At 43.2% G+C, this 115343-nt stretch carries 106 protein-coding genes (1 of these 106 running past the window's edge); 53 read left to right on the forward strand and 53 right to left on the reverse strand.

All coding sequences use genetic code 11. The annotated features are described in order from the left end of the window. Together R3D86_04640 and R3D86_04645 are read right to left on the reverse strand one after the other, a co-directional pair. Positions 1–1062, reverse strand: a 1062-nt coding sequence (locus R3D86_04640) for a hypothetical protein (GenBank protein ID MEZ5757488.1), incomplete at its 3' end; no start/stop codon positions are given. Next, the gene (locus R3D86_04645; GenBank protein MEZ5757489.1) at positions 1062–1841 is read right to left on the reverse strand and encodes a cyclase family protein; all 780 of its coding nucleotides are present in this window, start codon (positions 1839–1841) and stop codon (positions 1062–1064) included. The genes R3D86_04640 and R3D86_04645, both read right to left, overlap by 1 nt. A gap of 145 nt (positions 1842–1986) precedes the next feature. Here R3D86_04645 and R3D86_04650 point away from each other — a divergent pair, with 145 nt between their 5' ends. From R3D86_04650 to R3D86_04690, 9 genes are all read left to right on the forward strand, one after another. Next, on the forward strand, positions 1987–2736 hold the full coding sequence (locus R3D86_04650; GenBank protein ID MEZ5757490.1) for an SDR family oxidoreductase: 750 nt from the start codon (positions 1987–1989) through the stop codon (positions 2734–2736). 11 nt (positions 2737–2747) lie between these two features. Beyond that, the gene (locus tag R3D86_04655) at positions 2748–3557 is read left to right on the forward strand and encodes an enoyl-CoA hydratase family protein (GenBank protein MEZ5757491.1); all 810 of its coding nucleotides are present in this window, start codon (positions 2748–2750) and stop codon (positions 3555–3557) included. Further along, entirely contained in the window at positions 3557–4744 is a 1188-nt protein-coding gene (locus R3D86_04660) for an acyl-CoA dehydrogenase family protein (protein ID MEZ5757492.1), read from the forward strand. Before R3D86_04655 ends, R3D86_04660 begins: the two co-directional genes overlap by 1 nt. A 1-nt stretch (position 4745) precedes the next feature. Then, positions 4746–5141 carry a RidA family protein gene (locus R3D86_04665; GenBank protein ID MEZ5757493.1) on the forward strand — a complete coding sequence of 132 codons (396 nt, stop codon included), beginning with the start codon at positions 4746–4748 and terminating at the stop codon, positions 5139–5141. A 20-nt stretch (positions 5142–5161) separates the two neighbouring features. After that, positions 5162–5743 (forward strand): hypothetical protein, encoded by a 582-nt coding sequence (locus R3D86_04670; GenBank protein MEZ5757494.1) that lies wholly within the window; start codon positions 5162–5164, stop codon positions 5741–5743. 52 nt (positions 5744–5795) lie between these two features. Continuing rightward, positions 5796–6281, forward strand: coding sequence for a DUF1697 domain-containing protein (locus R3D86_04675; protein MEZ5757495.1), 486 nt, complete (start codon positions 5796–5798; stop codon positions 6279–6281). Positions 6282–6402: 121 nt separating this feature from the next. Continuing rightward, positions 6403–7110 carry a LytTR family DNA-binding domain-containing protein gene (locus tag R3D86_04680; protein MEZ5757496.1) on the forward strand — a complete coding sequence of 236 codons (708 nt, stop codon included), beginning with the start codon at positions 6403–6405 and terminating at the stop codon, positions 7108–7110. Positions 7111–7224: 114 nt separating this feature from the next. Further along, complete coding sequence (locus R3D86_04685) at positions 7225–8835, forward strand: alkaline phosphatase family protein (GenBank protein ID MEZ5757497.1); 1611 nt, start codon at positions 7225–7227, stop codon at positions 8833–8835. Between the two features lie 91 nt (positions 8836–8926). Further along, the gene (locus tag R3D86_04690) at positions 8927–9817 is read left to right on the forward strand and encodes an isoaspartyl peptidase/L-asparaginase (protein MEZ5757498.1); all 891 of its coding nucleotides are present in this window, start codon (positions 8927–8929) and stop codon (positions 9815–9817) included. On the opposite strand, the gene R3D86_04695 is transcribed toward R3D86_04690, so the two are convergent. The 4 genes from R3D86_04695 to R3D86_04710 all read right to left on the reverse strand — a co-directional run bounded on the left by R3D86_04695 (position 9818) and on the right by R3D86_04710 (position 16178). After that, positions 9818–11566: a Mur ligase family protein gene (locus tag R3D86_04695; GenBank protein ID MEZ5757499.1), complete on the reverse strand. Its 1749-nt coding sequence runs from the start codon at positions 11564–11566 to the stop codon at positions 9818–9820. 5 nt (positions 11567–11571) lie between these two features. Next, positions 11572–14370, reverse strand: coding sequence for a cyanophycin synthetase (gene cphA / locus R3D86_04700; protein MEZ5757500.1), 2799 nt, complete (start codon positions 14368–14370; stop codon positions 11572–11574). 30 nt (positions 14371–14400) lie between these two features. Next, a complete protein-coding gene (locus tag R3D86_04705) occupies positions 14401–15252 on the reverse strand; it encodes a cyanophycinase (GenBank protein MEZ5757501.1) in 852 nt (283 codons plus the stop codon). A 137-nt stretch (positions 15253–15389) separates the two neighbouring features. After that, positions 15390–16178 carry a dienelactone hydrolase family protein gene (locus R3D86_04710; protein ID MEZ5757502.1) on the reverse strand — a complete coding sequence of 263 codons (789 nt, stop codon included), beginning with the start codon at positions 16176–16178 and terminating at the stop codon, positions 15390–15392. Between the two features lie 122 nt (positions 16179–16300). Between R3D86_04710 and R3D86_04715 the strand changes: the two genes are divergently transcribed. From R3D86_04715 to R3D86_04725, 3 genes are all read left to right on the forward strand, one after another. Next, positions 16301–16930: a LysE family translocator gene (locus R3D86_04715; protein MEZ5757503.1), complete on the forward strand. Its 630-nt coding sequence runs from the start codon at positions 16301–16303 to the stop codon at positions 16928–16930. 99 nt (positions 16931–17029) lie between these two features. Further along, positions 17030–18307 (forward strand): serine hydrolase domain-containing protein, encoded by a 1278-nt coding sequence (locus R3D86_04720; protein MEZ5757504.1) that lies wholly within the window; start codon positions 17030–17032, stop codon positions 18305–18307. Positions 18308–18319: 12 nt separating this feature from the next. Next, positions 18320–18769 carry a RidA family protein gene (locus R3D86_04725; protein MEZ5757505.1) on the forward strand — a complete coding sequence of 150 codons (450 nt, stop codon included), beginning with the start codon at positions 18320–18322 and terminating at the stop codon, positions 18767–18769. 59 nt (positions 18770–18828) lie between these two features. Here R3D86_04725 and R3D86_04730 read toward each other — a convergent pair whose 3' ends face one another. Then, positions 18829–20289, reverse strand: coding sequence for a serine hydrolase domain-containing protein (locus tag R3D86_04730; GenBank protein ID MEZ5757506.1), 1461 nt, complete (start codon positions 20287–20289; stop codon positions 18829–18831). A 21-nt stretch (positions 20290–20310) separates the two neighbouring features. Continuing rightward, a complete protein-coding gene (locus R3D86_04735; protein MEZ5757507.1) occupies positions 20311–22524 on the reverse strand; it encodes a penicillin acylase family protein in 2214 nt (737 codons plus the stop codon). Between the two features lie 131 nt (positions 22525–22655). Between R3D86_04735 and R3D86_04740 the strand changes: the two genes are divergently transcribed. Further along, positions 22656–23450, forward strand: a complete 795-nt coding sequence (locus tag R3D86_04740; GenBank protein MEZ5757508.1) for a tetratricopeptide repeat protein — start codon at positions 22656–22658, stop codon at positions 23448–23450. Between the two features lie 276 nt (positions 23451–23726). Here R3D86_04740 and R3D86_04745 read toward each other — a convergent pair whose 3' ends face one another. The 3 genes from R3D86_04745 to R3D86_04755 are packed head-to-tail and all read right to left on the reverse strand — an operon-like array spanning position 23727 to position 27286. Further along, positions 23727–24692, reverse strand: a complete 966-nt coding sequence (locus R3D86_04745; GenBank protein MEZ5757509.1) for a 4Fe-4S dicluster domain-containing protein — start codon at positions 24690–24692, stop codon at positions 23727–23729. Position 24693: 1 nt separating this feature from the next. Then, the gene (locus R3D86_04750; GenBank protein ID MEZ5757510.1) at positions 24694–25572 is read right to left on the reverse strand and encodes a hypothetical protein; all 879 of its coding nucleotides are present in this window, start codon (positions 25570–25572) and stop codon (positions 24694–24696) included. Positions 25573–25588: 16 nt separating this feature from the next. Next, on the reverse strand, positions 25589–27286 hold the full coding sequence (locus R3D86_04755) for an alkaline phosphatase D family protein (protein ID MEZ5757511.1): 1698 nt from the start codon (positions 27284–27286) through the stop codon (positions 25589–25591). A 289-nt stretch (positions 27287–27575) separates the two neighbouring features. On the opposite strand from R3D86_04755, the gene R3D86_04760 reads away from it, so the two are divergent. The 3 genes from R3D86_04760 (at position 27576) to R3D86_04770 (ending at position 31104) form a co-directional block, all read left to right on the forward strand. Beyond that, on the forward strand, positions 27576–28694 hold the full coding sequence (locus R3D86_04760) for a PepSY-associated TM helix domain-containing protein (protein ID MEZ5757512.1): 1119 nt from the start codon (positions 27576–27578) through the stop codon (positions 28692–28694). Between the two features lie 86 nt (positions 28695–28780). Beyond that, the gene (locus R3D86_04765) at positions 28781–29587 is read left to right on the forward strand and encodes a thermonuclease family protein (protein ID MEZ5757513.1); all 807 of its coding nucleotides are present in this window, start codon (positions 28781–28783) and stop codon (positions 29585–29587) included. Positions 29588–29601: 14 nt separating this feature from the next. Beyond that, complete coding sequence (locus R3D86_04770; GenBank protein ID MEZ5757514.1) at positions 29602–31104, forward strand: M48 family metalloprotease; 1503 nt, start codon at positions 29602–29604, stop codon at positions 31102–31104. Positions 31105–31109: 5 nt separating this feature from the next. Here R3D86_04770 and R3D86_04775 read toward each other — a convergent pair whose 3' ends face one another. The 15 genes from R3D86_04775 to R3D86_04845 all read right to left on the reverse strand — a co-directional run bounded on the left by R3D86_04775 (position 31110) and on the right by R3D86_04845 (position 49275). After that, on the reverse strand, positions 31110–32294 hold the full coding sequence (locus tag R3D86_04775; protein MEZ5757515.1) for an MFS transporter: 1185 nt from the start codon (positions 32292–32294) through the stop codon (positions 31110–31112). A 3-nt stretch (positions 32295–32297) separates the two neighbouring features. Then, entirely contained in the window at positions 32298–33638 is a 1341-nt protein-coding gene (locus R3D86_04780) for an MFS transporter (protein MEZ5757516.1), read from the reverse strand. Between the two features lie 145 nt (positions 33639–33783). Next, positions 33784–36960 (reverse strand): efflux RND transporter permease subunit, encoded by a 3177-nt coding sequence (locus R3D86_04785; GenBank protein ID MEZ5757517.1) that lies wholly within the window; start codon positions 36958–36960, stop codon positions 33784–33786. Continuing rightward, on the reverse strand, positions 36953–38197 hold the full coding sequence (locus tag R3D86_04790) for an efflux RND transporter periplasmic adaptor subunit (GenBank protein ID MEZ5757518.1): 1245 nt from the start codon (positions 38195–38197) through the stop codon (positions 36953–36955). Before R3D86_04790 ends, R3D86_04785 begins: the two co-directional genes overlap by 8 nt. Next, positions 38194–39657, reverse strand: coding sequence for an efflux transporter outer membrane subunit (locus R3D86_04795; GenBank protein ID MEZ5757519.1), 1464 nt, complete (start codon positions 39655–39657; stop codon positions 38194–38196). Before R3D86_04795 ends, R3D86_04790 begins: the two co-directional genes overlap by 4 nt. Before the next feature lie 183 nt (positions 39658–39840). After that, positions 39841–40671, reverse strand: a complete 831-nt coding sequence (locus R3D86_04800; GenBank protein MEZ5757520.1) for a hypothetical protein — start codon at positions 40669–40671, stop codon at positions 39841–39843. 118 nt (positions 40672–40789) lie between these two features. Further along, positions 40790–41302, reverse strand: coding sequence for a CarD family transcriptional regulator (locus R3D86_04805; protein MEZ5757521.1), 513 nt, complete (start codon positions 41300–41302; stop codon positions 40790–40792). Positions 41303–41671: 369 nt separating this feature from the next. Next, positions 41672–42010, reverse strand: coding sequence for a ferredoxin family protein (locus R3D86_04810; GenBank protein MEZ5757522.1), 339 nt, complete (start codon positions 42008–42010; stop codon positions 41672–41674). Positions 42011–42170: 160 nt separating this feature from the next. Then, positions 42171–42641 carry a TerB family tellurite resistance protein gene (locus R3D86_04815; GenBank protein MEZ5757523.1) on the reverse strand — a complete coding sequence of 157 codons (471 nt, stop codon included), beginning with the start codon at positions 42639–42641 and terminating at the stop codon, positions 42171–42173. A gap of 13 nt (positions 42642–42654) precedes the next feature. Beyond that, a complete protein-coding gene (locus R3D86_04820) occupies positions 42655–43269 on the reverse strand; it encodes a TetR/AcrR family transcriptional regulator (protein MEZ5757524.1) in 615 nt (204 codons plus the stop codon). Between the two features lie 78 nt (positions 43270–43347). After that, positions 43348–43869: a TIGR02281 family clan AA aspartic protease gene (locus tag R3D86_04825; protein MEZ5757525.1), complete on the reverse strand. Its 522-nt coding sequence runs from the start codon at positions 43867–43869 to the stop codon at positions 43348–43350. A gap of 92 nt (positions 43870–43961) precedes the next feature. Then, positions 43962–44609, reverse strand: coding sequence for a hypothetical protein (locus R3D86_04830; protein ID MEZ5757526.1), 648 nt, complete (start codon positions 44607–44609; stop codon positions 43962–43964). A gap of 199 nt (positions 44610–44808) precedes the next feature. Beyond that, entirely contained in the window at positions 44809–45198 is a 390-nt protein-coding gene (locus R3D86_04835) for an RNA-binding S4 domain-containing protein (protein ID MEZ5757527.1), read from the reverse strand. A gap of 1 nt (position 45199) precedes the next feature. Continuing rightward, the gene (locus tag R3D86_04840) at positions 45200–48070 is read right to left on the reverse strand and encodes a helicase-related protein (GenBank protein MEZ5757528.1); all 2871 of its coding nucleotides are present in this window, start codon (positions 48068–48070) and stop codon (positions 45200–45202) included. Between the two features lie 56 nt (positions 48071–48126). Further along, entirely contained in the window at positions 48127–49275 is a 1149-nt protein-coding gene (locus R3D86_04845; GenBank protein MEZ5757529.1) for a P1 family peptidase, read from the reverse strand. 183 nt (positions 49276–49458) lie between these two features. On the opposite strand from R3D86_04845, the gene R3D86_04850 reads away from it, so the two are divergent. From R3D86_04850 to feoB, 4 genes are all read left to right on the forward strand, one after another. Then, positions 49459–49896, forward strand: coding sequence for an Lrp/AsnC family transcriptional regulator (locus R3D86_04850; GenBank protein MEZ5757530.1), 438 nt, complete (start codon positions 49459–49461; stop codon positions 49894–49896). Between the two features lie 199 nt (positions 49897–50095). Continuing rightward, complete coding sequence (locus tag R3D86_04855; GenBank protein ID MEZ5757531.1) at positions 50096–51604, forward strand: aldehyde dehydrogenase family protein; 1509 nt, start codon at positions 50096–50098, stop codon at positions 51602–51604. A 147-nt stretch (positions 51605–51751) separates the two neighbouring features. After that, a complete protein-coding gene (locus R3D86_04860) occupies positions 51752–52015 on the forward strand; it encodes a FeoA family protein (protein ID MEZ5757532.1) in 264 nt (87 codons plus the stop codon). Next, positions 52012–53859 (forward strand): ferrous iron transport protein B, encoded by a 1848-nt coding sequence (gene feoB, locus R3D86_04865; protein ID MEZ5757533.1) that lies wholly within the window; start codon positions 52012–52014, stop codon positions 53857–53859. Before R3D86_04860 ends, feoB begins: the two co-directional genes overlap by 4 nt. Before the next feature lie 55 nt (positions 53860–53914). Here feoB and R3D86_04870 read toward each other — a convergent pair whose 3' ends face one another. The 5 genes from R3D86_04870 to R3D86_04890 all read right to left on the reverse strand — a co-directional run bounded on the left by R3D86_04870 (position 53915) and on the right by R3D86_04890 (position 57738). Next, a complete protein-coding gene (locus R3D86_04870; protein ID MEZ5757534.1) occupies positions 53915–54115 on the reverse strand; it encodes a hypothetical protein in 201 nt (66 codons plus the stop codon). Between the two features lie 55 nt (positions 54116–54170). Further along, entirely contained in the window at positions 54171–55121 is a 951-nt protein-coding gene (locus R3D86_04875) for a hypothetical protein (protein ID MEZ5757535.1), read from the reverse strand. 97 nt (positions 55122–55218) lie between these two features. After that, the gene (locus R3D86_04880) at positions 55219–56055 is read right to left on the reverse strand and encodes a fumarylacetoacetate hydrolase family protein (GenBank protein ID MEZ5757536.1); all 837 of its coding nucleotides are present in this window, start codon (positions 56053–56055) and stop codon (positions 55219–55221) included. A 4-nt stretch (positions 56056–56059) separates the two neighbouring features. Next, the gene (locus R3D86_04885; GenBank protein MEZ5757537.1) at positions 56060–56878 is read right to left on the reverse strand and encodes a fumarylacetoacetate hydrolase family protein; all 819 of its coding nucleotides are present in this window, start codon (positions 56876–56878) and stop codon (positions 56060–56062) included. A gap of 26 nt (positions 56879–56904) precedes the next feature. Further along, on the reverse strand, positions 56905–57738 hold the full coding sequence (locus R3D86_04890) for a fumarylacetoacetate hydrolase family protein (protein MEZ5757538.1): 834 nt from the start codon (positions 57736–57738) through the stop codon (positions 56905–56907). Between the two features lie 167 nt (positions 57739–57905). Here R3D86_04890 and R3D86_04895 point away from each other — a divergent pair, with 167 nt between their 5' ends. From R3D86_04895 to R3D86_04910, 4 genes are read left to right on the forward strand one after another with little or no spacing between them, the layout of a single operon-like run. Continuing rightward, entirely contained in the window at positions 57906–58655 is a 750-nt protein-coding gene (locus R3D86_04895) for an electron transfer flavoprotein subunit beta/FixA family protein (protein ID MEZ5757539.1), read from the forward strand. 1 nt (position 58656) lies between these two features. Continuing rightward, positions 58657–59589, forward strand: coding sequence for an FAD-binding protein (locus R3D86_04900; GenBank protein MEZ5757540.1), 933 nt, complete (start codon positions 58657–58659; stop codon positions 59587–59589). After that, a complete protein-coding gene (locus R3D86_04905) occupies positions 59589–60461 on the forward strand; it encodes a 3-hydroxybutyryl-CoA dehydrogenase (protein ID MEZ5757541.1) in 873 nt (290 codons plus the stop codon). Before R3D86_04900 ends, R3D86_04905 begins: the two co-directional genes overlap by 1 nt. 12 nt (positions 60462–60473) lie before the next feature. Beyond that, positions 60474–60974: a YHS domain-containing (seleno)protein gene (locus tag R3D86_04910; protein MEZ5757542.1), complete on the forward strand. Its 501-nt coding sequence runs from the start codon at positions 60474–60476 to the stop codon at positions 60972–60974. A gap of 5 nt (positions 60975–60979) precedes the next feature. Here the strand turns inward: R3D86_04910 and R3D86_04915 are convergent, their stop codons facing one another. Then, a complete protein-coding gene (locus R3D86_04915) occupies positions 60980–63034 on the reverse strand; it encodes a M13 family metallopeptidase (GenBank protein ID MEZ5757543.1) in 2055 nt (684 codons plus the stop codon). Between the two features lie 321 nt (positions 63035–63355). Between R3D86_04915 and R3D86_04920 the strand changes: the two genes are divergently transcribed. Further along, entirely contained in the window at positions 63356–64120 is a 765-nt protein-coding gene (locus tag R3D86_04920; protein ID MEZ5757544.1) for a class I SAM-dependent methyltransferase, read from the forward strand. 4 nt (positions 64121–64124) lie between these two features. Here the strand turns inward: R3D86_04920 and metW are convergent, their stop codons facing one another. Both metW and R3D86_04930 read right to left on the reverse strand, forming a co-directional pair. Further along, positions 64125–64757 (reverse strand): methionine biosynthesis protein MetW, encoded by a 633-nt coding sequence (gene metW, locus R3D86_04925; GenBank protein MEZ5757545.1) that lies wholly within the window; start codon positions 64755–64757, stop codon positions 64125–64127. Continuing rightward, positions 64757–65905 (reverse strand): homoserine O-acetyltransferase, encoded by a 1149-nt coding sequence (locus R3D86_04930; GenBank protein ID MEZ5757546.1) that lies wholly within the window; start codon positions 65903–65905, stop codon positions 64757–64759. The genes metW and R3D86_04930 overlap by 1 nt, the downstream gene beginning before the upstream one ends. Before the next feature lie 189 nt (positions 65906–66094). On the opposite strand from R3D86_04930, the gene hisC reads away from it, so the two are divergent. Next, positions 66095–67183, forward strand: coding sequence for a histidinol-phosphate transaminase (hisC, locus tag R3D86_04935; GenBank protein MEZ5757547.1), 1089 nt, complete (start codon positions 66095–66097; stop codon positions 67181–67183). Next, positions 67184–68098, forward strand: a complete 915-nt coding sequence (locus R3D86_04940; GenBank protein MEZ5757548.1) for a prephenate/arogenate dehydrogenase family protein — start codon at positions 67184–67186, stop codon at positions 68096–68098. It abuts the gene before it with no gap. 2 nt (positions 68099–68100) lie between these two features. Here R3D86_04940 and R3D86_04945 read toward each other — a convergent pair whose 3' ends face one another. The 6 genes from R3D86_04945 to ftsE all read right to left on the reverse strand — a co-directional run bounded on the left by R3D86_04945 (position 68101) and on the right by ftsE (position 72830). Continuing rightward, positions 68101–69144, reverse strand: a complete 1044-nt coding sequence (locus R3D86_04945; GenBank protein ID MEZ5757549.1) for a DUF2125 domain-containing protein — start codon at positions 69142–69144, stop codon at positions 68101–68103. Between the two features lie 71 nt (positions 69145–69215). Continuing rightward, complete coding sequence (locus R3D86_04950; GenBank protein MEZ5757550.1) at positions 69216–69884, reverse strand: hypothetical protein; 669 nt, start codon at positions 69882–69884, stop codon at positions 69216–69218. 25 nt (positions 69885–69909) lie between these two features. Beyond that, the gene (locus R3D86_04955; protein ID MEZ5757551.1) at positions 69910–70635 is read right to left on the reverse strand and encodes a lysophospholipid acyltransferase family protein; all 726 of its coding nucleotides are present in this window, start codon (positions 70633–70635) and stop codon (positions 69910–69912) included. A gap of 23 nt (positions 70636–70658) precedes the next feature. Continuing rightward, positions 70659–71234: a YdcF family protein gene (locus R3D86_04960; GenBank protein MEZ5757552.1), complete on the reverse strand. Its 576-nt coding sequence runs from the start codon at positions 71232–71234 to the stop codon at positions 70659–70661. Between the two features lie 7 nt (positions 71235–71241). Next, positions 71242–72123: an FtsX-like permease family protein gene (locus R3D86_04965; protein ID MEZ5757553.1), complete on the reverse strand. Its 882-nt coding sequence runs from the start codon at positions 72121–72123 to the stop codon at positions 71242–71244. After that, entirely contained in the window at positions 72120–72830 is a 711-nt protein-coding gene (gene ftsE / locus R3D86_04970) for a cell division ATP-binding protein FtsE (protein ID MEZ5757554.1), read from the reverse strand. Before ftsE ends, R3D86_04965 begins: the two co-directional genes overlap by 4 nt. A 296-nt stretch (positions 72831–73126) precedes the next feature. On the opposite strand from ftsE, the gene R3D86_04975 reads away from it, so the two are divergent. Continuing rightward, positions 73127–73975 (forward strand): DUF3426 domain-containing protein, encoded by an 849-nt coding sequence (locus tag R3D86_04975; GenBank protein MEZ5757555.1) that lies wholly within the window; start codon positions 73127–73129, stop codon positions 73973–73975. A gap of 70 nt (positions 73976–74045) precedes the next feature. Beyond that, entirely contained in the window at positions 74046–74420 is a 375-nt protein-coding gene (locus R3D86_04980) for a response regulator (GenBank protein ID MEZ5757556.1), read from the forward strand. Between the two features lie 8 nt (positions 74421–74428). Here R3D86_04980 and R3D86_04985 read toward each other — a convergent pair whose 3' ends face one another. The 3 genes from R3D86_04985 to argH all read right to left on the reverse strand — a co-directional run bounded on the left by R3D86_04985 (position 74429) and on the right by argH (position 79300). Further along, positions 74429–76306, reverse strand: coding sequence for a DUF4175 family protein (locus R3D86_04985; protein MEZ5757557.1), 1878 nt, complete (start codon positions 76304–76306; stop codon positions 74429–74431). Between the two features lie 192 nt (positions 76307–76498). After that, the gene (lysA, locus tag R3D86_04990) at positions 76499–77761 is read right to left on the reverse strand and encodes a diaminopimelate decarboxylase (protein MEZ5757558.1); all 1263 of its coding nucleotides are present in this window, start codon (positions 77759–77761) and stop codon (positions 76499–76501) included. 135 nt (positions 77762–77896) lie between these two features. After that, positions 77897–79300, reverse strand: coding sequence for an argininosuccinate lyase (gene argH, locus R3D86_04995; GenBank protein ID MEZ5757559.1), 1404 nt, complete (start codon positions 79298–79300; stop codon positions 77897–77899). Positions 79301–79334: 34 nt separating this feature from the next. On the opposite strand from argH, the gene R3D86_05000 reads away from it, so the two are divergent. Continuing rightward, positions 79335–79928, forward strand: coding sequence for a TlpA disulfide reductase family protein (locus R3D86_05000; GenBank protein MEZ5757560.1), 594 nt, complete (start codon positions 79335–79337; stop codon positions 79926–79928). Here the strand turns inward: R3D86_05000 and R3D86_05005 are convergent. Then, a complete protein-coding gene (locus tag R3D86_05005; protein MEZ5757561.1) occupies positions 79925–80401 on the reverse strand; it encodes a transcriptional repressor in 477 nt (158 codons plus the stop codon). The genes R3D86_05000 and R3D86_05005 overlap by 4 nt on opposite strands. Positions 80402–81023: 622 nt before the next feature. Here R3D86_05005 and R3D86_05010 point away from each other — a divergent pair. From R3D86_05010 to R3D86_05095, 18 genes are all read left to right on the forward strand, one after another. Then, positions 81024–83150: a TonB-dependent receptor gene (locus R3D86_05010; protein MEZ5757562.1), complete on the forward strand. Its 2127-nt coding sequence runs from the start codon at positions 81024–81026 to the stop codon at positions 83148–83150. A gap of 175 nt (positions 83151–83325) precedes the next feature. Next, positions 83326–84084, forward strand: coding sequence for a helix-turn-helix domain-containing protein (locus R3D86_05015; GenBank protein MEZ5757563.1), 759 nt, complete (start codon positions 83326–83328; stop codon positions 84082–84084). 171 nt (positions 84085–84255) lie between these two features. Next, positions 84256–84750, forward strand: coding sequence for a 50S ribosomal protein L21 (rplU, locus tag R3D86_05020; protein ID MEZ5757564.1), 495 nt, complete (start codon positions 84256–84258; stop codon positions 84748–84750). Positions 84751–84752: 2 nt separating this feature from the next. Next, positions 84753–85010, forward strand: a complete 258-nt coding sequence (gene rpmA / locus R3D86_05025; GenBank protein ID MEZ5757565.1) for a 50S ribosomal protein L27 — start codon at positions 84753–84755, stop codon at positions 85008–85010. Positions 85011–85123: 113 nt separating this feature from the next. After that, complete coding sequence (obgE, locus tag R3D86_05030; GenBank protein ID MEZ5757566.1) at positions 85124–86194, forward strand: GTPase ObgE; 1071 nt, start codon at positions 85124–85126, stop codon at positions 86192–86194. Further along, on the forward strand, positions 86157–87320 hold the full coding sequence (gene proB / locus R3D86_05035) for a glutamate 5-kinase (protein ID MEZ5757567.1): 1164 nt from the start codon (positions 86157–86159) through the stop codon (positions 87318–87320). The genes obgE and proB overlap by 38 nt, the downstream gene beginning before the upstream one ends. A 12-nt stretch (positions 87321–87332) precedes the next feature. Continuing rightward, the gene (locus R3D86_05040) at positions 87333–88601 is read left to right on the forward strand and encodes a glutamate-5-semialdehyde dehydrogenase (GenBank protein MEZ5757568.1); all 1269 of its coding nucleotides are present in this window, start codon (positions 87333–87335) and stop codon (positions 88599–88601) included. Continuing rightward, positions 88582–89166, forward strand: coding sequence for a nicotinate-nucleotide adenylyltransferase (locus R3D86_05045; GenBank protein ID MEZ5757569.1), 585 nt, complete (start codon positions 88582–88584; stop codon positions 89164–89166). The genes R3D86_05040 and R3D86_05045 overlap by 20 nt, the downstream gene beginning before the upstream one ends. 24 nt (positions 89167–89190) lie before the next feature. Then, positions 89191–89610: a ribosome silencing factor gene (gene rsfS / locus R3D86_05050; GenBank protein MEZ5757570.1), complete on the forward strand. Its 420-nt coding sequence runs from the start codon at positions 89191–89193 to the stop codon at positions 89608–89610. After that, complete coding sequence (gene rlmH / locus R3D86_05055) at positions 89607–90065, forward strand: 23S rRNA (pseudouridine(1915)-N(3))-methyltransferase RlmH (protein MEZ5757571.1); 459 nt, start codon at positions 89607–89609, stop codon at positions 90063–90065. The genes rsfS and rlmH overlap by 4 nt, the downstream gene beginning before the upstream one ends. A 72-nt stretch (positions 90066–90137) precedes the next feature. Further along, a complete protein-coding gene (gene gpmI / locus R3D86_05060) occupies positions 90138–91694 on the forward strand; it encodes a 2,3-bisphosphoglycerate-independent phosphoglycerate mutase (protein MEZ5757572.1) in 1557 nt (518 codons plus the stop codon). A gap of 67 nt (positions 91695–91761) precedes the next feature. Continuing rightward, complete coding sequence (locus R3D86_05065; GenBank protein MEZ5757573.1) at positions 91762–93003, forward strand: peptidoglycan DD-metalloendopeptidase family protein; 1242 nt, start codon at positions 91762–91764, stop codon at positions 93001–93003. A 17-nt stretch (positions 93004–93020) separates the two neighbouring features. Further along, positions 93021–94373 carry a S41 family peptidase gene (locus tag R3D86_05070; protein MEZ5757574.1) on the forward strand — a complete coding sequence of 451 codons (1353 nt, stop codon included), beginning with the start codon at positions 93021–93023 and terminating at the stop codon, positions 94371–94373. A gap of 52 nt (positions 94374–94425) precedes the next feature. Next, entirely contained in the window at positions 94426–95625 is a 1200-nt protein-coding gene (locus R3D86_05075; protein ID MEZ5757575.1) for a divergent polysaccharide deacetylase family protein, read from the forward strand. A 10-nt stretch (positions 95626–95635) separates the two neighbouring features. After that, positions 95636–96103: an RNA pyrophosphohydrolase gene (locus R3D86_05080; protein ID MEZ5757576.1), complete on the forward strand. Its 468-nt coding sequence runs from the start codon at positions 95636–95638 to the stop codon at positions 96101–96103. Between the two features lie 3 nt (positions 96104–96106). Then, on the forward strand, positions 96107–96916 hold the full coding sequence (locus R3D86_05085; GenBank protein ID MEZ5757577.1) for a hypothetical protein: 810 nt from the start codon (positions 96107–96109) through the stop codon (positions 96914–96916). A 1-nt stretch (position 96917) separates the two neighbouring features. Next, entirely contained in the window at positions 96918–97805 is an 888-nt protein-coding gene (locus tag R3D86_05090; protein ID MEZ5757578.1) for a hypothetical protein, read from the forward strand. After that, the gene (locus R3D86_05095; protein MEZ5757579.1) at positions 97798–98856 is read left to right on the forward strand and encodes a CehA/McbA family metallohydrolase; all 1059 of its coding nucleotides are present in this window, start codon (positions 97798–97800) and stop codon (positions 98854–98856) included. Before R3D86_05090 ends, R3D86_05095 begins: the two co-directional genes overlap by 8 nt. A 60-nt stretch (positions 98857–98916) precedes the next feature. Here the strand turns inward: R3D86_05095 and R3D86_05100 are convergent, their stop codons facing one another. The 5 genes from R3D86_05100 to R3D86_05120 are packed head-to-tail and all read right to left on the reverse strand — an operon-like array spanning position 98917 to position 103842. Continuing rightward, positions 98917–99327, reverse strand: a complete 411-nt coding sequence (locus R3D86_05100) for a F0F1 ATP synthase subunit epsilon (GenBank protein ID MEZ5757580.1) — start codon at positions 99325–99327, stop codon at positions 98917–98919. A 20-nt stretch (positions 99328–99347) separates the two neighbouring features. Next, a complete protein-coding gene (gene atpD, locus R3D86_05105) occupies positions 99348–100772 on the reverse strand; it encodes a F0F1 ATP synthase subunit beta (GenBank protein ID MEZ5757581.1) in 1425 nt (474 codons plus the stop codon). A gap of 43 nt (positions 100773–100815) precedes the next feature. Further along, positions 100816–101694, reverse strand: a complete 879-nt coding sequence (locus tag R3D86_05110; protein ID MEZ5757582.1) for a F0F1 ATP synthase subunit gamma — start codon at positions 101692–101694, stop codon at positions 100816–100818. Between the two features lie 34 nt (positions 101695–101728). Further along, the gene (gene atpA / locus R3D86_05115; protein MEZ5757583.1) at positions 101729–103258 is read right to left on the reverse strand and encodes a F0F1 ATP synthase subunit alpha; all 1530 of its coding nucleotides are present in this window, start codon (positions 103256–103258) and stop codon (positions 101729–101731) included. Then, the gene (locus R3D86_05120) at positions 103258–103842 is read right to left on the reverse strand and encodes a F0F1 ATP synthase subunit delta (GenBank protein MEZ5757584.1); all 585 of its coding nucleotides are present in this window, start codon (positions 103840–103842) and stop codon (positions 103258–103260) included. The genes atpA and R3D86_05120 overlap by 1 nt, the downstream gene beginning before the upstream one ends. A gap of 381 nt (positions 103843–104223) precedes the next feature. Here R3D86_05120 and R3D86_05125 point away from each other — a divergent pair, with 381 nt between their 5' ends. Next, positions 104224–105945, forward strand: coding sequence for a hypothetical protein (locus R3D86_05125; GenBank protein MEZ5757585.1), 1722 nt, complete (start codon positions 104224–104226; stop codon positions 105943–105945). On the opposite strand, the gene R3D86_05130 is transcribed toward R3D86_05125, so the two are convergent. Then, on the reverse strand, positions 105942–108128 hold the full coding sequence (locus R3D86_05130; protein ID MEZ5757586.1) for a primosomal protein N': 2187 nt from the start codon (positions 108126–108128) through the stop codon (positions 105942–105944). The genes R3D86_05125 and R3D86_05130 overlap by 4 nt on opposite strands. A gap of 114 nt (positions 108129–108242) precedes the next feature. On the opposite strand from R3D86_05130, the gene fsa reads away from it, so the two are divergent. Genes fsa through R3D86_05145 form a run of 3 tightly spaced genes read left to right on the forward strand, consistent with a single transcriptional unit; the run spans position 108243 to position 110569 of the window. Beyond that, positions 108243–108899: a fructose-6-phosphate aldolase gene (gene fsa, locus R3D86_05135; GenBank protein ID MEZ5757587.1), complete on the forward strand. Its 657-nt coding sequence runs from the start codon at positions 108243–108245 to the stop codon at positions 108897–108899. Positions 108900–108929: 30 nt separating this feature from the next. Beyond that, a complete protein-coding gene (locus R3D86_05140; GenBank protein MEZ5757588.1) occupies positions 108930–109634 on the forward strand; it encodes a DUF484 family protein in 705 nt (234 codons plus the stop codon). Continuing rightward, complete coding sequence (locus R3D86_05145) at positions 109613–110569, forward strand: tyrosine recombinase XerC (GenBank protein MEZ5757589.1); 957 nt, start codon at positions 109613–109615, stop codon at positions 110567–110569. Before R3D86_05140 ends, R3D86_05145 begins: the two co-directional genes overlap by 22 nt. Before the next feature lie 113 nt (positions 110570–110682). Here R3D86_05145 and R3D86_05150 read toward each other — a convergent pair whose 3' ends face one another. Continuing rightward, the gene (locus R3D86_05150; GenBank protein ID MEZ5757590.1) at positions 110683–110883 is read right to left on the reverse strand and encodes a hypothetical protein; all 201 of its coding nucleotides are present in this window, start codon (positions 110881–110883) and stop codon (positions 110683–110685) included. Positions 110884–111191: 308 nt separating this feature from the next. Here R3D86_05150 and R3D86_05155 point away from each other — a divergent pair, with 308 nt between their 5' ends. Beyond that, the gene (locus R3D86_05155; protein MEZ5757591.1) at positions 111192–113081 is read left to right on the forward strand and encodes a methyltransferase domain-containing protein; all 1890 of its coding nucleotides are present in this window, start codon (positions 111192–111194) and stop codon (positions 113079–113081) included. A 73-nt stretch (positions 113082–113154) separates the two neighbouring features. Here the strand turns inward: R3D86_05155 and lpdA are convergent, their stop codons facing one another. Both lpdA and odhB read right to left on the reverse strand, forming a co-directional pair. Further along, entirely contained in the window at positions 113155–114561 is a 1407-nt protein-coding gene (lpdA, locus tag R3D86_05160) for a dihydrolipoyl dehydrogenase (GenBank protein ID MEZ5757592.1), read from the reverse strand. A 23-nt stretch (positions 114562–114584) separates the two neighbouring features. Next, positions 114585–115343, reverse strand: partial view of a 2-oxoglutarate dehydrogenase complex dihydrolipoyllysine-residue succinyltransferase gene (odhB, locus tag R3D86_05165; GenBank protein ID MEZ5757593.1) — the 3' portion only. It continues 471 nt past the right edge of the window; only the last 759 of its 1230 coding nucleotides appear in the window; its start codon lies off the right edge, out of view; it ends in the stop codon at positions 114585–114587.

The raw sequence follows: 115343 nt of genomic DNA on the forward strand, positions 1-115343 counted from the left end.
ATCCGTGATCATGTCTTTGCCATTAAGTATCGTATCACTTCCGGCATGACGCAGGATCATATTAAGTTCCTGTTCAATATAATTGGGGTGACCTTCCTCAACCAGTAGCACGGCTTTTTTATCTTTGGTAAAATCGAGGATCTCACTGTCAATCACCGGATACGTGACATTCATCACATATATCGGCAGCTTTGCATCACCAAAAGCGTTGCTTAAGCCCAACAGTTCCATGGCGCGGATCAAACTGTTATAAAGCCCGCCCTGCACGATAATTCCGTATTCACCATTTTCCGCCCCAAGTAGCTCATTAAGCTTATTTGATCTGATAAATTCAATAGCCGCCGGCAGACGTTTGGTCAGTTTTTCATGTTCATGTAAATAATTGGCGGGCGGCAATACTATGCGGGACGTGTCCCTGTTCGGGTTTTCCATCGCGTCCTGCAGGGTAAAATCCGGACGTTTGTTATTTTTGGCTTTAAATCGTCCATAAACATGGCAGGCCCGAATGCGTAGCTCAAGTAGCACAGGCGTGTTCGAACTTTCTGAAAGCTCAAATCCGGTTTCTACCGCTTCCACGATTGATGTTAGGTTAGGACGGGGATCAAGCAGCCACATTTGTGATTTCATGGCAAAGGCATGGCTTCGTTCCTGCATGATTGAGGAACCTTCCCCGTAATCTTCACCGACAATGACAAGAGCACCGCCGGTCACCCCGCCTGAGGCCACATTGGCAAGAGCGTCACTGGCCACATTGGTCCCCACCGTTGATTTCCAGGTCACTGCGCCGCGAAGCGGATAATTCACCGATGCTGCAAGCATTGCTGCCGCCGTCGCCTCACTGGCAGAGGTTTCAAAATGAATGTTAAGTGCATTCATAATATCCTCTGCATCCGCCAGCACATCCATCAGATGGGAAATGGGGGAACCCTGATAACCACCAACATAGGAAACCCCGGCTTGCAATAACCCTTTGGTGACCGCAAGGATGCCTTCCCCGCGAAATTCATCGCCTTCGCCGAGCCTTAATTTTTCAACTTCTTTTTTAAAAGACCGTTCTGCCATCAGGCCATTGTCAGGGCCAGCACACGAAGCGGACTTCCTGAGCCATTTTCAATTTTCAGTGGCGGCGCAATAACAATTGACCCCGTCGCTGGCAACTTATCTAGATTGGTCAGGCTTGCCAGGCCATATTTATTCGCTCCATGCATCATTGAATGGGCCGGAAACGGTACTTCAAACATGGCCGCCTGACCGGCATCTGTACCAACGGTTTCTACGCCCCAGCCAAGCACATTTTTTTCAATCAGATATTTTATACAACACGCCGATGGTCCGGGGGAATGTGGGCCCGTTTCATTGGCATTTAGGAAATTATCCCGGCCAACCAGTTTCAGCCAGTCTGTGCGCATCAATACCCAGGAACCGGCTTGAATATCACCATTTTTCTTTTCCCATGCTTTAATCCCGTCAGCAGTAAGCAGATAGTCATTGTCATTTGCCACTTCCGCAGAACAATCAATAACGCAGGCAGGTCCGACAAGATTTTGGGGAGGAATAGTATCCGTGCCACCATTGGCATAATCCTTGCCGCTTACCCAGTGAATAGGCGCATCAAAATGGGTGCCTGTGTGCTCCCCCAATGTAATCGTATTCCAGTACCAGGCCGGACCGTTATCATCATATTTTGAAATTTCCTGCATTGAAAATGGCGGTGAATTGACAGCAATTTCTTCCGGCAAATGAATAATCGGAGTATCGGGTCCTAGCACTTGCGTAAGATCAACAACTTTCACTTTTCCTGATATCAACCCTGCGGCCAGATCGTTTAATATATTGCTCATAATTGAATTCTCCCTTTTTATCCATTTTCACACGAATCATTTGATTTTGCAAATAATATCATATTTGATGTCAGATGAATAATTTGCTTGCTCCTGCGCGCTTCTCTTTTTACCTTACATGTAATGATATTATGAAAGGGTCTTTATGTCATTATCCAATAAACACGCAGTGGTCACCGGCGGTGCAACAGGTATTGGTCTGGCTATCACTATGGCTCTGGTGGCCGAAGGGGCACGCGTGACCATAATGGGCAGAAATAAGGACCGACTGGAAAAGGTCGCAAAAACAAATGACAAAATTTTTGCTGATCAGGTTGACGTAACCGATCCAAAAAGTGTGGAACAGGCCTTCCTAAATGCGTCCGGGCGGGCAACAATTTCCATTCTGGTCAATAACGCCGGCGCGGCCAAAGCGGCACCTTTTAATAAAACGTCGCTTGAAGACTGGGAAAATACTTTGGCCGTAAATTTAACCAGCGTCTATCTGACCACCAGTGCCGCTTATAATGACATTATTAACACCGATCATGGCCGTATTATTAATATTGCCAGTACCGCAGGGGTCGAAGGCTGCGCCTATACCACCGCTTATTCCGCTTCCAAACACGGGGTGGTGGGACTGACAAAATCGCTAGCGCTCGAGCTTACTAAAACCAATGTCACCGTCAATGCCATTTGCCCGGGCTATACCAATACCGAAATGGTTGAGCAATCAATTATAAATGTTATGGAAAAAACTGGCAGAAACAGGCAGGATGCGTTAGCAGGCATTTTAAAAGCCGCTAACCAGAAGCGGTTGGTTGAGCCCGAAGAAATTGCAGAACTGGTGATAAAACTATGTCAGACAAAAAACGATAATATTAATGGACAGGCCATTGTGATAGACGGTAATTGAAGGACAGAAAAATGAACCCAGAAAGCTATAAACCTGAACATTTCTGCTGGTCCTATCAAGAGGGGATCGCGACCATAAGCCTTAACCGGCCTGAGCGGAAAAATCCGCTTACATTTGAAAGCTATGCCGAGCTTCGCGACCTGTTTCGTGCCCTTCAATATATCAAGGATGTCAAAGTTGTCATTTTTGGCCCCAAAGGAGGCAACTTCTCATCCGGCGGTGATGTCCATGACATAATCGGGCCGCTGATAAAAATGAATATGATGGAGCTGTTGGATTTTACCCGCATGACCGGGGATCTGGTTAAAGCAATCCGTTCCTGCCCGCAACCGGTGATCGCGGCTGTCGACGGCATTTCCGTCGGCGCCGGCGCCATCATCCCCATGGCCAGCGATCTTAGGATCGGTACGCCAGACAGTAAAACCGCCTTCCTGTTTAATAAGGTGGGACTTGCCGGATGTGATATGGGCGCCTGTGCCATTCTGCCACGCATTATTGGACAGGGCCGCGCATCTGAACTTTTATTTTTAGGGAGAACCATGTCCGGGGAAGAAGGAGAGAAATGGGGCTATTTCAACCAACTTACCAGCCCGGATGAGCTCATGGAGACGGCCATGACCATGGCCCGTAAAATAGCAAACGGTCCCACTTTTGCCAATGGCATAACCAAAAATCAGCTTAATCATGAATGGAATATGGGACTAGATACTGCCATTGAGGCAGAAGCACAGGCCCAGGCAATTTGCATGCAGACAAAGGATTTTGAACGGGCCTACAATGCTTTCGTCAATAAAGAAAAACCGGTTTTTGAGGGCGATTAATGACTAAAATTATCGTTGATAAAAGCTACCTAAATTGGCCATTTTTTGAGGATCACCATCGTGAGCTTGCGGAAAAAATTGAAAACTGGTGCCAGAACAATCTTACCGATGACCATAATCATGGCAATGTTGATCAGGCATGCCGGGATATTCTTGCCAAACTGGCAAAAGGTGGATGGCTAAATTATGTTATTCCCAAGGCTTACGGTGGAATATTTGAAGAATTTGATGTCCGATCCCTTTGCCTGATCCGTGAAACGCTGGCCCGTCATGACGGCCTTGCCGATTTTGTCTTTGCCATGCAGGGGCTTGGAAGCGGAACAATTACTCTTTTTGGAAGTGATGACATTAAAAAAGAATATCTGCCGGATGTTGCTTCCGGTAAAAAAACTGCTGCCTTTGCCCTCACCGAGCTTGAAAGCGGGTCTGATGTTGCCAATATGACGACAACAGCGGAGGATAAAGGGGACCATTATCTTGTCAATGGGGCAAAAACCTATATATCCAATGGCGGCATTGCCGATTATTATGTTCTGTTCGCCCGAACTGGAGAAGCACCGGGGGCGAAGGGGCTTTCCGCCATGATCATTGATGCGGACACACCGGGCCTTGAAATCACCGAACGCATTAAGGTCATTGCCCCTCATCCGCTAGCGACGATTAGTTTTAAAAATTGTAAAATTCCAAAAAATAAACGCCTCGGCATGGCTGGCGAGGGCTTCAAAGCCGCCATGGCAACGCTTGATATTTTCCGCTCTACTGTTGGAGCCGCAGCACTTGGCTTTGCCCGTCGGGCCTTAAGTGAAGCGGTTGAGCGAACCAATAACCGTCACCTGTTTGGTGCACCTCTGCATAATCTGCAACTGGTGCAGGGCATGCTGGCAGAAAGTGCCGTTGATGTGGATAGCAGTGCACTGCTTATTTACAGGGCCGCCTGGACCCGAGACAGTTTGGGGCGACGGGTTACCCGTGAGGCAGCCATGGCAAAATTGCATGCAACGGAAAGTGCACAGAATGTTATTGATAAAGCGGTACAGATTTTTGGCGGTATGGGTGTTGTAAGCGGCGTCAAGGTTGAAGAATTATACCGTGAAATCCGTGCCCTTCGCATTTATGAAGGGGCAACCGAAGTCCAGAAAATTATAATCGCCAGACAGCTACTACAAACTCATAAGGAAAATTCATAATATGAAACAGCTTCTGCCGGAAGGATGGCCAAGACCTAAAGGGTATTCAAATGCTGTCAGTGTCAATAGTGGCCGGACAATTTATATTGCCGGGCTAATAGGCTGGAATGAGGATGAAGTATTTGAAAGCGATAAGCTCACCGATCAGTTTCGAAAAACTCTGGAAAATATCATCACCGTGCTTAAAACCGACAGCGCAGGGCCGGAACATATTGTCCGCATGACCTGGTATATTACCGACAAGCAGGAATATCTTGAAAATTTAAAGGAAATAGGAGCCATTTACCGAGAGGTAATCGGAAAAAATTATCCTGCGATGGCTTGTGTGGAGGTTTCTGCACTGATGGAAGACAAGGCAAAAATTGAAATTGAGACAACCGCAGTAATTGAATCCTAAGCAAACAGGTAAAAGAAAAAGTGGAAACTGAATTACTTGTAAAAAACAGAGAATGTGGCAACTGTATAGCCTGCTGTGTTGAATTAATTATAGAAGACCCGGAGCTGGTTAAGCTACCTGGCGTAAAATGCAAAAATCTGAAAAAAGATGGCGGATGCAGTATTTATCAGACACGTCCAAAAACATGCCGGGAGTGGTATTGTATGTGGCGCTTTTTACCCTTGCTTGGTGAGGAGTGGAGACCAGACAAAAGTGGCGTTCTAATCAAAAGGGAGTACGACAATATTCCCCCCGGATATCAAGGGAAAATTGCACTTAATTTTGAAATTATTGGGCGGAAATCAGTTGTTGAAGATCTGAATTTCATCGAACTATTATGTGGATATATTCTGAAGGATATACCCTGTTTTATATCCTATGCAAAACCGCGCCATGAGCTTAGAATGGTGTTTCTTAATGACAGACTGAGACCTCTGATTGAAACTGGAAATCTACCTCTCATTCAAGAACGTTTATCTTCAGACTTAAAAAGCTGCATTAAAAATTCCCGGCGCAAAATTTTCATCAGAGACGGAAAGGTTATCGCGCCGCAAAATGGATAAATTTATTTCAATATTAAGAGGAATAAATGTTTCAGGTCAGAAAAAAATTAAAATGACCGATTTGAAAGCCCTTTATGAAAATATCGGCGCAGAAAATGTGACCACCTATATCCAGAGCGGAAATGTTATATTCAATCATGCCTTAAAAGACCCCGACCAAATTAAAAATCTGATTGAGCAGTCAATTGAAACCCGATATTCCTTTTTTGTACATGTGGATGTGAGAAAGACAGATGAATTTTTCACTATTCTTAATGACCTGCCATTTAAGAAATTTGACCCCGAACAGGACGGCACAAAAATACTTATGACCTTTCTGGAAAATAATCCGGAAGCGACTTTAAAAGAAAAATTAATGGACTATGTTAAAGAACCTGAAAAATTAATATATGGCAATCGCGTCATTTATTTGCATTGTCCAAATGGCTATGGAAAAACAAACCTGTCCAATGTATTTATTGAAAATAAACTGAAAACCAAGGCAACAACACGTAATCTTAAATCAGTTATAAAATTGATAGAATTATCAAGATTATAATTTAAGACTAATTCTACTGCCTACGCAATTATCCTTATATTTCAATATGGTAACAAAAATAATGACCCTATTTAGAAAAATATATGTTGAAATATGGATTTTACTGTCTATTACCGTTTTGATGGCAATGGCTATTTACTGGCGGGTTGAAAGTGCCAGAAATCTGGTTAACTTTTCTAATGTATTAATCTGGCAATTAGCAAATTGGTTTCCTCTCATTATTTTTGCTTTTTATAGGAAATATTCCTACGGGAAAAAATATTTTCACCGAAATTGGATATATTACTTTCTGTTTGCATTATTTTTGGTTTTTCATTTGGGATGGTTTGTTGTTATTGGCAATCAATTAAGTCCATATGTCGATTTTCCTGAAACCCGGTATGGCGTTTATCCCTTCTTTTTTATTTTTTGGATTTTTATTGATGTCATCATCGTCGCCCTGTTTATTCTTTACTACAGACATAGCGTTCTTCTTTCTTCATCCGAGGAAAAAGGCACAGTAAATATTAAAGTTCTTGAAGTTAAAGAAAGAGGCAAGACCAGCCTGATATCCATAGAAGATATAATCTGGATTGAAGCAGACGGATATTGTGCGAGAATTCATACAGATAAACATAAATACCATGTAAGGATTTCTTTAAAAGAACTAAATCATAGCCTTCCTACAGAGGAATTTATTCAGATACACAGATCGGCTATAATAAATATTAGCCATCTTAAAGCATTGGAGCACTCTTCAAATGCGATAATGAAAAATGGCGATACTATAAAAATCAGCCGTGCCGGGCTTTCCCGATTGAAACCAGCATTAAAGAACCACACACTCTAGCCATAACATTCACTGCATAATTTCGACCGTTCACTGCTATTTTCTTGAAAGCGGATGATGATCATTATTCAATCTGACAATCTTCAATTTAATAATAACGTAACGGCAAAAATTATGAAAAAATGCTTAGTTTTAATTTCTGGTATTATTAGTTTAAGCCTCTGCTCAAATTATAGTTTCGGCGAAGAAGCCTCAAAAAAACTTATAGTTCAGATCACATTGGACCAGTTTAAATCAGAATATATTAAATGGTACAGACCAGCATTTAAAAATGGTTTCAAACGTGTAATTGAAAATGGCAATTATATAGAGTCCGGACTGGTGGATCACGCCATTACCAACTCATTCCCGGGTCATTTAAGTCTAAGCACCGGAATGTACCCGGCGCATCATGGGTTCCCAGGGAATGAATGGTGGATAGAGCGTGAAAACGGCTGGGGCTGGATTGACGGAATTGCAGATAGTAATACATGGATTGCTGGAAATAAAGACCGTCCCAGCGCATCACCAAAAAACATATATGTTTCGACGATCAGCGACTGGATAAAGGATAACAACCCTGAATCCAAAGCAATCGCCCTTTCAACCGGACAGACAATCTCAATTGCATATGGTGGTAAAAAAGGCGACGCCAGCTATTGGCTTGATCAGACAACAGGCCACTTTATAACCACAAGTTATTATGCAAACCGATTACCCGCTTGGCTTGATGAATTTAACGAAAAAGACCTTTCAACATTCAAAGCCAAAGAATGGAAAAATGAAATTCCGGATGAATTTCGCTCGCTCGCTGAACCAGATGCATCCGGTTATGAAAATTTCGGTAAAAATTTCACCTTTCCTCACCTATTTGTAAATGAAAAACCCGATGATCCCGATGCGACTGAAGAAGCATTATATAATGAGTGGTTTTATAATACGCCAATCGCTGATGAAGCCTTATTTTCTTTGGCAGAAAGCACAATTATTAATGAAAAACTAGGCCAAGATGACAAAACGGACTATCTTGCAATCATAGTAAATTCGACCGATAACATAGGCCATGCTTTTGGCGGAAGAAGTCAGGAAACTTTGGATGCATTGCTTAGAATTTACCGCGCATTGGGAAAACTGTTAATTTTTCTGGATGAAAAAATAGGTAAAGACAATTATGTAATGGCAATCAGTGGCGATCACGGCGCACCTGATATAATTGAATTTCAACAGGCAAGATTTAATCGTGGTACCCGAATAACTGATGAACAAATTGACGATCTATTGGACGCTGTTGAGGAAGAAGCAATAAACAGTAGCTTAACAGGCGACGAGCTTGTTTCCTCACTTGAAGCTGTTATTGAGAAATTTGATTTTGTTTTTGATGCTGTAACCCAACAGGAAATTGACGGTAAAAAAGAAAGCAAGAATCCTTATATTGATGCATTCCGCAAATCCTGGGTCAAAGGTCGAATTCCCGATTTTCCGCTTTGGGGATCTGGCCAAAGAAATTACCACCCGGCAAGATACGGCATTGTCGTACAATTTAATGAAAATACATTTTTTGATGCAGCCCCTGTTGTTCATGGCTCTCCATATTCATATGACCGTAAAGTACCAATAATATTTTATAGGATGGGAAATATTAAAATGAATGATAAAGCCCGAACAGTCGATGTTGCGCCGACTTTGGCATCAAGAGCTGGAATAGAATTCCCAAAGAATCTGGATGGAAAGTCTTTGTTAAATTGAATTCGGTATAAAATGAATCGATTTAATTTTAATCGACAATTCCTTAGTTTTGACCTATATGCAGACATAATAGAAACATATGGATAAATTAATGTCTGATAAATTTGCCCTTGCCCTTCATGGCGGTGCCGGCCCCAAAGCAGGTGAAGATTATTCGGTGGTGGAAACCCATCTTGCTGAGCTTGCCGCTGAAGGGGAAAGGTTGCTGAAATCCGGGGAATGTGCCCTTGATGTGGTAGAAATTATGGTCGCCAATCTGGAATGCTCGGGCCTTTATGTTGCCGGGAAAGGTTCCGCCCCCAATAGTGAGGGACAGGTTGAACTGGATGCCAGCATTATGGAAGGCCATACCCGTAGAGCCGGGTCCGTATCCGCCATTAAGGATGTCATCAGCCCAATCGGGGTCGCAAAAGCCGTTCTGGTAAACTCCCCCTGTGTCATGTTGACGGCTGACGGCGCGAACAAATTTGCATCTGAACAGGGATTTGAATCTGTTTTAGACCCAAAAAATTATTATATCCTGCCTATTGGTGTCACAGAAGAGGACATCAAAAATTATGAAATGTTCCATGGCACAGTCGGGGCAGTGGCCCTTGATATTCATGGCAACCTTGCCGCCGCTACATCAACCGGTGGAGTGTTTGGAAAACCGGCCGGTCGTGTTGGCGATACACCTATTATTGGTATCGGTACATGGGCTGATCAGGATATTGCCATTTCCTGCACGGGAACAGGTGAATATTTTATTCGGGCCGGTGGAGCACTGACAGCAGCCAATGGATATGAACTGGCGGGAGACACACTTGAAGAAGCCCTTTGGCGGCTGCTTGATGAAGTGGAAAGACTGGGTGGGGATGGCGGTCTTATTGCCGTGAATAAAAAAGGCGAAATCGCCATGGCCTATAATTCGGACGGAATGAAGCGGGCAGCTGTTTCAGACAGCTTGGACCTTGTTTCAACCACCTTTGCCCCCTGCCGGTAACTATTCGCCCGCTTCTTTCAGCATGGCAAAAACCTTATCCCGCTCGGAGAGAGCCAGCAGCAGTGCAAGGTCGCCATCTTCCAATTGATCAATGATGAATTTTGCCCCTTCGGATGGAGACGGAAAATGATGTATTTCATTTACATCTATTCCATTTTTCATACATTCGGATTTGATAATGGCCGCCGCTTCACCCAGCTCACGTCCCCTTAAATAGGCAACCATATCCATGGTCACAACCTGATCCGGTTTAAAACGGATGGCCCCTCTGGTCAGGTCAATAATATCCTGATCCGACCGGTCACCGGCCTGGCCGATCAGCAAAAATTTTCTTCTGGATGGCAAACTGCTTAGCATATCCGTAATAGCATTGATTGAATGAGGATTATGGGCAAAATCAACAAACACTCGCGCGCCTTTTACCTTAAATTCATTACAGCGTCCTGGGTTATCCTCAGGTGTCGACCTGAAATGCATCAGCCCATCAATAATTGCCTCATTTGAAATCCCCATTGCTTTGGTCAGACAAATTGCCCCCATGGCATTATGAATGTTAAATCGCGCTGCCCCATTCATGGTGATCGGAATATCAGCTACGGACATCTTAAGGCTGATATCTTTACCATCAAAATAGTTGATTACGCCTCCTTCTAGCCAGCAGCATAAATTTCCTTGCTGAAGCGCATTTAAAATCTGATCATTATTTTCATCCAGAGAATACCAGCAAAGATTTTTTTCTGAACCCAGACCATTAGAGACAACATATTTATCGTCTGCATTAAGCACCAACACACCGTCCTTTGAAAGTGTTCTGGCAACGGCAAACTTGGCATCGGCAAGATGCTCAACCGTATTTATGCCATATTCGCCAAGATGGTCAGCAGCAACATTGGTGACCAGTGCGGCCGCTGCCTGTCTGAGTGGCAGACCACGCCGCAGGATGCCGCCCCGGGCCACCTCTAGAAAGGCCATCTCAAGCCGTTTATCCCGAAGCAGCATACGGGCACCACCCGGTCCTGAATAATCACCATAATCAAGAATATCACCACCGAGTTTTACATAATCGGTTGATGTAGAGCCGCTAATAAAACCTGCCGCTGCGGCAATGGCTGAAGATAATCGAACGCTGGTTGATTTTCCGTTTGTGCCGGTAATCAGGGCAACCGGAACATTATGAAGCATATTCCAGTCCACGTTATCAGGAGAGGGAATTTCATTAATGCCCCATTTTTGTGACCCAATACCATGTCCGAGCGACACATAATCATCATCCCAGAGGACATCAATATTCCTTTTTTCTGCTACTTTTTGAAGGGCCAGCAATGGTGGGTTTTGTTCTTTTGCAATTACGTCCTTAAGATCAGATATATGTTTTTCAAAATCATCCGGCTGCTCCCCCAGTAATCGGCAAGCCGTCAGCTGCCAACTGGTTTCAATAACAAAAACGGCCGAATAAAGAAGATCAATGGTCGCTGATATTGCCAGATTTACTCCAGTGTCGAATATTCGTGTTTTGGTCTGGCTATTTGTCCAGCCAATTGCCTTGAGCACCCGGTTCACTTCACTCAACCAGACCGTAATAACATCTTCTTTTTTGAAATCCTTAACATATACATCCAGAATGGCACCCGGTTTTTCCCACAAAAGGCCGGGTCCGGTTACCCTTCTGCTGCTTTCAAGGGTCAATTTATCGGATTCTGGTATTCTGATATCCAGATAATCTTCAATCTCTTCGATATTTATGGCCATGATGATCAGTCACCATCTTCAACATCTTCACGGGCAAGACGCACACCGCGCTCATCCCTTATGATCTGAAGATTGACATCGATCAGGTCTTCATAAGCCGGCGCTTTAATCTTAATTTCCGATTTGGCCGCAACCGCTTCCGATTTATTACCGCCGAAATTGATGATCTGCTTCCAGGACCGTGTAACGTTATCACCAAAAACAACCAGTAGATCATTATCACCCGCTGCATTCAGTGCCGCATCAATAGCCTCAACTTCATCCGGGATTACGCTAATATTTTCTTCTGCTACACCCTGATCCATTAGGCACTTTTTCATCATATTCGGGATTTCATCAGTTCCTCTTCCGCGTCGGTTATCATCCGCCTTTAAGTAGTAATGGTCAAAGTGACCGGCAATGACTTCTGTGCTTTCTAAAACATCCTGGTCCCGCCTGTCCCCTGGACAGGAAGCAACAATAAGCTTACGGGAGTGGGTATTCAGTTTATCCGCCAGATCGGTCATCACGCTGAAGGCCGCCGGATTATGGGCATAATCCAGAATGACACGGAAGCCATGCTTGTCAAACACATTCATCCGTCCCGGCGCCTGTGAGAATGTGGTATTAAATGTTTTAAGCCCAAGCCTGATCTGGTCCAGATCTTCACCAAAACTATAAGCCATAGCCACTGCGAACATGGCATTCTGTACGTTATGAAGCGCTTTTCCTTCAATGGTTGCCGGGATAAGATGTGACCATAATACCGGTATATGTGTACTGTTATCATAAATGGTAATCAAATCCCCATTCATGCCTTTTTCAAGCACACAGGCCTTGCCACCGGCATCAATATGCTGTTTCACAAGTGCATGGTCATGATGCATGGTCACATAGAAAATATTATCTGCGTCAGCATAATCCGCCATCAGAAGGCAGTGTTTATCATCGGCATTCAAAACGACCGTATCCGTCGCCGCTTCAATCACTATTCTTTTTATTTCGGCCAGTTGTTCCAGGGTATCAATACCCCCCATCCCTAAATGGTCAGACGCCACGTTAAGACATGCTGAAACATTGGTACTGTCATAACCGAGGCCGTTTCTGACCAACCCGCCGCGGGCCGTTTCAAGAACGGCAAAGTCAACTGTTGGATCCCGAAGGACCATTTGTGCTGAGCGCGGCCCGGTAGTATCTCCCTTCACTGTCTGCTTCCCATCAACATAAATACCGTCAGTGGTGGTAAGCCCCACCGTATATCCGCAGGTTTTAATGATATGGGCCAGCATTCTTGACGTGGTGGTTTTCCCGTTGGTTCCTGTAATGGCTGCGATCGGAATGCGGCTTGGCGTTCCAACCGGGAATAGCATTTCCAGCACTTTTCCCGAAACGTCCCTAGCCTTGCCCTCTGACGGTGCCACATGCATCCTGAAACCCGGTGCGGCATTTACCTCAACAATACCACCGCCCACAACTTTATAGGATTTGCTTATATCAGTGGTCAGAAAATCAACGCCACCTACATCAAGCCCGACAGCCTGAATAGCCCGCTGCGCCATTTCCTTATTATCCGGATGGACAACATCCGTCAGATCAATGGCGGTTCCGCCGGTTGAAAGATTGGCCGTATCGCGAAGATAAAAAATCTTACCATCTTCAAGAACTGTTTCTTCTGTATATCCGGCATTTTTCATTAACCGCCTTGCCTGACTGTCTATTTCAAGAATTGTAAGAACCTTTTCATGGCCAACACCACGACGCGGGTCTTCATTCACAATATCTATGAGCTCTGCAATAGTATGTTTTCCATCACCGACAACATGCCCCGGAACACGCTTTGCCACCGCAACCAGTTCATTATCAACGACCAGCATCCGATGATCAAACCCTGTCATATAGCTCTCGACCAAAACTGCCCTGCTCGTCCCCTGATCTTTTGCGACATCAAAGGCGGTTTCGACTTCCTCATCACTGCTCAAATTAATCGATACGCCGCGTCCATGATTGGCATTGAGCGGTTTGACAACGACAGGGTAACCAATACGCTGTGCCGCCTTAACGGCTTCATTCGAGCTATAAACCATTTGTTGCTGTGGCACGGGTAGCCCCAAATCATTCAGCAGATTATGGGTATCTTCCTTATCACAGGAAATCTCCACGGCAATATGATTGGTTTGGGACGTAATTGTTGCCTGAATTCTTTTTTGGTGTTTGCCATGCCCGAATTGCACCAGACTATATTTATTCAGACGCAGCCAGGGAATATCCCTTGCTTCCGCGGCGGCGACAAGTGACGCGGTACTGGGTCCAAAGGCATGCCTTTGCGCACTTTTAATAAATCTTGTCTGTTCTTCTTCCCAGTCAAAGTCTACTTCAATCGGATAGCCCGTTTTTTCCTGCAACTCCTTGGGCAACAAATGCATCAAGAGCTTAATAGCAAGTTCACAGGCGGCCAAGCCTACGTCTTTATGAACATAGGCATAAACCATATTATATTGACCAACGTCACCGGTTGATCGGGTGCGGCCAAACGTAACTTCATTCCCCGCAACACATTGTAGCTCCAATGCGACATGTTCAATAATATGAGCCATCCATGTACCTTCGTCTTCTCTGAGCCGACGAATGAAACCACCCGGCACACGGTAAGAACAGCCATGCTCATGAAGCCCTGGCAGGGCATCCACCAGTCCGTCAACAAAATCACTGCCTATTTTTGCTGATGGCCACTCTTCCAGAACGCCAATATCCAATACATGGCGAATGACTTTGAATTTGGCATATTGATTGGGCCCCAAATATAAATTCGTTTTTAATATTTTCATTTAAGTCCCTCTCAATATTTTAGTTAAACTTTAAATTTTACAAACATTCTGCCGATCTTCAATAGGCGGGAATGCTTCCCTGATATCAAAATTATAAAGGCAGCCTTCATGTAGGATATCCAGTTTTAGACCAAGAAGGCCCAATGCTTTGGTATTGTCCGTGCCATAAGCTGAAGAATAGGTCAAATCCCCGCCATCAACAATCGTTACCGTTCCGCTTCCCACCACCTCGCACATATCATCCGGGCCGATAAAAGCGGCAGTATCCTCATCAATTCCCACTCCCATCAGGAACGGGTTAAAGGCGATGGCCGAAAGCAGCCTTCCAAGTCGGTTTCGTTCCGAAAAATGCTGATCAATAATCATGGCATTGGTCAGACCAAGTCCCGGTGCCAATATGGCACCGCCTTCCCTTGGTGATTCATTTGATTCACCGCCGGCAATCATATGTTCTGACATAATTGATGCCCCAGCCGACGTGCCAGCGACATGGACACCGCGGGCATTTGCTGTTCTGATTACCTGGGCGACAGCTGTACCGCCAAGAATAGTCGCCAGTCGAAGCTGATTGCCACCGGTGATAAAGATACCTGTTGCTTCTTCGCAGCGGCTGGCAAATTCAGGATTGTTGCAGTCTTCACGGCTTGTAATATCAATATGGCTTACTTCGCCAACGCCAATATCCGTAAATATTTTTTCATATCTTTCGCCTGTATCATCAAGGCGTGACGCGGTTGGAATAATCACAATTTTTGCGTTAGTTCCACCTGAAATTTCAGTAAATTTTTTTAAAATAGAAGGGTTGGTATCTTTATTTTCAGCACCACCAATGGGAATGATATAACCCCTTTGATGTCCTTCTTCCACTATTGCTGGACACATTCTTTTATTAAACCTTACACTTGTTGGCTAAATATTTCCCCGCCCCGATTGATCCGGTTCAATAAACCGGATCCGCTTAAAAAATAAGCTATAGCCCCATAAATAGCCTAATTCCTTCATATTTAAAACAAAATTTATTATTTGGCATTTTCCCATACTCTTCTGATCCAGGGCACGGCCTTTCCCATTGGTTCGGGTAAAAGATTTTCCTGATGATGGGTTATTACCGTCAGCACCTGAAAAATTACATCCTTGCCTTCGGCTTTCAGTTTCTTCACATATTCTTCCGTCGGACCGATATCAATCAGGCCATCAACCCGTGAATGAATGATATAAAGTGGAATTTTCCAGTCCACATCAATCATTTTCCTGTTTTCCCTAAAACCGTCCATCTCAGCCGGCATCCCGGCAATTGGCAGTGCACCGGCAAATCGATCCTGAAACTTTGAGGCAAAATGCCAGGTTCCAAACCCACCCATGCTGTAGCCCGTAACTATGGTTTTTGACGGATCTATATTATATGTGGCTATAACACTGTCCATCAGGCTAAGAACGGCTTTTTCATTTTCCGGCGTTGACCAGTTCCCGTTCACTGAATCGGCCGCCAGAAAAATAGCTCCAAGCGGCTCAAAAGCCTGCTGGTAAATTTTGGTAAAAAATCCTTCCACCCAGTAAGGCTCAGGTATTGTTGACCCTTCTTTCCTCTGGAAACCGTAATGAAGCCCAAGAATAAGCGGTACGGCTTTACTGCCATCATATCCTTCCGGAATGCTGATGATATAGCGCTGTAAAGTGCCATCCGGATGTGTTACCTCCATTCTATGGAGGCCAGGTCCCATTTTTTTGATTGTCAGCTCCTGTGCGTTAGAATTTGCCGCATAAAGCCAGAAAACAATAAGGCATGCCGCATTTAATAATGATTTCACTTATGACCTCCCGTTATTTATTTTTCAAAGCATGACATACAAGATCTAAAACTTCAAGAAAGACAAATATTGATTTCAATAGTTTTTCTTTTATTCTGAAAAAAACAATTTGGAGTTTATGGATGGTCTCTACAGAAGTGCTTCTGGCAATATTTACGGCGTCACTATTACTTTCCCTTGTCCCGGGGCCGGATAATTTATTTCTGTTGACTCAGGCGGCATTGGAAGGTCCCGTTGCCGGAATTTGTCTGACACTTGGTCTATTAACAGGACTTATCTGTCATACGACTGCTGTTATTTTTGGTGTCACCGTTATTATCAAATCCTCTGTAACGGCCTTTACAGTTCTGAAATTCATCGGAGTCGCTTACCTCCTTTATCTTTCATGGCACGCTTTTCGGGCGGGAAAAGCAAAAATATCAGAAACGGCAAATAAACCACGGGGTAATTTTCGGCTGTATCGCCGCGGCATTCTGATGAATATCAGCAATCCTAAAATTGCTGTTTTCTTTCTGGCCTTTTTTCCTCAGTTCATTGACCCGTCACTTGGCCATTTTGCCCGGCAAACCATCGAGCTTGCCGCTGCATTCATTCTGGCATTTCTGATCGTGTTTATTTCAATCGCCTATTTGGCCGCAAGGCTAGGTGAGTTTCTAAAGAAATCAGAGAGAGCCCAGATTATATTAAACAGGATTGCCGGAACAATCTTTGTTGGTTTTGCTCTTAAGCTTGCGCTGACGGAAACTGCATAACTGATAGTCTGTTTTCAAACTGTAAATCTAAAAATTTGCAAAATAAGCAAAAATAGGTCACCATTCCCCCATAATAAAAACATCTGAACGGGGAATATTATGACAATTTCAAATTTTGTTAAAAGAGCACGTTATATTTTTGTGCTTCTCTTATTTACATCTTCCTTACCAAACGCATATGCACAGATTAATCAGGGAATGTCCATTGAACGGCTGAGCCGAATTGATGGGGTAATGCAGGATTATATTGATCAGGAAAAAATTGGCGGTGCCGTCGTATATGTCACGCGAAATGGCATGCCCGTTTATCATAAAGCCTTCGGAATGCGCGATATCGCCAGCAAGGACCCGATGAAGCACGACAACATGTTCCGAATTGCTTCCCAGTCAAAAGCAATCACGAGCGTTGGTATCATGATTTTACAGGAACAGGGAAAATTACTGATTGGTGATACGGTCGGAAAATATTTACCCGAATATATGGAAACAACCGTAGCGGAAGATGACGGAAATGGCGGGTATAGGGTTGTTCCTGCCAAGCGGAAAATCACTATACGTGATCTTCTTACCCATACTGCCGGTATCAGCTACGGCACAGGTCCCGGTGAAGCGGCATGGAAAGAAGCGGGTATTTACGGATGGTATTTCGCGGACCGGGATGAACCGATCAGGAATACGGTCAGACGTATCGCCAGCCTTCCACAGGCGGCACAACCTGGTGAACAGTTTGTCTATGGCTATAACACCGATATTCTAGGCGCTGTTATTGAGGTCATATCCGGGCAATCGCTAGATCAGTTTATCAAGGAAAATATTCTGGATCCTCTCCATATGCATGACACCGCTTATTATGTCCCGAAGGAAAAGGTAGATCGTCTGGCCACCGTTTATTCTTTAAAAGGGGATAAAATCAGCCTTGCTGATAATCCGGGACAAATGGACGGCGGAAGACATGTGGGGCAGGGACATTATGTCAATGGGCCGCGTAAGAGCTTTTCCGGCGGGGCAGGGCTTATTTCAACCACCCATGATTACGGCACCTTTTTACAGATGATGTTAAATGGTGGCGAATTAAACGGGACGAGAATTTTAAGCCGAAAAACTGTTGAGCTTATGACCAAAAATCATATTGGTGATATTGAATTCGGTGCAGGGAGGAAATTTGGGCTGGGCTTTGAAATTGTTATGGACATGGGCGCCTTTGGCCAACCAAGTTCAGAAGGCAATTTCGGTTGGGGCGGTGCCTACCATTCCACATATTGGGTTGATCCCAAGGAAAAAATTGTTTTTGTTTATCTGACCCAGCTAATCCCGGCAGGAGATATGAATGAAAGCGATAAATTAAGGGCTTTGATTTATCAGGCAATCGTAGATTAAAAGGAAAAATTCATGAAAAAATTAAGTTTAATTATAGCAATATTAATCACAGGTTTACTTGGACAGACAGCCTGGTCACAAAATAAGGATACCGTCGAATATTATACCAATAGTCCGGATGCCTTGCTTTCATCCGCCGTAAGGGTCGGCAATATGCTATATCTTTCCGGAATGACCGGAAGAGACCCCGAAACCAGAAAATTCCCTGACGATGTTGCAACTCAGACTCATAACATTATGAAAAATATAAAAGCCACATTGGAAAAATACGGTTCTTCATTGGATGAAGTTGTTAAATGCACTGTCTTTATGGCAAACCCTGATGATAGGGAGGCCCTTAATAAAGCCTACCGCAGTTATTTTGGCGATCATCCCCCCGCCAGAAGTGGTGTAGGAAACCTAATTCTATCAGGCGGAGCACTGGTGGAAATTGAATGTATGGCAACAGTCGGATTGAAATGATCATTATAATCTGCCCCGCAAGGGGCAGATTAATTCATAGCGAAGGCAAGAAGAGCAAATTATTTTTTCTTGTACCTTAACCCGTTTAATGTAACGGAAGTAACGACACCCTCAACCGTTTCCATTTCAAGATAATTATCCCATGGAATTTCACGGGTTTCCGGGCTGATGACCCGGTAGCGGTCATTTTCTCGGACCATTTCAAACATAAGCCTTCCGACATGGGCAGTAAGGTTTTTCCCTTCTCTCTTAATATAGAGCGGATATGACCCATCCAAAACATAGTCCCCGACCAATGCATCTTCATTTATATCCGGATATCGTTTTATTTCAGGCTTCTCTGAATTTCTATCACCATTATAAAGGGGATAAATTTTCTCAGACCAGTCCGTGTCCATATTTCCCAGAAGATCATCAAGCACCTGATACATAAGGGCGTGACGATATTCGACATGGTCGCCATTGATAAAAATATAAACACCGATATTATCATCGGGAAGAAGCCCGATAATTGCCGACATACCGTAAATGCTGCCTGTATGCATAACCATTTTATGGCCACGAAAATCATGCACAAACCAGGCCAGTCCATAAGCATAATAGTGCTGATCATATGTGGTGGCGGCTGGATACATATCTACAGGATCCAGCAAGGCCTGTGGTTTCATCATCTCTTCAATCAGCTCAGATGATACAAGTTGTTTGCCATTCCACTTTCCTTTAGCGAGCAAAAATTTCATCCATTTTGCCATATCTTCCGGAGTGGAATTGATCATGCCTGCCGACTGTGTATATTCAATATAGGGATATGGGATCTGATAGTCTTTGCCCTTATAATATTGATGCGCCTCCGCACGGTTCGGATCATTCTGAACAGAAAAATCCAAAAGCCGGGTATGATCCATCCCAAGTGGATCTAGAATATTTTTTCTGACAAATTCATGAAACCTCATCCCAGAAAGGCGTTCAACTATCCTTCCTGCAAGGGCAAAGGTGGTATTATTATATTCCCATTTCTGCCTGAGACTGGCCTGCTGACCTGTTTCTGCCATCAGAGCCCAAGTTTCATCAATATTAAGGCCAAGAAACATATTTATATTGCTTAAAGCTGAAACGCCGCTGACATGGCTTAACGCATCCCGGATTGTCAGGTTGTTCTGAACATAAGGGTCCTTCATTTTAAATTCCGGGATATGTTTTATAATCGGGTCATCCCATGCTGCTTTACCCTGACCAATCAGCATAGCAATGGATATTGCAGCAAAGGCCTTGGTGGTGGAGCCTGCCTGAAACAGTGTGTTTTTATCTGCCGGTGCCCCGGTCTTTATTGATTTTACCCCATATCCTTTTGTCAGCACCGTTTTTCCGTCTTTGACAACGGCAAGTCCAAGACCGGGCGCGTGCCATTTTTCCATATTGCTGAGCACAGTCTCGTCAAAATTTGTCGGAAGTCCGTTTTGCGCCAAAGCCGCAGAAACAGAGATCAGAATGAACAGCAAAACTGATTGTAGCGTTCTCATTATTTTCCCCATGATGATTAATTATTCCTCGCCCGGATGATAGGATCGTTTGGCATTGGACTTGACATCATCAAGATATAGCCAGGCTGGCTTATATTTCTTTGCCGCCAGTAACGCCGCCTGATCCATATTATTCGGTGATTTGGGATCCGCACTTGCCCCAAAAACATGAACCGATTTTGATTTTACTTTTTCATTCGGCTCATTCGGAAAAGCGACAACGGCCGTATAACTGTTTCCGCCTGTTTTATAACGCCTTTTTAATCCATCCTGCCTAAGATTAAAGGCGGTCATACTTCCTCCCGACCAACTTGGCACACCCGGGGTGGCAATGCTCGGTGCGTTATCATCAAATAACGGATTTCCTGATGCATCAAGCGGCGGACGCTGGGAACGGTTCATCTCTCCCCAGGCAACCTGCCACGCGCCCCAGTCTTTTACCAGTCTATCCATGGCCTGCTCAAGTGACGCAATAACCTCCTCATCTGAGGCAACAAATCCCCGTGGTTTACCCCGGTATAACCCTTCAAACCAGTCAGTATATATGGTCGGCTCCGGCGATTCCAAAGTAGCAATACCGTCCCAGTCGTCAAGCATGGCTATAACCGGGGCAAGTTTCTCTGCACGGTCAGCATTTTTTTCTGATGTCGCGGCATAAGCCTCCATGATAATCGGTTTTGAAACCGGCCATTCAGCCATATGCGTATCAAGGGATTCGCGTTCCCATGTTGCAAAATCGAAAGTTTCGTACGCATTTAAAATTCGTCTGGCATTTCGGCTTCTGGCATTATCGCCTTCACGAACCATGTAACTTGGATAATTCTCTTCCTTGGCATCGCTATCAGACATACTGACATTAAAAGGGGTAGTGTTGGTGTTTTGCATCATATTGGAAACTGGGTTTAGCACCTGTGGCAGATCATAAAGCGTATGATACCCCTTCCAGTCCGTATCAGGATTGCTGCCGTCAACCGCATTATTCCAGTCAAATCCTTCATTTCTGATGGGCACCGAGCCATTATAAATATACCAGATATTCCCTGCCCGATCGGCATACATGATATTGCCGAAATTCATTCTTTGCGGCTCAATTGCTTTGGTAAACTGCTCAATATTTTCTGCGCGCTGCATATTATACCACTGGTCCAACCATCCCGGCTGGTCATAGGTGGCAAAATTGCCGGACAGAAAGTTACCGTCACGCATGGCAACAATGGCTCCATGATGGGTTTTTCTGTATTTAACTGTTCTGACCTCTCCCCCTTTGATTTTAATTTCACCGCTCCATTCGATCGCTTCGCGTGTTCCATCACCATATTTATAGGCAAGCGGATCTTCCGGTTCATCGAAATGCTCAATCCAGCTGTCTTCCTGATTGCTGAAATTATCAGTGCTCATCCAGCCAAGATTTTCCCCAAAACCGATATAGGGAAGTGGATAGCCAAACCTTGCATAACCGGTAAAATTCCATCCTTCATCCGACATCATATGGGCTTCATAAGTCTGCCCGATACCAAAAGCGGGCAGATGAGGATTGATAAACAGATATGACCCAGTCCCCACTATTTTGTTATTATTGGCCGCCCATGAATTGGAGCCGAATTCCTTTCTATCCTCAGGATCATATTTTGGGAGCTCAAGCTGAGCCAATTCGAGTGACGTTCCATTAATCGCTTCAAAGGCCGCGGTCCGCTCTTTGGTGGTGAAGCGCAGACGGCCTAGAAAGCCGCCCAGATAATACCAGCGGCGGATCAGGGCAAGCGAATACCATGGTTCGATATGGTCAAGCAGTCTCACTTCCAGATCGGGATGGGTTTCTATATAATAATTAATTCCGGCAGCATAGCCGTCAAGCAGTGATTTTATGGCAGGAGAAGCATTGTCATAATCACGTTTTGACAGTTTATTATTTTCAAAACTATGGACAACCCAATCTGAAAGCAGGGCTTCTTCGCCAAGCAGTTCAGCCGAGCGGCCAACCCCCATGATAAACCCAAGTTCAAGCTGATCAAAATTATCTTCGGCCTGGGCATATCCCATACCAAAAGCGGTATCACCATCGGTTTTACCGTGGATATGTGGCACGCCCCATTGGTCACGGTAAATGGTCACATTCTGCGCCTGACTCTTTAAAACGTTTGTTTCCTTGTTGGTCATATTTGTCTGATCAGACCCGCAGGCCATGATCAGTAAAATCATGCCAAATCCAAATGATTTGAAAATAGATCCCCGCATCCCAGGCTCCCTAATTATGTTTATAAGATTAACTCTAGCAATCCTGCCCGATAAGTCAAATGCCCTATTGATTTGACAGGCTTTAATAAAGCTGTTTATTCTTCCGGTGACAATTTTAATGGGGGAATAGCATGAAACAATTTATATTAATTATTGGTTTGGCGTTTGCATTATCCGGTTGCAAAACGACCAGTACAAATAATACAAATGCCTCTCCCATTGCCCGCATGAGCACTAACGAGAATAAAGAGGTTCTTTCGCTCGCAGCACCCGATGCACCTGCTGAAATATATCAACATATGACAGACGCCCAAGAGAAGATCCGGCAAGGTGACTTGTCCGATGCTTTGGACGCCAACATCAAACCTATAATTGAACATTTTAATGAAAATTATCAAAATAAATATTCACGAATGTTCAGCGCTCGTTCAAAACAGGAATCCATGCTTTATACGATGAACGGCCTATTACAGAACGGATTGAAAAAACAAAATAAGAATTCTGATAATGTCTATAGTATTCCTTATGTTTATGCCCTTGCCTTTTATTTAGAAGGTTACATCAATATTTCTCTAGGACGGATGAGTGCCGCCAAGAAAGCACTCAATCAGGCCTTGACATTATCCCCGAATAACAGCCTTTTTTCATCAGAACTCGGCCATATTTATCAATCAGAAAAGCGCTATATAGAAGCACTGGAAATTTTTGAAAAGTCTGTTAAAGATGCCGACTTATCGCCCGAAGAAATAAAAATAACAGAAAAAGGACGGGCATTACGGGGAGCAGGATATAGTCTAATTGAACTTAACAGACTGGATGAGGCGGAAGTAAAATATAACGAAGCCCTTAAAATCAACCCGGACGATAAGTCCTCAAGTAATGAACTACGGTATATTTCAGGATTAAGAAATAAAGGAAATTTATAATTAACTTTACTATATTCAATAAAAAACACCCCATTTTATTTCAGGGGTGTTTTTTATTGAATACGGCTATTTAAGCCAATTAAATTGATTTACTGTGCGCCACTCATAACTCTCTCCATTTTTAAAGCCAACTGAAATTAATTAATCTTCTGATTAGAATATTATACTTTTTCGCCGCTCATATTACCCTCCCACTCTGTAAAAAATACTGACTAAAATGATACCATTTTAAAAGAAATTGTCAAATCCGGGCTTTTTTCTCACTAAAATAAGGACTTAACCAAATTTTCGGGCAATTTTCCTGATTAAATTCTCCGGCACCCCGGGGCGGCTCCAGGGGCAGGCGGCAAGACAAATTCCACAACCGGTATTTTCGTTAAAATATGGCAGGCATTTATCAAAATCCACATACCATTTTTTTACACCGCGCACCATTTGCTTCTTTGAATATATAGCATCCGGCGGACAAGCATTCTGACAGGCTTTACAGTTCATACAAAATTCATCAACACCAAACCTATCCTGACTGTCATATTCCAACGGCATATTGGTGACCAATGCGCCCAGACGCAATACAGACCCATTTTCGCGGTTTATGATGGATCCATGTTTACCCAGCTCACCCAATCCACTTTCAATGGCCGGGGGAATAAGCAGGATGGGAACATTATTTGATCCTCCGTACGATCGGGCATCCCAGCCCTGCTCGTGAATCCAGGTGGCGATGGCATGACTAACAATATGGGCTTCCCCGTATTTCTTAATCACTTCTATCGCAGAGGGGACCTCGGGCGCCGTTTTTAAATTTTCAAAATCCATGGCCACCCCTATGGTAATAACATTATCATAGGGTATATCAAAAGTATCAATCACCCATTCCGGGCGCATTTTCGTAATGCCTACGGCAACCGCGCCGCTGTCAAATGCCACTTTTTTGACAAGAGACGACCATTCTGACGATGAATTTTCTTTTCTGATCGGCGAAACCGGCGGAATTTCAGTCGCCCTTATCCTGTCAGTTTCCATCTGGGTTTTATAGAGGCCTTCATCACGCGGTGCATGATCTTCAAAAAACTGCATGAGAGGCCCAAAAGGAGTAAGCTCCGGTGTCTGCCAGTAAATGGGCGAAGGCCGCCTTATTTCCGTTTCCCCCAAACCATTGATATCATTACCCGAGACATCCGGCCAGAGAGCCATCTGCTCTTCACTGGGAACAAATTTTTCCTTCGCACTCTTTGCCACGCTAGTTTCCTCTGATCTGTTTAATCTCCTTGCGAAGGATCGGGTCCCAAAGCTCATAGCCTTTTGAATTTAAATGCATTCCGTCATCCAGAAAAATTTCCGGCTTCAGGCTGCCATCCGCTCTCATCATTGGGCTGGTGATATCAATATAATAAAGATTATCCTGACTGTTGCTGAATTCCATAAGTTTCTGATTTGTGATCATTTTATTTTTCCGAACTTCCCGGCCAAGAAGATCATCCACCAAAGTCGGTTTCATTGAAAGCATCAGGATGGGAATATTTTTAAAATCCTGCTCGACACGGGATACAAGTTCCTTAAAGGCATTCACAGAAAATTCCGGTGATTTTCCATTTTCAACATCAATATCGCAGTAAACCACCATCATTGACGGATTATGTCTTTTAACAACATCATCGTAGTAATGAATTACTTCAGGAAGACTGGCACCGCCAAAGCCGCGATTGGTGACCGGATATTCAGGAAAGGAATTGGCGGTCTGCCAAAATACAATACTGGAACTACCCACAAAAAGGATGGGGTTTTCGGGCAGTGTGTTTCGCACATCAAACCGCCTGAAATTTTCGATTGTATTTTCAAAACGGTCAATTTTTATGGTGCGGTCCCGCACAAACCTGTCCTGCCCGTCATGATATAAATCCATAGCCTTTTTATATTTGGCCGGATGATCATTATAATCAATTTTATTAGCCATCCAGAAAGCACGGGAGGTTTTATAAAAATCATCCAAATTTTTTGGCGATATTTCTTCAGTCTGTGCTTTCTGAAGATAACTCAAATACTGCTCAAGATTTAAGTCCTGCGCCGTGCCAAATGATGGAATCATCAGGCAAAGAAAAACCAAATATTTTTTAATCATGCAAAACCGTCCACTGTTAGGTTGTTATATCCTCCAGAACGACTTTACCATCAGAAACGTCGCCCCACTTATACTTTAACGACTTTTTCCTGATTAAATCAAATTGTTTGCTTTCAATATCAGAAAGAACATACCAATCGGCTATTGCCTCATCTTGTGATATAGTAACGGTAAGATATCCGCGTTGCTTGATATTGGCATAGGCCAGATGATCAAGAAAATCATAATAGGCCTGCTCAACCTGCTCAACTTTATTAATGCGCTCGCCGCGACCAGGTGACGTAATACCAGGTACCGCAAATTCAGCCCCGTAATGTTCCCCACCCATCTTATCGGTGAGCGACATCGCCCAACCGCAATGCGTATCTCCTGTCAGAACAATAGGATTGGAAGAGTGTTTTTTAAACAAATCATATACCCGGCGACGGGCCGGTTGGTAGCCATCCCAGGCGTCCGGATTATAAAAACCGCCAAATTCCTCAGCCACTTTCATGCTTAGCTGTTCACCCTCAGGCAGTTCTTTCATTTCTTCCGGACTAAAAACAGAACTTAATGGCGGCTCAGGCCGAAAGCTCATAATGATCTGCTGACCTATAATCTGCCACGGAATTTTTTTGGCAGCTGAATTTGCCAGTGTCTGGTCTAACCAGGCTTCCTGCTTGGCACCGATCAATGATCTTTCCTCGGTTTCCAGCCGTTTATGAAAAGCGGCATAGTCCGGTTTTTCAACACCGTCTATGGTAATCGTATCTACATCCTTTCCATATTCCAGGGGACGTTCACGACCAACAATTCTTGTGTCCAGCATGGCAAGAGTTGCAAGATTGCCAAAATCAAACGATCTTACGGTCGGCAGATCATCGCTGGCCACCCGCACCGGTATCCATTCCATGTATGCTTTGGTGGCCGCGCGACGTCGATCGGCCCAGTCTCCTTCACCATCATTGTGGTTTTCTGCGCCCGTTGCATAGGAATTATTGGCAAATTCATGATCATCCCAGGTACAGATAAATGGATATTTTCTATGAACTTCCTGTAAATCCTCATCAGACCTGTATTGTGCATAGCGGCGTCTGTAATCTGAAATTGTCAGAATTTCATGTGGCGGGTCAACCAGACGACCCATTTTCTCGGCATTCGGTGATTGATATGTCCCCACCGGATATTCATATATATAGTCCCCAAGATGGATCACGGCATCAAAAGGACCGCTTTCCGCAATTGCGCGATAGCCGTTAAAATATCCCCATGGATAATTGGAACAGGATGCCACGGCGATTTTAATTGGACGGACCCCGGATTTATCCAACGTTTTCGTTTCGCCAACTGGTGAAACTTCATCACCAACTTTAAAGCGGTAAAAGTAATTCTTGCCTGCTTCAAGGCCCGTTACATCAACTTTAACAGTATAATCCCGGTCCGCATTCGTGGAAAAGCTACCTTTTTTCTCTATTTTATTAAAATCCTGGCCTGATGATACTTCCCACTCACCGTCAACGTCTCCTTGAAACATTGCGTCTACTGGCTCCGTTCGTGTCCAGATAATTACACGGTCTTGTAGTGGGTCTCCACTGGCAACATTATGTTTGAATTTAATGGGTACGGCTTCTTTTTTCTCTTCAATTTTAGCACAACCACTAACCGCAAAAGCCGCCCCGGCCGGTAATGTTTTTAGAATGCCTCTACGGCTGATTGGAAATTTCCCGTTTTTCACTGTTTCTTCCCCTTATTTTTTAGATCTGGATAATAGGCTTAAATGTCAAATTAGAATGTCTCTATCCCACATTTATAATACATCCCGTCTATAAGAGACAGTCGTTATTCACGATGTAACAAATATTTAAAATTCCCATGCCTTATTTTACCTGACTTTACCGGCCAATTAAAATTGGTTTGATTACCCTTAAATTATATAATTTTTGCCTTATTTTATTCTTGACCATTATTAGTATTTGAAATTAATAATAATAATGATTCTTAATTAACTTTATAGGCAACACTTAATGACTTTACATAAGATTTTATACTGGCCCCACTTAATTTGCGGAGTTTTGGCAGCCGTCTTAATTCTTATTATGTCAGTTACCGGCGTGTTACTCACCTATGAAAGGCAAATAATTGTTTGGGCGGAAAATACATATGAAAGACCTGTTTCCCTAAACATCGACCCTGTCACGATTGATGAAATTCTCAACAGGAATAGGGATAATATTAATCATAAAGAAATCAGATCCTTGAAAATATCAAATGATCCGGAAGCACCGTTGGTTGTTAGCAGCAAAGAAAATTATTACATCAATCGTTATTCCGGTGACATACTTGGAAATGGCCCAGTGGGATTAAAAGCTTTTTTCAGTGAGCTTAGAAGCATGCATCGCTGGTTGTCGATGGAAGGTGAAAACAGAGCCGTTGCCAGAATGTTTACAGGCGCTGCAAACCTTATGTTTCTGTTCATTGTTCTATCTGGAATGTATCTTTGGATTCCAAAAACACTGAACTGGAAAAATATAAAAAAAATCTTACTTTTCAGGAAGACCAAATCAAGCCGTGCCAGAGATTTTAACTGGCATAATGTAATGGGTATATGGTCGGCTATTCCGCTTGTTGTTATTATTTCCACAGCAGCCGTGTTTTATTATAGCTGGGCCAATAATCTGGTCTATACACTTGCTGGTGAAACCCCACCGGTCAGAGGAAGTACAAATAATACCCAGCCTCAGAGCACAGTCATTCAGAATGTTACATTTGAGTCTATGTTTCAGAAAGCGACACAGCAAGTGGCCGACTGGACCACAATAACAATGTCATATCCAAAAGATGCCGACAAAGACGTTCGCTTTTCAATTGATACTGGTAACGGCGGGGAACCTCAAAAGAAAGCAGATCTTTATTTAAGCCGTGATGAAGGCAAGATCACCAAATGGGAACCTTTTCAGGACTATAGTGCCGGCAGAAGAGCAAGGTCACTGATCCGGTTCCTCCATACCGGAGAAGCATTAGGTGTATTTGGGCAGACAATAGCAGGAATTGTATCATTTGTGGCCATCATTATGGTATGGACCGGACTGGCTTTGGCATACAGGAAATATATCAGGCCAAGCTTAAAGAAAAGAACCGCCTGAGCTTAAATTCTTTCAAATCTATCTGAAATGATAATCCAAATATTTTAAAATATTGTCCTTTTATTCTATGCTATTATGATAGAACAATGGAAATCATTCGAACATTTTTTCTGATATCTATTTGTATCATAAGCATGGTAGATGACTGCTTTGCCTACGATACAGATCTGATCAAACAAAAGCTGACCCATGAGAAACAGGAAATCAGTTACCGCGTGTTTGAAATCATTGACGGGGACACCTTACGACTAGAAAATAATATGGAAGTAAGGCTGGTGGGATTACAGGCACCAAAAATTGCCCTGGGCCGAAAGAATTTCAAGCCATGGCCGCTTGGAAATGAAGCCAAGGATGCGCTGGCCGCACTATCTCTGAACAAGAATGTCATTCTATTATATGGTGGGCGAAAAATGGACCGTTATGGCCGTTACCTTGCCCATCTGTTTCTGGAAGATGGTACTTGGATTCAGGGAGAAATGATTAAGAATGGTATGGCAAGGGTATATAGTTTTGCTGATAACCGCAGCGTGGTTGAAGAATTACTTGAAGAGGAAAAAAAAGCCCGTAATAATCGGACCGGAATTTGGGGGTTAGATTTTTATAAAATAAAAACAGATCAGGAAAGCGGAAAATATACCAACAGTTTTCAACTGATATCCGGAAAAATTCTTGAAGTCGCAACAGTTCGTAACAATACATATCTTAATTTTGGCGAAGATTATAAAACGGATTTCACTATTGTCGTCCCCAATAGGGTAACTAAAATGTTTGAAAAAAAGGACATAAAATTGTCAGACTTGGCAGGTAGAAATATAATTGTCCGTGGATGGCTGAAATATTATAATGGACCGACAATAGACCTGACCCATCCTGAACAACTGAGCATAGAATAAGGGAGCATTAGAACATGTGGCTAAAACAATATAGAAAAATTCTTTCAAAGACGCTTCTCATCGTTATGCCGCTCACACTCCAGGCCTGTACAACGCTTAATCCGGCCACCGGGCAGCAGGATTTTACGCCTTTTATGTCCCCTTCAAAAGAACTTCAGATCGGTCAGCAACAGCACCCCCTGATCCTTCAGGAAAATGGTGGCGATTATAAAAACCCAAAGGTTGCAAATTATGTCAATGATCTGGGACAGCGACTGGTCGCAAATTCTGAGCTTAAAGACTATCCTTTTACCTTTACAGTACTGGATACGCCGCTTGTAAACGCATTCGCGTTACCCGGCGGATATGTTTATGTCACCCGTGGCATTCTTGCCATGGTGAATAGTGAATCGGCGCTGGCATCGGTAATCGGCCATGAAATTGGCCATGTCACCGCCCGTCATGCCGCCAAAAGATATAATAATCAAATGTTTGCCGGCCTTGGTGCCGCTATTCTTGGTGCCGTTTCCGGTGATTCAGGTGTCGCCAACAGCTTAAGCCAGGGGGCACAGGTTTATCTGTTAAGTTATTCACGCAATCAGGAATATCAGTCAGATGAACTGGGTGTGCGCTATTCAAGCCGTGCCGGATTTGATCCATACGCAGCCGCTGAAATGCTTAAATCCCTAGATGCGGACCATAAACTACAGTTGATACTCGCGAACCGGGCAGGTGAACCGGAGCAATCGGATTTCTTTTCCACCCACCCAAATACCCAGGACAGGGTTTCAAGAGCTTATACCGAAGCGGTAAACACACAAATTCCGGAAAATTCGCGTGACCGCCATCAGGACCAGTATTTCAATGTGATTGATGGAATGCTTTGGGGCGACGACCCGAAACAGGGGGTTATCAACGGCCGCAATTTTATCCACCCGACAATGAAATTAAAATTCACAGCCCCTGAAAATTATGTCTTACAAAATACTGCTGATGCCGTTATGGCCCGTGGCACAGGTGATGCAGAGGGTGGCGTCGTCATTTTTTCCGGTGGAAGCATGAAAGACAAAACCATATCACAATATGGCAACGATGTCTGGTCCGCTTACAAAATTGAGAACCCCATGGAGGGTGTTCAGACAATGAAAGTCAACGGTATGGATGCCATGACCGGTTATACAAATATGACTTTGAATGAACAGAATTATGTCGTGCGAATAGTTGCCATTCAATATGCTGGCGATTCCGCCTATCATTTTGTCATGCTTACCCCACAGTCAAAATATCAAGCCCTTTCAGAAGGACTTCAACGTATGACATATAGCTTTAATAAAATTTCGCAGGCAGAAGCTGACGGGATAAAAGGCAAAAAAATTAAGATCGTAACCGTTCAGCGCGGTGATACCATTGAAAGCATTGCCCGCAATATGGATTTTGATGATTATAAGGTTGAAAGATTTGTGGCTTTAAATGGTCTCGAGCAGGGGCAGCCCCTTAAAGCTGGTCAGAAATTAAAACTGATCGTCAAAGACAACTGATCAGATCATGCTGTCTGCTTTTTTTCTGACCAGATAAATTCATTCCCCGGTGCCGGCAAGGCAGGGATTAAATTTGAGGTAACAAGGGAAGCGACAGCAAATCCAGCACCAATATAAAAAACCAGAGACGGACTAACCATCCAGATCATCCCGAAAGTCGTCGGGATCACAACAGCGGCTATATGATCTATTGTGAAGCTTACACTGGCTGTTGCAGCTACATCTTCCCGGTCAGCGATTTTCTGGAAATATGTTTTGATACCGATAGCCATAGCAAAGAATAAATGATCAATCACATATAGGCTCCCTGCGACTATGGAATTATCAACAACCGCATATCCTGCAAATACGGAAACCAGACCAACATATTCAATGGTCAGGGCCCATCGTTCACCGATTTTTTCAATAAGTTTGCCGATAATAGGCGCAATAACAATATTGGCTCCTTTGTTGATCAGATATAATGCTGTAATTTCACCAAGCGAATATCCGAATTTTTCAACCAGTAGAAATCCCGCAAAAACCATAAAAATCTGACGACGTGCCCCTTTTAAAAAGGTCAGCAGATAAAAAATCCAGTATCTTTTTTTCAGGAATAACTTCTTTTTTTGCGGCACGAGAGATTCGAACTTTGGAAATAAAAACCAGAGATGAATAACCATCCCCACACCGAGTACACCGGATACCGTATAAATAATCACATAATCAAATTTCAACACAGTTGATAGGACCCATATAACGATATAAGTAATCAGCCCTGCCAATGAACTATATCCGATGACTTTGCCCATAAATACCGGGGCATCTTCCTTTGGAAGCCATTGAAGTGTCAGACTGCTATTGATGGTTTCAAAATAATGAAAGCCTACTGACATAACAAACGTTGTTACGATAAGGCCATATTTGCTGGGAAAATATCCCGTTGCCAGCACCCCGATTGATAATAAAAATAAGGCAAAAATAGCAAGTGTTTGCTCCCTCATAATAAGAAGAACAAAAACAGCTGTGAAGGCGAGGAAACCTGGTATTTCGCGGACCGACTGAAGATCCCCCATATCGGCGCCGGAAAAACTGGCGCGTTCAACGGCAAAATTATTGATCATCACATTCCAGACCGAAAATACGATGGCCATGATAACAGACATATATATCAGTGCTTGTCTGGATTTTTTTGCGTTTATTTCATCCATTATTTACCCACCAAGAACCTTCATTATTTTTTGGAGCATTGCTGGCATCTCATCTATATGCAAAAGTTGGCATATGTATATTGCAAATAATATATTTAGCCCACCTATGGTCAGGAAAATTTCCGGCAGGGTAAGTCCAAGTTTCAAAAGAAAAATACTCCCCCCCGCCGATAACACCATAAAAAGCGAATTCAGGATATTATTGGCAGCCACCATTCGTGATCTTTCCTTTGGATCACTTTCCGCCTGCATGATGGCATATAATGGCACAATATAAACACCTCCTGAAACGGCTATTCCGAGCAGGTCTATTATTACCCTTATATTTCTGGGTTCTGAAATAAAGTCTTTAACGCCGTATAGATCACCAAAAAACTCTAGGAGAGGCGCCGATACTGATGAACTGGCAAAATAAAGATCAATTGTAAAAACAGTCATCATTAATGCAGCCAAGGGCACAAATCGGGCTGTGATGACCCCTTTAACCAATTTATTGCAAAGAAGTGAACCGACCCCGATCCCCACCGAGAAAGTGCATAGCAGCAACGTCACCACCTGTTCATTGGATTTTAAAATATCTTTACCAAAAGTCGGGAACTGTGCCAGAAAAGTTGCGCCATAAAACCAGAACCAGGAAATACCGATTACAGTCAAAAAGACACGCCGCTTTGCCTTTGTCTTTTTTATAATATTGACCGTTTCTGAAAATATATTGGCATTAATTTCAAGATCAGGTGCAACGCCAATGGCTCTCGGTATTTTTCTGCTGGACAGATAGCCGGAAACAGACACCAGCACAATCAGCGCCGAAACGATTTCAATCCCATGGTCAGCCAAAATCAGTAGCCCCCCCAAAATGGTCCCAAGTAGAATAGCGATAAAGGTTCCCATTTCTATCAGACCATTGCCGCCTATAAGTTCATCCTGTTCAAGATGGTCAGGAAGGATCCCATATTTAATCGGCCCGAAGAAAGTTGACTGCGTCCCCATCAAAAAAAGCAGTAGCAGCAACATATAAAGGCTACCCATAAAGAAAGCGACAGAAGCCAGTATCATCAGAATGATTTCGACCAGCTTTATTTTTTCAATCATTGACGATTTTTCAAGCTTGTCCGCATATTGTCCGGCCAAAGATGAAAACAGAAAAAAAGGCAGAATAAATATGCCTGCCGCAACGTTAACCAACATTTTTTCATCAAAACCGGATCTCAGCCCAACATCATATGTGACCAGCATCACTAGTGCTGTTTTAAACACATTATCATTAAAGGCCCCCAGAAACTGTGTGATAAAAAGAGGAGCAAACCTTTTCGTGTTAAAAAGATGAAATTGATTTTCCTGCATCAATATCCCTGATTTATTTCTTTTCTGAATAATCAAGGGGTATCTTTCACATATTCCTGTCTTTAGGCAAGCTTTATATTTTTATAAAAAGATCAGAATTGGTGTCTCTTATCTATAAATAACTTCTGAAAAAACTCTTTAATGTTTATTGCTTTGTAGCAATGTGCTCCGTCCCGGCATTTTTAAAAATGCTGAGTATATTTTTCCTGAAATCGTTGAAATATATATATACTATAGGAACCAGGAACAATGTCGCAATGGTCGAAAATAACACCCCGAAAGCCAGAGAAACCACAGTTGGGATCAGGAACTGAGCCTGCAGACTTGTTTCTGTCATCATTGGTGCCAGGCCGATAAAGGTTGTGAAAGATGTCAGGAAAATTGGTCTGAAACGCTCTTCTGCCGCAATTTCAACTGCCCTTAGGGCACTTTCACCCTTACTTCTTAAATCATTTATATAATCAAGCAGCACAAGGTTATCATTCACCACAACCCCCGCTGCGGCCACAATTCCAAGAATTGAATAAAGGCTGAAATCCATCCCCATAAAGAAATGACCCAAAACAGCCCCCATATAGGCAAAGGGAAGAGCCGTCAGAATTATAAATGGCTGACTGTAAGAATTAAACGCAACGGCCAGTAAAATATAAATACCAACAAGGGCAAGCGCAAATCCATTGGCCAGTGATGTAATAAACTCCTGCTGGTCCTTTTGCTGGCCTTCAAAACTGACTTCAACGTCCGGATATTTTGATTTCCACTGATCAATATAATTGTCCTGAATATCCTTTATGATTTCGGCCATGTTGGCGATATCCTTATTGACATTTGCCTTGACTGTTGTTGTCCGCTGGCGGTCTGTCCGCTGAATTGTTGTATAGGCCCGCTGATATTTGACATCTCCAACAGATTCGAACGGTACCTCATCCCCTGTCCCCGTTCTGATCCGCAATTCATCCAGCGTATCAAATGACCTTCTGTCCTCTTTGGGAAGACGAACCATAACCTTAACCGTGTCCTTGCCCCGGGCGACACGCTGCACTTCCTGACCATAAAATGCCTGCCGGACCTGCCGGGCCATATCGGTCAGGGTCAGACCCATATTTTCAGCGCTTGGCAAAATGGAAAGCACTGCTTCCATTCTTGCAGTATCTGCTGAATCGGAAATACTGTATAAGCCATTATATCTTTCATAAGCCTTTTTGACATCCTCGGCCATCTGGTCAATAGCGTCACTATCCGGTGATTTTAGCATGATATTAATCGATTCACCGGACCCGCCCGTGGTTGAAAAATCGAAAGATATTTCCCTGGCATCCGGGATTACAGGTAATATATCACGCCACCGCGCCGCATATTTGGCAACGTCAAAATTCACTTCTTCTATATTCTGAAAAACTATGAATGCGGAGGCAAATGACCCATTGCCGTTTGACATGACAAGCAGGTCTTTAAAAAGATCATCATCGGGAAATTCCGCCCTAATCTCAGCTTCAATTTGCCTAGCCTTATCCTCAAGTATCGTAGATGCATTGTCGACAATATTGTATGGAGCCCCGGCAGGAAACTGAATACGTGCCTGAATAAAATTCATGGAAACTTCAGGATTAAAAACCATCTTGATCCAACCCGCCGCATGAATGGATGTAACAATCATACTTAAAGAAATAATCATCAACAGAGATAATCCCTTATGGTGAAGGGCCTTATCAAGTAGCGGGCGATAGAGTTTGTGAATTGTATGGTTCAGAAACGTCTGGGATTTTGTTTGTAGTATCTTGGTAAAATTTACCACTTTCTCTATTACATATTCAGGAATTAACAGCAGAAAAATTCGTGCAAAGTCATTAGGTTTTTTTTCATTCAAATGTCTAAGATGTGCGGGCAGGATAAAAAGCGCTTCAAGGATTGAAAAAGACAGGCACAATATTACCACAACTGGAATTCCAAAAATGAATTTACCAATTACGCCGTCAATAAAAAGCATGGGCGAGAAAAAGATCATCGTCGTTGCTGCAGAGAAAATGACCGGTCTGGCAACTTTCAGCGCGCCGTCAATCGAGCCCTGATCGCCATGATTTCCTTTCTGGTTCTCAAGATGGATACTTTCGCCAATGATAATGGCATCATCTACAACGATTCCCAAAATCAGCAAAAAGGCAAAAAGGCTGATCATGCTTAACGCAACGCCGGTGGCCGGCAAAATGGCAAAGCAGCCAAGGAATGTGACAGCAATACCGGCCGACACCCAACCGGCAAGGGCTGGCGACAGAAAGATCAGCAAACCGAAAAACACCAGAACCATGCCCCCAACCGCATTCCAGATCAGCATATCAAGTCTGCTCTCAAAAATTTCAGATGTATCAAACCAGTTTGTAATTTTTATTCCGTCCGGAAGTGAAGGTCTTATTTCTTCATCAAGCACCCGGTTTAATTCAGAACTTAATTTGACAACATCAGGCGTTGATTCAGAACGGATGAATAGGAATAGTCCCGGTTTTCCATTCATGCGCAGCAAAACATGGTCATCCGTAAATCCATCAACCACATTGGCCACATCCTTAAGCAATACGCGCGTTCCATCGGCATTCTGAAGGACGATAATATTTTCAAAATCCTGCTTCACATACGCCTGCCCGCGGGTCACAATCTGAATTTGACCGGCAATACTATCGACTTTTCCGGCGGGAAGGTTGGTCGAGGATTTTGAAATCGCATTTGCCACCTGATCAAATGTCAGATTGAATTTCTGCAGTTGCAGTTCTGAAACTTCGATGGAAACTTCATACTGACGGTCCCCGCTCAGGGCGGTTTTTGCCGCACCTGGAATTTCAGCCAACCGGTCACGGACCTTACGACCAATTTCTTTTAATTCATATTCAGAGGCATCCCCGTAAATGGCCAAATTCATAATATCCATCTGAACATAGGACCGCGAAATAATTGGCCGTTCGGAGAGGCTCGGAAATGTATTAATGGCATCAACCCTTGCTTTTACCTGATTTAGAATACTTTCAACATCTTCGCCTGCCTCAATTTCAATTGTGACTGAGCCGACACCTTCCTGGGCACGGCCGGTTAACCGCTTAATGCCGCGAATGTCAAAAACTGCTTCTTCAAGCCGGATAACAATACGGTCTTCCACTTCCTTCGGACCGGCCCCCAGATAAGGGACGCTGACATTGATAATATCAGTTGCCGCAGTCGGCATCGCCGTTTTGCCGATATTGATATACCCAATGACACCGAGACCAAGAACCACCAGCATGATCAGATTTGATGCCACCGGATTTTTTACAAACCATCTGACCAGACTAGTCATTGTGTTTCTCCGCTGGCATATTATTTTTGTCTTCCGTCACCGAGGAAGATGCCAGATCGACCATAGAGATTTGGGGTTCCGTTTCAACCAGCAACCCATCAACCCCGACCCCCAGTTGTGATAAATTGACGATATCGCCATCTTCAATTCCCGACGCAACAACAATATAATCGCTGTTGGTTTCAATCACATCGACCATCCTGGTGCGAAGTTTATGATCCTTGTCCACAATGAGAACCTGATTGCCCTGTCTTAAACTTTCTCTTGGCAACTTATATACATTTTCAAAAGAACGGCCTTCAATTTCTGCACTGACAAACTGGCCTATGGTTATCGGCGTACCATCCCGGGGGGAATTAAGCTCATCCCCTTTCAGTTCAGCAACCACATAAAGAATACGGCTTTTTACATCAATGATCCCTTCCGTTCTGACGACACGGGCGTTCCACGAATTTTCCTTATTGGCAAACTGCCCGGTTAAGCGCACTTCATACTGACGTTTGCCGGACTGGAGACCCGCAAGGTCAAATTGGGAAATATCCCTGTTAGTAAGGGGCAATCTCACTTCAAGTGTTTCTGTGGAATAATATTTACCAACTTTATTGCCTCTGTTCAGGAACTGACCGTAATCCACATTTTTTTCTGTTAAGATGCCATCAAATGGCGCCTTAATTACCGTGCGTTCAAGATCCAGTAGTGCTTTTTTCAGGCTTGCTTCCGCTGATTTAAGGGCTGCTATTGCCCCTTCACGTTGCGGTTTCCGAAGGGTCAGGTCAGATGCTTCGCCCTGGCCAAGCTCGGCCCATTCTGCTGCTGCCAGTTCCGCCTCTGCATTTTCCTGCATGACGCGTTGCTTACGTTCGGCAATACTGGCTTCTGCTGTTACGACGGCCAGTTCATAGTCCCTGGAATCAATTTTTATGATCACCTCATCTTTTTTGAATCGGCCGCCGGAAACAAATTTGGGGGAGACATAGGTAACTTCACCGGAAACCTGGGGGATTATATCAATCACCTGCTTTGCAGCGACTGTGCCCTGGCTTTTGACGAAAAGTTTCATGTCGGACTTTTGAGCAATTGTTGATCTTATGGTACGGGGAAGAATTTCTGTTTTTTGCCCTTCCGGTTCTGGGCCAAAATGTATAATTGTTCCGGCAACGCCAATCCCTATCCCTAATATAATCAGGCCGGGCATCATTCTTTTTAAGCTGTTGGTTAAAGAATTAAAAAAACTCATGATGATATCCCCCCGTTTTCTTCATTGCCTTTGTTATTCAGGTCCATCCTGACAGTTTCATTTTCCTGCGCATCAGGAAGCGTGCGGGTTGTAAAATCACCGCCCAAGGATAAAAATAATGAAATCCGATTGTTTATACGTTGCTTCTTAATGCTGAGAAGTTGACTTTGCTGGGTCAGGCTGGATCTTTGTGACTGAAGTAAAGTTGAAATTGAAATCAGCCCTTGTGAATATTGCTCAAGCGCCACTTCTTCAGCGGCAATAGCATTTTGTGCGGCAATCTCAATATGCTGAACCCGGGCGGCCAGGGATCGGTCATAATCAAGGGCATCTTCAACTTCCTTGAAAGCCCGAAGCAGTGTCTGAGCGTAATTCTGTTTTTGCGCTTCAAAATTCAGCTGCTCGGCTTTGGCCGCGTAGCGCAATTGACCACCTTGAAAAATTGGCTGAGTAATGCCGCCAACCAAATTCCAGAAAATATTATCAAATTTTAAAAGATCACCAAACTCTTCTGATGTATTGCTGCCGCGCGCCGTAATTGAAATGCTGGGCAACAAGGCTTTTTCAGCGGCCTGTGCCCGGTAGCCAGCAGAAAATAACCGTGCTTTAGCTGACTGAAGATCAGGTCGTCTTTCAAGAAGATCAAGAGGCACTCCAACCGGGATTTCAGCTAGCTCATCCGGAATTTTTCCCGAAACATCAATATTGGCCGAAGGATATCTGCCGGCGAATAATTCCAGTCTTCTCATGGCCAGTCTGTGATCAGTTTCACGCTGTTTTTCTGTTGCTTTTGCCGCTTCCAGACTTGTTATGGAAAGCCGCAGATCAAGTCCACTTGACAGACCTTTTTCAAAGCGATCCCTGATTATTCCGGTGGCCCGCTCATAATTTTTGACAGTACGGCTGGAAAGTTCCAGTTGCTGATTGGCTTCAATAACATCAAACCAGGCTTGTGCCACCTGTGCGGCCAATGAAAGCCGGGCGCCATAAAAATCATATTTAGCTACTTCATAATTTGACCTTGCATTGGCGGCACTTGCAGAAAGCTTACCCCACAGATCAACTTCCCAACTGGCATCCAGTCCCAGTGAAAAACTGTTTGATGTATTCTCAATCGGCATTTCAACGCCTGTACGGCTGGCGCTGAAACTGGCGCCGACACGGGGCAATAAACGCCCGGTTGCGGCATCGGCCGTATATCCCGCCGACCGCATTCTTAAGGCCACTTCATTATAATTGGGGTTATTTTGCAACACAGCCCTGACAAACTGGCTAAGTGGCGCGATTGCGAAATTGTCCAGCCAGCCATTTTCGACTGGCGCTGTTTGGCTGGCAAAAGCCTGCCAGTCATCGTTGATGTCAACAATTCCGCTAAGTTCATTTTCTGAAACAGGAAGTGATGAACAAGCTGACAATGCAAATGCCAGCGCCGTCATGGCCCAAATTTTTGACGTATTCATTCAAATACTCATTTTTTTGCTGATCTGGTAAACAGTATTTTTTTATTCAGTTTCCGGATCTATATTTATTTGAAATATCTTCCTGACCTAAAAATAACCGACAATGGCGATTGCTGCTAGTCTCAATTATTTTTTTTATCTCAAAATAAGGATAATTTATCTCATTCTTGGATTAGGGGCTGACTAGCATCCGATAATTTCATCACATTTCTGTCCATCCGGGGTAAAGCAAACGGCGTGTAATGTACCGCCACGTCCACATCCCCCGTCAATTGTAGCCGTATAGTCACTGTCAATATCCATTCCAGCATTTTTATGGTCATAGCCCCTTATGACTTTACTGAAATTTGAAAATTTCTCATTAATGTCACCAAAATGACCGTTATCCCACCAAAACTGATCCTTTTGTAAGGTAAGTGGCCGTGTTGTATCAACACAGGCATGCACAAATAAAAGATTTCCGTCATCCGTTACACAGGCGCGTTTAAGATTGTTTGTCAGCTCAATATGCCCTGGGCAGGACTGTATTTTCCTTCTGATTCCATTTGTCCATTTGGTAAGGGCCATTGTGCCCTGGCGAACAATCGCCCTGGCCGCAGCTTTATTCTCACCGTAAGCAGAAAGCGAACTTCCCATTCCATGATCAAGCAACCAGTCCATTACGTTGGCAGGGTCAGGGGCAAAGTGGATTTGCAGAAGTTTAAAAAACATTTCTTCCCGTGCGCCACGTAAATAAACAAAATCTTCCGGCATAAAAACTTCCGGTAACGACATTAATGTCCGGCGGGCGATTAATATTTCATCATACGTTTCTTTATTTTGGTCACTATCCCCAAAATAATTCCCAAGATAAACCAGCTTATCGCCTTTACGGAATTTAGAAATCAGTATTTTATGAATAGACCGAAGTTTTTCGAGTTCGCCATGGATTGATCCGATTGCCCAAATACGTTTAGCGTTTTTTAAGATGCCGTATCTGTTATTATCCAGACCTGAAAAATCATTCACTTCCATAAATTTAAAAATTCCAAGATTTAGTTGCTTAACCTGTATGCTTTATCAATATTATATGTTTTATCAAACAAAAAAAGCCCGTTTAATAACGGGCTTTAAAGATTATTTTACTACGACTTTACGCCGCAATTTCTGGTGCAAGGACATTTTCCAGTTTAATCAGTGCTTCTTTTTCACAAATATCCTCGACAGCTGCAACTTCACGTGCCAGACGACTAATAGCCGCTTCAAAAATTTGCCGCTCACTATAAGACTGTTCTGACTGATCGCCACTGCGATAAAGATCCCGGACCACTTCAGCAAGGAATATAACACTACCAGAATTTATTTTGGTTTCATATTCCTGTGCCCGTCTGCTCCACATAGTCCTTTTAATTTTTGCTTTGCCTTTTAAGGTCTCAAAAGCTTTATCCATTGTTTCCTTATTTGAAATGCTCCTCATTCCGGCACCGGCCGCTTTATTAGTCGGCACACGAAGTGTCATTCTTTCTCTTTCAAAGCGGATAACATAAAGTTCAATGGACATTCCTGATATTTCCTGTATCTGAATATCAATAATGTTGCCAACACCATGTTTAGGATAAACGATGTTCTGATCGATGGAAAATTCCAATTTTTCAGATTTAGCCATAAAAAAACTCTCCGTAATAATTCGGGACCATCACCTGAAATAAAGGTGGATTAAATTGCCCCACAAAATTAAAAAAATATATTTATCACATAACTGTAATATTTTTTGCTAGATGACCTTAACTATGCATACAGAAATAAAAAAATTTAACAAATTTCCAACCAAAGCCAAATATACACTTCGGTAATAAATTTTTATTATTTTGAATTATTGATTTAGAATCAGTAAGTTAAAAAAGTCCCTATCAATCAGTCACGCTCTAACGGGATATAGTGTAACATATTTTTAACAAAAATCCTACCCTTTATATCACATATAATATAATGCTTTATATTGTGATACCGGATAATTGCAGAAATTTGAAAATTTTTATGAGCCTTCGCCAGGGTTCTCACTGAAATATTTTTTGAATTTATCCCCTTCCGAGATAAAATCATCAGCACCTGGCATTGGGTCTCTTTGTTCAGTAATATTTGGCCATTCATCGGCATATTTTTCAGCCAGCTCAACCCATCTTTCCATGCCTTCTTCCGTATCCGGAAGGATGGCTTCGGCAGGACACTCAGGCTCACAAACACCGCAGTCAATACATTCGCTTGGATTAATAATCAGCATGTTTTCACCTTCGTAAAAACAATCGACCGGACAGACTTCAACACAGTCTGTAAATTTACATTTAATACATGCTTCTGTGACAACGTATGTCATTGAGCTCTCCTAATTTACATATTTGCGATAATGTAAATAAATTTACATATTAAGTTGCATATAACATTTTTCTCAAAAACGTCAAATTGAATATTAAAAATAATAAATCCTGTATCTGAAAGTGTGAGAAATCAAGCGATTATCAAAGCAGTAAATACACTCAGCTTAAGTTTTTATCTCTCATGACATTTTTTCTGATTTCACCACTTTCTTTATCCGAAATATAGAGTAACCCGGCTATACGACGCATCAAGTTACTTTCATAATCATCTTCATTGCCATCTGCAAAGACAACCTCCCAGAGCATCTGCATGATATAGGCCCGCCCTTTTTCGTCGAAGTGATTTTTAATTTCTTTTGTGAAAGATAAAATCTGAATGGACTGGCTTTGTCTGTCCTCTGCGAGAGAAAGAAGCTCATAGGCCTCTTCCTTGCTTAAGTCCATTTTTTTAGTAAGTATCCTCTCAATGGCATTTCTTTCCACTTCTTCAAAATCACCATCCTGAACGGCAACCTCAACCATTAATGCCGCGGCAGCCAGTTTTTCAGCATCTACGTGCTTGCTTCTGCCATGACTTTCCGATGTGGCACTATCACCAAATATACTGCCGATTTTGGTTAAAATTGACACCTGAATTTACCCTTTATTTTTCAAACAATGATTTTGTCATTAGTGAAATAACCTCTTTTGCCAAGGCTCTTTTATCTGCGTCTGCCGGTATATCATCATTGCTGACATCATTAAGAAGCAGATTTGAAAGGCCATGAACCAAAGACCAACAGGTCAACCTTACCAGTTCCACCGGCTTTTGGGGCGCATTTGGCAATTTCATACATTCCCCAACAACAAATTCTACTATTGCATAGCCTTTTTGTTCAATTTCAACAAGGGTGATGTGTTTATCTTTCCTCTCCAGATTGCCACCAAACATGAGCCGGAAATGTGCAGGATGTGCATCGGCAAAATCATAATAAGCCATCCCCATGTTAATAAGTCGCTCAACAGGTTCACTCGTTTGCTCGCAGGCCGTTTTCATTTTTTCCTGCAGAATATTTGAGCCTTCCTGAATGAGAACCACGATAAGCGCCTCTTTATCTTCAAAATGGCGATATGGTGCCGTTTGCGAAACACCCGCTTTTCTTGCCAGTGCCCTTAGGCTCAGGTCCTGTAACGTTCCCTCTTTCAGGATATCAAGTGCAGAAGAAATCAGCACTTCACGCAAATTCCCGTGATGGTATGTGGATTTTTTTATATTCATATTCACTTAATTATATTGTTCCCTGTAATCATTCTAGGAATAATGTTTACAGTGTCAATATAAATATTATAACATACACTATTGCTCAAGAATAAGCTTTTGATCTTTAAAGGAAAACCTGTCCAGCCTGTTGAGATAATTCATTCCCAAAAGTGAAACTGAAAGCATCCCTTCTCTGGCAACAAAGGCTTTTACATCATAAAGCTCAATAACGCCGACGCTGACAACATCAAGTGTTACCGGCGCCATGGTTGTCTGACCCGCCGCCGTATTGACCGGAATGGTATAATCACTTTCATGAAGATTGAGATTTAAATCTTTGGCATCCTGCTGGCTTAAAGTGATATAGCTGGCGCCTGTATCCACAATAAAAAGAATATTCTGACTGTTGACATTCATGTCAAGCCAATAATGACCGTCACCACTTCTTTGGACTTCCATTGAATTGACCACATTTGCCTTACTGGTCACTTTGCTGGCATTACCCCCATCTTTTGCTTTCACATATTTGTCAAGCATCATAGTGAACTGATCACCATAATTGATCACCATAATTACGGCAATGCCGCAAAAAAAGACCAGTTTTAATATAAGGCTCATGGACCAACCTCCGCTCTTTCAATTTTCTTAAACAAAAATCTTTTATCCGATTTTAAAAATAGATAGATTTTTATTGGCTGAAGCAAATAGTCTTAGTGAGCTTTTCTTTTCTTTCGGCCAAGAAACCCTATTCCACCAAGAGCGGCACCAAACATAATCAAAGCTGGTGGCAATGGCACAGGGGAAACCTCAATCGCTGCCAGGGCATAATCATCCATTCCAATGTTGTCATTCGTACCACCGGCTGTAAAAATAAGCTTGTTCGTCGTTATCTGAAGACCGTTTACGCTTAACATTCCACTGTCACTGCCCGGAGTTTCCGAAATCAACGCATCAAAAAACATTGCTCCCCCGTTGTATGTTACAATGGCACGTTCTCTGGTATCACCGTTTGCGCTTGAAAATAAATCCAGAAAAGACAAACCTGTTATACGGACCATTGATCCAAAATCTATGATGAGCTGTTCATTTCCTATTGTGATTTCATCGTCACCAATACCAAGACCATCTTTTTGGCAGGCCAAGCCAATACAGCTGTTACCGTCCTGATTTTGTCCCCAGGACAATGTCCCGCCAATAGCACTAATTGAATAAGTGGTATTTCCAATGAAGCCATTATTGCCGACATAGGGGTTTTGCGTAAAATCAAGTGTTGCTGCATCAACCTTAAGAACTGAAATAAGCAGTACAAATGAAATCAGAAAAATTGATTTAATGGAGTTTTTAACAAAGAAATTCATCCCGCACCTTCATTCATTAAATTTCAGTAATTGTAACAAAAAGCGGTTAATAAATTGCTGATTTAATTAATAAAATCTGGCTTGGCTGATTTTGTACCCCTAACCTATTGGAACTTAACAAAGGTAATGGTTAATTTTTTGTGAACGCTTTTCTGAGCACTATAAAAAATACGCGTTATCCAATAACAAAAGATACGAATCACCAATTTTTATTCATGAGCTTATCAATTGCCCGCCTGTCACTTTTGGTGGGACGGCCGGACCCTTTTTCCCTATGAACTATGTTGTCGTGAATTTTATCTTTCTGTTTCGGACGAGGTGGGGTTAAATCCTCATATAGCATCTGTGCTTCAGGTGCCGGACCACGGCGAACCCCTAATGAAACGATTTTTGCAATCAGAACTTCATCTGCCCGACTGAAGGTCAAAATATCATCCGGTCTCACAAATGTACTGGATTTTTTACAAATAGTGCCATTAATTCGTACCTTACCGCCTCTGACCATTTTGCTGGCAAGCGATCTTGTTTTATAAAACCGGGCATACCAAAGCCACACATCAACTCGCTGTGTGTCAGGCGCACCGGTCATATTATTTTTTTGCCTTTAGCTGATCTTTAAGTCCTGCCAGCGCTGCAAACGGCGAATCCGGGTCCAGCTTAGTCTGTTTGGATTGATTATTTTTCGAAGCATGATGTTGAGGACCCTTGCGTGATGACTTATTTTTGGGCTGCGGCTTTTTGCCCTTTGCCTGATAAGGTTTTCTTGTCGGCTTTTGTTTATGCTGATTTCCTTCGGGATTATGCGTGAAAATAATAACCTTTTCTTCTGTATCCGGCTTTTCTTTTTCAGCTAGTTTTTTCTCAGAATCCAAAGTCTCTTTTTGTTCTGCTTCTTCGCTTTTATGATCTTCATCAGCCTGCATATTGTCTGTTGTTTTTTCTGATATTTCTTCTGATTTCTCAACGTCGGTTTTATCTATACGCTTTGCCAGAATTTCAGCGGCTGCCGGAGCATCATATTCTTTTGCTGAATAACCCAGGTAGCTCATAATTTCTTTAAAATCGTTGCCACTGGTTCCAACAAGGCTCATTAGATCAGGATCCATTGGAAACGGGCCATTCATGGATATTTCACGGGCCGCATTAGCAAGACGTTCAAGCATATCCAGACGGACAGCATTATTACCCACGACCCGATATCCCGAGACCTCATAAAATACCCGAGATGCATTTTTATCAACCTTTATTGTGCACAGACCTGCTGGCGGAATATCCGGCAATTTATCCTGATCGTTATGTAGTGCCCAGAGGAGAAGTCTAAGCTGAGCAGGTGCCGGTTTTAACAGCGACGGAATATATAGGCTGGTGGCTCCAAGCCAGACCCCCAGTTTTTTCAGCTGAAAACGACCGCTTCCATCCACATCTTTAAAATCTTTGGCAATAAGCCGTCTTGGGATCGTGCCAAGTTTTTCAACCATTTGAAAGGCAATTCCCCTTGCCATGCCGCTGATCCGCTCGTTTCCTTCATCATCTTTGGCACCATCCACCGCTTCACGAAGTGCAAAAAGTGGTGCCAAAATATTTTCAATATACGCTTCAAGCCAACGATCAAGTTTGGCCTGGACTATATTCAGGGCATCCCCTTGTAAGACGGGTGTTGGTTGTACAATTGCCTTTGGACTTAAAAGCGATGGTCCTTTAACCACCTTGCCAACTGCAATTCCACGCCAGTTAACTGTGCTTTGTGTTAACGGGTCGCCATATATCAGACTAATTTCAGCATCTTCAGCCAGACTGAATTCTTCGACCCGCTTTTTTATTTCTTCTGCAAGAACCTTATTTGCAGCATTTCTTAGGGTGTTACTGTCTTCCCCAAAAGCACCGACATCTTCCTTAAACTGGAACCCTTCAATAGTGCCAATAAAATGGTCTTCTACATAAACACTGCCATCTGTTTCAACATTTGCCATTAATTTTCCCTTTTGGCGCAATTCCCGCATCAGTACTGACGTACGTCTGCTTACAAAACGATTTGTTAACCGTTCATGTAGCGCATCTGATAGCCTGTCTTCAATAACTCTTGTTTCCGATTGCCAATATTTTTGATTTTCGCACCATCCTGAACGGTTGGCGATATAGGTTAAAGTACGAATATGCGCAATTCTTGATGACAGGGTATCTATATTGCCTTCAGTTTTTTTATAAGGCGCCGCCATATTGGCAATCCAGTCTTCTTTTATCCTGCCGTGATCCGCAGAAATCTGACGATAAATGCCCATACACAGTTTGGCATGTTCATCATCCGACACTTGCCTGAAATCCGGAATCTGGCACACTTCCCACAACATTTTAACAGCTGCCGGCCCGCCTAACATTGGCTTTATTTTCTGATTTTCACTTAAGCGCCTGAATGTGTCCATATCGAGCTTTTCCATCGTGCGTGTTAGCCCGGATTTATCAGGCGCACGTTCAAGTGAGCGAATCACTGTGTCCGGCCTGGTGAAGTCTATAAATGAATTTCGCCACTGAAATACGGTTAGAGGGGCAAACTTATGGTTTTCAATAGCAAATACCACTTCCGGGTCGAGTCCGGTCTGATAATCTGCCCCTTCGGTCAGGCAGCCAAATGTTCCGTTATTCATATAGCGACCCGCTCGGCCCGCTATTTGTCCAAGTTCTGCCGGGCTAAGATCCCGCATCTGATGACCATCAAATTTGGCAGTGGCAGCAAAGGATACATGATCAATATCCATGTTCAGGCCCATTCCAATCGCATCCGTTGCAACCAGAAAATCAACATCACCATTCTGATAGAGGGCAACCTGGGCATTTCTGGTTCGCGGGCTTAAAGCGCCGAGCACTACGGCAACCCCACCCTTGGCCCGGCGCAGCATTTCGGCATAGCCATAGACATTATTGGCACTGAAGGTAATCAGGGCGCTTCTGCGGGGCAGGCGAGAAAGCTTCTTCGGTTCGACATAAATAAGTTCTGAAAAACGGGGACGGCTGATAAAATCAACATCAGGGATAAGCCGCTTGATAAGCGGGCGGGCCGTCTCAGAGCCTAAAAACATGGTTTCCTGCCGCCCGCGTGCCCGCAGCAAACGATCTGTAAAAACATATCCCCGGTCATAATCGGCGGCAAGCTGCACTTCATCAATGGCTAGAAATTCAACCGTTTTTTCAATGGGCATACTTTCAACGGTGCACACATAATATTGAGCATGTTTTGGAACAATTTTTTCTTCGCCGGTGATTAGGGCCACATGCGCGGTCCCTTTTTTCTCCACAATACGGTCATATATTTCCCGGGCAAGAAGCCTGAGCGGCAACCCGATCATACCAGAGGCATGACCGAGCATCCGCTCAACGGCGAGATGAGTTTTGCCGGTGTTGGTCGGGCCGAGAACCGCTTTAATGTGACTTTTGGTCTCAACCGCTCTGTTTGATAATTGTTTCATGGGCGCGGCTTATCATAAACAGCCTTAAAACCCAAGATTAATATCACCTGTTAGGATTATCGGCCGTATTTTTTCAGAATTTCCCTGACCTTATCTACCGGCAGTTCTTGCACTGTCCTCATCTTGCCTGTTCTGGCATCTTCACTGCTCACTGTTCTCGCCATCAGCAATGAATTGTAAATCGCCTCTTCTGTCGCTTCTGCCACGGCCTGGAATAGGGGCGAGACATTGTCATTGGGAATGGTTTCTACCAGGGCATTATTATTTCTACGCTCTTCAGTTCTTCGAACGCTTTCTGCCGTTGAAAAGCTTATTACATAATCACCACTTCCGTTTGTCATTGATGAGCCGGTTCTGGCAAGGCCCGTAAGGGCACGTTCCCCCAGACGTTTCAAATTTCGATCAGATAGTGGGGCATCCGTCGCAACAATCATCATGATTGAGCCATCGGCAGCATCGCTGTCTACATAGTCCTGCAGATAATATTGATTAAGCTCCTCGCCAACTGGAACACCATCCATTTTCAGAATGCCCCCGAAATTGCTTTGTATCAATACCCCGACCGTATAACCGCCGAGCTTCTCAGGCAATATTCTTGACGATGTTCCGATACCCCCTTTCCAGCCAAAAGCGATTGTGCCCTTACCGGCACCAACGTCCCCTTCTTCTACAGGGCCACTTTTGGCATTTTCAATTGCCTTGATTATGATATCCGCTGTCAGGTGACGACCTCTTATATCATTTAGGCCTGAATCATTGGTTTCCCCGACGATGGCATTTACTGAACGAACGGCTTCATTACCGGGTTGCGGTAATGTCCAGTCAAGAATGGCATCAGCAGCCCTCGGGACATTTAATGTATTGGTCAGAACAATCGGTGTTTCAATTTCCCCCAGTTCATGGATCTGGGTATAGCCCATCATTTTGCCGAACCCGTTTCCGATCACGGCAGCTGCCGGAACCTTATCCTGATAAATATTACCGCCATGTGGCAGGATCGCTGTCGCCCCGGTTCGGATTGTTTTTCCTTTATCAAGTGTGACCTGCCCGACCAGAACCCCTTTTACATCAGTTATTGCATTATACTTTCCGGTCTTCAATATTCCCGGTTTAATACCAATATCACGTGCCCGAACCTGTTCTGCCAAAGCCTGAAGGTTGAAGAATGCGAAAATGAATATGCTGAATAGAATTTTATAATACATTCGGTGTTAACTCCTGATTTTTTCAGACACTATAATGCAAACTATTATTATATAGAAACGAATAAAAATACTTTATATTTTAATGATTTTTGACGTAATTTCATTTCTTTTGTTTATTTATTTATAGCATTATGTATTTTTTTTATGTACAATGTTCACATTTATTAAAACAAGGTGAGTTTTATGGAACTTCAGGACAGCGAAAAAAAATTACTAGACTTATTGAAGATCGACAGCCGAATGAGTGCTGCTGAGCTTGGTCGCAAGCTTGATCTGGCAAGATCAACCATTCATATGATGCTGGGGCGACTGGAAGAAAAAGTGATCGACTGCTATACCATCAAGCTTAAACCTGATGCTATAAAGAATGAGGCCCGATGCTATGTTACAATAACCCGGGACCCTAAGAAATCTGCGCAAATTGAGGAGGCGTTATATAATATGCCTGAAGTGGATTGCCTTGCCACCGTGGCCGGTTCAATTGATCTGATGATTCTGGTTCGAACAGATAATAATCAGCAGATGGATGCTGTTCTGACCAACATTGCAATGCTTGATGGCGTCATCAATACTGAAAGTCACATTATTTTGTCATCAAAGTTCAATAGAATGCCCTATTAATTTATCATATGATCATAATTTATTAATTAATGTTCATATTAAATTGACAATTGTTCATAATTTATACAATATCGTTCATAGATTTAAAGTTATTCTATTAAATTACAAGAATAAGAATTTTGAACATAAAGTTTGACGAAATATATAAGTGTTCAAACATTCGTCAGATTAAATTGAAATTTACGAAGGAATGAAAGACATGATGAATAAACAGGAAATTTACACTGCCTTGGGGCTAACGTCCGCTGAGGTAGAAGGCGGCAATCTAAAGGTTCATAGCCCGATCGACGGTTCTGAGATCGCGAATGTTAAAATGGATACAGTTTCAGAAGCTGAAGCAAAAATTGCCAAATCCGTTGAGGCCTTCAAAGCCTGGCGCAATGTGCCGGCGCCACGTCGTGGTGAACTTGTGCGTATACTGGGAAACATCCTTCGTGATAAAAAAGAAGCACTTGGTGCGCTCGTAACTCTTGAATGCGGTAAAATTTATCAGGAAGGGCTTGGGGAAGTCCAGGAAATGATCGATATCTGTGACTTTGCTGTTGGTCAGAGCCGTATGCTTCATGGCCTGACAATTGTGTCAGAACGCCCGCTGCATAAGATGCGTGAAATTTGGCAGCCGCTGGGTCCGACCGGGATTATCAGTGCCTTTAACTTTCCGGTAGCCGTATGGTCCTGGAATGCGGCCCTTGCACTGGTTTGCGGCAATTCACTTCTTTGGAAACCTTCTGAAAAAACACCTGTTACCGCTCTTGCCTGTCAGAAACTGTTTGAAAAAGCCTGTGCCGAGTTTGGTGCGGATGCGCCCAAAGACCTTTCACAAATTCTTATTGGTGAGCGTGATATTGGTGAAGTGCTGACGTCGGATGAGCGCGTACCGCTGATCAGCGCGACAGGCAGCTGTGCAATGGGCAAAATTGTTGGTGCCAAGGTTGCCTCCCGCTTTGGCAGATCAATTCTGGAGCTTGGTGGGAATAATGCCATTATCGTATCAAAACATGCCGATCTTGACCTTGCTTATCAGGGGATCGTGTTTGGTTCTGTTGGCACCTGCGGTCAACGCTGCACAACAACCCGTCGTCTTTTCATCCATGAAGATGTTTATGATCAGATTGTTCCGCGCATTAAAAAAGCCTTTGCCGGTGTTTCCATTGGTAACCCGCTTGATGAAAAAACACTGATGGGTCCTCTCATTGATGAAGACGCCTTTAATAATATGCAAAACGCTCTTAACGTTGCGAAAGAAAATGGCGGAAAAATTACCGGTGGCTCACGCGCCCTAGGCAATGAATATCCCGGTGGATATTACGTCAATCCTGCCCTAGTTGAGATGGACGGTGATGATGCCAATATTAAGACCGAAACTTTTGCCCCAATTTTATATGCCTTTAAATATACTGATCTTGAAAATGCCATCGCCCGGCAAAATGATGTTCCGCAAGGGCTTTCTTCGGCAATTTTCACGACCAATATTCTGGAAGCCGAAATGTTTACTTCTGAATTCGGTAGTGACTGCGGTATTGCTAACGTTAATATTGGTACCAGCGGTGCCGAAATCGGCGGCGCTTTCGGCGGTGAAAAAGAAACCGGCGGTGGCCGTGAAAGCGGATCTGATGCCTGGCGCGGCTATATGCGTCGTATGACCAGCACCACCAATTACTCAACCAAACTGCCTCTGGCACAAGGTATTAAATTTGATGCCGATTAAATCTTAAATACCATTATAAATCCATAAAGCCCGTCCTGAAAAAATTTCAGTGCGGGCTTTGTCATTTCCCCACTATTATTTTGTTTCATTGATCTATAAAATCCGCTATGACTTAATGATATTAATAATGATAATTAATAAGAATAAATGATGACGAGATATTTAAGTGACTTGAGAATTGGTGAAACCAGCTTTATTGCCGGTTTTGATACCAGCCGTGTTAAAGACAAGGAATTTGCAGCAGACCTAGAAGATCGCCTGCTTGAAATCGGGTTTGAGGAAGGTCTTTCCATTGAAGTTCTGCATCAGGGCCCTATTGGTGGTGATCCTATTGCCGTAAAAATCGGTACCATGACCATTGCCCTCAGAAAAATGGAGGCTGCGGCTATCATTCTGGGAGAACAGAAATGACAGCTCTCCGAGTCGCCCTGATCGGTGCTCCAAATTCCGGGAAAAGTTCCCTTTTTAACACCCTAACCGGCAGTCACCAGAAAGTAGCAAATTATCCAGGAGTGACCGTTGAGCGCCGTTCAGGCACCATGACTACAGAAGGCGGGCATGACGTTAAAATTCTCGATCTTCCCGGAATTTACAGCTTAAATGACCGCAGCCTTGATGAGAAGGTCAGCAGGGAAATTATCACCGGCGTACACGAAATGGAACAGCAACCCGAAGTTCTGGTCTGTGTCATTAATGCCGCCAATATCCGGGTTCACCTGCGGCTTGTGCTTGAGCTAAAAACATTGGGACTTCCGATGATTGTTGCCCTTAATATGCATGACCTTGCTACACGGGACGGCATTGAAATTGATGTGGACCGTTTGGCTGAAGAACTCGGACTTCCGGTAATAACCACAATCGCCGTAAGAAGAAGTGGTGTCGAAGCCCTTAAAGAATTTCTGAACCGTGACGCCAGCGCTTATGCAAAACCAATAGGGATAAAGTCAGATAAATCAACCCGAGCCCTGCAAAAAGAAGCGGGACGGATCACTTCCCTGGTCCAGGTGGCTGAAGGCGGTCATCATAAAATGACCCGTATTCTGGATAGTGTGGCCCTGCACCCTGTTATTGGCCCCATTTTATTCTTTGTTATTTTATTTTTCATGTTTCAGGCGGTCTTCAGCTGGGCAGAAACCCCTATGGATTTGATAGAAGGGGGATTTGCAGCACTGGGTGAGGTTATCGGCGAAAATCTTCCTGACAACTGGTTTCGAAGCTTTATCCAGGACGGACTTATTGCCGGTGTTGGCAGTGTACTTGTGTTCCTGCCTCAGATTATCATCCTGTTTTTATTCATTCTGACATTGGAAGCCAGCGGCTATATGGCCCGTGCCGCTTTCATCATGGATAAATTAATGGCAAAAGTTGGCCTTAATGGACGTGCTTTTATTCCACTTCTTTCCAGCTTTGCCTGCGCAATTCCGGGTATTATGGCAACCCGAACCATAGCAAACCACCGTGATCGCATCACAACAATCATGATCGCGCCGCTAATGACCTGCTCAGCGCGGCTCCCCGTATACACATTGATGATTGCCGCCTTTATCCCCAACAAACCGGTGCTTGGATATTTCGGGCTCCAGGGCGTCGTGTTTTTCACCCTTTATCTCGCCGGAATTGTCAGCGCAATCATTGTCGCCGCCGTTATGAAAAAGACCATCACCAAAGGAACTTTGCAGCCGTTTTTGATGGAGCTGCCAAAATATCAGATGCCACGATTAAATCATGTGTTGCTTGAACTATGGCAACGGGTCCGGGCTTTCCTGCGCCGCGCCGGAACTATTATTTTATATGCGGCCATCGCCCTCTGGGCTTTAACCCTTTATCCATTTGCTCCAAAGGATGCGACGGAACCAGACATTTATTACAGTTTTGCAGGTATGATCGGCCGGGCGTTACAGCCGATATTCGCGCCGCTTGGATTTAACTGGGAAATTTCCATTGCCCTGGTTCCCGGCATGGCCGCCCGCGAAGTGGCGGTTAGTGCGCTTGGCACCGTTTATGCCCTGCAGGGTGATGAAGATCAGGTCGCCCAAAGCCTATCTACCGTGCTGCAGAATTCCTGGCCCTTGCCAACGGCGCTTGCCTTTTTGGCCTGGTATATTTATGCGCCGCAATGCCTCGCCACACTGGCGACGGCAAGACGCGAAACCAACAGCTGGCGCTGGACCGCTTTCATGGCCGGATATCTCTTCGCGCTCGCTTATCTGGTGGCAATGATTGTCAATATCAGTGCAAAAGCCCTAATGGCGTAAAAACAAAAAAGCCCCGCATAAGCGGGGCTTTTAATTTCAAACTATTGGAAAATGGCTATCCTCTTTTTCTACTGTTCCTAATAGCTTCATATGTTGAGTGAGCATTTCTATTTGCCTGTCTAGCATATTTTTGACGCTCAATCTCTGTAGTAGCAGGATCTCTTGCAACTCTAATGGCCGCATTTGAAACAGTTGTATCGAAAGTTATATAACCATCGCTTGAGATTTCCCAAGCACACGTTTCATTCCTAGCCATATCTATCTCCTTTACCATTATAATATATCATCAAAGTGTTACTTATCAATTAAATTCAAACTTTAGTATTACTTGCTATTATGTCTTTAATATGTTGATTGTGTAAAATTGCAGATACTACAGAGGATGCTAAATTTACAAATTGAGCATACGTATTGGGTTCAAACCTTCCTTTGTGATTACTTGTTGCAGCTAACACACCAATCTTATTTCCTGAACCATTAAATAATGTAACAGAGGAAAACGATTTATAAAGTTCTTCATCATATTCTTTTAATTTAGTTTGCGGCGCTCTAAATGCATTTGCAACATTTGATTCAGTTGCATCAGCAGTACATATAGTTCCTCCTTGATTAAAAGCTATTCCTACATGTCCTTCACCAGGTTTCCACACTCTTGAATTATTATCTACAATTTTTTTACCTGAGGTCGTCTCTTGCTTCCATAGAGGTAATAATTCATCTTTCATTTCATCATAAATATACAAAACGAACTTAATATGTTCTTTTGGCTCTAATAATATTATTGAATCTTCATCTTCCGTCACTACCGAAAAAATATCATTGAGACTATCTTTTAAATTTTTCGGATCATTTCTTATGTTATCAGCCAAATATGGGATTTGATTAATCCAATTCTTTGAATAAGAAGCTAAAAATGTCTGTAATTTCAAATCGCGTTCAGCATCTTCCAACATATTCCTTTTCTCTTGGTATTGTTTATAAATATCATTGGAATATATTAAAACATCATAAGTTGACTTGCTGCTATATATAACAAATGAACCAAATATAAGTTGTAATATTATGAGAGCCGCTAAAATAAACCAAAATAACTTATCGTAATTTGTAAACCATTCACTTTTAAAGGTAGTAACCAGCGCGAAAAGAATAGGTAATAAAATTGTGGCTAATACACTACACCGCTTCAAAAGCTTTGTATGAGCTTCCGATTGGCCCCTAACACTTTCCCAAATTTTATCTAATAAATCTCTTGGTTTTCTCAATTATCGCCCCCTAATAATTGTATTTACAAAATAAATTCTCCCCACATATATGTCAACTCTATAGGAATACTTACTTAAAGATAACCTTTTTAAAAAATTATTCTGCCTGAACCAGCTTGTTTTTTAATGTTCCCACCCCTTCAACGGTTATTTCATAGGTATCACCCGGCTGCATCGGCCCGGTATCGCCCATAGTGCCTGACCAGATAATGTCCCCCGGCTCCAGCGTGAAATACTGGGAAATATAATGAACCATATAATTAAAGTCGAAAATCATTCCCGAAGAATTAGCCCCTTGTGATTTTACACCATTATGACGGCCTTCAATATCAAGGTCGGTATAATCAAGGCCGGTAACCAGATAAGGTCCAACCGGATTAAAGTTCCTTGATCCTTTTGCACGGGTCCACTGTATGTCATTGGCTTGCCAGTCACGCTCAGACCCGTCATTACCAATGGTCACGCCATAAATATATTCATGCGCTTTATCAAGCGGGACATTTTCGGCCTTTTTCCCGATCACCACAACCATCTCTGCTTCATAATGGAAATTTGTGGCTCCCTCTGGGCGCACCATATTTTCACCCGGACCAATTATAGAGTTTGCAGGAACCGTAAAAAGCCCCGGCTGCTTTGTTGTATCCTTGGTAATACCAAAAGTTTCCTTTTTATGACTGCTGTAATTAAAGGCGGTCATAAAGGAAAGTTTCGGGTCCACCGGTGCCTTTAATTTCACTGAATTTTCAGAAACAGAAGCCCCTGTTCTTTTACCACCTAAATAAGGGGCATCTGATAACTGATAAATTGTGCCGTCTGCAAGTTCCCCCCAGGAAACAGCACCATTTTGTTCATAACGCACATATTTTTCCGCTGATGCAATACTCGTCACCAGCAGTGCCGCGAGAACCCCCGCGGCAACAGTTTTTAATTTCATAGTCTTATTTTCCTTGTTCAACTTTATTACTTAGGACGCCTACGCCCTCTACATCTACTTCATAGACATCACCGGGTTCCATTTTCTTGGTACTACCCATTGTGCCGGACCAGATAAGATCCCCCGGCTCAAGGGTGAAATATTTGGATATATAATAAACCATATAGTTCATATCAAAGAGCATATCTGATGAATTCTGACCCTGAACCCGTTCCCCATTCAGACGACCTTCAATTTCCAGATTTGTATAATCAAGCCCTTTTACCAGAACCGGACCAACCGCGTTAAAGCCGTCGGTCCCTTTGGCACGAAGCCATTGAATATCATTTCGTTGCCAGTCCCGCTCAGACACATCATTGCCTGCTGTCACGCCAAAAATATAATCTCCCGCTTTTTCAAGTGGCACATTTTTGGCATGTTTGCCTACAACCACAACCATTTCTGCTTCGTAGTGGAGATTTTTACTTTCAGCCGGGCGGACAATATTGTCTTCCGGGCCAATAATGGAATGGGCCGGAACTGTAAATAGACCCGGATATTTTGCCGGCTCGCGGTCCCCGATATGGCTTTTAAAATTAAGCGCTGTCATAAAAACGAGCTTTGGCTCAACCGGTGCCAGTAATTTGACATCCGCGCGCTTAACTGATTTTCCGGTGCTTTTCCCTTCAAGATAAGGGGCGCCACTTAACTGTTCAATGGTATCGCCTTTAAGTTCGCCCCATGAAGCCATACCGTTTTGTTCATAGCGAACATATGTCTGTGCTGATGCATTACCGGCAATCATAAGTGCCGCCAACAGACCCGCTGTAACTATTTTAATCATACGTCTCTCCCTTTCAATTGCCCGGTTTACTCACCCTGGACAATCTCGTTTTTTAAAATTCCGACACCTTCGATTTCAACTTCGTAAGTGTCGCCCACGTTTAGTTTTTCAGATGTTCCGATTGTCCCGGACCAAATCATATCCCCTGGATTGAGAACAAAATATTTTGATATATAACTTACCATTTCATCAAAATTATGGATCATATTCGATGTATTGCCGCGTTGCCTAACTTCGCCATTTAGCCGTGCGGTAAGGGTCAGATTTTTATAATCAAGACCTGTCTGCAACACAGGCCCAACAGCATTAAGCCCAGCCGCCCCTTTGCCGCGAAACCATTGTATGTCCGCATCAATCCAGTCCCGCACTGAAACATCATTCCCGGCAGTGACGCCAAATATATACTCTGAGGCATCCTCAACTGAAACGTCCTTGGCCCGTTTGCCTATCACAATTACAGTTTCAGCTTCATAACCAATATTTGCACTGTCGGACGGATGGACAATATTATCCTCTGGCCCGATCAGAGTGCCGGCAGGAACCATAAATACCCCTGGATAGGGCGTTGTTTTTATGCTGGCCGGGGGAATATGGTCCTTATAATTAAACGCAGTCATATAAACATCTTTGGGATCAACTGGCGCCAGCAATCTGACTATAGAGAGCTTGACTGTATTTCCGGTTTCCCTTCCTCCCATATAGGGCGCATCCGAAAGCTCAAGAATTAAATCCCCTTTCAGCTCTCCCCAGTTTATTTTTCCGCCCTGTTCATAACGAACATAAGTCTCTGCCGATGCAAATGATGGCCATATTAAAACCATCAATGCCAGAGACAAAAAATGCTTATAATTATATTTCATGTTCGGTCCCGAATTTATATTATTATATGCAAAGATCGTAGTCTGGAATTCATAGAATGTCAAAGTGACATTGATTAACTTTTTGACCTTAAATCCCATTGAATATGTTCCAATAGTTATTATAGTGTAGTTTAACAAATTGGATCAGATACCGGAGAAAAAGGTTCATGAAAATTCTTGTCCCCGTTAAGCGCGTGATCGATTATAACGTCAAGGCCCGCGTCAAATCAGATAACAGTGGAGTTGAGCTGGCAAACGTCAAAATGTCAATGAATCCGTTTGATGAAATCGCTGTTGAGGAAGCCATCCGCATTAAAGAAGCCGGAAACGCCGAAGAAATTATCGCTGTCTCCATAGGCCCGGACAAGGCGCAGGAAACACTGCGAACCGCACTTGCGATGGGCACTGACCGCGCTATCCTTGTAAAAACAGACGCTGATGTTGAACCCCTTGCCGTCGCCAAAATTTTAAAAGCCATTGTCGCGGAAGAAAATCCGGAAATTGTTCTGATGGGAAAGCAGGCCATTGATGATGACTGCAATCAGACTGGCCAGATGCTGGCGGCTCTTCTTGGATGGGGGCAGGGAACTTTTGCCTCCAAAGTCGCAGTTGACGGTAAGTCAGTGAATGTCACACGGGAAATTGACGGTGGTCTTGAAACTGTGAAGCTCACATTGCCTTCAGTGATTACAACTGACCTTCGGCTCAATGAACCCCGTTATGCGTCGCTGCCAAATATTATGAAAGCAAAGCGAAAGCCGCTTGATGAAAAGACACCAGATGATTATGGCGTTGATATTTCACCGCGCGTTAAAATTTTAAAAGTCGAGGAACCAGCTAAGCGCAGTGCCGGAGTAAAGGTTTCTAGCGTATCCGAGCTGGTCTCAAAACTTCGTGACGAAGCAGGAGTAATATAAAATGACCGTACTTGTAATAGCTGATCACGACAATAAAGACATTAAAGACAGCACATTAAATACTGTCACTGCGGCCAGGTCGTTTAACAGTGACATCCATATTCTAGTTGCAGGTTCCAACTGTAACAACGTTGCCGAAGCTGCTTCAAAAATAAGCGGTGTGGCAAAAATTCTCTTTGCCGATAGTGCTGACTATGAACACCCCCTTGCTGAAACAATAGCCCCGCTGGTTGTCAGCATTGCCGATGACTATGACCAGATCATGGTCGCTGCTACGACAACCGGTAAGAATTTTTTGCCCAGGGTAGCTGCTCTCCTTGATATGGGACAGATTTCAGACATTATTGCCATTGAAAGTGATGATACCTTCAAACGTCCTATTTATGCAGGAAATGCGATTGCAACAGTACAGTCATCGGATGCTAAGAAACTGATTACCGTCCGCACAACAGCATTTGCCGCTGCGGAAATGGGAAATGGCAATGCCGAAGTGGTAAAAATTGATGCAACGGCAAATCCTGGCCTTTCCAGCTTTGTCAGCGCTGAGCTGAGTAAATCAGAACGCCCTGAACTGACCAGTGCCAAAATCATCATTTCAGGTGGCCGCGGTATGGGAAGCGGGGAGAATTTTTCTTTAATAGAAAGCGTTGCTGACAAACTTGGTGCAGCAATTGGAGCTTCCCGCGCAGCAGTCGACGCCGGGTATGTGCCCAATGATTATCAAGTCGGTCAGACCGGAAAAATTGTGGCCCCTGAGCTATATATTGCTGTTGGTATTTCAGGTGCCATTCAGCATCTTGCAGGAATGAAGGACAGTAAGATAATTGTCGCCATCAATAAGGATGAGGAAGCCCCGATTTTTCAGGTTGCAGATTATGGATTGGTCGCTGATTTATTCACTGCCCTTCCCGAGCTTGATAAGGAACTTTCCTGATGGTTAAAAAAGTCGGTATCGTTGGCGCCGGACAGATGGGCAATGGCATTTGCCACGTGTTTGCCCTCGCTGATTTTGACGTCCTTCTTAGTGATATCAGTCAGGATGCATTGGATAATGCACTAGAGACAATTGAAAAAAATATGCAGCGGCAAATTGATAAGGAAATTATCAGTCAGGAGCAGGCCAAATCGGCACTCAGCCGAATTAAAACGACTATTGGCGTCGCTGATTTTACCGATGTCGACCTTGCCATTGAAGCCGCAACAGAAAACGAAGACGTTAAAAAAGCGATTTTCAGGGAACTGAGCGGTATTTTAAAACCGGATGCTATCATGGCGACCAATACATCATCCATTTCCGTTACACGGCTGGCATCGGTCACTGACCGGGCGCATAAGTTTATTGGTGTTCATTTTATGAATCCTGTGCCGGTGATGGCACTGGTTGAACTGATCCGGGGTATTGCGACGGACCAGACAACTTATAAAACAATTGAAAGTATAATTAAAAAGTTAGGAAAAATTTCTGTTACCTCCGAGGATTTTCCCGGTTTCATTGTCAACCGCATACTAATGCCGATGATCAATGAGGCGGCCTTTACATTATATGAAGGTGTCGGCACAATTACCGATATTGACAGGGGAATGGAACTTGGCACCAATCACCCTATGGGTCCACTTAAGCTTGCTGACTTTATCGGCCTTGATACCTGTCTTGCTATTATGCAGGTCCTTTACGAAGGAATCTCGGACAGTAAATACCGACCAAGTCCGCTGCTTATTAAATATGTCGAAGCCGGCTGGCTGGGTCGCAAAACCGGTAAGGGGTTTTATGATTATAGTGGCGACGAACCTGTCCCGACACGCTAAAATGAGAACCACATGAAAAACCTGCACCGTAACCTGCTGATTATTTCTGCCCTTGTTGCCTCATTCCTTGGGGTATATTCATTTTATCTGGCATCTCAGGATTATGCCGCTGATAGCGTCATATTTAACACAAGCAAAGATATAGCCATATACGGCTATGATACTGTTGCTTACCAAAAACAAAAATCCGCAATAAGGGGAGAGGAGAAATTCCAGGTTGACTGGGCGGGGTCAACCTGGTTTTTCTCAAGTCTTGAAAACCGCGATCTTTTTGCAGCGGCGCCTGAACGTTATGCCCCCCAATATGGTGGATATGATCCGCTCGGCGTTTCCGAAGGATATACGAACCCAAGTGACCCGGAGGTTTTCACTGTTGTCGCCGGGCAACTCTTTTTACATTATTCACAGGAATTTAAAGACCATTGGGAAAGTGATCGTGGGACCAACATGATCCTGGCCAACAGCAATTGGGCGTTTTTACGGCCCAAATTGCTGGAGATGCAGAAAAAATAATTGAGTTACCAGATTTTTACCCGCTTTTCAGGTGGAATATAAAGTTTGGAATCCGGTCCAATATCAAAAGCCTTATAAAAGGCATCGACATTGAACACCACACCATTAATTCGGTATTGGTCCGGCGAATGTGGATCAGTAGCAATCTGCTGTAACAGCGCCTCATCACGTATTTTTGACTGAAATGCCTGGGCCCAGCCAATAAAGAAACGCTGGTCACCGGTCAACCCGTCAATAACAGGGGCTTCTTTCCCACCCAGTGATTTTTTATAGGCTTTATAAGCGATGCTAAGACCGCTAAGATCACCGATATTTTCACCAAGAGTGTATGTGCCGTTGACATGATTATCCTTGATAGGCTCAAAAGCGTCATACTGGGCGATCAACCGATCAGTGCGTTCTTTAAATTTTGCCCTGTCTTCATCTGTCCACCAGTTATCAAGCTTTCCATCACCATCATAATGACTGCCACTATCATCAAACCCATGCCCTATTTCATGTCCAATTACACCGCCAATACCCCCGTAATTGACGGCATCATCCGCTGCCATGTTGAAAAATGGCGGTTGCAGAATTGCGGCCGGAAAAACAATTTCATTCATGGTCGGGTTATAATAGGCATTCACCGTTTGCGGATACATGCCCCATTCGGTGCGGTCAATTGGGCCACCTAATTTGGCCAATTCCCGATTATGTACGGTTAAAGCCGACCGTTCGATATTGCCTGCCAGATCTGCCGCACTTATATCCAGCATAGAATAATCTTTCCACTTATCCGGATATCCTATTTTCGGAGTAAATTTGGCAAGCTTTGCCAAAGCTTTCTGTTTTGTTTCTGCGCCCATCCAATCCAGATTAATAATACTGTCACGATAAGCATCAATCAGATTTTGGACAAGTCCAACCATTCTAGCCTTGGCATCCGGTTTGAAATGTTTCGATACATAAACTTCGCCAACAACTTCACCAAGATTATTGCTGACGACGGCCGTTGCCCGCTGCCACATCGGTCGCTGTTTTTCTGTGCCCCCTAGCGTTTTACCATAGAAATCAAAATTCTGGTTATCCATTTCTTCGTTTAGGCGGCTTGCCATATCATTGATAAGTGACCATTTTAAATAATCTTTCCAATGATCAAGGCTTTCACTGACCAACAGTGAATTGATCCCTTCGAGAAAGCTTGGTTGGTTGACGATAATTTCAGGGATATCGGGCACACCTGTTATTTTAAGATAGGAGCCCACATCCAAATTGGACATTAACGTTTTAAAATCAGCAATTTGAATTTTATTATATCGTTTATTGGCATCCCTGTTATCTTCTTTCTTCCATTGATCCCCAGCAATTTTTGTTTCAAGATCAACCGCAACTTTTGCCACTACCGCGGCATTGTCAATTCCGGCAAGAGAGAGCATCTTTTCGACATGCTCAAGATATTTTTGCCTGATCTCAACAGATCTATCATCATCTTTGAAATAATATTCCCGGTCCGGAAGACCGATACCGGACTGATAAACATGTAGTGCATAGGCGGTCGGAATTTTGGCATCAACATCGACATAAAGAGCAAGCGGCGTATTAAAGGAATATTTCCCTGCATCAGCAAAATATTCTGACAAGCCTTTCAAATCCGAAATTGCATTTATATCATCCATACGTGCTTTAAGCGGGGTAATGCCCAAAGCATTCCTTTTATCTATATCCATATAGGATTTATAAAGATCGCCCACTTTCTGTTCATTGGTGCCTTTGGCTGCTCCGGAAGCAGAGGCTTCCTCAATGATAGCACGCACATCGGCATCCGCGCCATCACGCAATTTATCAAAAGAACCAAAGCGCCTTTTATCAGCCGGAATTTCCGTTTTTTTAACCCACCCCCCATTAACATAAAGATTAAAATCATCGCCAGGTTTTACGCTTGTATCCATATCATCAAAGTTAACACCGGAAATTTTTGTATCTTCGTTTCCCTGCGCTTTTTGATCCGTTGATGTTGAATTATCACAAGCTGAAATTAAAAAGGCCAGAATGACTATACTTACGTATTTAATCTTATTCATAATAATTCCTGTCCGTATTCCCCAATTTTATATATCAATGCGCGTAATTCTGTAATATCTTTCCCCGAATAACAAGAGAATTTCTCTTAATAATTGGTCATAAAAATTTAATGTAAAAAAAGCTTGAACTTATCAGATTATAATGTTATGTTATATCGTCTCTTAAAAAGATTGTGTTGATGGAGACCTTAATAACTTCCCCCTCTCTTTTCGGCTCGCTTATTCCCGTAAGTGGGCCGAAATATTTATGACCATAAAATATTGGCAACTATAATTAATACGCTATAATTTCTTATAATATTTTTCTAATGGACTCCATTGATGTTTCAGGATGTAGTGGACTTAAACACTTTTTATAGCTCTCCTCTGGGTAAGATTACGACACGGCTGATCCGTAATCAGATTCGCACTCTATGGCCTTCCGTCAAAGGGATGGATATTATGGGTCTTGGATATGCCGTGCCATATTTAAAACCATTTCGTGATGAGGCAAATCATATTGCGGCCATTATGCCAACTTTGCAGGGCGTAATGCGCTGGCCACGCTTTAGGGAAAATGTCAAAGATGAATATGGACGTTATCAGGGAAATCTTGCTGCATTGGCAAGAGAAACCGATCTGCCGATAAAGGAAGCCAGTATGGACCGGGTCATTCTGGTTCATTGTCTTGAACATACTGATCATAGCAAACAATTGTTACGTGAAATATGGCGCAGCCTGGCACCCGGTGGCAAGGTCCTAATAATTGTTCCCAGCCGTCTTGGTCCGTGGTGCCGTTCTGAAGCAACACCTTTCGGTCATGGTATTCCATTTTCTACTGAACAGATTAAAAAAATCCTGATCAATAATATGCTTACCCCAACCAGATGGACATCGGCTTTGTTTTTGCCTCCATTTAAAAGCAGGACCATGTTAATGGCACTGGCAACACTTGAAAGCACAGGACAGAGATGGTGGAGCCAGTTTGCCGGAGTCCTCATTATTGAAGCAGAAAAGCAAATATATGCCGCCAATACAAAACAGCCTCAGAAACAGGTCGTCGCGCAGCCGGCCATGGCCGGCTCCCCCATGTCGCACCATGAATAAAGGCCTAGTTGCGGGCTAAAACATATAAACCCTGTGTCCCGAACAGATTTGCCAGCATCATATATTTGATCGACATCTTGCTTCCCGAACTGTCCACAGCCATACCCTTTTCAATTTTAATATTGAGCTCTTGGCATAAATCAACAAAATCGCGGATCGTGCAGAAATGAATATTCGGAGTACGATACCAGGGCCTGTCAAGCGATTTGGTGACCGGCATTTTACCTTTTAGCATTAAATGAAGCCTTACCCGCCAATAGCCAAAATTGGGGAAGGAAACAATTGCCCTTTTGCCAACCCTGAGAAGTTCTTCCAGAATTTTATCCGGGCGGTCCATTGCCTGTAATGTTTGACTTAGGATAACATAATCAAAACTGTTGTCAGGGAAATGTTTAATCTCCTCTTCCGCATTTCCCTGTATGACAGAAAGTCCTTTTGCCACACTTTGCTTAACACCTTCGGGGCTAAGCTCTATACCGCGGGCATCCACTTTCTTTTCTTTGCGTAAGAAATCAAGAAGCTCACCATCACCACAGCCAACATCAAGCACCCGGGCACCTTCGGGTATCATATTTGCAATGAGCAACAGATCTATACGTATATCCGACTCGCGATGATTATTCTGATCAATATCCATTAAACACCTTCCGATTCTGCTGCCAGAAAGCCTTCAATGATATTGAACATTTCCGGACAATCGAGCAAAAAGCTGTCATGCCCCTTATCCATATCAATTTCTACAAAACTGACCTGTGCTCCCGCAACATTCAGGGCGCGCACCAATTCGCGGTTCTCCTCGGTTGTATATAACCAGTCAGAGGTAAAGGAAATGATGCAGAATTTAACGGGCGTACCTTCAAAAGCTTTAGTTAAGTTCCCCCCAAAGCCGGCCGTAATATCATAATAATCCGTCGCTCTGGTAATATAAAGATAGCTGTTTGCATCAAAACGGTCGACAAATGAGATACCCTGATAACGCAGATAGCTTTCAATCTGAAAATCCGCATCAAAACCAAATGTCAGTTTTTCCCGGTCCTGTAAGTTCCTACCGAATTTTGAGGTAAGGCTGCGTTCGGACATATAGGTAATATGAGCCGCCATACGTGCCACGGAAAGGCCAGCATGAGGACGGGATTCCTTTTCATAATAACGGCCGTTCTGCCAGTTCGGGTCTGCCATAATCGCCTGTCGCCCCACTTCATGAAACGCAATATTCTGTGCCGAATGTCGCCAGGTTGAGGCAATGGGAATGGCTGTTTTAACTCTCTTCCCATGGTCAACTGCCCAGTGGAGTACCTGCATTCCTCCCATTGAGCCACCGATTACTGAATAAAGCTTTTCAATGCCAAAATGATCAATCAGCCGCACTTGAGCAGAAACCATATCAGCAATGGTAATGACCGGAAAATCAAGTCCATATGGTTTGTTGGTCGCAGGATTTATTTCCATTGGACCACTGCTTCCTGAGCAGGAGCCAAGAACATTTGTACAGATGACAAAGAATTTATTGGTATCAATTGGCAGTCCCGGACCTATCACTTTCGGCCACCAGCCTTCTTTTCCTGTTAAGGGGTTTTGACCCCGGGCATATTGATCCCCTGTCAGGGCATGACAGACCAGAATTGCATTTGTTTTATCCTTGTTCAGAACACCCCAGCTTTTATAAGCCACTTTAAAAGGAGACAAAACTTCACCGGACGAAAGCAAAAGAGGGTCTTTTTCCCCCAGTGTAACCACTTCGGCGAAACCCTCATCAACTGGAATTTGCTGTTTTTCTGTGTCCATAATCCTGATCTTGGTAAATTATTTATGCTTCTAGTTTTCTACTGCAGCACAAAAGTAAGTCAACCGTTCTTTACATCGTGGTAGCAATTTTGCCCTTTATTTACGAAAAAACAAAAATTTTTTGTGGTTTAATTGCTCAGTTCCGTGTAGATCAAAACAGGAAATTAACAAAAAAGACCAAGGTTCAAAATGAGCGGCCCTAAAACACACAGCTGGATAGATGATCTTGAAATTTATATTGCCGGTAAGGCAAAAGTCGATAATGTCAAAAATATTCATAAACTATCCGCGAATGAAAGCGCATTAGGCCCAAGTCCTAAAGCAATGGAAGCTTATCGGAATGCGGCAGGCGAACTTCACCGCTATCCTGATCCCGCCTATTATGATCTGCGCGAAGCTTTGGCACAAAAACATAATATTAAAGCTGAGAATATTGTCTGCGGTGTCGGGTCGGATGAAATCCTGAAACTGGCTTGTCGCGCTTATCTTTCACCGGGTGATCATGCCCTATATGTGGCACACAGTTTTTCAATGTATCCGATCGCTATAAAAGCTATGGGCGCCAAAGCCATAGAAGTGGAAGATATAAAATATACTGCCAATGTCGATAATATTTTATCTTCACTGAACGATAAAACCCGGATCATTTTTATTGCCAACCCCAATAACCCCACCGGCACATATTTACCAAGAAGCGAAATTGAACGGCTTTGGAAGACTATCCCAGATGATGTGCTGCTGGTGCTTGATGCCGCCTATGCCGAATTTGTCTGTGCCGATGATTATGATGCCGGCATTGATCTGGTGGAAAAGTCAGAAAATATCCTGATGACCCGTACTTTTTCAAAATTATACGGGCTTGCCGCCTTACGTCTGGGCTGGGGCTATTCAAACGCGAAAATTGCCGAAACGCTCAACAAACTGCGCGACCCGTTTAATGTTCCTTCTAGTGCACAGATCGCCGGAATTGCTGCCCTGAAAGATACTGAATTTGAAACAAAGGCGATTGCCTTTAATAAAAAATGGCGAAACTGGCTTTCTGCTGAGATCTCATCACTGGGGCTTCATGTCATACCCAGCGCCACAAATTTCATCCTTTTCAGGTTTGATGACAATGAAAAATCAGCGGCGGCAGCAAATGATTATCTGATGAAGAATGGCTATATTTTAAGATATTATAAAGGTCAGGGCCTTGAAAAATTTTTAAGGCTGACTGTCGGAACGGAAGAAGAAAACAGAGAAATAATAAAATTGCTTGGAAAATTTCTGGATAAATAAATGGCATTATTCGATAAAATTGCAATCATCGGACTGGGGCTTATCGGCTCATCAATTGCCCGTGGAATAAAAGATAAAAAACTGGCTAATGTCCTTTCCGGCTATGATATTAACCCCGATTATCAGAACACAATTAAAGAGCTTTCCCTTGTCGATGACCTCTGTACAGAAGTTGGTGATACTGTAAAAGATGCCGATTTGATCATTCTTGCCACCCCTGTTGGAACTTATAGTGAGATAGGTAAGGAAATTAAATCATACCTGAAAGAAGGCGCCATTCTGTCAGATGTCGGCAGTGTTAAGTCAGCCGTGTTTGAAATGCTTGGTCCAAATACGCCGGAAAATGTCCATCTTATCCCGGCTCATCCTGTTGCTGGGACAGAACAATCAGGACCGGAATCCGGTTTTTCAAGCCTTTTCCACGATCGTTGGGCCATTATTACACCGCCGGATGATGCTGATCAGAATGCTGTCGAGAAACTTTCCAAATTCTGGCAGGGACTCGGCAGCAACGTTGAAATTATGAATGCTACCCATCATGATAAAGTTCTGGCCATTACCAGCCACGTGCCCCATTTAATTGCTTATAACATCGTTGGAACCGCGCGGGATCTGGAAGAGGTCACAAAATCGGAAGTTATTAAGTTTTCCGCTGGCGGATTTCGGGACTTTACAAGAATAGCCGCCTCAAACCCGACGATGTGGCGTGACGTGTTTCTGAATAATAAGGAAGCCGTGCTGGAAATGCTTGGACGCTTTAGCGAAGATCTGACAGCGCTTCAGCGGGCGATCCGGTGGGGTGACGGCGATACCCTTTATGATATGTTTGTAAAAACCCGCCGCATCAGAAGACAGATTATTGATGCTGGCCAGGATGAGGATGTTGCAGATTTTGGCCGTAAACACGACAAATAATGTCACTCAACAACAGCCGGTAATTCCATTAATTGAATAGGGCCAAGAAAAAGCAATCCATTCTGCATACTGATTGAAAGGGGTACTTCCCCGGCAAGGCTGTCATTTTCCGCCTGGCTTTTTAGTAAAAGCCGGGCAGTCTCAGGAAGTGTCTGATTTTTCGATAGTTGATCAAGCATTCTGCCCATTCCAACCACTTTTGCATCAAAAGCGCCAAGCGGTTTTAAATTTTCATCAAGCGTGACATCCCCGCTTAATGACAGGCTACTTTGTGATGTTCCGTACTCAAAACTGCTGATACTGACTGTTCCCCCATCATCGCGCCACTTTGATAGTCCCCTAACCGAATAATCCGGCTGTTCATTGGCATGGAGCAGGGCTTCAATTTTAAAATTATCGGCTTTTTCACCCAAAATGCTGTTAGCAAATTCCCTGATTAAAACATTTTCTGCCTTGAAATAAATAGCCCTGTTTACAGGAAGGTCGTAACTTTCAACTGACTGAGGCTGTCCACTCGAGCGGCGCAGATGAATTTGTGCTTTTTCCATTACAGAAATTTCTGTCGGTTCTGCCTGGGCACCATGATACCAGCTTATTTTTTCAGCAACAGTAGAAAGATTATTTAGTTCCGAAGTATCAGGGTCAAGAATGACTGAGGTTTTGACATCATCGAACGTGATATTTAAATCAGGCTTATTTAATGGACCCTGAGTAACATCAAAATATTTGGTTACCAAAATCGCATGCTTTGGATCCCAAGGTTGAAATATAACCGCGATTTCCGGCACATCTATTGAAAGTGGCTGATTGCCAACACGTCCTGCCGGTACCGCAGCATTTAAGGACGACGCTTCAATGATAATTTTATAGGGAAATCCTGACACTTTTACGTCCCCAACAAAAATTTTAGTACCGTTAAGCCGTTTTTCACTATTTTCCACCCAGTCTAGGGTCGTGCTTTTCGCCTGATCCGCCAGGTGAAACCAGAAATAACTGTAGCCCGCAATTAATATTAAAACAGACGCGACAATCAGTTTAAAACGCATTTCGCCAATCCTTATTTTAAAGAAGCGCTCGGCAACGCGGAAATATTTTATTTAGCCTATTTCGGTCCTTATCAAAACCGATAATTTAAACCAACCGAAATAACCGGATAATATCTTAAATATTTGATTTCATCTGTATCTCTGAAATCCTGTTCGGCCTGTGCAATATCAGCCTGTAGCAGAGGATCATTTGAAAGAAGACCGCCCGTCGAATTAATATCAAGTCTTGGCTTACCCGCAAAAACAACCCCCAGATCAAACATGAATGACCAATCACTGTCATCGGCAAGCGGATTACCCCAGCCAATACCAACATAAGGGGCAACAGGTGTAAAATCCACCTTTGCTGTAAGTATTCCCACTTCTGCACTTGTATAGGTGTTGTCACCAATATCATATGTATTGCTTGGAAGCGAAGTACCAGTCAGACCGTTTTCATTTACAAAAGCGCCGGCGGTAATTCGAAATGAACTGTCTGTAATAAACCAGTCGGCAAATGCCGTATAGCTGTTTAACTTAAGATCCATGTCATAATCATTATCTTCGACATTGATCTGGCGGCTCAGTTTGAAATAATTTGCACCAAATCGTAAATTTACATTTTCCACTGCTTCCATTGTAAGTTCAACACCTGCTCCCAGTGTGCCTACTTTTAAACCAAGGGCTGCATCACCAGGGGCCGCCTGTGCCGACTGAGAAAGTCCGCAAATGAGCGCTATCGCTGTCACTAAATATTTCATAATTTCCTACCTTTTAAATTTTTATTTAATTATTTTGACTGTCAGAATTTTCCAGAAGTGCCAAACTGGCCGCTTCAATTTTATTTTCAAGGGCAACCATAAAATCATCTTTATCCATTCCCGGCTCTATAGGACTGAGAAATTCAAAAACGATTACTCCACCGGGATTCAGATGACCTTTCTTAGGCCAATATACACCGGAATTTAAGGCAACCGGGATAACAGCATGCTGCGTATATTTATAAATGCCGAAAATGCCCGGCTGATATTCGATTTTTTGTCCTGGAAGACTTCTTGACCCTTCCGGAAAGATAATCAGCTGACGTTCTTCAGAAATTGATTGAGCTGAATCCTGCATCAGTTTTTTCAAGGCCCTAAGTCCTCCATCACGGTCTACAGGGATCATTCCTGTGTTGAGACAAAACCGACCATAAAGTGGTATTTTTAAAAGCTCCTTCTTCATGACAAATGCCGGATGACTAACCACAGTATGCATGACAAATGTATCAAATGATGACTGATGTTTCATAGCAATCAGAGCTCCACCTTGTGGAATATTTTCAACACCTCTGACCTCAAATCGAATATTCATGATCGTCTGTAAAATAACACGTACGCCCCGTGACCAAATACCCTGAAAAGCAATCAGACCATTTCGTGGCATCCAGAATAACGGAAGATAAAGGATGCAAAATAATGCCGTCCAACCATAAAACACCCCTTTAAATATACCGGATCGTACTGCGGTCAATTATTGATCTCCTGCTAATATCATTATGCGGAAACGCCCTCAGAAACCGGACTTGAAATTTTCGCCCGAAGTAAGCTGACAACATATTTGCTGTATTCCTGTGACAAATTAAAATAATTTATATTTTTTGGACGCCAGCTGCCAACCGGATGCTCTATTAGCACTATATTCGGCATAAATCTCTTAAATTCCACAATTGCCCGCGGCATATGTTCAAGTGACGTTACAACTCTAAGGCTTTTGATATTATTTATTTCAACCCACTGCATTGTTTCTATTGCGTTTCCCACTGTATCCACCGCCTTATTACCGCTTTCAATACAGCATTCTTCAAGATCAGGACTGCTTCCTAAAAGTATTAATAATTCTTCACGTGTTACTTTTTCATCCACACCGGAAATATATAGTTTCTCGGCAAGATGAGCTTCCAATAATTTAATGGCAACATCCAGTCGGTTCTGCCCTCCGGTAAGAACAACTATTGCATCCGTTTTTTGTGTGCCACCGGGAGGTTTAATTGAAAGCTGATCAATATACCATAAAAATCCTCCAAGCCAGATCAGGCCCAGAAAAATTATGATACTTAAAAGACTTCGCATAACCTCGTTATACCATCCTTCCCAATTCACGCATAACAGTTATTCGCGCTGTAAACATGGCCAGCAAAGCAAATAACAAAGGAAAAAAAAGTAAAACGGACATTTTTAAATAGGGAAGTGTTGGTGTCTCAACCAACCCCCCTGAAAGGTCCTGAACCAGATTTAATAATCCATATACTGTTATAAAGGAAAGCAGGAGACCAATAAGACCTCCCCTTAACCCGTAATACATAAACCGTTTCTGATATGCCTTCGCAATCATTTGGTCATGAGCGCCCATCAGGTGCATAATCGCAATAATATTTTTATGCTCTGACATACTAGATTTTGTACCAAATATGACAATGCCCACGGAGGCAAGCAAAATCATGATCAGAATACCAAGAGCTGTATATTCAACTGTATAGGCAAGGTCATAAAAATGGCTGAGCCATTTTGCATGATCATCCAGATAAACATTATTACTTATTTGTTTAAGCTTACTTTCGAGTGCATCCAAATTTACATAGGCTTCTTCACTTGTCTGAACATCAATCATAACAGGAACCGGAAGATCATCCGTAATATTGCCTGACCCAAGCCACGGCTCAAGCAATGTTTTAAGTTCCTGATCCGAAAGAATTCTGACCTCTTCTATCCCTGGCGTTTGTCTTAAGGCCTTTTGAATTTCCAGCGATTCTGCTGTGATCTGGTCCTTATCCTCACCTGTGATCTGAACGGTAATACGCCCTTGAAGACTACTTGCCCAATTATCAAAACCTGAATGCAGAAGTAAACTTCCCGTAGCAGCGAGGGCACTTAAATAGACCATAATTGCCATTACCCATGGCAGTAACCTTGTCGCTTCGCCGCTTTTAACTGTTGGTAGGAAATTGAAAGATCGGCTCATTGGTCCCGCTCTTTTCCGACATTAAAGTCTGAAATATCTTTTTTGCTGCCTTCAATATGCAGAAGCCTCCCGCCGACAAGATGAAGCCTTGGGGCACCCACTTTTTTTACAAGTGCATTATCATGGGTTGCAATAACGATTGTTGTGCCTAATTTATTCAGCTCAACAAAAAGATACATTAATCTTTCCGCCATTTCCGGATCCACATTCCCGGTTGGCTCATCGGCAAGAAGAATATCCGGGCGTCTGATAACAGCGCGGGCAATGGCCACCCTTTGTTTTTCCCCACCAGACAATGTTGACGGCAGTGAGAGCATTTTATCTTCAAGGCCGACCCATCGCAGCAATTCTTCCACATGTTCATTAATCTGAGCACCACTTCCCCCGGCAATTCTTAAGGGCAAGGCCACATTATCAATGGCTGTCATATGATCAAGCAATCTGAAATCCTGAAAAACAACACCAATGCGCCGTCTTAGCTTCGGGAGATCTTCACGCATGGCTTTGGCAACGTCGCGGCCAAACATCATAATTTCCCCACGACTTGGCCTTTGTGCCAGATACATTAATTTTAGAAGTGACGTTTTACCCGCACCGCTTGGGCCCGTTAGAAAATGCATCGAACCTGGTTCAAGCTTAAATGAGATATCATTCAGGACCTCATGTCCTTTATCATAACTCATGCTTACATTTCTAAATTCAACCAATGAAGAACCCTTTAAAATTCTAATTCCGGATTTTTACTTCTTAGACCATAGTCCTTTTAATAATGCAAATTCAATTACCGATCATTAAAGAATTAAACAGGTCATTTTAAGGTGGCCATGTATATCTCCAGATTACACTATATGTTAACGAAACTTTGTCAATTTGACGGCTATAATTTAAAAAATATCATCCGGGAAAATTTTTGGTACAAAATTATATCCTATTGATAATCATAACTATGCATACTATAACGTGTTTTTTAAATTAACTATAATAAAGGAAACGGGCCTTTTAAATGATCCTGACTTGTCCGGAATGTAAATCCAGATATGTTGTGAACCCCGCGGCATTAATGCCGAGAGGCAGGACTGTACGCTGTGCAAAATGCAGTCATAGCTGGTTTGAACAAAAACCGGATGAAAGTGTCTTTCCTGCTGCTGCCAGAACCCCTCAAAATCCGGTAGCGACTGAGCCAGAAAAGTCCGGCGATAATGAAGAATTGAAAGAACAGAACAACAAGTCTTCCCAGAATGAAAATACAGCAACAGAAAATACGGACAACAGCAGCAGTGAAAGTGGTGAGGAAGATTTCGACTTCCCCATAAATAAACCGCCTAAAAGAAGAAGACCGGTACCAAAGGGTTCTAATCTGCCTGCGCTCCAAAATCAAAAATATGGGTCCAATAAAGTCGGATGGATTTCTCTCGCTGTTTTTGTAACGGCCGTGATCTGCTCTTTCATGATCTTTCAGGATGCTATCATAAAAAGCTGGCCAGCGTCGAAAAAGCTCTATGTGGCCATTGGTCTGGAAGAAGGAAATGTCATAAAAGCCCCTGTTAAACCGGAACTGGCCCCAATTGAAGAACGCTTGAGTATTGGTGGCATTACTCCTAGGCGTGAGAATGTAAATAATGTATCCAACCTAGTTATTAGCGGGTTTATTGAAAATATCTCGAGTGAAATACAATCAGTGCCAGCAATTAAAATAATGCTGCTCGATTCAAATCGCCGCAACATAAGAGAATGGAGCGTTCAGCCACAAAAATCTCAACTTAATCCTGCCGAGAGAGTAAATTTTGAAACCTCGCTTCCATCTCCTCCACCGGAAGCAAAAGATATCAGCATTGATTTTGTAAAAAAATAACTGAAAAAATAATAAAATATAAAGAATTTCTGTGTATTCATGGCCATTGTAAGTAACAATTGGACTGACTATGGCACGTATTTTAATTGCAGAAGATGAAGTCGCCGTTCGTACATTTATTTGTCGGGCTCTAAAACTTCGAGGTCATGAAACCATCGGCGTAGCGGATGGAGGCGCGGCAATCGTTGAATTGGAAAATAATCAATATGACCTGCTCCTGACCGACATCATTATGCCGGTTATGGACGGTATTTCACTTGCTTTAAAAGTAACGGCAGAATATCCGGCAATGCCAATATTAATGATGACAGGTTTTGTCCATGAAAAGCAGCGCGCTCATAATATGGGTAGTTTAATTAATAACGTTATCAGTAAGCCATTTTCACTTGATGAAATTTGTCACGCCGTTGATGAGGTCCTGATGGCCTACCAGCAGGTTCACTAATAACATTACTACATTATCGGAGCTGAAGTAATTTCCTTCATTATATTCTGAAGCTCTGGTGACTTTAGCATAGGCCTGTTCAGAACCCTTTTCAGATTGCTCATCACTGTGATAAGTTCTGTTTGATCTTCTGTGACCTGATTAATCTCACTTTTCCTCATTCCCGCCAGGATTTCTTCAACAAGCTCTGAAGCATTTTGTATCAGATAACCAGAACTATCCCCTGTAAATGAGATTTTTTCTCCTAACAGTTTAACCGCATTACCCACTTTGGTTTGGAGCAATATCTGGCTGTGCTTTTGGCTGATATTTTTTTCCTGATCATTATTGCGAAGGTCCAGTCCTGATTTTTGCCGCATAGTACTGGCTAATTTCACTTTCATTTGGTCATTAAAGGAACTGGCAAGCAATGTTTTCTGTATGGCAATTAAATTATCAATGATTTTCTGACTTTCCGAAAGGGCAAAATAATTCCCGAGACCACCTTTTCCAAGTATCAGATCATCATTCTGAACGATCCCTTTACGCATAAAGTCCACAATAAGGGCAGCATTATAATATTTACCCTGATCACTGAAGGTAAGAATATAGCTGTATAATTTTCTTAAAGCGCCAATATCTATATCAAGAGGGTAATTTGCCGAAGTGGAAGTATATGTTGCATATACATAATCATGAAACAACTTGTCGACTTCCCTTAAATTCTCTCTTATTTCCAGAACCTCTTTATTCTGATTAATAGAAAGTGTCAGTTTGTCCAGTGACTCGAGTAACCCGTTTTCAATCGGTCCCAGTTCACTGTCTTCCAGTTTCTGGGCAATATCCCAAAGCAAATTACGCGCCGTCTCCCTGTCGGTCGGATAAACCGGGTCAGAAAGCCGTCTGTATGCTGATTGCATTGCCATATAATATATGGGCGGTAGAAACTCATTTTCAGTCAAAAGGCCCAATGCCCTGATTTGTCGGGCAATCGAGTTTAATTGATAGTCGGGTTTTGCCAGTTCACGGTGAAGGGATATTAACTTGCCGGCAATTTCATTTTTATAAAATTTTTCCGGAATTTGTACTTTATGAATAACGGCTGTCGAAACCTGACCGGCTTCATCTTCAACAGATAACGCGAGATCAACTGTCTCGCCAGAATGATCAGATCCGGTAAAGTCCAGATAAAAAATATTTTTATAAGCCTCTATTTCACTGACCATTAAATTTTTGATATCGCTCTTTACGCCGTTCGAATCAATCAGCCCTACGGAGGTCTTCATGATTTTTCTGTCATCATTTACATCAACTTTTAATGCCAGATAGCCTTTGCTGTTTTTATTATCTTCTATAGCAAACTGGTTTATAACAGGTGCCGGATCATCAATAAGAATGATCGGCCAGGAAGCAATTGTAAAAGCCCCCTGTTTTAATGACCATAAATTTTGCTTATCAATTTTCGCACTTGCTTTAAAGCTGCCATCAGACATTTCTTCAAATGGGATGACTACGCCATCGGACATAGTAATTTCTGGGGCCCACTTTAGCCCTTTTACATGAAGATCTAGAACACTTCCCTCATAAACTGGATTTATCGCTGCCTTAATCTCATCCGGTTTTTTAAAATCTATGGTTACAGTATCCTGCTTTAGATAAAGCGGTGCTGTAACTGTTACCTTTATTTCTGCCGACGGATAATCAAAAAGAGCCCGTGGTTTAAGGGCAAGTTCTGATAATCTGGAAAAATCCTGACTGTTAACAAATAAAATAAGAATTGCCGCCAGTGAACTCAGATAAAAGCATGACTTTAAAACTGATCCAGCTTCTTTTATCCTGCCGGACACTCCCAGCATGATAAATGCCGAACATCCCAAAATAACGGCCAGATAAAATATTGCCTGCATCCAGGAAGGCACAAATGCCCAAAGATCAAGGAAAGAAATGCAGATATATAAACATAAAATAACGGCCGCTGAGTAAACTCCACCTGATAATGAAACCAGACCGGAAGCCCCAGATAATTTTTCTGTTGTTGATTTATGCTGCTCTTCTATCAGTTCAACCCTTTTTATTTTTAGATTATATTTAGACTTACCCTATTTTGACAGCCATGGGGCAAGCTGATCAAGTCCAATTATATCATCATATGTTGGTCTTGGCCTGACAATGGCAAAATCTTTATCTTTTACAAGCACTTCAGGGACAAGCCGTCTTGTATTATAGGTTGATGCCATGACAGCTCCGTACGCGCCGACAGAGCGAATCGCCAAAAGATCCCCTTTTTCCATAGGTGTGATTAAGCGATTGGTTGCAAATGTGTCACCGGTTTCACAGACCGGTCCGACAATATCAAAAAGCTCTCTGTCCTGATGACTTTCATTAACAGAAACTATTTCATGATAAGCATCATACATACTAGGCCGGACAAGATCGTTCATTGCTGCATCTACAATCAGGAATTTTCTTGCCTGTCCTTTTTTTACATAAACTACTTTGGAAACAAGGATACCGGCATTGCCAACAAGAAATCGGCCCGGCTCAATAATAATCTGACAGCCTAGGTGACTAACCACCCTTTTTACCATTTCCGCATATTCAGCCGGCAGCGGTGTTAATTCTTCACCCTGATAAGGAATACCCAAACCACCCCCTAAATCAAGGCGGGTAATTTCGTGTCCGTCTTCCCGAAGCGTTTCTATAAGACCTGAAATTCTCTTAAATGCTTCTTCAAATGGGTCAAGTTCGGTGATTTGAGACCCGATATGAAGATCAAGTCCAACAAGCTTTATACCGGAAAGGCTTGCCGCGGTTGCACAAATTTCACGGACATTAACCCAGGGAACCCCAAATTTATTTTCTGACTTTCCGGTTGAAATTTTTGCATGTGTTTTGGCATCGACATCCGGATTAACCCGAAAAGTTATATCCGCCACTTTGCCAAGCATTGTCGCGACTTCACTTAATTGGTAAAGTTCCGGCTCACTTTCCACATTAAACTGGTAAATTCCCTGCTCAAGCGCAAATACCATTTCATCAACCGTTTTAGCAACGCCGGAATAGACAATTTTTTTTGCTGGAATACCTGCCTGAAGTGCCCTTCTCATTTCACCTTCTGAAACAACATCAGCACCGGACCCCATTTCAGCAAATGATTTAATAACGGACTGATTTGTATTCGCTTTAACCGCATAACAAATTAAGACATCGAGATCACCAAATGCATCCTTAAACTGGTTATACTGATATTCCAATGATGCACTGGAATATAAATAAAATGGTGTGCCGACCTGCTTTGCAATGTCAGCAACTTTAATATTCTCAACGGTCATTTCGCCGTCGCGATACTCAAAAAAATTCATGCCATCCCTAGCTTAGTTATTGTTTGAAGGTGCTTGTTTTTGCGGAGGAGGTAATAACTCACCACGCTTGCCGCAGGATATTGACATAGAACATAAAATTCCAATCAAAATCAACTTTATTATATGCTGCATGATCTAGCCTATCCTTTCCCGTGCAAGTTTGACCTGACGCCTCACTTCAGACGGTGCTGTCCCACCGAAGCTGACCCTGCTCGCAACGGAGTTTTCAACACTTAAAACACTGAAGACATCTTTTGTGATTTTAGGCTCCACTGTTTGCATTTCCTCAAGTGTCAGGCCGTCAAGATCACAGCCTTTCTTTTCTGCCATGGCAACAAGGCTACCGGTTATATGATGAGCATTTCTAAAGGGAAGCCCGAGCACGCGAACCACCCAATCCGCAAGGTCTGTGGCTGTAATAAACCCGACATCAGTCGATTTTTTCATTTTATCAGCATTGACTTTCATATCTTCAACCATGCCTGTCATTGCAGCAATAATAAGCTCATATGTCTCGGCAGCGTCAAAAGTGGCTTCTTTATCTTCCTGCATATCTTTTGAAAAGGTAAGAGCAAGACCTTTCATTGTCACCAGCAGGCTGTTCAGTGAGCCAATTATACGGCCTGACTTTCCGCGGCAAAGTTCCGCCGCATCAGGATTTCTTTTTTGCGGCATAATGGAAGATCCCGTTGTAAAACTGTCTGACATTTCAATGAATTTAAATTGCGCCGAAGACCATGTCACCATTTCTTCAGCAAGTCTTGAGACATGCACGGCACTGATCGCCGCCGCTGACATATATTCAAGGGCAAAATCCCGATCGGAAACAGAATCCATAGAATTTGCTGTTGGCCGGTCAAAGCCAAGCGCTTCTGCCGTCTGATGCCTGTTTATTGGAAAGGATGTCCCTGCCAAAGCTGCTGCCCCAAGAGGGCACTCATTTAGTCTCTTTCTCGCATCCTGAAATCTTAGACGGTCTCTAGTAAACATCTCAAAATATGCCAGCAGATGATGACCGAATGTCACTGGCTGGGCACTTTGAAGATGGGTAAAACCGGGCAGAATTACATCAGCATTTTCTTCCGCTCTCTCTACAAGTGCCAGCTGCAGAGCTTTTAAAGCATCGTCTGCATGATCACAGGCTTCCCGAACCCAGATTTTAAAATCGGTGGCAACCTGATCATTTCTTGAGCGTGCCGTATGTAACCGACCGGCAGCAGGTCCGATAATTTCCGTCAGACGCGCCTCAACATTCATATGAATATCTTCGAGGGTGGCAGAAAATGTAAATGACCCGGATTCAATTTCTTTTTCAATCTGCTTAAGTCCAGACTGAATAGCGTCACCATCCGCGTTCGAGATGATGTTACAGGACACCAGCATTTTACAATGTTCAATAGATCCTCGGATATCCTGACGGTATAAGATTTTATCAAAATCTATAGAGGCGTTGATCTTTTCCATAATTTCAGATACACCTCCCTCGAACCGACCGCCCCAGAGAGTGTTTGCTTTTGGTTTTTGTGTTTTATCGTTCATCCGTCTGTTCTTTATATTTTTGCACGAGGTAAATATGAAAAATAAATCTGCTTATATCCTATCCTTCATTGCCCTGTGCATTGCTGCTATTTCTTTTTACAAGATAGGGAATACGCCAAATAACGGCATACCGCAAGGTCTTACCGCAGGGGCAATGAAAAGATTTGAATTTCATAATAAACCGGTTCTGGTTACCAAAGCTGTCTTTAAGGACGAGAACGGTAATGATGTGACTTTTTCTGACTTTAAAGGAAAAGTTATTCTGGTCAATATATGGGCAACCTGGTGTGCACCATGTGTAAAGGAAATGCCTGACTTAAATGAACTTCAGAAATCTTTGGGTGGCGAAAAATTCCAGATTGTACTGGTTTCAGAGAATCAGGACGGAATGGACAGCTCAATAGAGTTTCTAAAAACAAACAAAATAGATAATCTAAACACATATTTTGACAGCAATCGAGGGGTAGCCCGCGGATTAAAGACCAATGCCCTTCCGACCAGCATTCTGATCAATGCAGAAGGTGAAGAGGTTGGCCGCCTGATTGGTCCAGCCGATTGGAATTCAGGCGATGCCAAGGCTTTGATTAATTATTTTATTTTAAAACAAAATCCTGACACGTATAATTAAGTCTGTCCTGAATATTTCTTTGAACAACCATCACAAGATACCATAAGCTCCAAATGATACTTGCTTACCTGAAAACCACTTTTTCTGATATTTTCATCAAACACTTCTGCAAGCTTTTTGTCGTTTATTGATGATACCTCACCGCAATGCTGACAAATCAGTAAAATTGATTCTTCACGTTTTTCTTTTGGACTTTTTAAAGCGACAAAGGTTCTCGTGCTTAAAATGCGGCGCACTAGCCCCTTATTTTGTAATTCATTTAAAGCTCTATAGACAGTTGCCGCTGCGTTTACCCCTTTTTTTCTCAGCAAATCAAGTATTTCGTACGCTCCTGCAGAACGGTCCAACTGACATAAGATGTCATACACCATTTTCTGATTGGCTGTCAGTCGTTGATTTATAGCCTTTGATATCGGAGGACTACATATTGCCTCAGCCATTTCACATTTCATTAAAGTAGATCTATTTATCATTTTGTTCCCTCATAATATGCCCATTAACTGTTGCTACACGGCAATCGATTTATGGGTTATACATACAAATTATCTGCGAAACATCCGCATTGGATGACCGCAAAATAATGCTGGTAAAAATTATGATTTTGAAACAGGAGGGGCCCGGGATAACGGCTTGTCCCAAAGGATGAAATATACTTTTGGAAACAAGACAAGTTGAACAAAACTTTTATTAATATTGAAATCAGCTTTTGGCGCATTTGCTATATTAATAGTATAAGTGCAATTTTTGGTAATTTTGCAGATAACACAATCATCTGACAGCGAGTGATTAATTCCTTCGTGCTCTGCCATTAAATAATGCATCCAGACAAAAGAGACTGAAATCAGCACTAAAAGAATTTTCAAATGTTGTCTCAAATACGTCATTAACGCTCCAAAGTTTATTAAACTATAGATTTAAATAAATCACAGTTCAATTGGACTATAGTTTAGTTTCAAACCGGAGGTTGTCAATATATCCCCATAACAAACTATAAAATATTATCCTAAAAATCAAAAAGACCTTGAATGATATATTATAACATTTTACGTTAAGTCCAAATTACCAATAATTAGAGTATATTAAAAAGGACAGAAAATGAACAATCTACTTTCGGCTTCAAGTATGAGCATTATTGCGACAATGTTACTAGGGCTGACAACGGCGCATAGCCAGGAAACAATCGCGGCACTGAGCGATCCGGAACAACCCGTTCATGTTCATCCGGATGATCATGGACATGAAATGGATCTTATTTTTGTGACAGCTTCCCCGCACCAAAAAAGCCGTTTTGATGTTTTGCAGGGCAGCAACATCTTAAGTGATGACGAATTAAATAAACAGATGGAAGCAACAATTGGTGAAACACTGTCGGGAATCCCCGGCATATCATCAACTTTTTTCGGCTCAGGTGCAAGCCGTCCTATTATTCGTGGTCTTGGCGGGGATCGGATCCGTGTTCTGATCAATGGAATCGGTAGCATTGATGCCTCCAGTACCAGCCCTGACCATGCCGTTGCTGGCGACCCTCTAACGGCTGAAAGAGTTGAAATTTTGCGCGGCGCAAGCACCCTTCTATACGGTAACAATGCCGTGGGTGGCGTTGTAAACATTATTGATAACCGGATTCCTGCTTCTATACCTGAGAACGGTGTTTCGGGAAAAGCACGGCTTTCTGTTGATAGCGTATCTAACGATCGCTCGGCTGGCGGGACATTCAACGCTGAAGTAGTAAACAACCTTGTTCTTAATGTAAATGGCTATTACCGCAAGACTGGCGATTACAGCATTCCCGGTTACGCAGAAAGTGAAATTTTTCACGCTTTGGAAGAAGCAGAACATGAAGGTGATGCTGAAGAGGAAGAAGAAGAAGAGCAATTTGGTGTCGTGGAAAATTCAGATCTTGAAAATAAAGGTGGCTCTTTGGGTCTAGCTGTTTTTGGTGAAGGGTTCACGTTCGGAGCATCCTTTAATATTAATGATGGTGATTATGGTGTTCCAGGGCACTCTCATCACCATGAAGAAGAGGAAGAAGATCACGAAGAACATGAAGAGGAAGTTGTGCGTATTAACCTGGATCAGAAACGTTTCGATTTAAAAGGTGATATAGAAAATGATTTCCTGATTTTTGAAGAAGCCCGCATGCGCTTTGGATATGCCGACTATAAACATGTTGAATTGGAAAATGGCACTCCGGGAACAACCTTTAATAATAAAGGTTGGGAAGGCCGGATGGAATTTTTACAACAAACTATTGGAAATGTACGCGGTTCAATGGGTGTTCAATTAAGAAAAAGAGACTTTTCAGCAATCGGCGAAGAAGCCTTTGTCCCGCCGACAGATACGTTTCAGTGGGGTGCTTTTGTTGTAGAGGAAATTGAAGTTGAGCCCGTTACATTTGAACTGGGTGGCCGTTTTGATCATCAATCGGCTAAAAACAAAACAATTAATTTCAATAAATCCTTTAATAATTTCAGTTTCTCAGCCGGTGCTGCCGTTCATCCGACTGAAAATGATCTGATCGGTATCAGCCTAAGCCGGTCAGAACGCAGTCCAACCTCCGAAGAACTGTTTTCAAATGGACCTCACCTGGCAACCTCCGCCTATGAACTTGGCAATGTAAATCTTAAAAATGAGCAGGCGATCAGCGGCGAAATCACATTTAAAAGAGATGTTGGACTGTTCAGTGGAAGTCTTAATATCTATCACACCTGGTATAAAAACTTCATATATGAACATGAAACCGGGCAACTAATGGATGACCTGAACCTAATCGAGTTCAGAGCCAGGGATGCCAAATTTTATGGCGCCGAACTTGAAGCCAATTATACTGTGATTGATGAGAGCGATTACCAGGTAGTTCTGAATGCGTCAGGTGACTTTGTTCATGCGACCTTTAATGATGGAAGTGTTGTTCCCCGTATCCCAGCGGCCAGTGCCAATATAGGTATTGAATATCAGGCAGATATGTTTGATGTAGGGGGTGAAGCACGCTTTGTCGGCAAGAAAACCAAAACAGCGGCGAACGTTCTGCCGACTAACGGGTATGTTTCACTTGATTTCTCAGTCACATGGCGCCCATTTGGGGATGAGAAGAATCTTGATGTCCGTTTTCAGGCACAGAATATAACAAACTCCGAGCAAAGAGAGCACACATCATTCCTTAAGGATTTACTGCCGATGCCGGGAAGAAATTTCAGGCTTTCTTTAAATTATGATTTCTAACTAAATATAAATTCAAAATATATCGAACTTAAACCTTAATTCAGGCTAACAATTCAGTTTGAATTAAGGTTTTTTCTATACAATAGCTTCATATTAGTTGCATTGAATATTTTATAAATTTAAAATATTCATTAAAATATTTAATAACTTAAAAAAACGGGGCTCCGGGTAGCGTATGGATTTAACAAAGGAAAGTCATCTATCATATGATGAAGCGGACGGTAACTCCGTGGTCAGATGCAATATGACATTCTGCGAAAAATGCATCGGGCGTACTGTTTCCATGTGCAGTGCATTAAATGGCAATGAGATCAAACTCCTGTCTGATGCATCAATTAAAATTTCCAAAAGGTCTAAACAGGTTATTTGTGCAGAAGGCGAACTGGCAGAATATCTTTATAACGTCCAGAGCGGTTGCGTGCGAATATCAAAAATGCTTAGTGACGGACGCCGGCAGGTAATAGATTTCCTATTTCCTGGTGATTATTTCGGGTTAGCCTGTAATAGCGGATATAATTATTCTGCAGAAACCATTACGGACGTTAATCTGTGTCGCATGCCGAGAAATGTAATTTTAGAGAAAATCAAGGAAATTCCAGCTTTCGGCAAGAAAATACTCGACATAACAATTCATGAACTTCTGGAAACGCAGGAACAAAGGCTGCTTCTTGGTCGGAAAAGTGCGAAGGAAAGATTATGTTCCTTTCTACTGACGATCAATGCCCGGACTTCGAAAGTGGATTTTATAAAAAAAAATCACATTTTGCTGCCAATGAGCCGGGCTGATATTGCAGATTATCTTGGTCTGACCATTGAAACAGTCAGTCGTCAGTTTACTATTCTTGCTAAAGACAATATAATTTCTCTGGAAAACAGCCCTTTGGTTAGAATTATTGATATAGAAGAGCTGAAATTAATCGCCTCTGGCGGATGAAATAATAACAAAAACCCTTGACACTCGCGCTTTGCACGCTATATTTCGCCCACTTTTAGTGTGGGATTCAGAGTCCCACCATATAAAAGATGACATTCGTCATAAACCGGTCAGAAAATATGGACGAGGTCCGTTACCGGCTATGACCAGAAGATAAAATAGGAACAGATTATGTTTGCAGTCATCAAAACCGGCGCTAAACAATATAAAGTTGCAGTCGGCGATGTAATTAAAGTTGAGAAACTTGAAGGTGAAGCAGGTTCAACAGTATCACTTGATAATGTGCTGATGGTCGGTGACGACAAAGGCGTAAAAGTTGGTACCCCAGCAATAGCTGGCACAGTTGTTACAGCAGAAATTCTTGAGCAGGCCCGCGCTGGAAAAATTATTGTATTTAAGAAAAAGCGACGCCAAAATTACCGCCGCAAAGCAGGACACAGACAAGAACAAACTGTGTTAAGAATTACAGATATTGGTAGTGGCGCAACAAAAAAGGCAGCGCCTAAAGCCGCCGCCCAAAAAGAAGAGCCAAAAGCTGAAGTGAAAAAGGCAGCAGAGAAAAAAGAAGCCCCTAAAAAAGCCGCTGAGAAAAAAGAGGCTCCTAAAAAAGCAGCTGCAAAGAAACCGGCAACTAAAAAAACCGCAACGAAAACTAAGGAGAAATAACAATGGCACATAAGAAAGCTGGAGGTAGTTCCCGCAACGGTCGCGATTCAGCAGGTCGCCGCCTTGGTGTTAAAAAATTCGGCGGTGAGGCTGTTATCCCGGGAAATATCATTGTTCGTCAACGGGGTACTAAAGTTTACCCGGGAGACAATGTAGGTATGGGTAAAGATCATACCCTTTTCGCTCTGACAGAAGGCAAAATAAGATTTTACAAAGGCCGACTAAAACGCAACTTCGTTACTGTCGATACAGACGCCTAAAATTTAATTTTAAAGCCATATGAGAATTGGAAAAGGAGATTGATCTATCACTCTCCTTTTTTTACGCTTATACTTTAATTTTTGGCTATAGTCTTATAAATATTGGATTAATTATGAAGTTCCTCGATCAATGTAAAATATATATCAAATCCGGTGCAGGTGGCGTGGGCTGCCTGAGTTTTCGCCATGAAAAAAGCATTGAATTTGGCGGACCTGATGGTGGAAATGGTGGCAGAGGTGGCCATATTATCATTGAAGCGGTCGAGGGACTTAATACTCTTATTGATTACAGGTACCAGCAGCATTTCAAAGCCGGTCGGGGAATGCATGGAATGGGACAAAACAGAACTGGTGCCAAAGGCAAAGATATTATTCTGAAAATACCCGTTGGAACGCAGATTTTTGATGAAAATAATGATGTCATGCTCGCGGACCTTACCGAAGCCGGTCAATCCGTTCTCATGCTGGAAGGCGGTAGAGGCGGTCGTGGCAATGCCAGCTTTAAAACATCCGTAAATCAGGCCCCCCGCCAGACCACTGACGGCGGCCCCGCAGAAGAAATGTGGATCTGGATGCAACTCAAACTGATGGCGGATACCGGACTTGTCGGACTGCCTAACGCAGGGAAATCAACTTTCCTTTCTGCCGTAAGCCGGGCAAAACCAAAGATCGCCAATTATCCCTTTACCACATTAAAACCACAGCTCGGTGTCGCCTATGTGGATAATAAAGAATTTGTAATCGCCGACATTCCGGGTCTCATTGAAGGCGCACACGGAGGACAGGGTCTGGGTGACCGTTTTCTTGGTCATATTGAACGCTGTGCGACAATTTTACATGTCATTGACGCAACCGGAGAGGATATTGTCACTGCCTATAAGACCATTCGGCATGAGCTTGAACAATATGGGCAGGATTTAAGCAGCAAAAAAGAAATCATCGCCCTTAACAAGGTAGACGCCCTGGACGAAGAGCTTACCGCCATGCTGACTGAAGAGCTTTCAAAGGTCACGAAGTCGCCTATAATGCCACTTTCCGCAGCAACCGGATTTGGTGTAAAAGAAATATTGAGGGCACTTCTGAAAAATGTTGAAGAAGTCCGCAATGCCGAGCAAGATGCAGAAAACGAAAAACTGGAAGAAAGTGATGTTAACACATCTTCCGAACCATGGTCGCCAATTTAAAATGCAAAACAGAATCAATATATTAGAAAAAATGCATTTGGTTGTTATTAAAATCGGGTCTGCTTTGCTGGTTGATCAGAAAAGCGGCAAAATCCGCTCTGAATGGCTGACCAGTATTGCCGAGGATATTGCCGAACTAAAGGGCATGGGAAAAGATGTTATTATTGTCTCATCAGGCTCAATTGCTTTGGGGCGAAAAATTCTTGGCCTAAAAATGAGCAAGAAACTGGTGGAAAATCAGGCCGCCGCCGCTATAGGCCAGATCGAACTTGCGGCAACGTTCAGGGAAAAACTGCGACACCACGATATCCAGGTGGCACAGGTGCTGCTCACCTATAGCAATACAGAGGACCGGGGACAGTATCTGAATGCCCGAGGGACCATTAAAAGGCTATTAAAGCTCGGCGCCATACCCGTCATCAATGAAAATGATACTGTTGCTACGGATGAAGTGCGCTTTGGCGATAATGATCGCCTTGCAGCGCGTGTTGCAACAATGTGTGAAGCAGACCTTTTATATCTTCTTTCAGATATTGATGGTCTTTATACGGCAGATCCAAATTCAAATGCTGACGCAAAATATATAGAACAGGTCAATGAGATTACCCCTGAAATTGAGCAAATGGCAGGGGCACCGGTTTCTACCGGATTTGGCAGCGGTGGTATGATTACAAAAATAGCCGCCGCCAATATTGCAACAACGGGTGGCTGCAATATGGTGATTATTAATGGTAAACTTAATAATCCGATTAAAAACTATAATCTTAATGGACGCGGAACCTGGTTTAAGGCATCAACCACTTCACTAGCATCTAAGAAAAAATGGATCGCTGGGGCCTTATCACCCGTCGGCACACTGGTTATTGATGAAGGCGCTGAAAGAGCCCTTAAGAATGGCAAAAGCCTTCTTCCGGCCGGTGTAATCAAAGTCGTTGGCAAATTTGTTCGCGGCGATACAGTCAAAATCACCTGTGCCAATAATGTTGAAATTGCCCGTGGGCTTGTTGCATATTCATCTGAAGATGCAAAAAAAATAATTGGCGCAAAAAGTAATGAAATTGAGAAAATACTTGGTTATGGCGGACGGGAAGAACTGATCCACCGAAGCGATATGGTTATGAGTTAAAGGGTATGTGTAATGACAAATGAAAATGATATTAAAATCTTAATGCAGTCAATTGGCAAGAAAGCAAAGCGTGCTTCAGAAATATTGGCCCTGGCAACCACCAAACAAAAAAATGACGCTCTTAAAGCGGCGGCGGCTGAAATCCGTAAAGCAAAGAACGAAATTATTGCCGCAAATAAAAAGGATATGGATATAGCCGTTGGTCGCGGGCTGGCCGGGGCAATGCTGGATCGTCTTATGCTTGATGAAGCGCGGATCGAAGCTGTTGCCAAAAGTATTGAAGATATCATAGATTTAAAAGACCCTATCGGAGACATTTTAAGCGAAAAAGTGCGTCCAAACGGACTTAAAATATCGCAGGTTCGGGTTCCCCTTGGTGTGATCGGTATTATTTTTGAGTCCCGGCCCAATGTAACAGCAGATGCCGGTACTCTTTGCCTGAAATCCGGCAATGCATCCATTTTACGATGTGGAAGTGAAAGCGCCCATTCAAGCCGGATGATCCATTCCTGTCTGGTTAAAGGTCTTAAAAAAGCAGGCTTGCCTGAAGAAGCAATCCAGCTGATCCCGACCCAGGACCGCGCTGCCGTCGGTGAGCTGCTTAAATTATCTGAATATGTCGATATTATCGTCCCACGTGGCGGCAAATCGCTTATTGAAAGAGTGCAGAATGAAAGCAGGGTTCCCGTCATGGCTCACCTAGACGGTATCTGCCATGTCTATATTGACGGGGATGCTGATCTGGAAAAGGCAGTATCCATCAGTGTGAATGCCAAAATGCGCAGAACCGGCATATGCGGCTCGGCAGAAACTCTTCTTATCGACAAAAAAGTTGTAGGAAGTCACCTGTTGCCAATTTTAACAGCCCTTCATGAGAAAGGTTGCGAAATCCGTGGTGATAAAGATGTCGTCGCTGCCTTTAAGGACTCCAGGGAAGCTACTGAGGAAGACTGGGGCACAGAATATCTGGATGCGATCATCTCGGTACGTATCGTCGATGGCGTACAGGGAGCTATTGATCATATTGCAAAATATGGCTCAAACCATACTGACAGCATCATTACGGAAAATATCAAAACCGCAGAAAAATTCCTAAACGAAGTCGACAGCGCCATCGTCATGCATAATGCTTCAACACAATATGCCGATGGTGGCGAGTTTGGAATGGGTGCGGAAATCGGCATATCAACCGGAAAAATGCACGCAAGAGGCCCCGTCGGACTTGAACAGCTTACAAGTTATAAATATCAGGTGAGGGGCAATGGTCAGATCCGGCCATAACCCGAAAATTGGCCTGCTCGGCGGTTCCTTTAATCCCGCTCATGAAGGGCATCTGGAAATCAGTCTGGCAGCGCTTGAGTTTCTGAAACTCGATTTCGTGTGGTGGCTGGTTTCCCCCGGAAATCCGCTAAAAGCGGAAAGTGAAATGGCCCCATTTGAAGTACGGTTTGCTTCTGCCCGGGATATTGTTACTGATGAAAGGATTATCGTCAGTGACATGGAAAAGAATTTCAATACCCGATATACTATTGATACTTTGGAAAAGATGAAAAAAATGTGGCCCGACCATCATTTTGTCTGGCTGATGGGAGCAGATAACCTTATACAATTTGATAAATGGAAAGATTGGCGGAAGATTGCCGATACAGTTCCATTTGCGATTTTTAATCGTCCAAGTTATTCTAAAGAGAGTTTGATGAGTATTGCGGCAAAGGAACTGGCTAAGTTCCGCATCGAAAAAGATGAGGCGCACATATTACATAGATTAAAGCCACCGGCATGGATTTATTATGAATTAAGTGATAATCCCATGTCATCAACAGAAATAAGACGTAATATTAAGTAATAACAAGAGGTTACATACTTTAAAGTGCAAGACACATCCGAGTTAGAGGACTCTTCTGGTCCGACGGCGCCGCTCAACGCGGCAGAGCTTCAGCAATTGGTTATCAATTCACTGGAAGACGATAAAGCAGAAGATATCATCAATATTGATCTTACCGGAAAAACAAGCATCGCCGATTCGATGATAATTGCATCAGGCCGTTCCACACGTCAGGTGGCCGCGATTGCCGATCATTTATACCGAAAGCTCAAGCATGCTACTGCTGATGGCTGTAAACTGGAAGGCATGGAAAAGGCCGACTGGGTGCTGCTTGATGCTGGCAATGTTATTGTCCATATATTCCGACCGGAAGTCAGAAGCTTCTATAATCTGGAAAAAATGTGGGCAGCAGATTTTACACCTGAAAAAATGTTGTCTGCTTCGACCGGTACAGATACAGAATGAATATTGGCATAATTGCTGTAGGGCGACTTAAAAAAAGCCCTGAAAGTGATTTGGTCAACACCTATCTGAAACGCTGCCCCTGGAAAGTGGATATCACCGAAGTTGAAGAAAGACGACCAATTACAGGGACGGAGCGGATGGTCAGGGAAGGCGATTTAATTCTAAAAGCTATCCCGGATAATGCCATGGTTATTGCTCTTGATGAACGTGGCAGGGAGATGCGCAGCACGGATTTTGCATTTAAAATCCGTGACTGGCAGGATCAGGGCATTTCAAACCTTGTTTTTTTAATCGGTGGCGCTGAGGGCTATGATGACCGCGTTAAAAATCGCGCCGACATGTTGATATCATTTGGGATAATGACCTGGCCCCATCTGATGGTCAGGGCAATGCTTTGTGAACAGCTTTATCGAGCCTCAACCATACTTGCCGGACATCCCTATCATAAAGACTAGAAATATTCATACTGCATTAACAAAACATCTTTATATTTTTCTTTAAAATTAATTAGTTGTATAATGGAAATCATGACAAAAACAGACATAAATCCGACCAAACCTGTAATGCTCTGTATCCTCGATGGATGGGGATCGCGGGATCAAACAGAAAATAATGCGATTAAATTGGCAAATACCCCTAATTATGACGCCATGATTAGGGAGTGCCCTGTCTCGCATCTCCAAACATCCGGTCTTTCTGTCGGGCTACCTGACGGACAAATGGGAAATTCCGAAGTTGGTCACATGAATATCGGCGGCGGACGTGTTGTCATGCAGGATCTTCCAAAAATTGATGAAACAATTGCAAAGGATGAATTAAAAAATATCCCCTGTCTGCAGAAGTCGATTGAAATATTAAAGAAAAATGGAGGAACATGCCATCTGCTAGGGCTGCTTTCGCCCGGCGGAGTCCACAGTCATCAGGATCATATGGTCGCTCTTGCCCGGGAATATAACCGTGGAGGCATTCCCGTCGCCATACACGCTTTTACCGATGGTCGTGACGTCCCGCCAAAAAGTGCGCTCGAATTTATTAAAAAATTTGAAAACGATATTGCAGACTTAAAAAATGTTAGAATCGCGACCGTCAGCGGCAGATATTATGCCATGGACCGTGACAACCGATGGGACCGAGTGGTTAAAGCATATAATGCGATCAGTTCAGCCCAAGGTCAAAAGGCAATAAGCGCAGAAGATGCTGTTAATAAAGCCTATGAAGCAAACCTGACCGATGAATTTATCGAACCGACGATAATTGGCAATTACTCAGAGATGCGTGATGATGATGCCATACTGATGGCCAACTTCCGTGCTGACCGCGCCAGAGAAATAATGGCTACATTTATTGATCCCACCTTCAGTGGCTTTGAAAAGTCATCAAAAATCAAATTAAGTGCAGCACTCGGTATGACAAAATATTCAGATGCACTAAGCCCTTATATGGAATGCCTGTTTCCATCAGAACCCTTAAAAGAAACATTGGGTGAAATCGTTTCGGACCATCATCTGAAGCAGCTTCGCATTGCTGAAACCGAGAAATTTGCCCATGTGACCTTCTTCTTTAATGGTGGCAATGAAGACCTTTATGACGGGGAAGACAGAATTTTGGTCCCTTCTCCTGATGTTGCCACATATGATCTTAAACCTGAGATGTCCGCCCCTGAGGTCACTGATAAGCTGGTTGAAGCCATCCGATCAAAAAAATATGACCTGATAGTCGTGAATTATGCCAATCCCGATATGGTCGGCCACACTGGCGTGCTGAACGCCGCCATTAAAGCCGTTGAGACAATTGATAACAGCTTGGGACGGCTAAGGGACGCGCTTGCCGAAGTCGGCGGTTCAATGCTTGTTACCGCAGACCACGGTAATATTGAACTGATGAAAGACCCGGATACCGGTGCACCGCATACTGCGCATACAACAAATCTGGTGCCCTTTATTCTGGTTGGTGCAAACCGTGTCTCCGGACATAAAGTTACATTGGAAAATGGCGCTTTGTGTGACGTTGCCCCAACCATATTAACCCTGATGCATCTTGATCAGCCCAAATCCATGAGCGGGCGTAGTCTGATCAAGATTTAAATGTGAGCAAAATATTATTCAAAACAAACGTTATAAAATAAATAGTCGTCAACAGGATAAAGCGCTAGTGCTTTTGCTCTGCGTTATGGTGACTTTTGTTACGTTTGCCCAACCAGCCTTTTCACAAATTCGCAGCGACAAAGAAGAAAATAGCGAACGTCTTGATCAGTTGCGAAAGCAGATTGAAGAAAGCTCAGAAAAAGCAAAAACTTATGAGGAAGAAGCGCTCGCTATTAGACGGGAAGTACAGAAAATACAAGAACAATTGATAAAATCCGCTGCTGAGATCCAGGCCACCGAGGATCAGATTTTTGCAAGAGAAGCTAACCTTAAAGAGCTTCGGATGAAAGAAATTGAACTGGAAAAAAACCTGCAACAGAAAAATTTTGAAATGGCTTCAACTTTAGGCGCCATGGAACGACTGAGCATACAGCGAACAAGTGTCGTGGCCTTTCGCCCTAACGAAGCCATCAATACTTTACGCACAACAGCTTTGCTGAAAGTGATATTGCCAGATCTCAAAAGCAGAGCAAGCATTATTGAAGATGATTTATCTGATCTCAACAAAGTCAGGGATGACATAACGCAGGAAAATATTGAACTTAAAAATGATCTTACAAAACTGGTGATTTCAAATAACGAAATTGATGTGCTGCTGAAAAAAAGAGTGGAACGGCAAAAAAATCTTGAACTTTCAACAAAGCAGGAACGTGACAAATTAAAAACCTTTGCTGAAAATGCAAAAGATCTTCAAGATCTATTGAGCAAAATTGAGCGGGAAATAGCCCTTCGCGAAGAAGCGGCAAAGCGCGCAGAAGAAGCACTGAGAGACAAACCGGCCACATCAAGTAATGAACCTTCATTTGCCAGTATCCCAATGCCTGACGGCTCGGATTTTGCCAGCGCAAAAGGAAGTCTCCCGCTTCCTGTTCGTGGGTCAATTGATCAGATTTATGATCAAATGCTTTCCACGGGGCAACGGTCAAAAGGAATTGTTGTTGATACATTGGCCGGCGCCACAGTCATTGCACCACATGAAGGGCGGATTGTTTATGCCGGAAAGTTCAGATCATACGGACAGCTCTTGATCATCTCCCATGGAGAAGGGTATCATACTTTGTTGGCCGGTATGGAAAATATTAATGGTATAGTAGGACAATGGGTATTAAAAGGGGAACCTATAGGTCAAATGTCCTCAGATACAGGTCAGTCAAATTCCCGGCAGAAACTTTATGTGGAATTAAGGCTGAAAGGAAAGCCAATTAACCCGTTACCATGGATCGTAGCCATGGACCGGGGTGGAAAGTGATAGAAAGGTATTTAGTGATGAAACAAATATTTAAAATGACTGCATTTGCATTTGGCTTGGTATGTGTGTCATTTATAGCCCCTTCAAATGCCGCCAAAACAGATACTTATAACCAGTTGAATCTATTTGCCACTGTGTTTGAAAATATCCGCCGTGACTATGTCAAAGATGTGGATGACGAAGAGCTTATTGAGGCAGCGATCAATGGTATGCTAACCTCATTGGATCCCCATTCAACATATTTAAATTCCAAACGTTTTGAGAATATGAATGTCCAGATGGATGGTGAATTTGGGGGATTGGGTATTGAAGTTACCATGGACAAAGGCGTTATCCTTGTGGTGTCACCTATGGATGATACACCTGCGTCTCGTGCTGGCATCAAGGCTGGTGACTATATTACCAAAATTAATGGTGAACAGATAAACGGTCTTACCTTAAATGAGGCTGTCGATAAAATGCGCGGCAAAGTCGGCACAGATATCGATGTTACTATTGTCAGAAAAGGTGAGAAGGATTTAATTGAGCTGACCCTCAAGCGGGCCATTATTGAGGTCCAGTCCGTTCGACACCATATTGAAGATGAAATCGGCTATATCAGAATTTCATCCTTCACAAAGAAAACAACCAGTGGTCTGCGTGACGCCATAAAAGAAATCAAAGACGAGCTTGGTGATAATCTGCAAGGAATCGTTCTTGATCTGAGAAACAATCCCGGTGGTATTCTGGATCAGGCTGTAGATGTATCTGACACATTTCTCGAGCGCGGTGAAATTGTCTCAACAAGAACAAGAAATGATGAAAAAATCATCCGCTATAATGCAAAATCCGGTGACAGCATTGATCATAAAGCTTTGGTAGTCCTGATCAATGGTGGCTCTGCATCCGCATCGGAAATTGTCGCAGGCGCCCTTCAGGATCATGAAAGAGCCGTTATTGTTGGAACGCAGTCTTTCGGTAAAGGATCGGTTCAAACTGTTATGCCACTCCCAACCAACGGTGCCATGAGCATGACGACCGCTTATTATTTTACACCTTCCGGAAACTCCATTCAGGGTGAGGGCATTACACCGGACGTTGTGGTTGAACAGCTTCGCCTCGATAAGCCGGATGAACTAGGTGATCAGCGGACAGAAGCCAGCCTTCGTGGAAGTCTGGCAAATCCCAATGCTGATAAAAATGACGATGCAGACGATGAACAGTCGGCAACGACTGAGAATGATGAAAATGCCGCAACTGACGAAGGATCAGGTGATGAAGCCAAGCAAGATAAGAAAGTGCCTCAGAAGCTGACCACCGCTCAGGATGATTATCAGCTTAATTTTGCCTTAAATCTAATTCGTGGCATGTCAATTGCCCGGAATAATTAAAGGTATTTTGCCGGTGAAATAAACTAAACAGCATTCGTTTAGAGAAAATAATATGGCCAGTGAACCAGAACTAAAAACAGCGACGAGACAGAAGGTCCTTAACCCGCTCTATCTTGCGTGGGGTCTGGTTTTGCTGGTTATGGCCCTTATTATTCTTTGGGTTTATTTTTCTGATGAGCCAGCGGCAGACATTAATGAAATGCCCGCGACGATATCTGAACATGCTGAAGAAGAAAATACACATATCGCCGTCGCAACCGAAATGCCGGAACAAACATCTGATGCTGCAGAAGCTGACACTTCGCCTGAGGAAACGGTAAATAGTCAGGAACCCGCAGAACCTGTCAGACAGGACTTAGTCAATAACACGCCACAAGCCTCCTCATTAAAAGTTCCTGAACAACAGATCAGCGTGCAGCATCAGACATTGATCGATACCCAGGAGCCGTTAAAAAAGGCGCCAAATGTAAATCTTCTTGTTAAAGGTGATAATGGGCTCCTGCCTGTCCTGGGACCGGACGGACTGGTTGCCTGGAAAGAATATGCCAGACCCTATACCGGCCCGGAAGATGCCCCTAGAATTGCCATTCTGATTACGGATATTGGCTTGAATTCAAAAAGCAGTAATGCCGCTATAGATGATTTACCCGGTCAGATTGATATGGCCTTTTCACCTTATGGTCGGAACCTGCAGGACTGGATGGATAAAGCGCGGGCCAAGGGTCATGAAGGCATTCTGATGCTGCCAACGGAGCCTCTCAATTATCCTGATAATGACCCCGGCCCGCACTCACTGTTAACAAATTTAAGCGAAACGGATAATCTGAAACGGCTGGACTGGCTTTTATCTCAGGTGGCTGGTTACGTAGGCGTTGTTAATCATATGGGATCCAAATTCACGGCGTCCGAAGAAGGGATGATGCCAATCCTGAATGACTTGAATAGCCGGGGCCTGATGTTTATTGACAGCCGTTCAACAAGGTTCAGTATGGCCGCACGGCTCGCTCGTCAAATCAATATGCCACGGGCTATGAATGACCGTTTTATTGATAATGTTATTTCACCGGATGAAATTAAACGTCAGTTGGCTGAGCTTGAAAAAACGGCCCGAACTTTTGGAACCGCATTGGGACTGGCCCGTGCAACCCCACTGACAATCAGAGAAATAGCCGCATGGGCAGAAACGCTGGATCAAAATGGCATCCAGCTGGTGCCAATTACGGCAATTGCAAACCGACAACCGATCAAATAAACTGGTGATTATGGACAAAAAGCTACCTTACCGTCGATGCGCAGGCATCATGCTTCTTAATAGTGAAGGAAAAGTGTTTGTTGCCAAACGCATAGACACAGATGTCGAAGCATGGCAGATGCCCCAGGGTGGAATTGATGATGGTGAAGACCCGTTGGAAGCAGCAATACGCGAACTGGAAGAAGAAACCGGCATTAAAAATGCGGAAATTATTGCTGAATATGGAAGCTGGCTAACCTATGATTTGCCGGATGAGCTTTACGGTAAAGTCTGGAAGGGACGTTATGGCGGACAAACCATGAAATGGTATGTAATGCGTTATCTTGGCAGTGATGATGATATTAATATTGAAACAGAAAAACCTGAATTTTCAACCTGGAAATGGGCAGAAATAAATAGTCTGGAAGATATGATCGTCCCTTTTAAAAAAGAAATATACAGAATACTTTCTGAAGAATTCTCTTATCTTACGGAATAAGTTATGCAGGATGATAAAAACAAATTACTTCCGGTGATGGATATATTGAAAAATGCCTATCTCACCATTTATACAAATATTAAGTCACTCATAATATTTTCATATCTGTTGGCAGTTCCTATTTATCTGATTTCACAGTTTCTGACTATGCCAACGGCAGAAACAGCAACGGTCAGCTATTTCACCATAGCTGCTTATGTTCTTATCAGCCTGCTAATACTCGCTATTACCAATATATATTTTTATAGATTATTTACACTGGGCAATGAAAATGTGCTTAAAATAACCCCGGACAAGCTCTTTTCCCTTTCAACCAGTACGGTTGCATATTTGCTTGCTCTTTTTGGTATTCTTTTTATTGCTTTGGTTACAATCTCACTCATTATCGGCGTTATTGTTTCTGTGGTTAATGAGCTTCTCGGCCCAGGAAGATCAGCACTTACCGGTGCCGCAGCAAATTTAATAATACTGATTGTGATGTTACTGATTAATATGCGTCTACAACCAACATTTATCAGTATTGCAATAAATGAGCAAACATTGCCGATGAAATCCGCCTATTATTATACCCGCGACAATAACAGAGAATTGATCCTGATAGGCCTTTTCAGTTTTATTCCAGCTTTATTTCCGTCAACTGTGGCACTGATATTTGTCAATAATCTAAGCCTTTCACAGAATGCTGTTGTTATTACTGATTTTCTGTTATTTCCGTTATTGCTTTTGCCTAACATAGTTCTGCTCAGCGCCGGGGTACAAATATATAATTATCTCGTACCAAAGAACAAACCCCACATGGATATTCAGGTTTAAAATGAAGGATGAAAAAGCCATACTTTGTTTAGCCACATCTCTTAAAGATGCTTATTCCAATCTGTGGCGGTATATAAGAAACCATATTTTAATTTCTTTCATGGCTTTTCTTCCCTTTACTTTCTTTGGCCTTCTTGGTTCTTTTGATCCATTCTTTTTGCCCAGATCCTCTGACGAATTGGTGCCCAAGGGTTATAATCTTTCATTCATGCTTTATATCGTAACGACTTATTTATGGTCTATTCCGTGTATTATTCTTTGGTACCGGCTATATTTGCTGGGACCGGAACATTTACTTCGTCGTAAAATTTGGCCAATTTTGACAAGAAGTTATGTCCTTTTGTCAAAAGTATTATTTCTGATCGGAGTTTTTGCAATTCTTGTTATTTTGCTCATCGCCGCTCTTGCCATGCTGATCAGTTATCTGAATTTGGACAGCAGTGTTTCTGATTTTCTGGAATTAACAGATACAGAATTTACCCGTTTTATTATGATTACTTTTGTTGTCGGGCTTATAACATATGTCTTTTTTCTGCGCTTCAGCTTGGCAATCAGTGCCAGAACGATTGGCAAAAAAATTGGTTTTATGACTTCATGGCGTTTAACCGAAAGAAGTACTTTCAGAATGTTTTTAAGTTTTATGGCGATTTTTGTCCCGACGGTTTTTCTTAGCTTGCTGGCAGTGTATCTTTATCAGTGGCTTCTGGGCATTGATCTCTTCTATTCAGGTAAAATGCTTTCCACCATGTCTTACATTCACATTTTCATTCTGGCCCCCATCATTACCTTACCGCTTTCAGCAACATGTTCACAATGTGCATCATTTTATCGTCATTGTGGTGGCGAATGTTATAAAACCAGTTCAGTTGAAGGGATCTCTGATGAATAAAAAAATATTATTTTCAATTTTATTTGGAAGCTTATCAATATCATCAAACGTTTATGCTGATCAGTGGTATAAAGGCAATACACATGTTCACACGACTTTAAGCGGTCATGCAGATACATCCCCTGATGAGGTGGCAAAATGGTATCTGGACAGGGATTATAATTTTCTGATCCTGAGTGAACATAATCATTTTATTGATCCGGCAACGATTAATCTTCCGGAAAATAGGCGGAAAGATTTCATTTTAATCCCCGGTGAAGAAGTGACGGATGACCATCATGTGGTTCATTCAACATCCATGAATATTGAAGGCTTGGTTCAATGGAATACAGATAGAAATTCGACAACAACGGAAGCGATCCAGCATCATGTCGACGGTACGATTGAAAAAGGCGGGACAACCATTTTGAATCATCCAAACTTTGAATATGCAATTGATGCCAATGATATTTACGGCGTACATGATCTTTATATGTTTGAGCTTTATAATGGTCATAATGATGTTCACAACTTTGGTAATGAAACACATATTTCAACAGAAGAAATGTGGGATGTATTGTTAAGCAAGGGCATGCGTATTTATGGTGTTTCATCAGATGATGCCCATCATTTTCAGACACTTTCAATGAATCATTCAAACCCAGGCAGAGGCTGGGTCATGGTGAGTGCAGATGAATTAAGCGCTGAATCCATGACAAATGCTATGTTAAAGGGTGATTTCTATGCTAGCAGTGGTGTATATCTCAAGTCTGTAAAAAGCAGCCCTGATCATTATTCTGTTTCAGTTGATCCTGAAATGACTGCTAAAGCACTCACATCCACAATCCTGAGAGGAAATTTTATAAAGCTCTCACAGGAAGGGTATAAAATAGACTTTATTGGTCCTGACGGTAAGGTGCTCAAAACAACAAAGGGCCTAAAGGCAGAATATAAAGTCACGGAACCTATGACCTATCTGCGCGCAAAAATTACCTATACGCGTCCTATTTATGAAGGTGGCTATGAAGAATATTATGCCTGGACCCAGCCAGTCTTTAACCCAAAACCTTAATATAAAAAAACCCCGTCAGAAAATTCTAACGGGGTTTCAATTCAAATTTCGTATAAGAAACTATGCGGCTTCACGATCCAGCACTTCGATAATTGAAGCAACACGGTCCCGCGCTTTTTCAGCGCGCGCCTTCGCCTCAGCATCTTTAGCATCCTGGACATCTTCCTGAAAGTTTTTAAGTTCTGCTTCATAATGAGCTTTATCGACTTCAGCAAGTGGCATAGCCGTTTCAGCCAGAATTGTCAGACCGGCAGGATTTACTTCCGCAAAACCGCCAACAACAAGGAGCTTTTCCACGCTACCCGCGTCATGAACTTCAATAATACCAGTACGTAAGGTTGAAACAACAGGTGCATGCAACGGCAGTACACCAAAATCACCTTCAGTTCCCGGCACTACAACCATATCAACTTCCGCTGATTTAAGTAATCTGGCGGGAGAAACCAGTTCAAAATGAAGTTTATCGGCCATACCCGTAAGGTCCTCTTTATTTATGCAGCAGCTGCTGCCATTTTCTTGGCTTTTTCAACAACTTCATCGATACCGCCAACCATGAGGAAGGCTGCTTCAGGAAGATCGTCATGATCACCATTGATGATTTCTTTAAAGCTGCGAATTGTTTCTTCAAGCTCAACAAACTTACCGGGCATGTTGGTGAAAACCTCAGCAACATGGAAGGGCTGTGACATAAAGCGCTCTACTTTACGGGCGCGTGATACCACAAGCTTGTCATCTTCTGAAAGTTCGTCCATACCAAGAATTGCGATAATATCCTGAAGTGATTTATATTTTTGCAGGATTTCCTGTACCTCACGGGCAACATTATAATGTTCTTCGCCAACAATTTCAGCTGTCAGAATACGTGATGTTGAATCAAGCGGGTCCACAGCAGGATAAATACCTTTTTCTGAAATCGCACGGTTAAGAACGGTCGTCGCATCCAAGTGGGCAAATGAAGCCGCAGGGGCAGGGTCGGTCAAGTCGTCAGCAGGCACGTAAATCGCCTGCACAGATGTAATCGAACCTTTACTTGTTGATGTAATACGCTCCTGCAATGTACCCATATCGGTCGCCAGAGTAGGCTGATATCCCACAGCAGAAGGAATACGGCCGAGAAGCGCTGACACCTCTGCACCAGCCTGTGTAAAGCGGAAGATGTTATCAACGAAGAAAAGCACGTCCTGGTTTTCAACGTCACGGAAATATTCCGCAACAGTCAGACCAGTAAGCGCCACACGGGCACGCGCCCCTGGGGGCTCGTTCATTTGACCGTAAACCAACGCCACTTTTGAGCCATCGCCTTCAAGATCGATAACTTTACTTTCAATCATTTCATGGTAAAGGTCATTCCCTTCACGAGTACGTTCACCAACACCGGCAAACACAGAATAACCACCCGCACCAATCGCAATATTGTTAATCAGTTCCATAATAAGCACTGTTTTACCAACACCCGCACCACCGAACAGACCAATTTTACCGCCTTTTGCATATGGTGCCAGCAAATCAACAACTTTAATGCCGGTTACAAGGATTTCTGATTCAGTTGACTGATCAATAAATTCCGGAGCATCCGCATGAATTGGCGCAAAATCAGTGTTCCCAATTGGGCCGCGTTCATCAATCGGTTCCCCAATAACATTCATGATCCGGCCAAGGGTTTTTGGACCCACGGGCACAGAAATCTGAGCGCCGGTGTCTTTTACTTCCATACCACGAACAAGACCATCTGTTGTGTCCATCGCAATAGTACGCACTGTATTTTCACCAAGATGCTGAGCAACTTCGAGAACCAGTCTGTTGCCTTGGTTATCAACCTCAAGAGCCGATAAAATCGCTGGCAGATCACCGTCAAATTTGACGTCAACAACCGCACCGATAACCTGCGCTACGTAGCCTTTATTTTCTGTTGTCATAATTATTTTTAACTCCCGGGGCCCTTGCCCGCTTCAATCAATCTTAAAGCGCTTCCGCGCCCGAAATAATTTCAATCAGTTCATTAGTAATCACAGCCTGACGTGAACGGTTATAAGTTGTCCGTAGACTGTCTATCATTTCACCGGCATTACGGGTCGCGTTATCCATCGCTGTCATACGTGAGCCCTGCTCGCTGGCGGCATTTTCAAGTAAAGCACGGAACAACTGCACGGCAATATTGCGTGGCAGCAGTTCCTCAAGAATGTCTTTCTCGTCAGGTTCATACTCATAACTGGCCCCGCCAAGATCAGTACCGCTCTCTTCATTGATTGAAGCCGGTATCAATTGTAATGGGGTTACTTCCTGGGTAAGAACATTGACAAATTTGGCAAAAAACAAAGTACAGACATCAAATTCACCGGCTTCATATTTTTCAATAAGCCAGGTTGAAATTGGGGTTGCATCATCAAATCTCAGGTTCTTGACATGAGAAAGATCAAAATGCTCAATCATTTTATTGGCAAACTCACGCCTAAGTACGGCACGGCCCTTTTTACCGATCGTAACAATTGTTACATCCTTGCCGTCTCTGATCAGACTATGAATTTTTGCTTTTGCCGCTTTAACGATATTTGTATTAAAGCCACCGCATAGGCCGCGTTCAGACGTTGCTACCACCACCAGATGTCTCTGATCGCTGCCGGTGCCAGCAAGAAGTGCAGGACCGCCTGTCTGGCCCTTCATGCTTGAAGCCAGCGATGAAAGCACATTTTCCATACGCTCGGCATATGGTCGCGCCGCTTCCGCCGCTTCCTGAGCTCTTTTAAGCTTTGATGCAGAAACCATTTTCATCGCTTTGGTGATCTTCTGAGTGGAAGTCACACTTGCAATTCGGTTTCTGAGGTCTTTGAGGTTAGCCATTCTGACTTATCCTATTTTGTCCAATTACTTAAGCTTATACGAAATTACCTGCAAATTTGCCGATAATGTCTTTCAGTTTCGTTGATGTTTCATCAGAAACTTTTGCTTCTTTGGTAATGGTATCCATTACATCCTTATGATTTGCATGCATTTCTGAAATCAGAGCTGCTTCAAAGCGGGTAACATTATCCACCGCAATTTTATCAAGATAGCCATTCACACCTGAGAAAATGGATACAACCTGTTCAGCAACTGACATAGGTGAATATTGTGCCTGTTTCAGAAGTTCTGTCAGACGGGCACCACGGTTAAGAAGCTGTTGAGTTGACGCATCAAGGTCTGAACCAAACTGGGCAAAAGCGGCCATTTCACGGTATTGGGCAAGTTCAAGTTTAATAGTACCGGATACCTGCTTCATCGCTTTAACCTGAGCTGATGATCCCACACGGGACACGGACAGACCCACGTTAATCGCAGGACGAATACCCTGATAGAACAATTCTGTTTCCAGGAAGATCTGACCGTCTGTGATCGAAATCACGTTTGTCGGAATATAGGCTGACACGTCACCGGCCTGTGTTTCAATGACAGGAAGTGCTGTGAGTGACCCGTTACCGGCAGCATCACCCATTTTCGCCGCACGTTCAAGAAGACGTGAGTGAAGATAGAAAACGTCACCAGGATAAGCTTCACGTCCAGGAGGACGACGAAGAAGCAGTGACATCTGACGATAAGCCACAGCCTGTTTTGAAAGATCATCATGTACAATGAGTGCATGCATTGAGTTATCACGGAAAAATTCACCCATTGCCGTTCCTGTATAAGGGGCAAGGAACTGAAGCGGGGCTGGCTCAGAAGCTGTCGCAGCCACAACAATGGAATATTCCATAGCACCGCGGTCTTCGAGCGTTTTAACAATTTGTGCTACTGTTGAACGTTTCTGTCCAACCGCAACATAAATACAGTAAAGTTTTTTGCTTTCATCATCGCCGGCATTAATTTCTTTCTGATTAAGGAAAGCATCAATCGCTACAGCGGTTTTACCTGTTTGACGGTCACCGATGATCAGCTCACGCTGTCCACGACCCACTGGCACTAGGGCATCAATCGCTTTAAGGCCTGTTTGAACCGGCTCATGCACTGATTTACGCGGGATAATGCCTGGTGCTTTTACTTCCACACGTTGGCGGGTAACATCTTTAAGAGGACCTTTTCCGTCAATCGGATTACCCAGTGCGTCTACTACGCGGCCCAGCAACCCTTTACCTACCGGAACGTCCACGATTGTACCAAGACGTTTAACTGTATCGCCTTCTTTAATATCGCGGTCAGAACCGAAAATAACAACACCTACGTTATCAGCTTCAAGGTTCAAAGCCATCCCGCGGACATTGCCCGGGAATTCAACCATTTCACCAGCCTGCACATTGTCCAGACCATATACACGGGCGATACCGTCACCAACTGAAAGAACTTTACCCACTTCAGATACTTCTGCTTCGTCACCGAAATTAGCAATCTGTTCTTTCAAAATCTTGGAAATTTCCGCTGCACGGATGTCCATTATCCAACCTCTTTCATTGTTGCTTCAAGATTAGCAAGTTTTGTTTTAAGTGATGAATCAATCATACGGGAACCAATACGAACCACCATGCCACCAAGCAGGGTTTCATCGACTTTGGTTTCCACATTTACATCACTTCCCACCATTGATTTTAGCTTGGCACTTAACGCATCAAGCTGTTTTTTGTCCAGTTTATGTGCTGTCACCACAGAAGCATTTACTTCACCACGGTGATGACTGACTATTCTGTTAAATACATTTATGATATTCGCCAGCTGATCAAGACGGCGATTAGCGACAACAACACCTATAAAATTTTCAACCGTTTTTGAAAAACCTGCCGCTTTCACCATGGCGGCCATTGCAGATGCCTGATTGGCACGGGAAACAACAGGACTTGTCGTCAGCAATTGAAGCTCTTTGCTTTCTTTTAGCAATGCTTCAAGGGAGGCAAGCTCTTCTGCCACGCTGTCCAGTTTTTTCTTCTCTTCTGCCAGTTCAAATAACGCAACGGCATAGCGTCCCGCCAGACCGGATAACGATAATTTTTCTGAAGCAATTTTATCTGCAATTTCAGATGACACGTCTATGTCTTCCTTTTTGTTCCCGAACAATTCACACCCAGAATCATTCTTCTAATAAAAATAAATAATATCTAACGGATTTTTCCTTTTAAAAGTCTGGTTTTAGACAAATTTCAAGGACCGAAAAACCGTCATATATTATCAATTGTCGGGCGATACCTAGCACAGTGTTTATCATACTGCAAGAAGGCAATTTGTCCGAATTAAATTTTTTCATTCTTTCACAGATAAATTCGGTTAGATTCATATATAATTTATCCTTTTAGGACATATTCTCATAGAAACCTGAAATTACCATGTTAAGTGAACTGGCTATAATGCATTGGCCAAACATGATAAATTCAGATCAAAAAGAAGAAAGCTTTAGGAAAGATAAACTTTATGGGTGATTTCGTTATATTCAAACGAGATAAGGTCGATGATAAGAGACAAAAAGCCATCACCCGTTGCCTGGCGGCACAGGGCTCAAAAAACCCGCGATTGATCAAAGCTGATTCTTATTCCCTGCTGATTTATGAAAAAATTATCTCTCCGGTTGTTAATTTCATCGAAAATGAAAAAGGGGATTTTTGTGCCTCATCCGGATGTTTTTTTTATAAGGAAAAAAATGGTAAAGCGGCCCTTGATCTTTTTTTAAATGACTTTGATCCGGCAGCTTATTCGCCCCATTCGTTTCTGGGCATCTTTACCATAATTATTAAAAAGAACGGACGGTTATTTATTGTGACCGATCCTCTTGGCGGCTCACGCATATTTCATAATTCTGACCGTTCGATATGGAGTTCTTCTTTTCTTGCTCTGGCGGAAAGTGCCTCACGTTTAAGCATAGATAAACAGGGCATTTATGAATATTGTTTTCAGGAAACAACTTACGGCGAGACAACACCCATCAATGAAATAAAAATGGCGGACAGTTTATGCTATTTTGAATTTTGCGCCGATGGCATCAAGTCAATTAAAAAAAATATCCCCGTAAATTTTGAAAGGACAGCGTCCACATATGAGGATCTTTTGGATGAACACAGTTCGCTTTTGCAAAGTCAGATGAATTATGTGGTTTCATCATATGGTCCTAAAATCGCCACCGCCCTTTCAGGCGGATATGATTCAAGGCTTTTGTTATCTCTGGCAAGAAACGCGGGCATTACCCCGGAGGTCTATGTTTATGGAGCAGATGACAGTCAGGATGTAAAAGTGGCTCAGACCATTGCCAATGGAGAAGGTTTTTCCATAAAGCATATAAACAAGGCCAAATATCCAAAACCTGATCCTGAAGAATATGGTGAAGTCTTAAAAGATAACTTTTATGCGCTAGACGGGTTTCCCAACGAAGGCATATTTGATTTTGGAGCAAATATGGCAACCCGTCGGGAGCGGGCAGAAAACGGAACTCTTATTTTAAATGGTGGTGGCGGTGAAATTTATAGAAATTTTTTCTATCTGCCTGACTGGTCCTATTCGGTTGATCAGCTGATTGATGTTTTTTATACCCGTTATACTGATGACTTTTGTTCTGAGGCATTTTCTGAAGATCTGTATCGGGAACAGTTAAAAACCAAAATAATGTATGCCCTTGGTCTAAAGAATGAGCAAATGAGCAGGACTGAGCTTGAATATGCTTACCCCGCTTTTCGCCTACGCTACTGGACGGCCAAAGATAATAGCAACAATAACCGCTTAAGCAGTTTTCTGACGCCATTTATCTGCTATGAAACCATTGGGGCAGCGCTTAAAATGCCCCTAGAATATAAAACCCATGGCCGATTTCAGGGAAACCTTATTAATCGGATCAATCCGGCGCTGGCGTCTTACCAGTCAGATTATGGCTACCCGTTTAATGAGCCAGTACCGTTTATTAAAAAATTAAAAAATAATATGACTATTTTCCGGCCGACCTGGCTTAGAAAAAGAAGCTATGCGATCAAACATAAAATGGCAGAACTTTCCCTGCCTCAAACCTTAAGCGTTGGCTATATCAAAGGTGTCCTGCCAGCGGGTACCCCATTTATGGATCAGTATTTTAAAATATCTGAAATCAGGGATGCTGCACTGCTCAGTCGTGTGCTAACCCTCGAATATCTATTTGGGCATCTCGGGCTCTAGTAAAAACTGTAGGGATCAATATCCACCTGAATCTTAACACCATGCTTTTTAGTATTTTTCGCGAGCCAGCGGCTTATTTCATTCTGAATATTAACCTCATGATCTGCTTTAATCAAAAATCGGTAGCGATAATTTCCCCGTAAGTAAGAGAGTGGCGCCGGAACTGGGCCAAGAATAGTAATATTCTTTCCCTGCGGCGCACATCTTGCCAGATTTTTGGCAATCAAAATCACATTATTTTTATCCTGCCCTGACAAAATCAGTGAAGCCAGCTTACCGAAGGGCGGCAGGTTTTGTGCTTCTCTGGAAGCCGCTTCCTGTTCCAGAAATAAATCTTTATCACCGGATACCAGCGCCTTAAGAACCGGGTGCTCCGGCTGATAAGACTGAAATAGAACCCGTCCGGCATGTTCCGCACGACCGGCCCGGCCAGCCACCTGTTCAAGCTGCTGCCACGTGCGCTCCGCTGCCCGCGGGTCCGCCCCGGACATGCCAAGATCCGCATCAATAACACCCACAAGAGTAAGCATTGGGAAATGATAGCCTTTAGTCACAATCTGCGTGCCGACAATAAAATCAACCTCATGCCTCTCAATTCTTTTAATTATAGCCTTTAATGCCTTTGGACTGTCGATTTCGTCACTGGACATGATGGCAAAGCGCGCACTGGGAAATAACCTTGCAAGCTCCTCAGCCACCCGTTCAACGCCAGGGCCAACGGCCACCAGACTGTCTTCTTTCTCACAATTCGGGCAGGCATGCGGCTTTTTCATATTAAAGCCGCAATGATGGCACTCAAGACGGTCAAATTTACTGTGCTCCACCAGCCAGGCTGAGCAGTGCGGGCATTCCATTCTATGCCCGCAGGCACGACATAGCGTCAGTGGTGCATAGCCGCGCCGGTTAAGATAAAGGAGGGACTGTTCACCATTTTCATAATTTTCCTTAAGCGCCAAGTATAAAGGATCGCTTATCCACGAGCCTGTTTTCAACTTATTTTCGCGAAGATCAATAACACTCATTTCGGGAAGCTCGGCCGGGCCATGACGTTCGCCAAGATAAAGCCAGTCATATTTTCCGTTTTGCGCATTGATCATTGTTTCCAGCGATGGTGTTGCAGACGCCAGAATGACCGTACACTGAGCCTGCATCGCCCGAACCACAGCCATATCACGACCATTATACATGACCCCTTCATCCTGTTTGAAAGTCTGCGAATGTTCCTCGTCCACAATCACCAGCTTTAAATTCTGAAGGGGCAGAAAAAGAGCAGACCTTGCCCCGACAATAACACGGGCCTCACCGCGGATTGTGGCCCACCATGCGCGCCGTCTTTGTGCCGGGCTCATTTCTGAATGCCAGATTACGGGCTCGGCCCCGAACCGATCCTTAAACCGCTCCAGCCACTGAGCCGTTAATGATATTTCCGGCACCAGTACCAGAACCTGTGCCTTATCATTTTTCAGTGCTTCCGCAATCGCCTCAAAATAAACTTCCGTTTTACCGCTGCCTGTTACCCCTTCAAGCAGAATGGCTTTATGGCTTTCGCTCCTTTGCTGGGAAATAATATGATCTGCCGCTTTTCGCTGATCCGCCGACAACATTGCCCGCTCCAGTTCAGTATCCGGCCTGATAAAAGCCTGCTCACCACTTACTTCCTGTGCAATGAAAAGTCCCGCTTTAATCATCCCTCTAATCACCCCTTCACCCACAGCAGCAATATCACACCATGATTTTACCGACATGGGCATATCCGAAATGGCGGCATCAATAACACGCTGTCGCGCCGGGGTTATTTTTTCAGGAAACTCGGTCGCAAGCCTGTAAAAGGTCTGTTTTTTTGGTTTATCAAATTTGCGTGGAACACTGAGCGCCATTTTCAGAACTGACCCGAGTGGGGATAAAGTATAGCCAGCAACCCAGGCAACAAATTTCATCAAACTGTTTGGTAAAGGCGGCAATTCCGACTTTCTGATGACATGTTTTAATTTTTCATGCGCTACATCAGAACTCTCCGGGTTCATTTCCCAGACCACACCCTGAAGCTCCCGACCTGATAATGGAACGATGACAAAATCACCTTCCCTAAGGTTCAGATTTTCATCTGCAAGATAGTCCAGCACGCCGCTTAGGGGTAAGGGAAGGAGAATTTGAATCCGCTTATCTGGAAAAAGATCGGGCAACGTTTAAACCTTAACAATTAAATATTATGGGTTACATTATCTTAATATACCCTTGCACAAAAGGTGAAATACAGGCACAAAGATAAAATCAATCAAGCATAAGGAAAAAGCATCATGAAATTTTTTATTGATACAGCAGAAATTGACGAAATCAGACCTCTGGTGGATCTTGGCCTGGTAGACGGTGTCACCACAAATCCATCTCTTATTTTAAAGTCTGGCCGTGATATTTTTGAAGTAACAAAAGAAATTTGTGATTTGGTGGATGGCCCTGTCAGCGCAGAAGTGGCCGCCACGGATTATGCGACAATGGTCAAGGAGGCGGCTGCCCTTTATGATATTGCGGACAATGTCTGCCTGAAAGTGCCATTGACACCGGACGGGCTAAAAACCTGCAAACATTTTTCCGATCAGGGTAAAATGGTCAATGTGACCCTTTGCTTTTCTGCCAGTCAGGCACTGCTTGCCGCCAAAGCCGGGGCGACTTTCATTTCCCCTTTTGTCGGCCGTCTTGACGATGTGGCCCATGATGGCATGTCCCTTATACAGGATATCAGAACCATTTATGATAATTATAATTTTGATACACAAATCCTTGTTGCCAGCACCCGTCATAATCTTCACATTCTGCAGAGTGCATTAATTGGCGCTGATGTGGCAACAATACCGCCAAAGGTAGTTCATCAGCTGTTTAAACATCCCCTGACTGACAGCGGGCTAGCGGCCTTCGTTGAAGACTGGAAGAAAACCGGCCAAAAAATTAGCGGATAAAATAAAGAAAAAGAATAAACGGACGATATTATGTCAGGCGAAAAGGCAAAAATTAACGACGAAATCAATGCTTCGGACGTTAAAATTTATTTGAAAAATAATCCGGATTTTCTCATTAAAAACCCGGACCTGTTCAGTGTACTGACACCGCCGGATCGCAGCAACGGTGATGAGGTGGTTGACTTTCAGAATATGATGATCGAAAAAATCCGGCATAATCTTAAAGAACTGCAGTTTAATCAGGGACATTTAATCGATACCAGCCGTAATAACCTGACCACGCAGGTTCAGGTTCACGAAGCAGTTCTTGCCCTGCTGGATAGTCATGACATCGAACAACTTGGTCATATTGTTACCCAAGACTGGGCCGATAATCTGCATATAGATGTGATACGTATATGTTTCGAAAAAGATCATGAAGTCGCGCCACCTGAACTACATGAAGCAGCCCTTCTACCGGCAGGAAGCGTTGATGAATATCTCGGAAAAGATGATATTGTTCAGCTAAGAACCGATGTAGAAGCATCCGAAGAAATTTTTGGCCCTGCAAAATCATTGGTCAACGCGGAAGCACTGATCAAAATTCCGGCGACAGAGCTTAACCCGCCCGGTATTCTTGCGTTTGGTAGCCGGGATGCCGACATGTTTTATCCTGGGCAAGGTACAGAACTGCTTCGATTTTTGGGAAAATCATTTCATAAATGCCTGATCCAATGGCTAAAGCAGAAAAATTAGACCACACCCTGTTTCCATCCATTACCCCACTTCTTAACCAGTGGCAGGATTACCTGGTATCTGAAAAACGTGTTTCAAAACACACTCATGAAGCCTATATGCGCGATGTCACAAAATTCTTATCTTTTGTCGCTTCTTATCAAGGAAAATCGCCAACAAAATCTGATCTGGAAGAGCTTAAGCCAGCCGATTTCAGAAGTTACCTTGCTTCGCGCCGGCGCGATGGACTGACCCCGGCAAGCATGGCAAGGTCGTTCAGTGCTGTGCGCGCATTTTATAAATTTCTGCGCCGAAATAAAATTCTAAAAAATGATGCCATTGATGCTGTCAGTAGCCCAAAACTCAAAAAACGCCTGCCGCGTCCTATAAGTGAAACGGCGGCAAAACGGGTTATCAATGATGTCGGCGATTTTGCATCACCGGCTACCAATGACTGGGTGGCACTTAGGGATATTGCAATTCTGACCCTGCTCTATGGCTGTGGATTGCGGGTGGCAGAGGCCTTAAGTCTGAATATGGGAGATCTGGACAGGAAAGATATTATGACAGTGCGGGGCAAACGCAATAAGGAAAGACTAGTCCCGCTTCTCCCCATTGTTACCCAGTCTGTCGATCAATATCTTGCGGCATGCCCAAAAGATATAAAACCTGGTGAGCCACTTTTTATTGGCGTTCAGGGAAAAAGGCTCAATGCGAGGAATGTTCAGCTTGCCATGCAAAAGGTTCGCATTGCTCTGGGTCTTCCCTCAACGGCGACGCCCCATGCTTTAAGGCACAGCTTCGCCACTCATCTGCTCAGTGCCGGTGGTGATTTACGCACTATACAGGAGCTGCTTGGTCATGCCGATCTTAGCACGACGCAACATTACACAGATGTGGACACAGCTTATCTGATGGATGTTTATAATAACGCCCACCCATCAGCAAAGAAATAAGCAATAGCCTTAAATCCAATAAAACAAACCGCTCAAAAATACCTCGGATAGATCAATATCAGGTATAAATGAACGGCTTGAATTTCCCGTAAGTTTGTGAACTTGCTTAATTTTTAATAGTCTTTTCCATAATCGTTAAATGCACGATCATGTCGGGCATTTCTTCTGGGTGGGCGATGACGTTTGGATTGACTATTTTTTCTATCTTGCACCACATCTTCATAGTAGTCGTCATCAAAGTCGTCATAATCATATGAATCCAATTTTTTACGCGGATATGATTCTGAATGTTTACTGTATTTCTTTTGTTTCATCGTCCTCTCCAAAACGACTCCTTGTTAATCTCAAATGAAATAATATCCAAAATATAACATTTGACTATCGAATATTTCACATAAATTATATTTAGAATATAAATAGATGCTTAGGTCATATCCTTTTTTGTATAGATTATATTCTCTCAGGTTTTCAAAATATCCGTTGATATTCATTCATTTAATTATTGCATATTAATCATTAAAATTATGCGCTTTTCAAATAATATAAAGAGTGTAAAAGGGCAAAAAAATAGGCTAAACTAATAGCCTCACATAAACTTAAATTAATCTTCAGGAACAAACTGATGTCATCATCACAGGATAAAAATCCAACTCAACGTACCTTAGGCCCTTTGCCGGATCTTGAACGCCATCTGCCCGTAGACTGGTGGCGCACTTTATTTAACGCTGTCTATTTAGACACTGACGGTGATGTCGTTGAAAATAGCGACATTACAAAACATGAAGTGGATAGAATTATCAGTGCATTGGATCTTAAGAAAAATGATCATATTCTTGACCTTTGCTGCGGTCAGGGACGTCATACGATTGAGTTGGCAAATAGAGGCTACAATTTTCTAACCGGTATTGACAGATCCGGTTACCTGATCCGGCTTGCCCGACGCAGGGCAAAAGCAGCCTTTTTGAAAATTCAGTTTAAGGAAGGGGACGCCAGACATTTTTCACTTTCATCCAATTCCCAGGACTGCGTGATAATGATGGGCAACTCATTTGGGTACTTTGACAATGAAGAGGATGATGTTGCCGTCTTAAATGCTGTTAAAAAAGTTTTGAAATCAGAGGGCAAACTGGCGCTTGATTTAACCGATGGCGACTGGATGCGAAAGCATTTTGAGCCCCGCTCCTGGGAATGGATAGATAAAAATCAGTTTGTCTGTCGTGAAAGATCTTTATCCCAGGATGGTGACAGACTAATTTCAAGAGAAGTTATAGTTCATGCTGAACACGGCGTGATTGCCGACCAGTTTTATGCAGAACGTCTTTATTCGAAAGTACGCATTACCCAATTACTCGAAAAAGTCGGCTTTAAAGATATCCAGCACCATGCTGAGATTGAACCGGACTCAACACGTCATGAAGATCTTGGCATGATGGCCCGCCGCAATTTAATTACGGCTCTTGGCCCTGTAAAAAGCCAGCAAGTGGCAGATAAGTCACGCCCGCTAAGAAATATTTCTGTTCTCATGGGAGACCCAAGTCTTCCGGATACAGTCAAACTTGGTGGAAAGTTCAATGAAGAAGATATTGCCACTATTAATAAATTAAAATCTGCACTTGCTGAGCTGGATGGGTATAAGTTCCACTATATAGATAGCCATGCCACATTGGTACAATCTCTCAATAAAATCAAATCTGATTTTGTATTAAATTTGTGTGATGAAGGCTTTATGAATAATGCCACTATGGAAATGCATGTTCCCGCATTTCTGGAAATGCAGGGTATTTCCTATACCGGTGCCAACCCGCAATCCCTGGTTATCTGTTATAACAAGGCCATTGTAAGGTCAATTGCCATGTCTTGTGATATTCCTGTGCCACTCGAGACATATTTTGGTCCTGATGATCAAATGGTCACTATACCCTCAATCCTGCCAGCTCTCATTAAACCCTGCGAAGGGGACAGCAGCATCGGCATTACATCTAAAGCTGTTGTGCATTCTGCCGAAGAGGCCATTGAATATATTGCCGGTCTTAGAGAACAGTTGCCAAGAACGTCTATTCTGGTACAGGAATTCCTTACAGGGCGGGAATTCAGCGTTGGTCTGGTTGGCAATCCGAGCCTGGGCTTGAACCCGCTACCCGTTCTTGAGGTGGATTACAGCAAGCTTGATGAAGGACTTCCTAAAATCCTCGGATACGAGTCAAAATGGGATCCAAACTCTCCTTACTGGAGCGAGATAAGCTATAAAAAAGCTGAGCTTGACGAAGAAAGCCAGCGCAACCTGATTAACTGGTCCAGCATATTGTTTGAAAGGCTTGGATGCCGGGATTATGCGCGTTTTGATTTCCGTGCTGATGCCGATGGCACTTTAAAGCTTCTTGAAGCAAACCCAAACCCGGGATGGTGCTGGGACGGAAAATTAAACCTGATGGCTTCCTTCGCAGGACTATCCTATTCTGATCTTCTGGCAAAGATTATTGAGGCCGCCGAACGAAGACTGCGCCTGCGATAAATAATATTATTTCTGAGAATAATAAAGGCGGCACATAGGCCGCCTTTATTACAATTTCTGAATTCCGGAATTCCTACATATGAATAGGAGATCCGCCCGCTGCCATTGCCGCTTCCTTAACCGCCTCAGATTCGGTCGGGTGTGCGTGACACGTATAGGCGATATCCTCTGCGGTCAGGCCTTTTTCAATGGCCAGAGTCACTTCGGCAATCATATTGCCAGCATCCGCTCCGATGATATGGGCACCAAGCACTTTATCCGTATCCTGAGATGAGAGAATTTTTACAAAACCATCAGTCTGGCTGTTTGCTTTAGCCCGGCTGTTGGCGGTAAACGGAAACTTGCCAACATTATAAGCTATACCGGCATCCTTAAGCTGTTCCTCGGTTTTACCGACACTGGCCACTTCCGGCATTGTATAAATCACGCCTGGGATGGCATCATAATTAACATGTCCGGCAAAACCGGCAATGGTTTCCGCAACCGCAATGCCTTCATCTTCGGCCTTATGGGCCAGCATTGCACCGCGCACCACATCCCCAATGGCATATATTCCCGGAACATTTGTTTCAAAATGATCATTAATATCCACCTGACCGCGATCGGTCATTTTAATGCCGGCTTCTTCAAGACCAAGTCCCTCTGTATAAGGGCGACGTCCAACAGAAACCAGGACGGCATCCGCTTTTATTGTTTCTGCATCACCACCCGCTGCCGGTTCAACGGTTACCGTAGCACCCGTTTTGGTCGTCTTAACAGCGGTCACTTTTGATTTAAGTTTAAAGCTAAAACCCTGTTTTTTAAGAATTCTGGCAAAAGTTTTTGAAACTTCGCCGTCCATTTCCGGCGTGATGCGGTCCATAAATTCAACAACAGTCACTTCCGCACCAAGTCTTTTCCAAACGGATCCCAGCTCAAGCCCAATTACACCACCACCAATCACGACCAGGTGTTTTGGCACCTTTGGCAGGCTTAATGCCCCGGTTGAGGAAACAACAATTTTTTCATCAATTTTAATACCGGGAAGACCCGCAACATCAGATCCGGTGGCAATGACAATATTTTTAGTCTCTAACGTCTGGTTGCCACCGTCATTAAGCTCAACATCAACTTTGCCGGCACCGGCAATTTTGCCACGACCTTTTACATAATCAACTTTATTCTTTTTAAACAAAAATTCAATGCCGCCGGTCAGATCGCTGACAACCCCGTCTTTGTGCTTCATTAATTTGGCAATATCGATAGAAAGCTTCCCTGTTGAAATTCCGTATTTTTCCATCCCGCCATTGGCTTCGTCATAAAGCTCTGATGCATGCAGTAACGCTTTTGACGGAATACAGCCAACATTCAGGCATGTTCCGCCTAGGGCACCACGCATTTCCACGCAGGCCGTTTTTAGTCCCAGCTGAGCTGCTCTGATTGCTGCAACATAACCGCCGGGTCCACCGCCGATGATAACGACATCATATTTATCACTCATAATGAACTTCCATTTTCATTCAATTAAAGATCAAGAACCAGACGCTGTGGATCTTCCAGATTTTCTTTGACCCGCACCAGGAACGTCACCGCCCCTTTACCATCAACAATCCTGTGATCATAGCTAAGGGACAGATACATCATCGGACGGATGACAATCTGATCATTCACAACAACGGGCCGTTTTTGAATAGTGTGCATTCCCAGAATACCGGATTGCGGTGCATTCAAAATCGGTGATGAAAGAAGAGAGCCGAACACACCGCCATTTGAAATAGTGAATGTTCCACCCATCATATCTTCCATCGCAAGTTTCCCATCACGGGCAAGTCCGCCAAGGCGACTGATTTCTTTTTCAATATCCGCAAAACCAAGCTTCTCGCAGTTACGAACAACCGGAACAACCAGGCCTGCTGGCGTGCTCGCCGCAACACCAATATTATAATAGTTTTTATAGACAATACTGTCTTCGCGGATTTCCGCGTTTACTTCCGGAATTTCCTTCAGCGCTGCGGTACAGGCTTTCGCAAAGAAAGACATAAAGCCAAGTCGGCACCCATGTTTCTTTTCAAAAGTTTCCTGATATTGTTTGCGAAGGTTCATAACAGCCGTCATATCCACTTCATTATAAGTGGTCAGCATAGCCGCAGTATTTTGTGCATCTTTAAGACGCTTGGCAATTGTGCGGCGCAGACGGGTCATTGGAACCACCTCTTCCTGTGGTGCCGCAACAACTTCTGCTGCCGGAGTAGTGGATTGAACTGCCGGTGCCGGTCCGCCTGA

The organism is Emcibacteraceae bacterium, assembly GCA_041396985.1.
Taxonomy (GTDB): Bacteria; Pseudomonadota; Alphaproteobacteria; order Sphingomonadales; family Emcibacteraceae; genus Pseudemcibacter.

Excerpts from the sequence above, each read along its gene's own strand:
- atpA (MEZ5757583.1), bottom strand. The coding sequence starts at position 103,258 with ATGGACATCCGTGCAGCGGAAATTTCCAAGATTTTGAAAGAACAGATT.
- R3D86_05140 (MEZ5757588.1), top strand. The coding sequence starts at position 108,930 with ATGTCAGGCGAAAAGGCAAAAATTAACGACGAAATCAATGCTTCGGAC.
- R3D86_04765 (MEZ5757513.1), top strand. The coding sequence starts at position 28,781 with ATGGAAATCATTCGAACATTTTTTCTGATATCTATTTGTATCATAAGC.
- R3D86_05040 (MEZ5757568.1), top strand. The coding sequence starts at position 87,333 with ATGACAAATGAAAATGATATTAAAATCTTAATGCAGTCAATTGGCAAG.
- fsa (MEZ5757587.1), top strand. The coding sequence starts at position 108,243 with ATGAAATTTTTTATTGATACAGCAGAAATTGACGAAATCAGACCTCTG.
- R3D86_05005 (MEZ5757561.1), bottom strand. The coding sequence starts at position 80,401 with ATGATAAATAGATCTACTTTAATGAAATGTGAAATGGCTGAGGCAATA.
- R3D86_04855 (MEZ5757531.1), top strand. The coding sequence starts at position 50,096 with ATGATGAATAAACAGGAAATTTACACTGCCTTGGGGCTAACGTCCGCT.
- hisC (MEZ5757547.1), top strand. The coding sequence starts at position 66,095 with ATGAGCGGCCCTAAAACACACAGCTGGATAGATGATCTTGAAATTTAT.
- R3D86_04730 (MEZ5757506.1), bottom strand. The coding sequence starts at position 20,289 with ATGAGAACGCTACAATCAGTTTTGCTGTTCATTCTGATCTCTGTTTCT.
- R3D86_04645 (MEZ5757489.1), bottom strand. The coding sequence starts at position 1,841 with ATGAGCAATATATTAAACGATCTGGCCGCAGGGTTGATATCAGGAAAA.
- R3D86_04830 (MEZ5757526.1), bottom strand. The coding sequence starts at position 44,609 with ATGAATTTCTTTGTTAAAAACTCCATTAAATCAATTTTTCTGATTTCA.
- metW (MEZ5757545.1), bottom strand. The coding sequence starts at position 64,757 with ATGGATATTGATCAGAATAATCATCGCGAGTCGGATATACGTATAGAT.
- R3D86_04705 (MEZ5757501.1), bottom strand. The coding sequence starts at position 15,252 with ATGTGTCCAGCAATAGTGGAAGAAGGACATCAAAGGGGTTATATCATT.
- R3D86_04895 (MEZ5757539.1), top strand. The coding sequence starts at position 57,906 with ATGAAAATTCTTGTCCCCGTTAAGCGCGTGATCGATTATAACGTCAAG.
- R3D86_04735 (MEZ5757507.1), bottom strand. The coding sequence starts at position 22,524 with ATGCGGGGATCTATTTTCAAATCATTTGGATTTGGCATGATTTTACTG.
- R3D86_04795 (MEZ5757519.1), bottom strand. The coding sequence starts at position 39,657 with ATGAATACGTCAAAAATTTGGGCCATGACGGCGCTGGCATTTGCATTG.
- R3D86_04650 (MEZ5757490.1), top strand. The coding sequence starts at position 1,987 with ATGTCATTATCCAATAAACACGCAGTGGTCACCGGCGGTGCAACAGGT.
- R3D86_04790 (MEZ5757518.1), bottom strand. The coding sequence starts at position 38,197 with ATGAGTTTTTTTAATTCTTTAACCAACAGCTTAAAAAGAATGATGCCC.
- R3D86_04845 (MEZ5757529.1), bottom strand. The coding sequence starts at position 49,275 with ATGTATTATAAAATTCTATTCAGCATATTCATTTTCGCATTCTTCAAC.
- R3D86_04870 (MEZ5757534.1), bottom strand. The coding sequence starts at position 54,115 with ATGGCTAGGAATGAAACGTGTGCTTGGGAAATCTCAAGCGATGGTTAT.
- R3D86_04850 (MEZ5757530.1), top strand. The coding sequence starts at position 49,459 with ATGGAACTTCAGGACAGCGAAAAAAAATTACTAGACTTATTGAAGATC.
- R3D86_04750 (MEZ5757510.1), bottom strand. The coding sequence starts at position 25,572 with ATGATTAAAAAATATTTGGTTTTTCTTTGCCTGATGATTCCATCATTT.
- R3D86_04685 (MEZ5757497.1), top strand. The coding sequence starts at position 7,225 with ATGAAAAAATGCTTAGTTTTAATTTCTGGTATTATTAGTTTAAGCCTC.
- R3D86_04930 (MEZ5757546.1), bottom strand. The coding sequence starts at position 65,905 with ATGGACACAGAAAAACAGCAAATTCCAGTTGATGAGGGTTTCGCCGAA.
- R3D86_05015 (MEZ5757563.1), top strand. The coding sequence starts at position 83,326 with ATGGATTTAACAAAGGAAAGTCATCTATCATATGATGAAGCGGACGGT.
- R3D86_04775 (MEZ5757515.1), bottom strand. The coding sequence starts at position 32,294 with ATGGATGAAATAAACGCAAAAAAATCCAGACAAGCACTGATATATATG.
- R3D86_04915 (MEZ5757543.1), bottom strand. The coding sequence starts at position 63,034 with ATGAATAAGATTAAATACGTAAGTATAGTCATTCTGGCCTTTTTAATT.
- R3D86_04885 (MEZ5757537.1), bottom strand. The coding sequence starts at position 56,878 with ATGATTAAAATAGTTACAGCGGGTCTGTTGGCGGCACTTATGATTGCC.
- obgE (MEZ5757566.1), top strand. The coding sequence starts at position 85,124 with ATGAAGTTCCTCGATCAATGTAAAATATATATCAAATCCGGTGCAGGT.
- R3D86_05110 (MEZ5757582.1), bottom strand. The coding sequence starts at position 101,694 with ATGGCTAACCTCAAAGACCTCAGAAACCGAATTGCAAGTGTGACTTCC.
- gpmI (MEZ5757572.1), top strand. The coding sequence starts at position 90,138 with ATGACAAAAACAGACATAAATCCGACCAAACCTGTAATGCTCTGTATC.
- R3D86_05100 (MEZ5757580.1), bottom strand. The coding sequence starts at position 99,327 with ATGGCCGATAAACTTCATTTTGAACTGGTTTCTCCCGCCAGATTACTT.
- R3D86_04985 (MEZ5757557.1), bottom strand. The coding sequence starts at position 76,306 with ATGCAGGCAATATTTTATCTGGCCGTTATTTTGGGATGTTCGGCATTT.
- R3D86_04655 (MEZ5757491.1), top strand. The coding sequence starts at position 2,748 with ATGAACCCAGAAAGCTATAAACCTGAACATTTCTGCTGGTCCTATCAA.
- R3D86_04900 (MEZ5757540.1), top strand. The coding sequence starts at position 58,657 with ATGACCGTACTTGTAATAGCTGATCACGACAATAAAGACATTAAAGAC.
- R3D86_04940 (MEZ5757548.1), top strand. The coding sequence starts at position 67,184 with ATGGCATTATTCGATAAAATTGCAATCATCGGACTGGGGCTTATCGGC.
- R3D86_04880 (MEZ5757536.1), bottom strand. The coding sequence starts at position 56,055 with ATGAAATTAAAAACTGTTGCCGCGGGGGTTCTCGCGGCACTGCTGGTG.
- proB (MEZ5757567.1), top strand. The coding sequence starts at position 86,157 with ATGTTAACACATCTTCCGAACCATGGTCGCCAATTTAAAATGCAAAAC.
- R3D86_04680 (MEZ5757496.1), top strand. The coding sequence starts at position 6,403 with ATGGCAATGGCTATTTACTGGCGGGTTGAAAGTGCCAGAAATCTGGTT.
- R3D86_05000 (MEZ5757560.1), top strand. The coding sequence starts at position 79,335 with ATGAAAAATAAATCTGCTTATATCCTATCCTTCATTGCCCTGTGCATT.
- R3D86_04860 (MEZ5757532.1), top strand. The coding sequence starts at position 51,752 with ATGATGACGAGATATTTAAGTGACTTGAGAATTGGTGAAACCAGCTTT.
- rpmA (MEZ5757565.1), top strand. The coding sequence starts at position 84,753 with ATGGCACATAAGAAAGCTGGAGGTAGTTCCCGCAACGGTCGCGATTCA.
- R3D86_04780 (MEZ5757516.1), bottom strand. The coding sequence starts at position 33,638 with ATGCAGGAAAATCAATTTCATCTTTTTAACACGAAAAGGTTTGCTCCT.
- atpD (MEZ5757581.1), bottom strand. The coding sequence starts at position 100,772 with ATGACAACAGAAAATAAAGGCTACGTAGCGCAGGTTATCGGTGCGGTT.
- R3D86_04890 (MEZ5757538.1), bottom strand. The coding sequence starts at position 57,738 with ATGAAATATAATTATAAGCATTTTTTGTCTCTGGCATTGATGGTTTTA.
- feoB (MEZ5757533.1), top strand. The coding sequence starts at position 52,012 with ATGACAGCTCTCCGAGTCGCCCTGATCGGTGCTCCAAATTCCGGGAAA.
- R3D86_04770 (MEZ5757514.1), top strand. The coding sequence starts at position 29,602 with ATGTGGCTAAAACAATATAGAAAAATTCTTTCAAAGACGCTTCTCATC.
- R3D86_04920 (MEZ5757544.1), top strand. The coding sequence starts at position 63,356 with ATGTTTCAGGATGTAGTGGACTTAAACACTTTTTATAGCTCTCCTCTG.
- R3D86_05045 (MEZ5757569.1), top strand. The coding sequence starts at position 88,582 with ATGGTCAGATCCGGCCATAACCCGAAAATTGGCCTGCTCGGCGGTTCC.
- R3D86_05155 (MEZ5757591.1), top strand. The coding sequence starts at position 111,192 with ATGTCATCATCACAGGATAAAAATCCAACTCAACGTACCTTAGGCCCT.
- R3D86_05150 (MEZ5757590.1), bottom strand. The coding sequence starts at position 110,883 with ATGAAACAAAAGAAATACAGTAAACATTCAGAATCATATCCGCGTAAA.
- R3D86_05075 (MEZ5757575.1), top strand. The coding sequence starts at position 94,426 with ATGGCCAGTGAACCAGAACTAAAAACAGCGACGAGACAGAAGGTCCTT.
- R3D86_04740 (MEZ5757508.1), top strand. The coding sequence starts at position 22,656 with ATGAAACAATTTATATTAATTATTGGTTTGGCGTTTGCATTATCCGGT.
- R3D86_04975 (MEZ5757555.1), top strand. The coding sequence starts at position 73,127 with ATGATCCTGACTTGTCCGGAATGTAAATCCAGATATGTTGTGAACCCC.
- R3D86_04675 (MEZ5757495.1), top strand. The coding sequence starts at position 5,796 with ATGACCGATTTGAAAGCCCTTTATGAAAATATCGGCGCAGAAAATGTG.
- lpdA (MEZ5757592.1), bottom strand. The coding sequence starts at position 114,561 with ATGAGTGATAAATATGATGTCGTTATCATCGGCGGTGGACCCGGCGGT.
- rplU (MEZ5757564.1), top strand. The coding sequence starts at position 84,256 with ATGTTTGCAGTCATCAAAACCGGCGCTAAACAATATAAAGTTGCAGTC.
- R3D86_04910 (MEZ5757542.1), top strand. The coding sequence starts at position 60,474 with ATGAAAAACCTGCACCGTAACCTGCTGATTATTTCTGCCCTTGTTGCC.
- R3D86_04785 (MEZ5757517.1), bottom strand. The coding sequence starts at position 36,960 with ATGACTAGTCTGGTCAGATGGTTTGTAAAAAATCCGGTGGCATCAAAT.
- R3D86_04720 (MEZ5757504.1), top strand. The coding sequence starts at position 17,030 with ATGACAATTTCAAATTTTGTTAAAAGAGCACGTTATATTTTTGTGCTT.
- R3D86_04810 (MEZ5757522.1), bottom strand. The coding sequence starts at position 42,010 with ATGACATACGTTGTCACAGAAGCATGTATTAAATGTAAATTTACAGAC.
- R3D86_04905 (MEZ5757541.1), top strand. The coding sequence starts at position 59,589 with ATGGTTAAAAAAGTCGGTATCGTTGGCGCCGGACAGATGGGCAATGGC.
- R3D86_04665 (MEZ5757493.1), top strand. The coding sequence starts at position 4,746 with ATGAAACAGCTTCTGCCGGAAGGATGGCCAAGACCTAAAGGGTATTCA.
- R3D86_04825 (MEZ5757525.1), bottom strand. The coding sequence starts at position 43,869 with ATGAGCCTTATATTAAAACTGGTCTTTTTTTGCGGCATTGCCGTAATT.
- R3D86_05070 (MEZ5757574.1), top strand. The coding sequence starts at position 93,021 with ATGAAACAAATATTTAAAATGACTGCATTTGCATTTGGCTTGGTATGT.
- R3D86_04800 (MEZ5757520.1), bottom strand. The coding sequence starts at position 40,671 with ATGGAAGTGAATGATTTTTCAGGTCTGGATAATAACAGATACGGCATC.
- R3D86_04945 (MEZ5757549.1), bottom strand. The coding sequence starts at position 69,144 with ATGCGTTTTAAACTGATTGTCGCGTCTGTTTTAATATTAATTGCGGGC.
- R3D86_04695 (MEZ5757499.1), bottom strand. The coding sequence starts at position 11,566 with ATGGCCATAAATATCGAAGAGATTGAAGATTATCTGGATATCAGAATA.
- R3D86_05080 (MEZ5757576.1), top strand. The coding sequence starts at position 95,636 with ATGGACAAAAAGCTACCTTACCGTCGATGCGCAGGCATCATGCTTCTT.
- R3D86_04835 (MEZ5757527.1), bottom strand. The coding sequence starts at position 45,198 with ATGACCGGTGCGCCTGACACACAGCGAGTTGATGTGTGGCTTTGGTAT.
- R3D86_05010 (MEZ5757562.1), top strand. The coding sequence starts at position 81,024 with ATGAACAATCTACTTTCGGCTTCAAGTATGAGCATTATTGCGACAATG.
- R3D86_04960 (MEZ5757552.1), bottom strand. The coding sequence starts at position 71,234 with ATGCGAAGTCTTTTAAGTATCATAATTTTTCTGGGCCTGATCTGGCTT.
- R3D86_05145 (MEZ5757589.1), top strand. The coding sequence starts at position 109,613 with ATGGCTAAAGCAGAAAAATTAGACCACACCCTGTTTCCATCCATTACC.
- R3D86_04725 (MEZ5757505.1), top strand. The coding sequence starts at position 18,320 with ATGAAAAAATTAAGTTTAATTATAGCAATATTAATCACAGGTTTACTT.
- R3D86_04820 (MEZ5757524.1), bottom strand. The coding sequence starts at position 43,269 with ATGAATATAAAAAAATCCACATACCATCACGGGAATTTGCGTGAAGTG.
- argH (MEZ5757559.1), bottom strand. The coding sequence starts at position 79,300 with ATGAACGATAAAACACAAAAACCAAAAGCAAACACTCTCTGGGGCGGT.
- R3D86_04805 (MEZ5757521.1), bottom strand. The coding sequence starts at position 41,302 with ATGGCTAAATCTGAAAAATTGGAATTTTCCATCGATCAGAACATCGTT.
- R3D86_04690 (MEZ5757498.1), top strand. The coding sequence starts at position 8,927 with ATGTCTGATAAATTTGCCCTTGCCCTTCATGGCGGTGCCGGCCCCAAA.
- R3D86_05090 (MEZ5757578.1), top strand. The coding sequence starts at position 96,918 with ATGAAGGATGAAAAAGCCATACTTTGTTTAGCCACATCTCTTAAAGAT.
- R3D86_04950 (MEZ5757550.1), bottom strand. The coding sequence starts at position 69,884 with ATGAAATATTTAGTGACAGCGATAGCGCTCATTTGCGGACTTTCTCAG.
- rlmH (MEZ5757571.1), top strand. The coding sequence starts at position 89,607 with ATGAATATTGGCATAATTGCTGTAGGGCGACTTAAAAAAAGCCCTGAA.
- R3D86_04965 (MEZ5757553.1), bottom strand. The coding sequence starts at position 72,123 with ATGAGCCGATCTTTCAATTTCCTACCAACAGTTAAAAGCGGCGAAGCG.
- R3D86_05085 (MEZ5757577.1), top strand. The coding sequence starts at position 96,107 with ATGCAGGATGATAAAAACAAATTACTTCCGGTGATGGATATATTGAAA.
- cphA (MEZ5757500.1), bottom strand. The coding sequence starts at position 14,370 with ATGAAAATATTAAAAACGAATTTATATTTGGGGCCCAATCAATATGCC.
- R3D86_05125 (MEZ5757585.1), top strand. The coding sequence starts at position 104,224 with ATGGGTGATTTCGTTATATTCAAACGAGATAAGGTCGATGATAAGAGA.
- R3D86_04760 (MEZ5757512.1), top strand. The coding sequence starts at position 27,576 with ATGACTTTACATAAGATTTTATACTGGCCCCACTTAATTTGCGGAGTT.
- lysA (MEZ5757558.1), bottom strand. The coding sequence starts at position 77,761 with ATGAATTTTTTTGAGTATCGCGACGGCGAAATGACCGTTGAGAATATT.
- R3D86_04980 (MEZ5757556.1), top strand. The coding sequence starts at position 74,046 with ATGGCACGTATTTTAATTGCAGAAGATGAAGTCGCCGTTCGTACATTT.
- R3D86_05095 (MEZ5757579.1), top strand. The coding sequence starts at position 97,798 with ATGAATAAAAAAATATTATTTTCAATTTTATTTGGAAGCTTATCAATA.
- R3D86_04715 (MEZ5757503.1), top strand. The coding sequence starts at position 16,301 with ATGGTCTCTACAGAAGTGCTTCTGGCAATATTTACGGCGTCACTATTA.
- R3D86_04840 (MEZ5757528.1), bottom strand. The coding sequence starts at position 48,070 with ATGAAACAATTATCAAACAGAGCGGTTGAGACCAAAAGTCACATTAAA.
- R3D86_04660 (MEZ5757492.1), top strand. The coding sequence starts at position 3,557 with ATGACTAAAATTATCGTTGATAAAAGCTACCTAAATTGGCCATTTTTT.